Here is a 113,532-nt window from a genome sequence, read left to right as displayed (position 1 = left end):
TGGTGTGCGTGGCCGCACCGAGGTAGACGACCTCGCTGATCACGCCCTTCGCGCTCTGGGACTCGGGGTCAGGAGTGCCGAGGTGCAGGCGCTCCGGTCGTACGGCGGCCTGGCCGGTGCGTCCGGTCAGGGTCGGGGGCAGCAGGTTGGTGGTGCCGACGAATCCGGCGACGAACGTGCTCGCCGGCTTCTCGTAGAGCTCGACCGGCGTGGCGATCTGCTCGATCCGACCGGCGTTGAAGACCGCGATCCGGTCGCTCATCGTCAACGCCTCCTCCTGGTCGTGGGTGACGAAGACGAAGGTGATCCCGACCTCGCGCTGGATCTCCTTGAGCTCGAGCTGCATCTCCCGGCGCAGCTTGAGGTCGAGCGCACCCAACGGTTCGTCGAGGAGCAGCACCGTCGGACGGTTGACCAGGGCGCGGGCCAGCGCGACCCGCTGGCGCTGACCTCCCGAGAGCTGGTGCGGCTTGCGGTCGCCGTACCCCTCGAGGCGGACCTGGGCGAGCGCGGCCCGGGCCCGCTCGGCACGCTCGGCCTTGGCGACCTTGGCCACCCGCAGGCCGTACTCGACGTTGCCCTGCACGGTGAGGTGCGGGAAGAGCGCGTAGTCCTGGAAGACGGTGTTGACGTCGCGCTGGTTCGCCGGGAGGCCGGTGACGTCCTCGCCGCCCAGCTCGATCGTTCCGCCCGTGGGCTGCTCGAAGCCCGCGATCAGGCGGAGGACGGTCGTCTTGCCCGAACCCGAGGGTCCGAGCATGGAGAAGAACTCCCCCTCGGCGACCTCCAGGTCCAGGTCGTCGACGGCCGTGACCTCGCCGTAGACACGCTGAAGACCGGTCAGTCGGATGGCCGCGCCCGTCATGTTCCCCACCTCGTCACCGCTGGTCTGTCGCCATCGGTCTGCAAATCATATGGTTTCAGATGTTAATTCGGGAGACGTTTCGTGTCAGCGAGTCGTTAAACCTGCGACCGTGGCCGTCCGAAGGGAGGTTCGATGACCACCAAGCAGCAGCCCAGCCCTGCTCGTGCCGCCGTCTTCGCACCCCTCGGCGACGCCGGTCGCGCCCGACTGGTCGAGCACCGGATCGCCGAGGCGATCCACTCCGGCCTGCTGGAGGACGGCGAGAAGCTCCCCACCGAGGCCGACCTCGCCCGTCAGCTCGGCGTCGCCCTGGTCACCGTCCGCGAGGCCCTCGACGCCCTGAGGCGCCGCTCCCTGATCACCACGGTCCGTGGCCGCAACGGCGGTAGCTTCGTCACCGCCGACGCCGACGTGGACCACCAGTCCGGGCGTCTCGCCACCCTCTCGCGGCTCGAGCTCCGAGACCGCGCCGCCCACCACCTCGTCGTGCTCACCGGCAGTGCCGAGCTCGCAGCCGAGCGGGTCGACCCGGGCGAGCTCGACTACGTGCACGCGATCCTCGCCGCGGCCGACGCCGCCGATCCCGACGACGTGGGTGCCTGGCAGCGTGCCGAGACCGAGCTCTACCTCGCCGTGGCAGCGCTCACCCAGTCGGTCCGGATCACCCGGGACGTGATCCGCCAGGAGGCCGACTTCGGCAGCCTGTTGCGCCTGACCCTCACCGACGACACGCATCGGGCCGCCACCCGGGAGCGTCTCCGGGAGCTGGTCACGGCGATCGAGGACGGCGACGCCACCGCCGCTCGCGCCGCCGTCCGGCTCCAGCTGAGAGAGGCCGTCGAACGTCTGGCCGACCTCCACGCGGCGGTGCGATGATGACGAACATGCATGGGGCCACGACCGACCTCAGCGCGGACGTCACTGCGACCGTCCGCGCGGTCGAGCGTCATTTCCACCGGATCTTCGACGAGCTCGCCCGCTGGCACGACTCGATCGCCGACGTCTTCGAGGCCGGGCCGGTCACGGCTGCGGTCGCCTCGGCCGCCATCCTCACCCAGGCGCTCGCCTTCCTCGACGGACCGAACAACGTCGTCGGCGGCGGCTTCGTCGCCGCGCGCGGCGCGCTCGTGGATCGTCCGCTCTACCTGGCCTGGTGGCAGGGCGAGGAACGCTCGCTCCTGGCCGAGCCGTCGGTCCCGCCGACCGAGGTGTTCGACTACACCCGGCGGCCGTGGTTCAGCGTCCCGGAGCAGACCGGCCGCCGGCACCTCACCGGACCGTACGTCGACTTCGTCTGCACCGACGACTACACCGTCACCGCCACCGCCCCGGTGATCGTGAACGGCACGATGGTCGGCGTCGTCGGCGCCGACACCCTGGTCGAGACGCTCGAGGGCGAGCTCCTCGCCGGGCTGCGCGAGTCCGGCGCCACGCTGGTCAACGAGTACGGCCGTGCCGTGGTCTCCTCCGACCCCCACGTCGGCCCCGGTGACCGGATCGAGCTCGCCGGCGCTCGCGTCGAGTGCCGCGACCTCCCCCTCGCCGTCGTCCTGCCGTAGTTCTTCGCCGAGATGGCCGGTATTGCCCTCCGAGATGGCCGGTCAGCCGATGTAGGACATCACGTGCTTGATCCGGGTGTAGTCCTCGAGGCCGTAGACGGAGAGGTCCTTGCCGTAGCCGGAGTGCTTGAACCCGCCGTGCGGCATCTCGGAGACGAACGGGATGTGGGTGTTGATCCACACCACGCCGAAGTCGAGCCGCTTGGAGACCCGCATCGCGGTGCCGTGGTCCTTGGTCCAGATCGACGAGCCGAGACCGTACTTCACACCGTTGGCGAACCGCAGCGCCTCGGCCTCGTCGGTGAACTTCTGCGCGGTGATGATCGGACCGAAGATCTCGGCCTGGACCTGCTCGTCGTCCTGGCGCAGGTGGGACAGCACGGTCGGCTCGTAGAACCAGCCGCCCTCGCCACCCTCGACGACCGCGAGCTTCCCACCGGTGGCGACGGAGGCGTGGTCGGGCAGACGGTCCACGACACCCGCCACCCGCGCGAGCTGGTCAGGGTTGTTGAGCGCCCCGAAGAACGTCGACTCGTCGAACGGCAACCCGGTGCGCAGCTTCCCGACGGCCTCGGCGAGCGCGGCGACGAACTCGTCGTGGATCCCTTCCTGGGCGAGCACGCGCGTGGCCGCCGTACAGTCCTGGCCGCCGTTGAAGAGACCGGCCTCGGCGATCGCAGTGGCCGCAGCCTCGATGTCGGCGTCGTTGAACACGATGACCGGGGCCTTGCCGCCGAGCTCGAGGTGGACCTTCTTGACGTCGTCGGCCGCAGCCTTGGCGACCTCGATCCCGGCGCGCACCGAGCCGGTGATGGCGATCATCTGCGGCGTCGGGTGGGTGACCATCGCGCGGCCGGTGTCGCGGGTGCCGCTGATGACGTTGAGCACGCCCGGCGGCAGGAACTCCTGGGCGATCTCAGCCAGCAGCAGACTGGCCGCCGGGGTGGTGTCGCTCGGCTTGAGCACGATCGTGTTGCCCGCAGCCAGGGCCGGGCCGATCTTCCACGACATCATGTTGAGCGGGTAGTTCCACGGCGCGACCTGACCGATCACACCGATCGGCTCGCGCCGGATGATCGAGGTGTGGTCGGCGAGGTACTCCCCCGCCGAACGCCCCTCCAACGTGCGAGCCGCGCCCGCGAAGAAGCGGATGTGGTCGATCGTGGCCGGCATCTCCTCGCTGGTGGTCAGGGAGTAGGGCTTCCCGGTGTCGCGCACCTCGAGCCGGACCAGCTCATCGGCCCGCTCCTCCATCGCGGAGGCGAGCTTGAGCAGCCGCTCCGAGCGCTCGCGCGGCGTGGTCTCGCCCCAGGTCTCGAACGCCTTCTCGGCGGCCCGGTAGGCACGGTCGACGTCGACCTCGCTCGACAGGGGCGCCTGGGCGTAGACCTCGCCCGTCGAGGGGTCGAAGACGTCGTACGTCGCCCCGTCGGCCGCGTCGACGAGCTCGCCGTCGATGACGTTCTTGAAGCTGATCTGCGTGGTGTCCATGGTGCGTGGTGATCCTTCGTCGTTGGCGAATCAGAGGGGCGAATCAGAGGCTGAAGACCTGGGTCCCGGCGACCCAGGTGGAGGTGACGGTGGTGCGTGCGATCTCGCTCGCATCGGCAGCGAACGGGTCACGGTCGTGCGCCACCAGGTCGGCGGTGTGACCGACGGCGATCACACCGGCCCCGCCCCGCTGGTCGCGATGGTTGATCCAGGCACTTCCCGAGGTGTACGCCGCCAGGGCGACCTCCAGGCTCAGTGCCTGTTCGGGGTTGAGCGGCTCGCCGCCGTACTCGGGATCGGTGCGGTTGACCGCGACGTGCAGCGCCTGCCACGGATCGGGGGTGCTGACGGGCCAGTCGCTCCCTGAGACCATCCGAGCGCCGCCGGCGATCATCGAGGCGAACGGGTACTGCCACGCCGCTCGCTCGGGGCCGACCTGGGGCAGCGTCAGGTCGACCATCTGGTCGTCGAGGCACGCCCACAGGGTCTGCGCGTTGACAGCGACGCCGAGCGGGCCGAACCGCTCCTGGTCCGACGGTCGGACGAACTGCAGGTGCGCCAGGTGGTGGCGGAGGTCTCGGGCGTCGGGTCCGACCGCCTCGAGCGCGTCGAGGGCCTCGGCGACCGCGCTGTCGCCGATGGCGTGGATGTGGAGCTGGAAGCCGGCCTCGGCGAGCAGAGGCGCTGCGGTCTTGAGCACGCCCGGATCGACGAAGGAATGACCTGTGTTCTGCGTCGCGTGACCGCAGCGGTCGAGGTAGGGCGTGCTCATCGACGCGGTGCCGTTCTCCGCCACACCGTCCTGCATCACCTTGATGCTCGTGGCCCGGAAACGACCGTGGCTGTAGGCCTCGCGCAGCGCGATCAGATCGGAGACCTGCTCGGTCCCCCGCTCGCGGTCCCACCACAGCGCGCCGACGACCTCAGCGATCAAGGCACCGGAGCGGGCGGCGGCGAGGTACGTCGGCCCCGGGTTCGTCATCCCCGCGTACTCCCCGATGATGGCGTCCTGCCAGCCGGTCACTCCGACGGAGAAGAGATAGCGCTGAGCCTCCTCCAACCCGGCGAGCAGCTCCTCCGCGGTGGCCGCCGGCACGTGCTCGCCGACCAGCGCCATCGCTCCCTCGTGCAACGTGCCGGTCGGCGCACCCTGCTCGTCCCGCTCCAGATAGCCGTCGCTCGGGTCGGGGGTAGCAGCGCAGATCCCGGCCAGCTCGAGGGCACAGGAGTTGGCCCAGGCGCCGTGGTGGTCGCGGTTGACCAGGAAGACCGGCCGGTCGGGGACGATCGCATCCAGGTCGCTCGCGAGCGGCGTGCCGCCGGGGAAGCAGGCCATCGCCCAGCCCCCGCCCAGGATCCAGGGCAGGTCCGGGTTGGCGTCGGCGTACGCCGTGATCGCGGTGAGGTAGTCGTCTCGGTCATAGAGGTGGGACAGATCGCAGCGGAGCCGCTCCACGCCTCCTTGGACCGCGTGGATGTGGGCGTCGGTGAACCCCGGGGTGAGCAGTCCGCCGGCCAGGTCGACGACCTCGTCGGCACTGGGCAGTTCCTCGCCGTGGCCGACCAGCGCCGTGATCCGACCGTCCTGGGCGAGTACTCCGGCGAGGTCGTCGCGATACCGGACGCCGTCGAAGACCGGGCCGTTCACCCAGAGGGTCGAAGTCATGGACACATCCAACAGTGTGACCCATGACTTCGCATCAGCACCGTGTTACGCCCGCGTCACAACTGATTTCGTCGTCCTAAGAACCGCCACCTCCGATTTTCGTTGTTCTGTCGTACAGTGGCGGCATGGCTCTCGATCCGTCGAACTACGACCAGATGCAGCGCGCCGCCAAGGACCACCTCTGGATGCACTTCACCCGGCACTCCAGCTATGCGTCGGGCGACGTCCCCATCATCGTGAAGGGTGAGGGTGCCTACATCTGGGACTCGAAGGGCAAGAAGGTCCTCGACGGCCTGGCCGGCCTCTTCGTCAACCAGGTCGGGCACGGCCGCACCGAGCTCGCCGAGGCTGCCTCGAAGCAGATGAACGAGCTCGCCTTCCACCCGCTGTGGTCCTACGCGCACCCCAAGGCGATCGAGCTGGCCGACCGGCTGGCCGGCGCTGCCCCCGGTGACCTCAACCGCGTCTTCTTCACCACCGGCGGCGGTGAGGCTGTGGAGTCGGCGTGGAAGCTGGCCAAGAACTACTTCAAGCTCACCGGCAGGCCCGGCAAGCACAAGGTGATCAGCCGCGCGATCGCCTATCACGGCACCACCCAGGGCGCGCTGTCGATCACCGGCATCCCGGCGCTCAAGGCGCCGTTCGAGCCGCTGGTGCCCTCGACCTTCCGCGTGCCGAACACCAACGTCTACCGCGCGGACGAGATCACCTCCGGTCTGCTCGACGGATCCGACCCGGAACGCTTCGGCCGCTGGGCCGCGGACCAGATCGAGATCGCGATCCTCAACGAGGGCCCCGACACGGTCGCCGCGGTCTTCCTCGAGCCGGTGCAGAACGCGGGCGGCTGCTTCCCGCCGCCGGCCGGCTACTGGCAGCGGGTCCGCGAGATCTGCGACCAGTACGACGTCCTGCTCGTCTCCGACGAGGTGATCTGCGCCTACGGACGCCTCGGCACCATGTTCGGCGGGCAGAAGTTCGACTACGTACCTGACATCGTCACCTCGGCCAAGGGACTCACCTCCGGTTACGCCCCGCTCGGCGCGATGATCGCCTCCGACCGGCTGATGGAGCCCTTCCTGGAGGAGGGGAACACCTTCTACCACGGCTACACGTTCGGCGGTCACCCCGTGAGCTGCGCCGTCGCGCTGGCCAACCTGGACCTCTTCGAGTCCGACGACCTGCTCGGCAACGTGCAGCGCAACGAGGCCGCCTTCCTCGCCACGCTGTCGAAGCTGAAGGACCTCCCGATCGTCGGCGACGTCCGCGGGTCCGGGTACTTCTACGGGATCGAGCTGGTCAAGGACAAGGCGACCAAGGAGTCCTTCTCCGACGAGGACTGCGAGCGCATCCTCTACGGCTACGTCTCCAAGGCGCTGTGGGACGAGGGGCTCTACTGCCGTGCCGACGACCGCGGCGACCCGGTCATCCAGCTCTCCCCGCCGCTGATCATCGGCCAGCCCGAGTTCGACGAGATCGAGCAGATCATCCGCCGCGTCCTCGACAAGGCCTCCGGCATGCTCTGACGGAGAACCGGGGAAGGGTGAGCAGGCAGAAGTTTTCACCTGCCACCCGGTGAACAGGCAGAAGTTTTCAGTCGAATGCCGCGGACCGCACCGCTGACGGTGCACAGGTCCGCGGCATTCGGGTTTCCTCCACAGGTCGGCGCACCTTCGCCTCGTTCGACGGCGCCGGAGTGTGGCATCGGCCCATGCCCATTCCCCTGCTCGACCGCCTCCTGAACCTCCCATCAGCCGACCCCTTCACCCGTCAGCAAGCTGCGGAGTCGGGCGTCTCCGACACCCACCTGCATCGGTTGGTCGACGCCGGCCGGCTTCGCAGGATGATGCACGGCATCTACGTCGCCAGCGACGTGCCGGATTCCATCGAGCTGCGCTGCCGCGGCCTGGCCATCGGTCTGCCACCGGACGCCTTCATCTGCGACCGGACCGCCGCCTGGCTCTACCGCGGCGAGGGCTCACTCGGCCCCCAGGAACATCTGTCCGTGCCTGAGATCTCCTACTTCCGGCCCAGCATGCGACGTCGCACCCGCGGGATTCCCGCTCGAAGCGGCGAGCGGGCCGTCATCCCGGAGGACCTGCGCGAGCTCCACGGCCTCCGGATCACCACCGAACTTCGGACCGCCCTCGACCTTGGCCGCCTTCAACCCACTCGAGACCTCCGCCTGTGGGGCATGGACAACATGCTGAACTCTGGCGCCTTCACCCACGATGAGCTGCTCGCCGAGGTCCCCCGGTTCCGGGGCGAGCGTGGCGTGATCGGGCTGCGAGCGTTGGCTCCACTCGCGCGCATCGGCTCCCAATCGTTCGGCGAGTCATCGCTGAGGGGGCGTTGGTACGACGCCGGCCTCGGCGAACCGATCCTTCAGTTCGAGGTCGTGCTCGCCGACGGGACGACGTACTTCCTCGATCTGGCGGACGAGGACCTTCGCCTCGCAGCGGAGTACGACGGCGAAGAGTGGCACAGCACTCCCGACCAGCAGCAGCACGACACCGGGCGTCGGCAGCGAATGCAGGACGAGGCTGGGTGGATGTTCGAGGTCATGACCAAGGAGAACGTCTTCGGACAGCGTCAGGACGCTGAAACACGGCTACGAAGCGCCGCACGCACAGCCCGTGCGACCCTCGGCGAGCGTCTCTGGCACCTCTGAACCTCAAGGTGGCGCAAACTTCTGCCTGCTCACGCGTTCCCAGGTGAAAACTTCCGCCTGCTCACCCTGTTTCCTCCTGCTTAGGAGTCGAAGCCGAAGCCCATCCGGTCCATCGTCTTGAGGAACAGGTTGCGGCGCCCGGCGTTGCGGTCGGCGGCCTCGAGCGAGGCGGTCATCGCCTTGATCCCGAGGTAGCGGAACGGCTCGGGCGGGAAGGGCAGGGGCTTGGAGCGGACCATCTCCAAGGCGGTCCGCTCGGTCTCCTCCCCCGCGAGCTTGTCCAGCATCACCTGAGCGCCGAAGCGGGTCGCGGCCACGCCGAGGCCGGTGTAACCGACGGCGTAGGCGACCCGGTGGTCGTAGGCGGTGCCGAAGAACGCCGAGAAGCGGGTGCAGGTGTCGATCACCCCGGCCCAGCGGTGCGTGAACGACAGCCCCTCGAGCTGCGGGAACGTCTCGAAGAACTGCTCGGCGAGCAGCCCGTGCGTGCGACCGGCGGTCTCGAACGCCGGCGAGATCTTCGAGCCGTAGCGGTAGACGGCGTCGTACCCACCCCAGAGGATCCGGTTGTCCCGGGTCAGCCGGTAGTAGTGGAACAGGTTGGCCGAGTCCCCGATCCCCTCGCGCCCGGACCAGCCGATCGAGGCCAGCTGCGCGGGCGAGAGCGGCTCGGTCATCAGCACGTAGTCGTAGACCGGCACCGTCATCAGCCGCAGCCGGCGCAGCAGCGGCCGGAACGCGTTGGTGGCGAGCGCGACCCGGCCGGCACGCACCAGTCCGAGATCGGTGGTGACCCGCAGGCCGGCGCCGTCGCGGCCGAGCCCGGTCACCGGAGTGCCCTCATGGATCTCGACCCCCGCCGCCAGGCAGGCCTCACGCAGGCCCCAGGCCAAGCGCGCCGGTTCGACGAGTGCGGTCTCGTCGGGCAGCGCCACAGCCCCGAGGTACGTCGGCGAGTCGACCCGACCACGCACGGCCGCGGCGTCCAGGACCTCGTGGCGGACCCCGTGCTCGGCCAGGCTCGCGGCGTACTCGTGCAGCTCCTCCACGTGGTGCGGCTGGGTGGCGACGGCGAGCTCGCCCGAGCGCCGCCAGTCGCAGTCGATCCCGAGCCGATCGATCGTCTCGCCGATCTCGGTCAGGTTCTGGGCACCGAGCCGGTCCAGCACGTCGAGCTCGGAGGGCCACCGTTCCAACCCGTTGCCGAAGCCGTGGGTGAGGCTGGCCGAGGCGAAGCCCCCGTTGCGACCACTGGCCTGATCGCCGCAGCGGCCGGCCTCGAGCAGCACCACCGACCAGTCGGGGAACCGTTCCCGGGCGAGCAGCGCTGTCCACAGGCCGGTGTAGCCGCCGCCGACGACGACCAGGTCGGCCCGTGCCTCCCCGAGCAACGGCGCCAGCGGTGCGGGTCGCGCAGGATCATCGAGCCAGGCCGCGAGCGGCTCGGCATGGTTGAGCGAGGCGTGCATCAGCCGGCGAGCGCCTTCGCCCGACGCCGGGAGCCGAACTCTCCGCTGAGCACCACCAGCAGGGCGAGCAGGAACATCACGGTGCCGATCACGTTGACCTGCATCGGCACACCCCGCTGAGCAGCACCCCAGACGAACATCGGGAACGTGACGGTCTGACCCGCATTGAGGTTCGTGATGATGAAGTCGTCGAAGGAGAGGCTGAAGGCGAGCAGCGCGGCCCCCAGGATGCCCGGGAAGACCAGCGGGAACGTGACCTTCCAGAACGCCTGCGACTCGGTGGCGTAGAGGTCCATCGCCGCCTGCTCCAGGTTGTCGTCCAACCCGGCCAGTCTGGACTTCACCGTCACCACGACGAAGGAGAGGCAGAACATGATGTGGGCGACCAGGATCGTCCAGAAGCCGAGTCGACCTCCGAGCCCGCTCGCGACGAAGAGCGCGAGCAGCGAGGAGCCCATCACGATCTCGGGCGAGGCCATCGGCAGGAAGAGCACGGTGTTCATCGCGCTCCGCCCGACGAACCGGTGCCGGACGAGCGCGAAGGCTCCCAGCGTCCCGATGATCGTGGAGAACAGCGTCGCCAGCAGACCGATCTCGATGCTCTTGAGCACCGACTGGCACATCCCGTCGGGGGCACACGGGTGGAGCCAGTTGTCCAGGGTGAAGGACTGGAAGCTGTAGAGGTTGCGCGCCTTGCTGCTGTCGTTGAACGACATCAGGGCCACGACCATGTTCGGGATGTACATGTAGACCAGGACCAGGATGCCCAGGGTCATCACCAGGTGGTCGGTGATCCACCGACCCAGGCGGGAGAGGGGGTTCACAGCAGTTCCTCCGTCCCTGCCTTGCGGATGTAGAAGATCACCATCGTGACGATGATCGCCATCAGGATCACCGAGAGCGCGCCCGCGGCGGCGTAGTCGCCGATCGAGGTGAACAGCTCCTGGATCCGGTTGCCCACCATCGACTGGTTGGGGCTGCCGAGCAGCTCGGCGTTGATGTAGTCGCCGGCCGCCGGGATGAAGGTGAGCAGCGTGCCACCCACGACGCCAGGCAGCGACAGCGGCCAGGTCACCTTGAAGAAGGCCCTCGCCGGCGACGCGTAGAGGTCGCCGGCCGCCTCGATCAGGCGACCGTCGATCTTTTCCAGCGAGGCGTAGAGCGGCAGCACCATGAAGGGCAGGAAGTTGTACGTCAGACCGGCGATGACCGCGACCGGGGTGGCGAGCAGGTGGCCGTCGTCGCCCAGGATGTGCACGGTCTGGAGGAAGTCCACGACCCAGCCGTTGTCACCGAGGATCAGCTTCCACGACAGCGTGCGCAGCAGGAAGCTGGTGAAGAACGGTGCGACCACGAGCACCAGCATCAGGTTCTTCCAGCGTCCGGCCTTGAACGCGATCGCGTAGGCGAGCACGTAGCCGAGCACGAGACAGAAGAAGGTCGCCAGGCCGGCGTACCAGAGCGAGCGGAGCAGCGGCCGCCAGTACTCGCGCAGCGCGTCGGGGTAGTTCTGCCAGTGGAAGGTGACGTCGTACCCGGTGAGCACCGACCCGTTCGGGTCGAAGAGCGAGCTCGCCACCAGGGAGTAGAACGGGATGATGAAGAAGACGCCCAGCCACAGCACCACCGGCAGGATCAGCCAGTAGCCGGTCAGGCTGCGCCGCGGACGCGTGGCGCCGGTCGGCGCCGGCGGCGGTGGCAGCTCCGCGTCGGAACGCTCGGGGGTCTGGGCGACCATCACTGCTCCTCGAGGCCCGCAGCGGCGTCCTGGGCGGCGTCGAGCAGGAAGGCGAACTCGGGCCGCCAGGAGACGTCGACCTTGGTGCCCGGCGCCATCACGCCGCGCACCCCGGTGTTCTGCTCGAAGGCGAGCAGCTCCTGGCCCCACGGCATCCGGACGACGTACTGCGTCGAGACACCGATGAAGCTCGAGTCGAGGATCACGGCGCCGGTCATGTGGTTGCCGGGCGCGTCGATCTGTTCACCCTCCGGGGCGATCAGCACCTTCTCGGGACGGATCCCCACCCACCCCTTCGTGCCGGCCTGGTTGTCGGTGTGGGCCCGGTCGATCGGGATCGAGACCACGGTGCCGTTCATGTCGACCTTCACCTGGTCACCCTCGACACCGACCACGGTGCCGCCGATCAGGTTGGACTGCCCGAGGAAGTTCGCGACGAACGTGGTGGCCGGGTTCTCGTACAGCTCGGTCGGGCCACCCAGCTGCTCGATCACGCCGCCGTTCATCACCGCGATGGTGTCGGCCATGGTCATGGCCTCCTCCTGGTCGTGGGTGACGTGCACGAACGTGAGACCGACCTCGGTCTGGATCCGCTTCAGCTCCAGCTGCATGCCGCGACGCAGCTTGAGGTCGAGCGCACCCAGCGGCTCGTCGAGCAGGAGCACCTCGGGCCGGTTGATCAGCGCGCGGGCCAGCGCGACACGCTGCTGCTGGCCGCCGGAGAGCTGGGTCGGCTTCTTCGCCGCCTGCGGAGTCAGCTCGGTCAGCTCGAGGATCTCGGCGACCGGGCCCTTGACGTCCTTGACCCCACGACGACGCAGCCCGAAGGCGACGTTCTCCGCGATCGTGAGGTGCGGGAAAAGCGCGTAGTTCTGGAAGACGGTGTTGACCGGCCGGCGGTAGGGCTTCTCGTGGGTGATCTCCTGATCCCCGATCGTGATCGTCCCTTTCGACACCGTCTCGAGGCCGGCGACCATCCGCAGCGTGGTGGTCTTGCCGCACCCCGACGGCCCCAGCAGGGCGAAGAAGCTGCCCTGCGGGATCACCAGATCGAGGTCCTGGACGGCGACGAAGCCGTTCGGGTACTCCTTGCGCAGCCCGGTCAGGCGCAGGTCGCGCGAGCCGCTCGGCACGGAATCAGCCGCTCTTGACATCGTCGAACTCTCTTTCGTACGTCCGCATGGTGGCCTCGTCGAGCGCCATGAAACTGTGCGTGGACTTGAGGTAGTCCTCGCTGGGGAAGATGAGCGGGTTGTCGACCAGGGTCGGGTCGATCTTCTCCATGGCCTTCTGCGCCCCGTCGACGGGACAGACGTACCAGACGTAGGCGGCGAGCTTCGCCGCGACCTCGGGCTGGTAGTAGTAGTCGATCCACTTCTCGGCGTTGGCCTGGTGAGTGGCGAGGTTGGGGATGATCATGTTGTCCGACCAGATCATCATGCCCTCGTCCGGCTTGAGGAAGACGATGTTCTCGTCCTCGGCCGCGGCGACGTCACCGGACCACGCGACGCAGGCCGCGATGTTCCCGGCGGCCAGGTCGTTGATGTACTCGTTGCCGGTGAAGGCGCGGATCTGGCCCTTCTTGCGGGCGTCGTCGACCTTGCTGATCGCGGCGTCCCAGTCAGCGGTGGTGAAGTTGCTCGGGTCCTTGCCCTCGGAGAGCAGCATCAGGCCCATCGTGTCGCGCATCTCGGTCAGCATCGTGACCTTGCCCTTGAGGTCGGGGCGGGTGAGGAGCTCCTCCATCGTCCGCACCTCGGGCACCAGGCTCTTGTTGTAGGCGATGCCGCTGAAACCGCTCTGCCACGGGGCCGAGTACTCGCGCTTCGGGTCCCAGCCCACACCCTGGAGCGAGGAGATCAGGTTCTTGTCCAGGTTGGGGACGTTGGCCTTGTCGAACTTCTGGATCCAGCCCATCTGGATCATCCGCGCGGCCATCCAGTCCGTCAGCATGAACATGTCACGCTTCGTCGGCTCGCACCCGCCGAGCTGGTTCTTCACCTTGGCGAAGAACTCGTTGTTGTCGTTGACGTCGGCGGTGTAGCTGACCTCGATGCCGGTCTGCTCCTGGAAGACGGTCAACGTCGACTGGTAGTCGCCGTCGTCCTCGTCGATGTACGCCGGCCAGTTCGAGATGATCAGCTTCTTCTCGGTCGCCGACAGGTCCTTGGCGAAGCACTGCGTCGGGTCCTGCTTCAGGTCCGGTGTCCCGAACCGCGGCAGCACCGCCAGGCTCGCCAGCCCGAACGCCCCGATGCCGGCACCCTTCAACACCCCACGGCGGCTGAGGCCAGGTCCAGCCACGACGCACCCCCTCATCCACACCGGCCATCCGCCGGATGCTGGGATCGTGGCACGAATTCCTGGGCCAGGACAAGGGAATCCGTGGCCTAGAAACACGATTGCAACGAACTACGTCGTGGAACATGTTCCAAACAATGGAAACCATCGTCCACAATGGCGGACATGAATCGGGAGCGAAACAAGCCTGCGCCGGCGCTCGACGAGGTCAGCAAGGCGATCATCGAGCAGCTCCAGGCTGATGGTCGCCGATCGTATGCGGCCATCGGCAAGGTCGTGGGGCTCTCCGAGGCCGCCGTACGACAGCGCGTGCAGCGGCTCACCGACTCGGGCGTGATGCAGGTCGTCGCCGTCACCGACCCGCTCCAGCTCGGCTTCGCCCGGCAGGCGATGGTCGGGGTCAAGGTGACGGGGCCGCTCGAGCCGGTCGCCGACGAGCTGGCGCTGCTTCCCCAGGTCGACTACGTGGTGATCACCGCCGGCCCGTACGACATCCTGATCGAGGTCGTCTGCGAGTCCGACTCGGACCTGCTCGACCTGATCTCCTCGCACGTGCGCACCATCCCCGGGGTGGTCAGCACCGAGACGTTCATGTACCTGCGGCTGCACACGCAGTCGTACAACTGGGGCGTCCGCTGATGGAGTACGACGGGCTCTCCCTGTGGCACGCCACGGCCGGCGAGCCGCTCACGCCTCGTCCACCGCTGCACGAGGACCTCGTCGCCGACGTCTGCATCGTCGGCGCGGGATTCACCGGCCTCTGGACCGCCTACTACCTGGCGCAGGCGCGCCCCGATCTGCGGATCGTCGTCCTGGAGCGGGAGATCGCCGGGTTCGGTGCTTCCGGCCGCAACGGCGGCTGGGCCTCGGCGCTGTTCCCGAAGGGGCTCGACGCGCTGGCGGAGATGGGGACCCGCGAGTCGGCCCTCGCGCTGGACCGGGCCATGCGCCACAGCGTCGACGAGGTCATCCACGCCGCCGCCGCGGCGGGCATCGACGCCGACATCGCCAAGGGCGGCACGATCGTGCTGGCCCGCAGTGCGCCCCAGTGGGAGCGCGCACGCACCGAGGTCGAGCATGCGCGCAGCTGGGGGTTGGGCGAGCAGACCATCAGCCTGCTGGACGAGGCCCAGGCCCGCGCGCGGCTCAACGCCACCGGCACCCTCGGCGGCACCTTCACCCCTGACTGTGCCGCGATCCACCCGGCGAGGCTGGTGCGCGGGCTGGCCCGCGCCGTCGAGGAGCTCGGGGTGCGGATCTTCGAACGCACCCCCGTGTCCACGATCGACGACCACCTCGCCCGCACGCCGTCCGGGAGCGTCACCGCGGACGTCGTCGTGCGGGCCACCGAGGGGTACACCGGCTCGCTGGCCGGCTTCGAGCGCGACCTGATCCCGGTCTACTCGCTCATCATCGCCACCGAGCCGCTCCCGACCACGGTCTGGGACGAGATCGGCCTGGCCGAGCGGGAGACGTTCAGCGACTTCCGCAACCTGATCATCTACGGCCAGCGCAGCGCCGACGGCCGGCTGGTCTTCGGCGGTCGCGGGGCGCCGTACCACTTCAACTCCCGCATCACCGCAGCCAACGACCGCGACGAGCGGGTCTTCGCCTCGCTCTACGCCACCCTGATCGAGATGTTCCCGGTGCTGCGCGGCACCCGGGTGACGCACTCGTGGGGCGGCGCGCTCGGGATCCCCCGGGACTGGTGCGCCTCCGTCGGGCTGGACCGGCGCACCGGGGTCGCGTGGGCGGGCGGGTACGTCGGCGACGGCGTGACGACGACCAACCTCGCCGGTCGCACCCTGCGCGACCTGATCCTCGACGAGGACACGTCGCTCACCACGCTGCCGTGGGTCAACCACCGCTCCCCGCGCTGGGAGCCCGAGCCGTTCCGCTGGCTCGGGGTCAACGCCGGCCTGCGGGCGATGACGTTCGCCGACGCCGAGGAGTCCGCCACCCGGCGACCGTCGATCACGGCGCGACTGATGGCGCCCTTCCTCGGGGGCCACTGACCCGACTGAATATTCGGTTGCACCGCATCCGCGGCCCGACCGAGACTGGTCCACGACCGCTGTTCCTGTGATCCGAGAGGAGGCACGACCCATGACGACTGTCCTTGTCGGCATGTCCGCCCGCCGTACCTCTCACCTTCACCGGAGTATTCGTGTCTACCTCAGACTTCTCGCTTGACCCACGCTTCACCTTCGACTTCATCGCTCTCGACCCCGACGACGACCTGCGCCACGACGCCGGCAGCCGCTGGACCACCTGGCTGAGCGTCGAGCCGCTCAGCCGCGGCCCGGAACCCCGCCCCGACTGGGTGGTGACCTCCCAGGCCGCGATCGACACCGAGCTCGGCATCCTCAAGACGGGCAAGGAGGCCGACGCCTTCCTGATCCACCGCGGTGTGCCCGACTCCGAGGAGCTGGGCGAGTCCATCGTCATGGTGGCCAAGCGCTACCGCGGCGACGAGCACCGCACCTTCCACCGCTCCTCGACCTACACCGAGGGCCGTCGGACCCGGAACACGCGTGACATGCGCGCCCTGGCCGGCAACAGCGTCTACGGCCGCTCGGTCGCGGCCGGACAGTGGGCCCGCGCCGAGTGGGAGGCGTTGGTGCGCTGCTACGAGATCGGGCTCCCGGTCCCCTACCCCGTCCAGATCGACGGCACCGAGATCCTGATGGAGTGGATCGCCGTCGACGGGGAGACCGCACCCCGGCTCGCGCAGACCCGGCCCGACGCCGACCTGCTCGCGCACTACTACGAGCAGACCCGCGAGGTGCTGCTGATGCTGACCGAGCAGGGCCTCGTGCACGGCGACCTGTCGCCGTACAACGTGCTCGCTGCCGGAGAATGGCTGGCCGTGATCGACCTGCCGCAGATGGTCGACCTGGTCGCCAACCCCGCCGGGGCCGACTTCCTGCTGCGCGACTGCACCAACATGTGTCGCTGGTTCGCCGCTCGCGGACTGCCGGCCGACGAGCACGCCCTGTTCGGTGAGCTGATGTCGGTGGCCTTCTAGGTCCGGGTCACCCTCCGACGCCCTAGGGTTCGGAGGGTGACCCGACGCCATGTGCGGGCTCGGCCGACGCCGATCGCCCCGCCGGAGCCGCACTGCCCGGTCGACATCGACCGCACCCGCCTCTACTCACCCTCCGAGCTCTACGGCACCGGCTCGTACGCCGCCTCCGTGGATGCGCGCGCCTACGCCTGGTCGCGCGAGCCACGCGACCACCACCGCGCCCGGCAGCGAGCGCTGCACGACTTCGCGATCGACGAGGCGCTGGACGCCTGGATCGCGGGGCGTCACATCGTCGGGGTGATGGGCGGCCACTCGGCGGTGCGAGGCAGCGCCGACTACGTCGCTGCCGCTCGACTGGGTCACCGGCTCGCCCAGGGGCGCACCGTCGCCACCGGCGGTGGGCCGGGAGCGATGGAGGCCGCCAACCTCGGCGCCTGGTCGGCCCACCAGGAGTTGACCGAGGTCGAGGCCGCGATCGCCGAGCTGGCCGAGGTGCCCCGGTTCATCCCGTCCATCGAGGACTGGGCGCGGCCCGCGCTCCGCCTCCGTGAACGGGCGTTGGTCGATCGGCCGGCCGAGCAGAGCACCTCGCTGGGGATCCCCACCTGGTACTACGGGCACGAGCCGCCCAACGTCTTCTGCGACGCGGTGGCGAAGTACTTCCGCAACGCGGGCCGCGAGGCGATCCTGCTCTCCATCTGCGACGCCGGGATCGTCTTCCTCCCGGGTGCTGCCGGCACGGTGCAGGAGATCTTCCAGGACGCGTGCGAGAACTACTACGCGGCTCCCGGCATGGTCGCGCCGATGGTGCTGGTCGGCGAGGAGTACTGGACCAGCACGCTGCCGGCCTGGCCGCTGCTGCACACGATGGCCACCGAGCGCGGGTTCGCCGACCGGGTGTTCCTGGTCGACGACGTCGAGGACGCCGCGCAGGTGTTGGAGTCGCTGACCGGCTGAGCTCAGGCCGCGGTGCGGCGAGCCGGCCGGCCGGCGCGTTCCGCGATCACGTCGCGGTAGTGCTCGAGCAGCAAGCCGTTGATGGCGGTCCAGGACCGGCCCTCGACCTGGGTCCGTCCGCAGCGACCCATCCGGCGGGCGAGCCGAGGGTTCTGGTGCAGCGCGTCGACGAAGCGGGCGAGGTCGCTCGCGGACCCCGGCTCGTAGAGGAAGCCGGACTTGAGATCGTCGACCACGTCGATCGGTCCGCCCTGACGGGGGGCGACCACCGGCACGCTGCTCGCGAGCGCTTCCTGGGCCGACTGGCAGAACGTCTCCGACCGGCCGGTGTGCACGAAGACGTCGAGCGACGCGTACGCGGCGGCGAGCTCCTCGCCATGCAGCAGCCCGAGGAACTGGGCGCGCGGCATCAGCTTGGCCAGGCGGTCACGCTCCGGGCCGTCGCCGACGAGCACGAGGGCGTAGCGCGGGTCCTCGGACAGCTCCCGGAGCAGCCCGAGCTCCTTCTCGGCGGCCAGCCGGCCGACGTACCCGACGATGGTCTCGCCGTTCGGGGCGAGCCGGAGCCGGAGGCGCGGGTCACGACGCGCGGGGTGGAAGAGGTCGGTGTCGACTCCCCGCGGCCACAGCGCCGTCGCGGTGATGCCGAGCGTGGAGAGCTGCTCCAGGCTGGCGGTCGACGGCACCAGGGTGCGGTCGACGTGGGTGTGCATCCGTCGGGTCATGGTCGCTGCGGCCTGCGCGCCGCCGGACAGGCTCAGCCACGGGTAGCGGCCGGCGAAGCCGACCAGGTCGGTCTGGTAGATCGCCACGGACGGGATCCCGAGCTCGTCGGCGACCCGGATCGCCTGGTACCCCAGCGTCGCCGGGCTGGCGATGTGGATCACGTCGGGACCGAAGCGCTCGAAGATCGCTCGGAGACGACCGCGGGTCTCCAGGCCGAGGCGGAAGTCCTTGTAGAACGGCAAGGACGCACCGCGGACGCGGAGCACCGGGAAGCCGACGTACTCCGGCGGGCCGGTCGGCGCGATCACTGCAGCCTCGTGGCCCTCGGCGGCGAGGTGCTCGAGCACGCGGCGGACGGAGTTGGTGACTCCGTTGATCTGGGGAAGGAACGACTCGGTGACGATCAGCACCCTCAGGCTCATGGTTCGACGGTGACCTCACCGGCTGACCACCCGGGTGAACTCGAGTGACCAGCCGGTGAATGTCCCGCGTCGGCGCCGGTCCTACTTGCGGCCGTGGACCAGGGCGATGATCTTGCCCAGCTTCTCCTCGGTGGCGGCGGTGCGACCGAAGGTCATGAGCGGCAACGGTGGGTTGAACTTCTGCCGGACCACGGCGTGCGGGTAGCAGAACTCACGCAGCCCGTCCTCGCCGTGGATCCGACCGAAGCCCGAGTCACCGACCCCACCGAACGGCACGCTCGGCACGACCGCGAAGGTGAGCACCGAGTTCACCGCGACCATCCCGGAGCGGATCCGGTCGGCGATCGCGGTGCCCTGGCGCTTGCTGAAGACCGAGGCACCGAGGTGGTAGCGCGAGGCATTCGTCAGCGCGACCGCCTCGTCCATGTCGCGCACCTGGCGCAGCACCAGCGTCGGCCCGAAGGTCTCCTCCGTGACCGCGCTGCACTCCTCCGGTACGTCGACCAGGAGCGTCGGCTGCACCACCTGACCGTCGACGGGGGCACCTCCGGCGATCACTCGGCCACCAGCCGCGACGGCTTCGTCCACGTGCCGGCGGATGATCTCGACCTGCGACGGCATCGTGATCGGTCCGACCAGGGCACCGGAGTCGGCCCCGGCCCGCAGAGCTTCGACGACCTCCGTCAGGTGACCCGTGAACGCGTCGTAGACCCGCTCGTGCACGTAGATCCGCTCCACGCCGATGCACGTCTGACCGGCGTTGGCGATCCCGCCCCAGGCGGCAGCTTCGGCCGCCGCTCGCAGGTCGGCGTCGGCGTCGACGAGGAGGGCGTCCTTGCCGCCGCACTCGGCCACGACCGGCGTGAGGTTCTCGCACAGGAGGCCATCACCCGCTTGGCGGTGGCGGTGGACCCGGTGAAGGCGATCTTGTCGACACCACTGCGACACAGGGCCGCGCCGCTGCTGCCGTCGCCGGTGATCAGCTGCAGGACGGGGTGCTCGGGGACGACCTGGCTGAAGGCGTCGACGAGCCACTTCCCGACACCGGGGGTGAATTCGCTGGGCTTGAACACGATCGTGTTGCCGGCTGCCAGCGCGTAGACGATCGAGCCCATCGGAGTGAACACCGGGTAGTTCCACGGCCCGATCACGCCGATCACGCCGAGGGCCTTGTACTCCACGGTGGCGCCGAGGTTGGCGTTGATCAGGCCAGCCTTCGCGCGGCGCTTGCCGAGCACCTTGGCTGCGTTCTTGCCGGCCCACGCGAGGTGGTCGAGGACGAGCGCGACCTCGAGCACGGCATCGCTGTGCGGCTTGCCCATCTCCTCGTGGATCACCCCGGCGAGCTGGTTGATCCGGCGGGCGATCACGCCGCGGAACCGGTCGAGTCGCTTGCGCCGCTCGGCGTATCCGATTCCCTGCCACCACTCGGCGGCGATCCTGGCGCGCTCGACGGCGAGGGCGATCTCGGCGTCGCCGTGGATCGGGTAGGTGCCGACGACATCCCCGGAGCCGGGGTTGCGGACGTCGAAGGTGGCGAGGCTATGGTCCAGCAGGGTGCTCATCGGGCGGTCTCCTTGGTACGGCGGGTCGCGGTGGTCGCGGGCGCGGCCACCTTGCCGCGGAGCAGGTCGGCGGCCTTCTCGCCGATCATGATCGACGGCGCGTTGGTGTTGCCCCGGGTGACCTTGGGCATCACCGAGGCGTCAGCGACCCGCAGGCCCTCGATCCCGTGCACCCGGAGCTCCGGGTCGACGACCGCGTCCTCGTGAGTGCCCATCGCACAGGTCCCGACCGGGTGGAAGAGCGTCTGGGTCCACCGGGCGATGTAGGCGTCGATGGCGGCGTCGTCATCACCGGTGCGCAGGAACGGCGCGGTGAGCAGCGTCGCGAGAGGGCCCTGGTTCGCGATCTCGATCGCCGTCCGGCACCCGGCACGCATCGCGTCGAGGTCCGTCTGCTCGGCGAAGTAGGCGGGGTCCATCGCGGGCTTCCACAGCGGGTTGCTGCTGCGCAGGGTGAGGCGCCCGCGGCTGGCGACGTCGACCAGCGTGACGCCGGTGGTGAACATCGCGCCCGCCGGTTCCCGCAGCCCGTTGTCGTAGAAGCCGGTCGGAGCGGCGATGAACTGGATGTCGGGGCCCTCCAGCCCGTCCCTGGTCTGGATGAATCCACCGGTCTCACCGATGTTGGACGACAGCGGACCACGGCCGGTCGCCTGCCACTGGATCAGCCGGGCTGGGGTGACGGAGTCGACGGCGACGTCCTTGGCGCTGGTGTGCCACATCAGGGGGGTGACGGGGTGGTCGTGCAGGTTCGCGCCGACACCCGGCAGGTCGAGCGCGACCTCGATGCCGTGCTCAGCCAGGTGTGCCCCTGGACCGATCCCCGAGAGCATCAGGAGCTGCGGCGAGTTGATCGCGCCGCCGGAGAGGACGATCTCCGCGCTCGCCCAGGCCGTGGTGGTCGCGCCGTCGAGCAGGTAGGTCAGGCCGATCGCTCGGGTGCCCTCGACGATCACCCGCGTCGCCAGCGCTCCGGTGAGCACGCTGAGATTGGCCCTGGAAAGGGTCTCCGCCCCCAGGAACGCCGACGCAGTGGACCAGCGGCGGCCCCGGTGACAGGTCGCCTGATAGCTGCCGGCCCCGAGCTGGGTCTCACCGTTGAAGTCGTCATTGGCTGCCAGTCCGGCACTGCGTGCCGAGGCGGTCCACGCCTCCGTCGACTCGTGCCGGTACCGCCGGTCCTCGACGTGCAGGAGGCCCGAGTCGTTGTGGAAGGCACCGGCACCCCGGGTGTTGTTCTCCGATCGGAGGAAGTACGGCAGCACGTCGTCGTACGACCATCCGACGGCGCCGAAGTCCCGCTGCCAGGCGTCGAAGTCGGCTCGCGCACCACGGACATACATCATCGCGTTCATCGACGAGCAGCCGCCGAGCGCCTTCATCCGCGGCCAGAACGCCGTCTGACCGCCCAGCCCCGGCTGCGGCGTGGTCTCGTAGTTCCAGTCCCACTTGGTCTTGAACAGGTTCGGGAACGCAGCCGGCATGGAGATCTCCATCGCCTCGGCTGCCGGGCCGGCCTCGAGGAGGAGGACCGTCGTGGTCGGGTCCTCACTCAGCCGGTGGGCGAGAACGGCGCCGGCGCTACCGGCTCCGACGACGATGTAGTCGTAGGTATCTGGGTTCGACACGGTGCCTCCGAGGACTGATGGTTTCTGGCCTTCGATGTGACGGGGGCCACATTCGCCTGACAGGATGAGATTCCAGCACAACGGAACGGGCTTCCGCTTGGCACGATTGCCAGAATTCAGACGATCGATTGGACTCAAGCACAATGGCGATGACCCTGGGGGCCTGGGTTCAGGCGTACGTCGCCGAGGCGAGCAGTGAGGCGCGCGTCGAGGCGTTCGTCGCCCACGTCAACGGCCAGATCCTGGCGGCGATCCCCGAGGTCGCCTCCGACCCGATCCTCACCGCCGAGCTGAACGCCTCGACGAAGAGCCAGTTCCAGGTGTTCCTGAGCCTTCTCGAACGCGAGCGGCAGGAGCTCCTGCTGCCACCGCAGGCGGCCGACCTGGCACTCTCGATCGCCCGGCGCGACCTCGATCTCGGCGTGCTGCTCAAGGTCTACCGCGTGGCGGCGAACGCGGTCTGGGAGGCCTTCGTCGAGGTTGCCGAGAACGTGCCCGAGGGAGGCCCGGACCGGACCGAGGTGCTGGTCTACCTCTGGGACCACGGCGGGACCTGGATCAACGAGGCCAGCGAGCACCTCATCGGTGTCTTCTACGCCGAGCGCGAGGCTGCGATGCACGGGGCCTTCGCGCAACGGGCCGAGACGGTCCGGGCGTTGCTGGGTGGCGAGGATCTCCCGGTCGACGACACCTCGCGCCTCCTCGCCCATCCGCTGCGCGGGCCCCAGGTCGGGCTCGTGCTGTGGACACCGACCGAGACCGCGAGCGATCTGGTCGACCTCACCGCCGCTTCCGAGGCGATCGCCGAGTCGGTCGGGGCCCGCCTGCTCACCGTCCCTGCCGGTCGCGGGGAGGTCTGGTCCTGGCTCGCGACACCGCGGACCCTCGACCCCCTCGACCTGCGCGAGGCGATCGGCCGGATCGCGGAACGCCAGATCGCCCCGGGCGTGCGAGTCGCGGTGGGCACGCCCGGAACGGGCGTGGAGCACTTCCGTTCCTCCCACCGCGAAGCGCTCGACGCTCAGCGGCACGCGATCGCGACCGGTGCTTCGGGCGCGACCTGGTATGCCGACGTGGAGCTTCCCTGCCTCGTGGCGGGCAACGAGGCAGCGGTCGTGGCGCTCATCGACCGGGAGCTGGGTGACCTTGCCGGCGCCGACGCGGGCCTGGACCGGATCCGGGAGACCCTGCTCGCCTTCCTCGAGCGCGGTGGGAACGTCGAGCAGGTGGCGACCGACCTGTATGTGCACAAGAACACCGTCCGCTACCGACTCGCCCAGGCCGAGGGCCTGCTCGGTCACCCACTGAACGAGCGACGCACCGAGGTGGCTCTGGCCTTGGCATGTCTGCCTCGATTCGGTTCGAGCCGATGACGAAGCGGGACTGAACGTGGAGACTCGATCCATGGACGTCCAGACCTTCAGAACCGTGCTGTTCGCCGCGGGCGGCAACAACGTCGGGATCGTGGTGCCGGCCGAGGTGGTGGAGGCGTTCGGGCGCGGCAAGCGGGTGCCGGTCAAGGTCACCATCGACGGGGACTACACCTACGCGAACACGATCTCCTCGATGGGCGGCCGGTTCCTGATCTCGTTCAACGCCGAGACCCGGGCCGCGACCGGCCGCGGCGCCGGCGACGAGATCGAGGTGCGCCTGGAGGCCGACGATGCGCCACGCACCGTGGACCCGCCGACCGAGCTCGCGGCCGCGCTCGCCGCGGACGCCGAAGCCGCCGCCGCCTGGGAGAGGCTCTCCTACTCCGCGCAGAAGGCACACGCGTTGTCGATCGAGTCCGCCAAGACCACCGAGACCCGCGAGCGTCGCCTCGCCAAGGTGTTGGCGGCGCTGAACCCCTGATCGGGCCGCCCAGGTCCGCACTACATTCGAGGATGAACCCACCAGGAGGCATCGTGAAAGAGTTCAACACTCGGGTGATCGACGAGTTCCGAGCGAACGAGGGCCGCGTCTCGGGCCCGTTCGAGGGCGCTCCGATGGTGCTCGTGCACCACGTCGGCCGCAAGAGCGGCGCCGAGCACGTCAGCCCGATGATGTACCTGGCCGGGGACGGCGACGAGGTCTTCATCTTCGCCTCGAAGGCGGGGGCGCCGAGCAACCCCGGCTGGTACTACAACCTGACCTCCGCCGGCAGCACCGAGATCGAGCTCGGCACGGAGCGCTACCGGGTCGCAGTCAGCGAGGTGACCGGCGAGGAACGGGACCGGATCTACGCCGAGCAGGCAAGCCGCTACCCGGGGTTCGCCGGCTATGCCGAGAAGACCGCCGGCATCCGCACCATCCCGGTGCTCCGCCTGACACGGCAGGACTGACGCCCATGCCGAGCATCAAGCGCTTCGACCACGTCGGCATCACGGTCGCCGACCTCGAACCTGCGCTGGCGTTCTTCCTCGCGCTGGGCCTGGAGGTCGAGGGTCGGACCTTCGTCGAGGGCGAGTTCATCGACGTCGTGACCGGGATCCCCGACTCCCGCTCGGAGATCGTCATGCTGCAGGTCCCCGGCGGGGGCACCAGCGTCGAGCTGTCCAGCTTCGTCCGGCCGGCGTCGGTCCCCGGGTCCGCCGAGGCCCTGGCCAACGAGACCGGCCTGCGCAGCATCGCCTTCGAGGTCGACGACCTCTCCGGGTACGTCGAGCAGCTGGCCGATCTCGGATACGGATTGATCGGCGGGATCGGTGAGTACGAGGGCGTCTGGTCGATGGCCTACGTCCGCGGCCCCGAAGGCATCACGGTCGCCTTGGCCCAGCGCCTGGGTTGAGACCCGTTGGTCGAGTGCCGGCGACGAAGGAGCCGGTGTATCGAGACCCCGGTCCTGTCGGTCCCGACCTCGATCCTCGGTTCATGGCATGGACCTACATCTTGGAATGCGCGGACGGCTCTTACTACGTCGGCAGCACGATCGACCTTGACCGCCGAGTCGGTCAGCATCAAGACGGCGAGGGCGCGGCGTACACCCGGCGCCGCCTCCCTGTGAAGCTCGTCTGGTCTGCCGAGCAGCAGTCGATCAGAGACGCTTTCGGATATGAGAAGCAGATCCAGAACTGGTCACGCGCCAAGCGGGAAGCGCTGATTCGAGGTGACCTGGCTGCCGTGCGTGAAGCAGGAAAGAAGCGGTTCAAGCGGGACTGAGGTCTCGATACACCTCGCTGCGCTCGGCACTCGACCAACGGGTCTCGATACACCTCGCTGCGCTCGGCACTCGACCAACGGAGGCAGCTACTCCTTGGCGGCGAGCTGCCCGCAGGCGCCGTCGATTTCCCGGCCGCGGGTGTCGCGGACGGTGGTCGAGATGCCCTTGGCCTCGAGCCGCCGGACGAACTCACGCTCGTCGCGCGGGTCCGACGCGGTCCACTTCGACCCCTCGATCGGGTTGAGCGGGATCAGGTTCACGTGCACCCAGCCGTGCCCGCGCTCGTTGAGCACGTCGGCCAGCAGGTCGGCCCGGTGGGCCTGGTCGTTGATCCCCCGCATCATGGCGTACTCGATCGAGACCCGTCGGCCGGTCGCGTCGAAGTATTCCCGCGCGGCGTCGACCGTCTCGGCGACGCTGAAGCGGTTGTTGATCGGGACCAGCTCGTTGCGCAGCTCGTCGTCGGGCGCGTGCAGGCTGAGCGCGAGCGTGACGGGGATGCCCTCGGTCGCGAGCTGCTTCATCCGGGGCACGAGACCGACGGTGGAGACGGTGACGTGGCGGGCGCTGAGGCCCAGTCCGTCGGGGGCCGGAGACGTCATCCGACGTACGGCGCCCATGATCGCCTTGTAGTTGGCCAGCGGCTCGCCCATGCCCATGAAGACCACGTTGGACAGGCGCCCGGGTCCCCCGGCCACGTCGCCGTTCGCCATCGCGCGGGCGGCCACCACGACCTGGTGGACGATCTCGGCGGTCGACATGTTCCGCTGGAGCCCGCCCTGGCCGGTGGCGCAGAACGGGCAGGCCATCCCGCAGCCGGCCTGGGAGGAGATGCAGACGGTGGCGCGGTCGGTGTAGCGCATCAGGACCGACTCGACGAGCGCGCCGTCGAAGAGCTTCCACAGCGTCTTCACGGTGGTGCCCTTGTCCGCGGTCTGGGTGCGGATGTCGGTCATCAGGTCCGGCAGCAGGCCGGCAACGATCTCCTCGCGGGCGTTGGCCGGCAGGTCGGTCATCGCGGCGGCGTCGGACTCGAGACGCTCGAAGTAGTGCACCGAGACCTGCTTGGCCCGGAAGGCCGGGAGTCCCAGCTCCTTGGCCATGTCGCCACGCTCGGCCAACGCCAGGTCGGCGAGGTGGCGCGGCGGCTTGGCCCGGCCTCGGGGTGCGGCCATCACCAGTGGCAACGGCGTCGGGTTCACCTCGGCCGGCGGGATCTGGAGTGACTCGGACATGTACCCAGTGTCCCATCGATTGGTGGCGGCTCCCGAAACGACGAAACCCTCAGCTCGGCCCCAACAAACCTCAAGTCGGCGTGAACAACCCTCAACTCGGCTAGGAGGTGGCGACCAGCAGCCAGAGCACCAGGGCACCGACACCGAGGACGACCCCGACGGTGGCGACGATCCCGAGCCAGACGTAGAGGCCGAATCGCCGGGTGTGCTCCCGGGTGACCAACCAGATCGGGACGGCCAGCGTGGCGAGCACGAGGGGGAAGAGGTCCTGGACCATGTACCGCGGGAACAGGACGTTGAGGAGTGCCGCGAACAGGGCGGGCACGATCAGGATGAACGCCAACCCGGTGAAGAACCCGCTGAGAGGGGTCACGACCGGGTGGTCGCGATGCATCCATTCGTTGGTGTCATGAACAGTTTCGTTGATCGACAGGTGCATCGATCTACTCCTGGGTGGTCTCGACGATGAGCCCTGACCCTTCGACCGTACGCCGACGCCCGACCGCGTTGCCACCCTGATGAGCGGCGTGTCGGCAGCGATCAGTTGAACACCGTGTAGTGCAGCAGCAACCAGATCGGGGCGATCGTCGCCAGCAACGAGTCGAGCCGATCCATGATGCCGCCGTGGCCGGGGATCACCTGGCTCATGTCCTTGACGCCGAGATCGCGCTTGATCACGGACTCGACCAGGTCACCGAGCACCGCCATGCCGGCACCGATGATGCCGAGCGCGATGCCGACCCACCAGTCCCCGTCCAGCAGGAGGACGACCAGCAGGACACCGGCCGCGCAGGTCGCGACCATGGACCCGGCGAAGCCCTCCCAGGACTTCTTGGGCGAGATCACCGGGGCCATCTGGTGCTTGCCGAACAGGACGCCGGCGATGTAGCCACCCGTGTCGGAGGCGACGGTGACCGCGATGAAGGTGATGATCCCCTTCACCCCGTCGTCGATACCCGTGACCTCCCAGGTTCCACCCTCGGCCAGCATCAGCGCCACGAACGAGCCGAGGAACGGCAGGTAGATCAGGGTGAAGACGGCACCCGTCGCAGTACGGACGTAACCCTCGATGCCGCGGTGGAGCAGCCACAGCATGAGTGCCAACGCCGTCACCGCGGTCGCGGTGACGAGTGCTTCCGCGCCCCAGAAGTAGGCGACGACGATCATCACCGCGCCGCCGATCATCAGCGGCTGCTCGGGCAGGTCGATGTCCTTGGCCAGCAGGCCGCGGCGCAGTTCCCAGATCGCGATCACGAGCGCCGCGACGACGACGAGCAGGAAGGCGGTCTTCCAGAAGACGAGGCTGAGGATGATGACCGCGATCAGCACGACCGCCGAGCCGATCGCGGCCTTCAGGTCGCGGCCCGCGCGCCCGTGGTCCTTGGGTGGGTCCTGGGGCGTCGGAGCGGTCGGCGTGTTGATGTCGGACATCGGATCCCGGCTGCGTGAGGTCAGACCTCGAGCAGCTCGGCCTCCTTGGCCTTGAGCAGCTCGTCGATCGCGTCGGTGTGCTTCTTGGTGGTGGCGTCGAGACGCTTCTCGGCACCGGCGACGTCGTCCTTGCCGACCTCGCCGTCCTTCTCGAGCTTCTCCAGGTTCTGCTTGGCCTTCTGGCGCACCTGGCGGACCGAGATCCGGCCCTGCTCGGCCTTCTCCTTGGCCTGCTTGGTGAACTCCTTGCGGCGCTCCTCGGTCAGGTCCGGGAAGACGGCCCGCAGGATCTTGCCGTCGTTGGACGGGTTGATGCCGAGGTCGGAGTCACGGATCGCCTTCTCGATCGCCGCCATCGCGGAGATGTCGAACGGCGCGATGTTGATCACGCGCGGCTCCGGGCTGGTGAACGTCGCCAGCTGCTGCAGCGGCGTCGGGGTGCCGTAGTACTCCGCGGTGAGCTTGTTGAAGACCGAGGGGGTGATGCGACCGGCGCGGATCGTGTTGAAGTCCTCCTTGGTCGCGGCGACGGACTTGCCCATCTTGTCGTCCGCCTCGTTGAGGATGTCGTTGATCACAGCTGCTCCTTGGTCGTCGTACGTCGTTCTCGGTCGGCGCTGTCGCGCCCAGGTCGTGGGTCAGCCAGCGCTGACGAGCGTGCCAATCTTCTCACCCTCCACGACACGGAGGATGTTGCCTTCCGGCTCCATGCCGAAGACCACCATCGGGAGCTTGTTCTCCCGGCACAGGGTGAAGGCGGTCTGGTCCATGATCTTGAGGCCGCGACTGATCGCCTCGTCATAGGTGAGGTGGTCGTACTTCGTCGCGGTGGGGTCCTTGTGCGGGTCGGCCGAGTAGACCCCGTCGACACCGTTCTTGCCGACCAGGACGACGTCGCAGTGGCTCTCCAGAGCCCGCTGCACGGCGACGGTGTCGGTGGAGAAGTAGGGCAGGCCCATGCCCGCACCGAAGATGACGACGCGACCCTTCTCCATGTGCCGGATCGCGCGACGCGGGATGTACGGCTCGGCGACCTGGCCCATCGTGATCGCGGTCTGGACCCGGGTGTCGACACCGAGGTTCTCCAGGAAGTCCTGCAACGCGAGGCAGTTCATCACGATGCCGAGCATGCCCATGTAGTCGGCGCGGACGCGGTCCATGCCACGCTGCTGCAGCTCGGCGCCACGGAAGAAGTTGCCCCCTCCGGTGACCACGGCGACCTGCACGCCGGCATCGACCACGGACTTGATCTCGTGGGCGATCGCGGAGACGACGTCGGGATCGACTCCGACCTGGCCACCCCCGAAGACCTCACCCGAAAGCTTGAGCAGAACCCGCTTGAACGTCACGCAGCGACCCTACCGTCCCAGGGCTCGAGTCGCTCAACGGCGCCGCTGCACGCGCGCGCGGTAGGAGTCGCTGTTGTCCCCGTCGATCTCGGAGTCCTTGGTCTTGGAGATGTGGCCGACCTTCTCCTCCTCGCCCGCCACCGGCTGGGCGTGGATGAGCGTCTCCCTCTCGAACGCGTGCGACTTGTCGGTGTTGCGGTAGTACCGGTAGACGAGCCAGTAGGTGCCGATCGCGCCGGCGGGTCCGAGGGCCAGCAGCGCGAGGATCCCGCCGCCGCTGTCCGAGCTCATCGCAATGACGTTGACCAGGTCGATCATCAGGCGGCCGCCACCAGGAACGCGGCGACCAGGGCCTCCAGGCCGGTCCCGACGGTGAGGGCCGCGAGCAGCAGCTTCGGCTGCGAGATCGGGATGCTTCCCATCGTCTCGCCGGTGCGGGCGTTGACGGCGATGTAGTGCAGCATCCCGTTGCTCTCCTGCCGGAACGAGTACAGCCAGACCGGCAGGTACATCGCGATCCACCGCGAGCCCGCGACCTCGATCCTCTCCTCCTGCCACCGCACACCGCGGTCGAAGGCACCGATCGAGGAAGCCACCTGGGCTCGGCCGATCGAGAGCATCTGGTCCTCGAGCCGGGGCTGCAGCGCACCGACGTTGAGATCCCGCTTCTCGCTGTTGAAGCCGAGCAGGTAGCTGGCGTTCCACTTGACCGCGTTCTTGGTGTCGAACGGGAGGATCGTGTTGATGATGTTGTTGGTCGTCGAACCGCCGAACTCGGACCGCTCCGAGGAGCCCTCCAGGGTGAGGTCGTCGACCGTGAACGCCACCCGCCGGGTCAGGTCGTAGACGTCGGCCGCGTAGTAGGTCTCGGTGTTGTCGCCGTGCTTCTCGGTCCACCGCCGGGTCTGGACCTCCCCCTGGCCCCAGTACTGGGTCTCGGCCCGGCCGTCGACGACCAGGTAGGGCAGGTAGACGCCGAGCACGTTCTCGGGCACGAACTCGGCCTTGAAGCGCCGGTGCGCGAAGAGCCTGCGCTTGGAGGCGAACGCGCGGATCCGCTCGACCGCCTCCTCCTTGGCCAGCTTGAACGGCAGCACGGCGTCGGGGACGGCCCCGTTGGGGATCTGGTGGTTGACGTTGAGGGTGTGCCGACACCAGTGGCAGCGCGCGTTGAGTGCGTGCGCGGTGTCGACCACGACCTCGGCCCCGCACGCCTCGCACTTGAGCGTGAGCACGTCGGCGACATCGGCCTGGATGTCAGCCGCCCCGCCGGCGATCACCGTGCCGGTGAGCTCGTCGATGCCCTCGCCGAGGCCGAACTCCTCCTCGACCCGCTCCTCGGTCCACTCGGCGCGGCAGAACTGGCAGACCAGCATGCCCGTCGAGGGCCGCAGCAGCACGTCGGTCGAGCCGCACTTCGGGCACCGGTTGACCCCGTCCGTGACCGCCTCGTTGACGGTCTCGATGCTCGGGGACGGCTCCGGTCCGGCCTTCGCCGCCGCCAGCTCCTCCTCGAGGGAGAGCGGCGGGCCGTCGAAGGTCGGTTTCCGGGGCGGCTCGGGTGCCTCCTGGGTCATCTCAGAGACCGAGCGCCTTGGACTTCGCGGCGTCGTAGTCGTCCTGCGTGATCAGACCGGCGTCGAGCATCTCCTTGGCGCGCTTGAGCGTCGCCACCGGGTCGTCGGCAGCAGGAGCAGCCGGAGCGGCCGCCGCCGGCGCTGCCGGCGCGGGCGTCGGTGCGGGGGCCGGGGTGACCGGCTGCTGCAGGCCACCGAGCCCGGCGCCTCCCGCGGCCATGCCCATGCCGATCAGGCCACCCGGGCCGGCGTTCTCGCCGGCAGCCTCCATGCCCGCGGCGACGGAGGCCTGCAGGTTGGAGTTGCCCCGCGAACCCGACAGCGCGTCGGCCCGCTGGACGTTCTTGAGCAGCTCACGGGTGTTGGCGTCGTACTCGATCGAGACGATCGCGGTCTTGACGATCTCGAGCCCGCGGTCGGACTTCCACTGGTAGCCCGCCTCGACGGCCTCCGAGAGCGCCTGGGCGAAGCCCAGCGAGTCCTGCTGGAGCTTGGTGATCCGACCGCCCTTGGCGGGGTCGTTGGTGTAGATCGAGAAGGCGGGTGCCAGCGAGCTGACCACTTCGTTGAACAGCTGCTGCCCGGCGGGGTTGTCCATGTCGGTGAAGTCGAAGACGCTGCCCCCGCCCAGCACGGCGGCCGGCACGAAGTTGCGCAGGAAGGTCAGGGGGTCGGTGATCTTGAGCGTGTAGGTCCCGCGGGTGATCGCTCCGACCTGGGTGTTGAGGAAGGAGTCGTCCCAGTAGATCTCGGACTGCGTGCCGAACTTGTTGTCGGGCAGCTCCTTGAGGGAGACGAAGATGGCGGTCTGCTGGGCTGCGGGGCGGCCACCGAACTTGAACCGCTCCCAGCTCTGCTTGATCAGGCTGTCGACCAGGCCGCCGCCGGTGAAGATCGATTGCGAGGCGGACTCCTCCGAGTCCCAGATGTAGGCACCGGCCTGGGCGGCGAACCCGGTGAAGGCGCCCTGCTCGAGGAGCACCAGGCCGTAGCCCTCGGGGACGATGATCTTGGAACCGTTCGTGATCACCCCGGTCGACCCGCGGGTGTTGCTCCCGCGGCCGGCGTTCTGGCCCTTGCTCTCGATCGGGAAGACCGCCGCCGTGGAGCCGACGCCGTCGGGCACCCCGAAGAAGTCGACCCACTGGTCGGCGAGCGTGCCGCCGATCGCACCCGCTGCCGCCTGGATGAGTCCCATGCCCTGCTCCTTCGACGTTGGGCGCACGACCGTCGGGCGCCGACGACGAAAACCTATCGCGGGGCGGGTGAGGAGGTAAGGGTCACTCGTCGTACGCCACCGAAATGCCACGAGCCCCCACCCGGTGACCGGATGGGGGCTCGCGATGCTTGATCAGGTGATCAGGCGCCGACCTCGAAACGCGCGAAGCGCGTGACGGTGGTGTTGGCGGCGTCGAGCACCTGCTTGACCGACTTCTTCGCCTCGAAGACCGACTCCTGGTCGAGCAGGACGATCTCCTTGAAGAAGGCGCCGATGCGACCCTCGACGATCTTGGCGACGGCAGCCTCCGGCTTGCCCTCCTCCAGCGTCTTCTTGGTCAGCACGTTCTTCTCAGCCTCGACGACGTCGGCCGGAACCTGGTCGCTGGTGAGGAACTGAGCCTTGAGCGCAGCGGCCTGCTGAGCAGCCTGCTTGGCGGCAGCCTCGTCACCCTCGAACTCGACGAGAACGCCGAGGGTCGGGGGCAGGTCGGAGGCCTTCTTGTGCAGGTAGACCGTGGTGTTGCCCTCGAAGTAGGCAACCTCACCGAGCTCGATCTTCTCGCCGATGGTGCGAGCGAGCTCGTCGACGGTCTCGCCGACCGTGCTGTCGCCGAGCGCGACGGCGCGGAGGGTCTCCACGTCGGCGGCCTTGGAGGCGTTCGCGGCGTCCGCGATCGCCTGGGCGGCGGTCACGAAAGCCTCGTTCTTGGCGACGAAGTCCGTCTCGGCCTTGAGGCTGATCAGGGCGTTGCCCGAAGCGGCCACGAGCCCGGCGGAGGCCTCACGCTCGGCGGCGCGGGCGGCGGCCTTGGCCGCACCCTTGACGCGGAGCAGCTCGACAGCCTGGTCGAAGTCGCCGTCGGTCTCGTCGAGCGCCTTCTTGCAGTCCATCATGCCGGCCTGGGTGAGCTCGCGGAGCTTCTTCACATCGGCAGCGGTGTAAGCCATGAGCGTTCCTTTTGCTGGTACGTCGGTGTACGGGTGGTCGATCAGGCCTGCGCGTCGGCGGCGGGGGCCTCAGCGGCCTCCACAACCTCAGCGGCGGGAGCCTCGGTGCCCTCGGCGGCCGGGGTCTCGAGGAGCTCGCGCTCCCACTCGGCCAGCGGCTCGGCGGCCGGGGTCTCGCCACCGGTGTTGGCGCCGGAGCGGGCGATCAGGCCCTCGGCGACAGCGTCAGCGACGACGCGGGTGAGCAGGCCCACGGCGCGGATGGCGTCGTCGTTGCCCGGGATCGGGAAGTCGACGTCGTCCGGGTCGCAGTTGGAGTCCAGGATCGCGATGATCGGGATACGAAGCTTGCGAGCCTCCTCGACAGCGAGGTGCTCCTTGTTCGTGTCGACGATCCACACGGCGGACGGGGTGCGACCCATCTCGCGGATACCACCCAGGGTGCGGTCGAGCTTGTCGCGCTCGCGCTTCATCTGGAGGAGCTCCTTCTTCGTGCGGCCCGAACCGGCCACGTCGTCGAAGTCGAGCTCGTCCAGCTCCTTGAGGCGGTTGATCCGCTGGTGGACGGTCGAGAAGTTGGTGAGCATGCCGCCGAGCCAACGCTGGTTGACGTAGGGCTGGCCGACACGGGTCGCCTGCTCGGCGATGGCCTCCTGGGCCTGCTTCTTGGTGCCGACGAACAGGATGGTGCCGCCCTTGGCGACGGTCTCCTTGATGAAGGCGTACGAGCGGTCGATGTAGGCCAGCGACTGCTGCAGGTCGATGATGTAGATGCCGTTGCGCTCGGTGACGATGAAGCGCTTCATCTTCGGGTTCCAACGACGGGTCTGGTGCCCGAAGTGGACGCCGCTCTCGAGGAGCTGGCGCATGGTCACGACTGCCATGATTTCTCCAGTAACTAGTTTCTCAGTTGTCTGCGCCCGGGCGGTGCCCGGAAGCCCTGGCGTCTGCACGTAGCCCGACCTGATCACTCAGGACTGAGAGCTACGTCCGCGGGCGGCCATCCCTCCGGCTGGAGCCGGTCGGATGTCGCGGTCTGCGAACGCGCGAAGTCACCTCGTCGGGCCACCGGATGGAGGCCGTCAAAGATGCGTCGTCCAGAGTAGTCCCGCACTCGCTCGCAGCGCGAATCCCGCCGACCCTCCCGCACCGGGCCCGGGCGGGGTGCACAGCCGGCCGTGGCGTCACCCTTCTCCACCGCGCCGCCGGGCGCTCTCCCCCGCCTCCCCGGGCCACCGCACCGTGGGTGCGTGAACACCACCACCGTCCTGGCCCGGCTCTCCGGAGGACTCACCGTCGTCGTCCTGGTGGTCGCCCTGTTCCGGGTGACCGTCGCCTCCGGGGAGCCGGACCCGGCCGGTGCGTGGCCGCTCGCCCCGCGGCCCTCGGTGGTCCGAGGATTCGCGCCGCCCGCGCAGGCCTGGGAGCCCGGCCATCGGGGCGTCGACCTGGGCGGGACTGTCGGGCAGGCCGTGCGGAGCGCCCTCCCCGGGCGGGTGACGATGGCCAGCGCGCTCGCGGGGGTGCCGATCGTGGTCGTCGACCACGGCACCGTCCGCACGACCTACCAGCCGGTCCTGGCCACCGTCCGGGTCGGCGACCAGGTCGCGACGGGCCAGGCGATCGGGACGCTCGGCGTGACCGGCTCGCACTGCGCCGCGTCGGCGTGCCTGCACTGGGGTCTGATCCGCAACGGCACCGACCCGCCGGAGTACCTGGACCCGCTGGCGCTGGTCGGGCTGTTGCCGGTCAAGCTGTTGCCGCTGGCCGGCCCGGCTCCTCAGCGACAGACGCGCGCGCTCGGTGGTGACGTGACGGCTCGGGAGACTCCCGTCCTGCTCCTACGCCCGCGGATGGGCCTGTTCGAACGCACGCCGTAAACGGTCGGTGCTGACGTGGGTGTACAGCTGGGTGGTGGCCAACGAGGCATGGCCGAGCAGCTCCTGAACGGCGCGCAGATCGGCACCTCCCTCGAGCAGGTGCGTCGCCGCGGTGTGCCGGAGCCCGTGCGGCCCGAGATCCGGAGCCCCGGGAACCGCGGCGATCCGGCGGTGCACCATCTCCCGGACCGTGCGCTGGTCGACCCGCCCACCCCGTGCACCCAGGAAAAGGGCCGGGCCCGACCGGTCCGCGACGACCTGGGGACGTCCGCGGACCAACCAGGCGTCGAGCGCGGCGGCCGCAGGGACGCCGTACGGGACGGTGCGTTCCTTGCTGCCCTTGCCGAAGACCCGCACCACGCGTCGCTCACGGTCGACGGAGTCCAGGTCGAGCCCGACCAGCTCCCCCACGCGGATCCCCGTGGCGTAGAGCAGCTCGAGCGCCGCGACGTCACGCAGGCCCACGGCACTGCCGTCGTCGGCCGCCGTCGTCGCCGCCCGGAGGAGCTCGTTCACCTCATCGACCCGCAGCACCGCGGGAAGGTCGCGATGGGCCTTGGGCGAGCCCAGGCTCGCTCCGACATCGGCCGGGATCCGACCGGTCCTCGCCGACCAGGCGGTGAAGGTGCGCGCAGCCGTCGCTCGACGAGCGAGCGTGGTGCGAGCCTTGCCGCGCGACTGCTGGTTGGCCAGCCAGCTGCGGAGCAGGCGCAGGTCGAGCTCGTCGAGGCGAGTGAGGCCGGAGCGAGCGGCGTGGACCAGCAGGCTGTCGACGTCGCCCAGATAGGCGCGCACGGTGTGGTCGCTGAGGTTGCGCTCGGACCGCAGGTGCCGTTCGTAGGCGCCGAGCGCCACGACGAAGTCTTCGGGCAGCAGATCCCCGCCGGCCTCAGCGGCCGCAGGCGTCTCGTGCGCACCTCCCGTCACGCCTCCGAGTCTAGGGTCCGTCGTCGCGCCGACGAGTCCGATCCGAGGCGGCCCGCGCGTCGTCGGCGATCCGCCACCCTCCGGCCTCGTAGACCACCAACGCCTCCTCCTGCAGCTTGCGGATCAGCCCTTGCGCGTCCTTCACCCCCACACCGGCCGTGCTCGCGATCCGGGCGATGTCGGCGGGACGAGCCAGGGGGACGGCTTCGAGGACCTGGCGGGCGCGGACGTCGAGCCGGTCCCGCGTGCGTACCGGGGCTCGGCGGGGGCCGACCAGGTGCTCCCCCGCCGGTGCCACCACCTCGAGCACGTCGGCACCGCAGGTCGCCAGCACGGCCGCACCGCTGCGGATCAGCTCGTGGGTGCCGGACGAGACCGAGCTGGTCGCCGGCCCGGGGACGGCGAGCAGGTGTCGCCCGAGGGTGCCGGCCCAGTTGGCGGTGTTGAGCGCGCCACTGCGCACGTTCGCCTCGACCACGACCGTCCCGGCTGCGAGGGCGGCGATGATCCGGTTGCGCGCCAGGAAGCGCAGCGGCATCGGGGCGGTGCCCGGGGCCAGCTCGGAGACGAGCGCCCCCCGCTCGAGGCATGCCTCGACCATCGCGGTGTTCCCGACCGGATAGACCCGATCGAGTCCGTGGGCCAGCGCGACGATGGTCGGGGCGCGGGACGCGAGGACGGCCCGGTGGGCTGACTCATCGATCCCGTAGGCACCGCCGGAGACGACGACCCACCCGGCCGCGGCGCACTCGGCCGCGATCGTCGCGGCCGCGGCGGTCCCGTACGTCGTTGCGGCCCGGGACCCCACGATCGCGACCCGGGGACTCAGCTGGTCCAGCGGGACACCCCGCACCCACAGACCCAACGGGGTCCCTCCTCGGCTGGAGATGGGGCCGACCTCGCCGAGGTCGTCGAGCCCGACCGGCCACTCGGGGTCGCCGGGGACGACCCAGCGTGCCCCGATCTGCTGGGCGACGGCGAGCACTGCCTCCGGCTGGACCCGATCGGAGCGACCGGCCGCGTCGCTGGCCAGCGTGCCGCCGAGGAGATCGGCGCGGAGCAGTGCCAGGGCCTGCACCGGGCCGTACTCGGCGACCAGGTCTCCCACCCGGGGGTCCCCGGGCTCGAACAGCAGGCTCAGCTCCAGTCGTGCCGCTCGGGCGTCCTCAGCCGGCATCGCTGCTCACCCCGGCCAGCACCCGTGGTCCGACGACGGCGACCGGGAGCGGCTCGCCCGTCCGCAGCGCCAACGCCGTCCGGACGTGGCTCAGATCCGGGGTGGATCGGCCCGCCAGGTCGGCGACCGTCCAGGCGAGCCGGTGCACCCGCACCGCGCCCCGGTTGGTCAGCCGGCCCGAGACGATCGCCGTCTCGAGCACCGCCATCGCCTCGTCCGACAGCGGCCACCGCTCGACCAGGGCCGCACCGGGCACTTCGCCATTGAGCCGCCACGGCGTCCCGTCGAGGCGCTCACGTTGTCGTTGCCGCGCCAGCGCCACCCGGCGTCCGACCTCAGCACTGGGCTCGGCACGGTCGAACGCGCCGCCCTCGCCCGGGGCGAGCGGGGTGAGGTGGCGCACGACGTCGATCCGGTCCAGGACCGGGCCACGCATCCTGCTGGCGTAGTCCCGCTTGGCGGCCGGCCGACACTCGCAGCGCGGCCCGCGGAAGACACCCTCGTTCCCGCACGGGCACGGATTGGCGGCGACCACGATCAGCGCCCGGGCCGGGAGCGTGACCAGCTCCTCGCCACGGGCGATGGTGATGTCGCCGTTCTCCATCGGGTCCCGGAGGGCCTCGATCACGTCGATGTGGAACAACGGGAACTCATCGAGGAAGACGACGCCGCCGTGGGCGAGGCTGACCTGGCCCGGCGTCACCGTCCCCTTGCCACCGCCGACGATCGCGACCTTGCTGGCGTCGTGGTGGGGAGCGACGTAGGGAGGTCGCCGCGCCAGCCCCTCGTGCGGGTCGAGCCGGCCCGCCAGGGACCGGAGCGCCATCAGCTCGATCGCCACCTCGCGCTCCAGGTCGGGCATGATCCCCGGGATCCGCTCGGCCAGCGACGTCTTGCCGCAGCCCTTCGGTCCGCTCAGGAAGAGGTGGTGACCGCCGGCGACGGCGACCTCGACGGCGTACTTGGCGTCGGCCAGTCCCCGCAGGTCGGCCAGGTCGAGGATGTCCAGGCGTTCGCCTCCGCGCCAGCCGAGGAAGGCACCGGCGCCCGAGTCCGGGATCGGTGGAGCCGGGGGAACTTCGTCACCCCGCAGCTCCGCCAGCGCCTGCGCCAGGGAGCGCACACCGAGCACGTCGACCCCCGCGACCAGGGACGCCTCGTCGACCTGGGACTCCGGGACGAAGACCCGGTGGAAGCCCTGACGAGCCGCGGCCAGCACCATCGGCAGCACACCCGCGACCGGTCGCAGGCCCCCGTCGAGGCTGAGCTCGCCGAGGAACACGGTCCGGGAGACGCGCGCACCCGGCCACTCCTCGCACGCCGCGACGGCGGCGACCGCGAGCGCCAGGTCGTAGTGGGTGCCGTTCTTGGGCAGGTCCGCCGGGGAGAGCAGGATCGTCACCCGCTGACTCGTCGGCCAGTCGATGCCGCTGTGCTGGACCGCCATCCGGATCCGGTGCTGGGCCTCGTGCAGGACCGGGTCCGCGCGGCCGACGATCGTCGTCCCGGGTGTGCCCGAGGAGACGTCGACCTGGACCTCGACGAGCGCTCCCGCGGCGCCGCGCAGCGCGACCGCATGCGTTCGGGCGAACGCCATCAGAGCAACCCCCGGACGTGGTCGACCGTGGCCGGGCCCGTCCGGGGGCGCAGCACGGCGACGAGGTCGATCCGGGTCCGGGCCGGACGCAACCCGTGGTCGTCGGCCCATCGCTGCGCCAGCCGGCGCAGCCGTTCGAGCTTGGCCCGCGTGACCGCTTCGTGCGGTGTCCCGCAGACCAACCCGCGGCGGGTCTTGACCTCACAGACCACCAGGTCCTCCCCGTCGCGCAGGACCAGGTCGATCTCGCCGTCGGAGCACCGCCAGTTCCGGTCCAGCAGCACCATCCCCAGCTCCTGGAGGTGGCGTGCCGCGACCCCCTCCCCGTAACTGCCCAGGCTCTGCCGCGCGGCCGCCGTCGAGACCATCGCCCACCCCCTGTCATCGCGGTCCTCGTGACCGACCACCCCAGCGTGCAGACGGGACCGTCCCGGGACCACTGACTCATCGGAGACGGTGGACAACCGGGACGTAGTCCCGCCCCGGGTAGTGCTGGTGGCCCATTTCCGGGCGCGAGCAGCCAGGGAAACCCCAGGCCTCTTGGTGCGAGGACTAGTCCTCCCTAGGGTCGGCCGAGGGGGTTGTGACTCGGGAGGAGCAACCAATGAAGCGTCGCAGCTCACGGTCACGCGGTGCCGTGGCGGTGGAGGCCGCGCTGGTCACACCGGTGCTGCTCCTGCTCGTCTTCGGCATCATCGAGATGGCGCTGCTGATGAAGGACCACCTCGCGGTGACGTCCTTGGTCCGTCAGGGCGGACGTACGGCGTCGGCCGCCCTGGCCGACTATCGCGGCCAGTCCACCAACCCGTCACCGTACTGCATCGCGCCGACCTGTTCCTACGGGCAGGCGCCCCAGCTCGCCGACGTCACCGCGATGGCGATCGCACGGGCGGGTGCGGCGCTCAACAAGGACGAGATCAAGAAGATCTACATCTACAAGGCGACCAGCGACGGGTACATCCGTGGCAGCAGCGCCTCGAACCGCTGGGGGTCGTGCACCCTCGACTGCGTCGTCTACAAGTGGAACGCGGCGAGCAACGCCTTCGCCTTCGCCAGCGGGTCCTGGTACGCCGACGACATCAATGCCTGCGCCAACAACAGCGACACCGGCACCCTGGACGCCGTCGGGGTCTACCTGGACGCCCACCACGACTTCCTGACCGGGTTCTTCTCCCACGGACTCGACCTGTCCGACCACTCCGTCTTCGTCTTCGAACCACTCGAACCCATCGTGTGCATGGCGAGCCTGGGGTGAGGCAGCGGGGCTACGCCGCGATCCTGGTCGCGGTGCTGAGCGCGACGGTGCTGATGCCGACGTGTGCGATCGGGGTCGACATCGCTCGGTGGCACATGGAGATCGAGCAGGTCCAGAAGGCCGCCGACGCCGCGGCGCTGGCCGGCGTCCGCGTGATGCCCGACCTCGACAAGGCCACCACGATCGCCCGCGGGGTGGCCGCGGACAACGGCTACACCCACGGCGCCGGGTCCGTGGTGTCGGTGAGCCGGGTGCCGCTGCACGTCAGCCAGCTCCAGGTGACCGTGTCGGTGCCGACCAAGAACGCGTTCGGAGCGATCTTCGGGGTCGGGACGACCACGATCAGTCGCTCCGCGGTCGCCGACTACACCGCGCCCGCCCCGATCGGGAGTCCGTGCAACACCTTCGGCAACGAGCCGCCCGGCACCACCGCGCTCGGGCCCCGCACCTCGGTGGCCAACCCGGCTGCGGTCTGCCAGACCGACAAGAAGTTCTGGGGCGGCATCGTCGGGCCCGGCAACGCCAAGCAGCGTGGCGACCGGTTCATGTCGAACAACTGCGACGCCGCGTGGGAGTCCGGGTGCAACGCGCGGGTCGGCACGAACCCGGAGTACCGCTCGACCGGCTACCTCTACATGGTCCACATCGAGCCGGCGATGGTGAACAGTCCGGTGACCCTGCAGATCTACGACCCGGCGTTCATCAAGACCGGGAACGTCTGCTCCGACCTGCCGACCGCGACCGGGGGGACCACCACCACCCGGACGACGCTGAAGAACGACGCCGGCACGTTCTCCGGCGCCGACAACATGAACCTCAACGTGACCACCAACGCGGTCGACCACTGGGTCGACCGCTACGCCGAGTGGAAGAGCGCCGAAGGCACCGCCGGCACGATCACCGATGCCGCCGCCCAGAAGTACTGCTCGGGCGACACCTCCCCCGACTCCGGACTCGACCCGATCAACACCACGTGGGTGCTGCGCGGCGCGAACGCCAACAACGACCCGCTCGGCGGTGCCGTGCTGTGCGCCCAGCAGTTCCGCGGTACGACGACCGCGCCGACGCTGCAACAGCTGACCCGGACCAACGCGGCGTACGACATGCAGCTCAGCGCCCTGTTCCACCAGTGGTACGCGTTCTGCAGCTTCACCCCCCGCGAGGCCGGCGACTACTGGCTCCAGGTACGAACCAACCGCTCCCTCCTCACCGCCGGCGGCGTCGCCAACGGCTCCCGCACCCCGTGGATCTACAACTGTGGAACCACGGGGTGCGGGGTCAACACCCTCGCCGGGGACGAGATGGACACCGGCGGGCAGAACAACTTCGCGCTGCGCGCGGTGGTGGCGAACAACACCGCCGTGTCGGTCTCGGCGTTCGAGTCGATGGCGATGGGCCAGTGGGGCGACTCCCCCGCGACCTTCCCCCTGATCCGCGCGTTGCCCTCGACGGCCGGCCAGTACATCTCGTTCGACTTCTTCGACGTCGGCGATGCCGGCGACCGGTGCGGCTCGGCGACGAACCTGTGCACGATCACGATCCTGCCGCCGTTGGGCTCGAACGTGACCGTCCTCGACATGGCGGGCTGCATCTACTCCAAGTACGCCGGCAACGCGGCGTCGAGCGACCCCGGAAGCTCCGCCCCGATCGATGCGCTCGAGGTCACCGGCTGTGCGGTCACGATCACCTCGAAGGCGAACAACGGGACCCAGGGGCGGATCCTCGTGCCGATCCCGACCGACTACAACTGCGGGGACCCGACGGTGCTGACCAACTGCTGGTACAGGGCCCAGGTGGGCTTCTCCTCGACCCTGGGGGTGAACGACTTCACCACCTGGACGGCCACGATCGCCGGGAGCCCGGTGCGGCTGGTGAAGTAGCTCAGCCGATCAGCTGGACCGCTTGGCACTCCGGGCGGCCCTGGACGTTGACGTCGGTGTTGCCCAGGGAGATGCCCAGGGCACCGAGCAGCGGGTTGACGATGCTGGAGAGCAGCGGGCTCACCACGGTGTTCAACAGCGGCGTGACGACACTGCCGGTCAGCGCGGACAGAGTCGGGTTGAGCAGCCCTCCGAGGAGCCCGATGATGCCGCCGGCGGAGGTGTCGAGCTCGACGTCGGCGGCGTTGAGGGTCACCACGTTCCCGTTGGACCCGGTGATCGTGTAGGTCGGCGGCAGTGCCGGGGCGGGCGGATAGGTGAGCACGACGCCCGTCTTGCTGCTGCTGATCAGTGAGGCACCGACCTTGACGTTCAACCCGATCGGATCGAGGCCGAGGGCCTGGAGGGCGAGCTTCAGCACCAGACCGAGCCCGGGGATCACGCTGAGGAACTTGGCCAGCGTCACGTTGATCTTCACCAGGCTCTGGTCCGAGGGGACCGTCACTGTTCCTGTCTCGGCCGTGAACGTGGCCGACTCCGGCGTGCAGGACAGGCCGGTCAGGGTGGCCTTGCCCGAACCCACGAGAAGCTTGAGGGCGATCGACCCGTCGGCCACGCCGAGCGCTGCGGTGGCGCCGAGGCTGGACGTCACGGACAGCGAGATCTGAGCGGACTCGGCGGAGGGCTGCGGCACGGCATCGGGTGAGCCGCAGCCGATCTTCGGCGGTTGCGTGATCGTCAGGCCGACTCCGGCCACGCTCGGCACGATCAGGCTGGCGTCGATCGCTGCGTTCTTGTTGGCGGCGACGATGGCGGCGGTGAGCAGGTCGAGGGCGTTGATGTCGCCGATCAGTCCCGCCGTCGGTCCACCCGTGGTGAGGTTGAGGATGCTCCCCAGGGTCACCGCGGGAACGCTCACCGGCAGGCTGAGGAGCGAGTTGAGCGCCGAGACGTCGGCCGTGGGGTTCTCCGCCTTGATCGCGTTGACCGAGGCCAGTGCCAGCTGGGAGATCGTGACGCTCGTCGTCGCCAGCTGGTCCACGGTGCCGACCCCGAGCTGGGCGGTGAGCTGGGCGAGCGGCACCTGGATGCTCTTGGCGTTGACCAGTCCGGTGTAGCCGATCGCCCCCAGCTTCACCCGGAGCAGGTAGTCGAGCAGCGGGCTGAGGGCGCTCTGTGACGTGTCGAGGGCCAGGCCCCGGGTGCCGACGGAGAAGCACAGCGTGGGCTTCGCCGCCCAGGCCAGGGCCGAGCGCTGCGCGCCGGCGCGCTTCACCCCGGTGACTCCGCCGAAGACGAATCCGACCGAGGTCTCCGCCGTCACGACGACCGCGTTGGGCACCTCGCCGGTCAGCACCTGGGTCGGCGTCCCCGAGGCATCGGCCGGGTAGGTCCCCGTGTTGGTCGCCTTGACCAGGTAGGCCTTGACCGTGGGGGTCCCGCCGACCGCCGCTCCGGTGTTGCGGGCGACCGAGGCGGAGAGGGTGTCGGCGAGGGTCTTCTTGGCCGGTGTCGCGCCGGTGCCCGCCTCGATCTGGGCTCGGGTGCGCCCGTCGATGAGTCGAGCCATGTCCAGGGCGACGGTGTCGGAGACCGTTTGCATGTCCCGTCGTGCGACGCGCTGCATCCCGATGTCGACGCCGAACGCGGCGATGACGATCACCGTCGCGATCAGCATCGCCATGATCGGCAGGACGGCGCCGCGCTCGTCGCGCTGGCGCCGCCTGGTGGCGGTCACGACGTCGTCACCTCGGCCTCGGTGTTGTACGTCAGGTTGCTCGGCAGGACGATCCCGAGGCCCGGGAACGTGGGCAGCAGGCTGTTGTCCTTGTAGAGGTAGTCGACGCTCACCTTCACGCACTGCGAGCCCGAGGAGACCGACGCCGTACAGGTCGTCGGCGCCGAGACGGTGCAGGTGCCGACGGTGGTGCCGTTCTTCTTCAGCACCCCGCTGACGCAGGAGACGCCGTAGCTGCCCAACCCCTGGGTCACCGCCGCCTGGGCGCGGCTGGTGCGCTCGGTGGCGGTGGTCGACGAGGGAGCCACGGCCGCGGCGCGAGCCGCTTCGGCGGCAGCCTGGCTGATCGCCTGGCGGAAGCTCAGCATGTAGCCGTAGCTGATGATGCCGAAGAGCAGGAAGCACAGCAGCGGCAGCACCAGGGCCAGCTCGACGGCAGCCGCCCCACGGGAGCGCTGGGCGGCCGTCGTACGGCGGCGTGCGACTCGCACCACGTCCAGCTCGCGCACCGCGCACCGCCCTCCACTGATGGGGCCGACGACGTCGTCGGTCCGATGGTCCCCACGCCCATCGCGGTCAGGATAGGGCGCTCGCAGTGAGCAACGACACGACGACCGATGAGATATGGCCCGAAAGGGCTAGGACTTTCGACCTGTCGTCCAGACCGGCCATCTCGGCACCCCAGACGGGCCATCTCGACGGACCAGACCGGCCACCTCGGCGGACCAGACGGGCCATCTCGGCGAGACGGAGGTCAGCCGATCAGGCGCGGTCCCCCGCAGGTGGGGTGGGGCACGGCGTAGACGTCGGAGCCGGCCAGGGTGAGTCCGAGGACCTGGCCCAGCGGCCCGGTGAGGAGGGCGTTGAGGCCGGAGAGCAGCGGGTTCACCAGGGTGCTGACCAGCGGTCCGATCAGGACGTTGTTGACCAGGTCGAGGACGGACTCGACCATCCCGCCGACGGTGGCGTCGAAGATCGAGCCGTGGGTGCCGTTGTTGATGTTGATCGTGGTCGGGATGCCGAGCACCGTCACCTTGATCGAGCCGCTGACCTTCACCTGGCCGATCGAGACACCCGAGATCAGGGTGCCGGAGCTGCCGGTGCCGAGGTTGTACTTCAGCGGTTCGTCCCAGTCCATCGGCGGATGGGCGAACGTCTGCGGTGCCGAGGTGGGCGGGGGCGTGGTCGAGACCGGGGGCAGGGTCAGGGTGAGGTCGACGTTGGCCTCCGCGAGCCACGGCAGCCAGGTCGGCCACCAGGCCGGCTTGTTGAGCAGGCCCAGCTGGAGCCGGATCGGGTCGATGGTCGCGCTCAGGCTGGCCACCGTGGAGGCGACCGTCGCGCTGATCCCCTCCGGCGTCGCCGCACTCCCCCCGGCCGAGCAGGCGATGTCGGTGATCGTCGCGGTGGTCTGGGCGGCGCCCACGTGGACGGCGGCACCGAGCGCCATCGTGCCCGCGGGGTTCGCCGGGTTCGCGGTGTTCGTGTCGGTGATCGACAGGCTGCTGCCGAGTCCGCTCAGCACGCCGTTGAGCACCGTGCCGAGCATGCCGGTCCCGACCGCGAGCCCGAGGTCGAGGCTGGTGGCGTCGGTCTGCACCTGGGTGCCGACAGGTCCGCACCCACGGCCGGGCTTCTTGATCACCTGCAGGTTCGCCTTGACCACCAGCCCGACCAGGTTCGCCGGCAGGCCGAGGGCCGACAGGGCCGCCGCGTCGAGGGTGAGCGGGACCGAGACCGCGCTCTGGGTGTTGGCGATCTGGACCGAGGTGGTCAGCAGGTCGAGCAGGTTGACGTCGGCCGCCAGCGCCGCACCGTTGCCCACGTCGAGCCCGAGCAGGGTGCCGAGCTTGACCTGGTTCAGCAGGCCCAGCTGCACCTCGGCCTTGGCGATCGCCTGCTGCATCACCCCCAGGTTGACCCGCACAGAGTCGGGGGTCGAGGACGGCAGCGCGTTGATCGACGCCTGGACGAGGGTGGAGACGCTGACGTTGGTGGTGAGCAGCTGGGTCAGGTCCCCGACGCTGAGCCCGAGGCCGACCAGCGACGGAAGCTCGTTGATCAGGTCGAGCAGGCTCAGGTCGACGTCGGCGATGCCCTGGTAGCCGGCAGCGGTCAACCCGAGGTTCGAGCCGAGCAGGGTGTTGAGCAGCGGGCCGAGGAGGAGGGAGTCGGAGCTCTCCACCCCGGCGACGTAGGAGCCGATCTTGAGGCAGGCGACCTCGGGCTGGCGGGAGGCCAGCGCCGTCCGGTTCGCGCCGCCGTCGTGGATCCCGATCACCGGGGCGAAGGCGAACCCGACCGCACCGCTGGAGCTGACCAGGACCGCATCCGGCACCTCACCGGACGCGACCTCGAGGACGGACCCGTCCGCAGCCCGGCGCGGCACGGTCTCGCCGTTGGCGCCGAGCGTGGTCCGCACCAGGAGCGCCCGGACGTCGGTGATCTGCCCGAGCACGTCGCGGTTGCGCGCTCGGCTCGCGGCGACGACGGTGTCGAGCCGCTCGTGCGTCGCGTCGCCGGCACGGATCTGGGCCGCCGTACGACCGTCGAGGAGGCGGGCCGCGTCGAGGGCGACGGAGTCGGAGAAGGCCTGCAGGTCGGCGCGGGCGACACGCTGCTGACCGATGTCGACGGCGAAAGCGGCGAAGACGACCAGGATCACGATCAGGGCGGCCGTCAGGACGGCGACGGCGCCACGTTCGCGGCCCTGCTCACCGCGGCCGCGCCGGGACCCGATCACGAGCTGCCGGCCTGGTTCACCTCAGTGGTCGAGGTGTACGCGAGGGTGTCGGGGAGCATGAACCCGATCGCGAACTTCGGCTTCGAGGTGTCGTGGGCGTAGTCCCACGACACCCGCACCGCCAGGCAGGTCGTGCAGGTGGCCGGCGTGGTGACGCTGCAGGTGAGCATGCCGGTGTTGCAGGTCGTGCCGAGCACGGTCTTGATCGCGCTGAAGGCGAGCGCCTGCCGGTCGGCCGTGGCCGGCGCGACGGCGATCGCGCGGGAGGCCTCCGAGGCGGCCTGGCTGACGGACTGGCGGAAGCTGAGCAGGAAGCCGTAGCTGAGGATGCCGGCGACCAGGACGAGCAGCGGGATCAGGACGATGGCGAACTCCACCGCCGCAGCGCCGCGTTCGGCGCGCGTTCGAGTACCGCCCATGTCATCCCTCCCCGGATCAGCGATCGCCAGAGTAAAGGGACGGCGTGGTCCCACGGCGCTGAATGACGCAAACCGGGACCGGTCCTAACGTGGACCTACTTGGGCGGGTCGATCTCCGCCGGCTGGAGCTCCTCGACGTTGACGTCCTTGAACGTCAGCACCTTCACGTTCTTGGCGAACCGGGCCGGGCGGTACATGTCCCACACCCAGCAGTCGCTCATCGAGACCTCGAAGAAGACCTCGCCCTCGGTGCGGGCCTTCACGTCGACGGCGTTGCACAGGTAGAACCGGCGATCGGTCTCGACGACGTACTTGAAGATCCCGACCACGTCGCGGTACTCGCGGTAGAGCGTCAGCTCCATCTCGGTCTCGTACTTCTCGAGATCTTCCGCGCTCACGCCTGGCTCCTCATGCGTCCATCACACTCACGGACTCTAGTCCGTCCGAGAGCCCCGGAAGGGACCAACTCCGACGGTGGTGGATCGTGGCGCCGTGCCGGCTCAGGGCCTCGACGTGGGCCGGCGCCGAGTAGCCCTTGTTCTCGGCCCAGCGGTACTCCGGGAAGTCCTCGTGCAGGCCGCTCATGATGGTGTCCCGGGCCGTCTTGGCCAGGATGCTCGCCGCCGCGACGGCGGCGCAGGTCAGGTCCGCCTTAATCCGCGTCACCACCGGGGGTACGGCGACCAGGCCGGCCGGGTCGCCGAACAACCCGTCCTGCTCGGGGGCGGAGAGGTAGTCGTGGTGACCGTCCAGCAGGACCTGGTCGACGTCGACCCCGAGCCCGGCGAGTGCCCGGTTCCCGGCCAGGCGGAGCGCCGCGGTCATCCCGATCTCGTCGATCTCGGCGGGGGTCGCGTGACCGACGGCCCAGGCGTCGGCCCAGCGCATCACCTTCGGTGCCAGCCGCTCGCGGGCGTCCGGGCTGAGCAGCTTCGAGTCCTTGACCCCCGCCGGGGCACTGCGGGTCTGCTCGGTGATCACGACCATCCCGATCGTGACCGGCCCGCACAGGGCTCCACGGCCGACCTCGTCCGCGGCGGCGAGGCGTCCGATCCCGGAGCGCAGCAGGGTGCGTTCGAAGCGCAGCGTGGGCGTCGTACTCATCGATCTCTCGTCATGCAGTCGGCAGCATCACTTGTTCACGGCGTCGAAGGACTCCGGCCGATGAACAATCGTGGCACGGCCGAGGGGCCAGATCACGGCCATCGTGCGCCCGGCGACCAGGTCGATCGGCACCCAGGGGCTGTCGGAGCACTCGGTCTCCGCCTCGGTGCACAGGTGGACCGAGGAGTCGCTCGAGTGCGCGCGGTTGTCGCCCATCACGAAGAGCATCCCTGCGGGGACCGGTCCCGCCTTCCAGTGCCCGATGCCCGGCATCGGGCCGTAGCAGACGCCCTCGGCGCCCCTCGCGCAGCCGTGCGGGTTGGGTCGGGCGTACTCCGACTCCTCCAACGCGATGCCGTTGACGATCATGCGGCCCTGGGCGTCGCAGCACTCGACCACGTCGCCGGGGACACCGATGACCCGCTTCACCAGGTGCCCACCCGAGGGGTACAGGCCGATCTTGGTCATCAGCTGGGTGATCGGGTTCGCCGGCAGGCCCGCCTCGTCGAGCGGGAGCCAGCCACCGGGGTCCTTGAAGACCACGACATCGCCGCGCTCCGGGGTGCCGCCGAACCAGTACGACGGCTTCTCGACCAGGATCCGGTCGTGGACCTGGAGCCCGGGCTCCATCGACTCGCTCGGGATGAGGAACGCCTCAGCCACGAAGGCCTTGACCCCGATCGCCAGCAGCAGGGCGATCGCGATCAGGATCCCGGTCTCCTGCCAGGCGCTCAGCCGTCGGCGTCCCGACCCGGAGGACGGAGACGACGAAGGCCGCGATCCCGTCTCGAGTGAAACAGGATCGCGGCCTTCGGAAGTCACCGGGCGATCTTAGAGCAGGCCGGTCGGCCGGCTCCGATCTGCGCGGATCAGAACTCGCGGCGCTCCTTGATCTTGGCCTTCTTGCCCTTGAGGTTGCGCAGGTAGTAGAGCTTCGCGCGACGGACGTCACCACGGGTGACGACCTCGATCTGCTCGAAGATCGGGGAGTTCAGCGGGAACGTACGCTCCACGCCGACGCCGAAGGAGACCTTGCGGACGGTGAAGGTGCGGCCGATGCCGGAACCGTGGACGCGGATCACGACGCCCTGGAAGACCTGGACACGCGAACGGCTGCCTTCGATGACCTTGACGTGCACCTTGACGGTGTCACCGGCACGGAAAGCGGGAACGTCGTCACGCTTGGAAGCGTTGCCGATCTCGGCAAGCAGGTTGCTCATGTTGTCTCCTCGCGAATGCGTACCGGTCACACGCGGATCAGTTGATGGAACGTGATTGAATTCAGCGGTGCCGATCGGACGATTCCCCGGTAGCAGAAGCCGACAGCACCAGCGGAAGAGTCTGCCACAGTCGCCGACTGCGACCGAAATCGAGCCTCTGGGGACCGAGACCGATGTGTCCGACTGGCCGGCACACACCACCGAGGTCCGGCCCTGGCGCCAATGGACCGTCCGCGGCACGAAGGCCGACCGCGCGGTCCACGAGATCGCCGTCTCCCTCCCCCCGATGATCGCCGACCTCACCCTGGAGCTGGAACGCCCCCTCGCCGCGATGACGTCGGCGACGCTCGGCGACCTGCGCACGCTCGACCTGGTCCACGGGCGCACCCTGGCCGGCCTGAACCCGCTGCAGCTGCGCACCGAGGCCGTCGACTCCTCGAAGATCGAGAACGTCGAGGCGAGCCTGCACGACTACGGGCGCGCGCTGCTCGGCGTCGGCGCCAACGCCTCGGCGGTCTCGATGGCCTCGGCCACCCGGGCGATGAGCCGGATGATCACCGACGCCGACACCTCCCGCCTGATCCGGCTCGAGGCGATCCTCGGCGCCCACCGCGAGCTCTTCGCCCGCAACCCTGACGAGTTCGAGCGCGCCGGACGACTGCGGACCACCCAGAACTGGATCGGCGGCAGCGACTACTCCCCCACCGGCGCGCTGCACGTGCCGCCACCGCCGGAGACCGTGCCGGCCTACCTCGACGACCTGCTTCGGTTCGCCAACCGGGACGACCTGCCGATCCTGGCCCAGGCCGCGATCGCGCACGCCCAGTTCGAGTCCATCCACCCGTTCATCGACGGCAACGGCCGGATCGGGCGGGCGCTGATCCACGCCGTCCTGCGGCGGCGCCGGGCGACCCGGCACCTGGTCGTCCCGATCGCCTCGGCCCTGGTCGCCCACCGGGAGCGGTACTTCGCCGCGCTCGAGGACTACCGCCGCGGTCGGGCCCACACCATCGTGGCGCTGCTCTCCTCGGCGACGAGCATCGCCACCACCAACGGACGCCGGGCGGCCGACGACCTGGTCGCGCTCGGCACGACGTGGCACGAGCGAACCCCGGCCCGACCGGGTACGACGCCGTACCGGCTGTTGGACCTGGCCACCGAGGAGCCGATTCTCAACGTCGACGTGGTGACGCTGGCGCTGCGGAACAGTCCCGACGAGGCGCGGTCCACGCTGGAGCAGCTGACCGACTGGGGCATCCTCACCCGCGCGCCCCGGTCCCGGAAGGCGCCGGTCTGGGTGGCGCCCGAGGTGCTCGACCTGGTCGACCGGCTGCGGGTGACGATCCAGGCCGACAGCGTCCGGCTGCAGTCCCGGGCCTGACTCGGCGTCCCAGACCGGCCATCTCGAGGGACCAGACGGGCCATCTCGGCGGACCAGACGGGCCATCTCGGCGACGGACGACGGACGAAGGCCCGCCCCGGCGAACCGGGACGGGCCTTCGACGATGAAGCGGTGTACTCAGACCAGCTCGTACCCCGACTCGTGCTGGACGTCGATGCCGGCGATCTCGTCGACCTCCTTGGCACGGAAGCCGATCGTCTTCTCGATCAGGGTGCCGAAGATGAACGTCACGGTGAAGGAGAACGCGATCACGGTCAGCGAGGAGAGGACCTGAGCCGCGAGCAGCGTGAAGTCGCCACCGAAGAAGACGCTCTCCGCACCGGTGAGGGCCTGGGCGCCGAAGAAGCCGACCCAGACACAGCCGATGAAACCGGCGACGAGGTGGATGCCGACGACGTCGAGCGAGTCGTCGTAGCCGAACTTGAACTTCAGGTCGACGGTGAAGGCGCAGATCGCACCGGAGACCAGGCCGAGCACGAGCGCCCAGAGCGGGGTGACGAAGGCACAGGCCGGGGTGATCGCGACCAGACCGGTCACGATGCCGGAGGCGGCGCCGACCGCGGTGGGCTTGCCGGTGCGGAACTGCTCGACGACGATCCAGCCGATCAGCGCGGCGGCCGGGGCGATCAGGGTGTTGAAGAAGATCAGCGAGGTCTGGCCCAGGTCGACGCCGAAGACGCCGGTGTTGAAGCCGTACCAGCCGAACCACAGGATCGCGGCGCCGATCAGGACGAGCGGGACGTTGTGCGGGACGGCCTCCTCCTTGGAGAAGCCGACCTTGCGCTTGCCGAGGACCAGCGCGAGCGCCAGCGCCGCGGCACCGGCGGACTGGTGGATCACGGTGCCGCCGGCCCAGTCGAGCGCGCCGCGTCCCAGACCCCAGACGTCGTTGGCCATCCAGCCGTAGAAGTTGCCGGCGGCGTCGATGCCCCAGATCCAGCGGAAGGTCGGGAAGACGACGAAGAGCGTGAAGAGCGTGGCGAAGAGCATCCACGGCCAGAACCGGGCGCGGTCGGCGACGGCGCCGGAGACCAGCGCGACGGTGATGATGCAGAACGCGACCAGGAAGGCGTGGCTGCCGAAGAGGTTCGCGACGTCCTCGGTGCCGCCACCCGCGGTCTTGACGAGGTCGTTCATGGCGAAGTCCTCGAACGGGTTGCCGAAGAGCTTGCTGCCGCCGCTGGTGCCGTTGCCGACGATGCCGGTGCCGCCGACGAGGACGTAGAGCAGGGTGACGACCGCGATCGAGCCGAAGCTCAGCATCATCATCGAGACGACCGACTTGGCCTTGACCAGGCCGCCGTAGAAGAACGCCAAGCCCGGCGTCATGAACAGGACCAGGGCCGCACAGATCAGCTGCCAGGAGAGATTGACGTCCATACCTACCTCGATTGGTTCGTGGGAGTGACCACGGTGCCGAGCCACCGCATTGGCCTGCACCTTTCCGACCGTTCGTCACGGTCGGACTCCCCCCACGTTTCGTCGAGGTAACAGAAGCCCCTGCTTCTTTACCGTTTGGTACGTCGCCGCTTGGTCATCACCACGGCGCTGGTGCCCTCGAGGCGTTCCCCGAGCCGGAACCCGGCCTTGCGGTAGAGCCGTTGGTTGCGCTCGCTGCGCACACCCGTCAGCAGCCGGTACGACGTCACCGAGGCGGGGACGACGGCCTCGATGTGCTCCAGCAGCTGACGGCCGAGGCCGCGGCCCTGCAGGTCGGGGGCGACCATCAGCCGCCCGATCTCCCAGACGCCTTCCTCTGCGGACCCGGGGTCGACCCGCCCGCGGACGGAGCCGACCAGGCGGCCCGCCGAGCGGACGACGTACGTCTGCCAGGAGGCGATGCCCTCGGCGACCACGGCCAGGTCCTCGTGCAGCGGCGGGATGGTGAGGTCGTCGTTGATGATCGCCTCCTCCGCCCAGCAGGCCCGCTGCAGGACGAGAATCTCGGCGGCGTCGGCCGGGACGGCGGGGACGATCTCCCACGCGGTCTCGGCCCGGGAGGCGTGGACCAGGTCGGGGCGACGGACGGCGGTGCGTTCCAGCTGCTGCTGGTGGCGCCAGGCGGCGATCCGACCGTGGTCGCCCGAGAGCAGGATGCTCGGGACCTCGTGGCCGCGCCAGGAGGCCGGCTTGGTGTAGACGGGGTACTCGAGCAGGCCGTCACCGGCGTGGCTCTCCTCGACCAGGGACTCGGCGTTGCCCATGAACCCGGGCAGGAGGCGGACGACGGCCTCGGTGATCGCCAACGCGGCGACCTCTCCCCCGTTGAGCACGTAGTCGCCGAGGCTGACCTCGCGGACCTCGGCGATGTTGCGGGCGTGGTCGAGGACGCGCTGGTCGATGCCCTCGTACCGCCCGCAGGCGAAGACCAGCCGCTCCTTCGTGGCGAGCTCGGCGGCGAGCGCCTGGCTCATCGGTTCCCCGCTCGGGGTGGTGAAGATGATCGTGCTGCGCTCGTCGACCTGAAGGGCCTCGAAGGCCTCACCGAACGGCTCGGGCTTCATCACCATGCCGGCGCCACCGCCGTAGGGGGTGTCGTCGACGCTGCTGTGCTTGTCGTGGGCCCACTGCCGCAGGTCGTGCACGTGCAGCTCGAGCAGGCCCTTGGTGATCGCCTTGCCCGGCAGGCTGAGCTGGAGCGGGTCGAGGTAGGCCGGGAAGATCGTCAGGTAGTCGAGCCGCATCGGCGTCAGGCCCCGTCGGGGGTGTCGGCGTTGTCGTCGGGCAACGGGGTGATCAGGCCCGGCTTGTCGGCCACCACGACCCGGCCGGCGGCCAGGTCCACGGTGGGCACGAGCGCCTTCACGAACGGGACCAGCGCGGTCCGCTTGTCCGGGGTGCGGATCTGGAGCAGGTCCTGGGCGCCACCGTGCACCAGCCCGGTCACCTCACCGCGCAGGTTGCCGTCGGTGTCCCAGGCCTCGAGCCCGACCAGCTGGTGGTCGTAGTACTCGTCCGGGTCCTCGGGGCTGGCGTCGGCCGGGATGTCGGCGTAGAGCAGCACCCCACGGGCGGCCTCGGCCTCGTTGCGGTCGGCGATCTCGGCGAGGAGGAGGTGCAGGACGCCCTGGTGCCAGCGGGTGGCGTCGATGGTGAGCTGGCGGTACGGGAAGGCGGAGCCCTTCGGCGGGACGGCCTTGAGCACGCCGCCCTGGACGAAGCGGCGCTCGGGCTCGTCGGTGCGCACGTCGATCGTGACGTGGCCCCGCACGCCGTGCGGCTTGCCGATCCTGCCGATGAGGACCTCGATCGTCTGCTGCTCGCTCACGGGCGCCATCCTCGCAAATGCAGAACGACCCGCCCCAATCACGGGGCGGGTCGTTCAGTGCTTGCGCTCGATCTGGCAGCTCAGCGCTTGTCCACGTCGACGAAGTCGATGCGGGCGCCGTTCTTGCCGGCCAGGGCGTTGATCACGGTGCGGAACGCGCTCGCGGTGCGTCCGCTGCGACCGATGACCTTGCCGAGGTCGTCCGGGTGGACCCGGACCTCGAGGATCGAGCCACGACGAAGCTGCTTGTCACGCACGGTGACGTCGTCGGGGTGGTCGACCACACCTCGCACGAGGTGCTCGAGCGCCTCAGCCAGCATCAGGCGTCGGCCTCAGCCTCGGCCGGAGCCTCGTCGGCCGGCGCCTCGGCAGCGGGAGCCTCCTCGACGGGGGCTTCCTTCTTCTTGCTCTTGGCGGTCACCGCGGCCAGGGTCGGCTCGGCGTGAGCCTCGGCCAGGGCCTTGTTGAAGAGCTCCAGCTTGTCAGCCTTGGGGGCCGCGACACGCAGGGTGCCCTCGGTGCCCGGGAGACCCTTGTGCTTCTGCCAGTCGCCGGTGATCTTGAGCAGGACCTCGACGGCCTCGGTCGGCTGCGCGCCGACACCGAGCCAGTACGCGGCGCGGTCACCCTTGATCTCGATGAAGGACGGGTCCTCCTTGGGGTGGTACTTGCCGATCTCCTCGATGACCTTGCCATCGCGCTTGGCGCGGGAGTCAACGACGACGATGCGGTACTGGGGCACACGGATCTTGCCGAGGCGCTTCAGGCGAATCTTGGTAGCCACGTCTGTGGTGTCCTTTACGTTTCAGTAGGTGAGGGCCGCAGCACGCTGGTGGGGAACACCGGTGCCTTGCCCCTCGGATGGGCCGTGTCGCGCTCGGTGAGAGGGGCCGAACGCACAGGACTCAGCAGAGAATCTTGCCAGAGCCGGGCCCGGGTCTGAAATCGGTGCCAGACTCCGGGCATGAGCGGATCGGGTGCGGCTCAGCCGCTCTCTCGACGGTACCCCGCGTTGCTGCCCGCCGCCATCGCCGTTCATCGCACCCGCCGGTCGTTCAGGTGGTGGCGCGAGGCCAGATCGGGGCGGGTGGTGTGGGCGGCGGAACGCCGTCCTGACCCCTGGGAGCACGAGGTGGCGGCGCACGCCTCGCCCCTGGTGCGGGTGCTGGCTCCGGCCGACCTGCCCCTGCAGCTGGGGAAGGTGACCAACCTGCGGCTGGCGGCCTCGCTGACCGACGGCCTGGTGATCGGACCGGGCGAGACGTTCTCGTTCAACCGGGTGGTCGGCAACGCGACCCGGCGGCGTGGATTCGTCGACGGGATGCGGATCAGCGCCGGTTCCCCCGTCGCCGGGGTCGGCGGCGGGTTGTGCCAGCTGGCCAACCTGATCCACTGGCTGGTGCTGCACTCATCGCTGACGGTGGTCGAGCGCAGCGAGCACAGTCTCGACCTCTTCCCCGACCAGGACCGGGTCGTGCCGTGGGGTGTGGGCTGCACGATCGTCTACAACTACGTCGACCTGGTGATCCGCAACGACACTCCCGACCCCGTCGTGCTGCGGACCTGGTTGGACGACACCCACCTGCACGGCACGCTCTCGACCACCGTCCCGGCGCCCGGATGGCGTGTCGAGGCGCGGGACGAGTCGTTCGTGGCCGACGGCGACGACGTCGTACGGCGCAACGAGCTGTGGCGGGTCCGGACGGACGCCACCGGGACGGTGGAGGAGCTGATCCGCCGCAACAGCGCCCGGGTGGCGTACCCGGTGCCGGCGGAGCTGCTCGGCTGATCGTTCAGGCGACGAGGCGTCCGCGGAGCACGATCGCGGCCGGTCGCTCGGCGGTCACGGACAGGTCGAGCAGCGGGTCGCGGTCGTAGACCACGAAGTCGGCCTCGCTGCCCTCGGCGAGGTCGGGGGTGAAGCCGAGCCACTCCCGAGCGCGCCAGCTGGCGGCACCGAGGACGTAGTCGTTCGGCAGACCGAGCCCGCTCATCGCGGCGATCTCCTTCGGCAGGGTGCCGTGCTGCTGGGCGCCGGCGCCGTCGGAGCCGGCGTACATCACGACGCCGGCCTCCCACGCAGTCATCAAGGTCTCGCGACGGCGGGCGTAGAGGTCCTCCATCGTGGCGCCGTAGGCGGGGAACTTGGCTCCCGCGGCCGCGGCGAGGTCGGGGAAGATCTCGAGCTGGGCGACGGTCGGGACCAGCGCGGTGCCGCGGGCGGCCATCGACCCGGCCAGGTCGGGAGTGAGTCCGGTGCCGTGCTCGATGCAGTCGATGCCGGCCTCGATCAGACCGGCCAGGACCTCGGTGCCGAAGCAGTGCGCCGTCACCTGGGCGCCCGCCGCGTGGGCCGCGGCGATCCCGGCCGCGAACTCCTCGGCGCTGAAGCTGGGCTTGAGGTCTCCGGCCGCGCGGTCGATCCAGTCCCCCACCAGCTTCACCCAGCCGTCGCCGCGTGCGGCCTGCCGGGCGACCGCGTCGACGAGGTCGACGGGCTCGACCTCGTCGGCGTAGCCGCGCATGTAGCGACCGGTGCGTCCGACGTGCCGGGCGGCCCGGATCAGGCGTGGCAGGTCCTCGCGCTCCTGGACCCAGCGGGTGTCGGTCGCCGCACCGGCATCGCGGAGGAGGAGGGCACCCGCGTCACGGTCCGCGATGGCCTGCGCCTCGGTCTCGTCGGCGCTGATCTCGCCACCGGGACCGAGCCCGACGTGGCAGTGCGCGTCGACCAGTCCGGGGACGATCCAGCCGCTGGCGACGGTGCTGGCCCCCGGCTGCGGCTCGTAGGTGATCAGGTCGCCGACGACGTACAGGTCACGGACGTCGCCGCTGGGCAGGACCGGGCCGTGGAACCGGAGGGCGGGCATGGCCGCAGGTTACTGGCCAGGCCCGCCCCCTCGGCTCAGCGCCGCTGGGTGGTCAGCCCCCAGCCGTACGTGAACAAGGGGTCGTACTCAGCGTCGCCGACGTTGATCGGCTCCTGGTCCACGCTGCGCGGCCACGTGACCGGCAGCTTCCCGGTGAACCGCTTCGCGCCGAACAGGACGTCGGCGACACCGGTGCCCTCGCTCCCGGGCAGCCACGACGCGACGAGCGCGTCGATCTGGCCGAGCAGCTCCGGCGGGATGATGATCGGCCGACCGGAGACGACGAGCACGGTGCAGGTCGCTGCCTGCGAGCAGACCGTCTGGATGGCGCTCCGATCGGCGGGCGAGAGCTCCATCGTCTGAGCCTGACGCGGGACGCCACCGTCCGCGGGGTCGTAGGCCCACTGCGGACCACCGACGTCACCGAACCCCTCGGCGTACGGCGTCTCGCCGACCACCACGACACCGTTGGCGTTGGCCGGGACCGGCGCCGAGGCGTCGGCACTGAACGTGGCGCCCGGGGCGTACCGCTGGATGCCGTCGAGGATGGTCGTGCCCGGGATGACGTTGGTCGAGCCGCCCTGCCAGGTCAGTGTCCAACCGGCGGCCTGGTTGCCGATGCTGTCGGCGTTGCTCCCGGCGACGTAGACCGACTTGCCCGCCCCGCGGCGGAGCGGGAGCGTGCGGCCACTGTTCTTGAGCAGGACCTGCGACTCGGCCACCGCCGTGCGAGCCAGCGCACGGTGTGCCGCGTTGCCGATCGTCGAGGCCAGGGTGCGGTCGGCGAACGGGTGCTCGAAGAGTCCCAGCTCGAACTTCGCGGTGAGGATCCGCTTGACCGCGTCGTTGATCCGGCTGATCGGCACCGACCCGTCCTCCACCAGCTGCGTGAGCGTCGGGATGAACAGGTCCCAGCCGTTGGGGTTGTTCGGTGCCTGGATCGGCTCCATGAACATGTCGACACCAGCGAGCACGGAGAGCTTCACCTGGTTGGTGTAGTCACCGGGCAGCTGCCGGATCGCCCGCCAGTCGCTGATCACGAACCCTTTGAAGTGCTGCTGGCCCTTCAGCCACCCGTTGATCAGGTCGCCGTTGGCGTGCATCTTGACCGGGCCGGCATCGTCGTCGGGCCAGTCCACGCTGGAGAACGAGGGCATCACCGAGCCGACGTCGTACTTCTTGATCGCCGGCTCGTAGACCGAGAGCGCGAGCTTCTCGAACTCGGCGCGGGTCACGTGGGTGATCCCCTGATCGATGGGATAGGCACCCGTGCCGGCTGCGGTCTCGTCGTAGGTGGTCAGCCCGTCGCCGGCGAAGTGCTTGGCGGTGGCGAGCACGCGGTCGCGCCGGTCGAGCTGGCCCGGCACGCCCTGGAGGCCGGCGATCGCGGTCTCCATCTGCTTGACGAGCTTCGGGGTCTCACCGAAGGACTCGTAGGTGCGACCCCATCGGTCGTCACGCGCGACGCAGACGCAGGGGGCGAAGACCCACGGGACGCCTGAGGCTCGCGTCTCGATCGCCGTCACGTGGCCGATCTTCTCGACCAGCTTCGGATCGCGCGTGGCACCGAGACCGATGTTGTGCGGGAAGACGGTGGCGCCCAGCAGGTTGCCGTGGCCGTGGACCGAGTCGACGCCGTAGATCAGCGGGATGCCGAGCCGGGTCTCGAGCGCGGCCTGCTGGTAGCGGTCGACCATGTCGGCCCAGGCCTCGGGCGTGTTCGGCGTCGGCGTGGATCCGCCGCCGGAAAGCACACTGCCCAGGAGGTTGTCGGTGATCAGTGACGTGTCAGCGTCGACGTCGATGCGTTCGGCCTGGGCCATCTGGCCGATCTTCTCGGCCAGGGTCATCCGTGAGAGCAGGTCGCGGACCCGCTCTTTCGTCGACGCCTTGGCGTTGAGGTACGTGGGTTGCCGGTGCGCGGGATGGGTTCGGGCGGAACGGCCGGAATCGCCACCGCGCCCGCTCGCGTCGGCGGTCGGTGCGGCGAGGACGGTCAGGGCGAGCACCGACGAGGTGGCACTGACGAGGATGAGTTTGGCCTTGGTGGGCCGACGTAGATGCTGGTCAGACAGCATGCGAGCCTCCTCCGAGATAGCCCGACACCCCGGCTCAGAGGGTGCCGGCGCGCGACGGTCGCGCACCCTCTTCTGTTACCCAGATCACACATCGGTAACCAGAGACCCGGGCACGACCTGGTGCGGTCTCCCCGGGGTGGGGTCAGAGTCGGGCGACCAACCACGTGGAGGGACGGACGTCACCGAAGGCGGAGACGTTCGCGGCGAGTGCCCGGTCGGAGGTGACCACCACGACCCGGTCGCCGCGGTCGTGGGCGGCCTTCGCCTGGGTGACGATCATCGAGTCGCCGTCCTTGGGAGCGTGCACGACCCGCATCCCCGGAGACCGGGTGGCGGGTACGCCGGCCTTCGCGCCGCCCTCGAGGACGAGCACGACGGTGTCCTCGCTCAGGTCGGCGGCGCAGATCGCGTCGTAGAGCTTCGCCGCCGCCCCGGCGCGGTCGTTCCACCACCCGTTGGGGGTGGCGCCGACCACGTTGGCGGCGTCGACGATCAGGACCGACGGCACGTCACTTCAGGAACTTGGAGAAGTCGCTCGGGAGGTTGAGGTTGGCGAGGGCGTCGGCGTAGTCCTGCTCCGAGGGCTGCTTCTGGGTGCCGAACGGGTTCGCGGGAGCCGGGGCTTCCTTGGCCGTCTGGGCCGCCTTGGCCGGGTTGCCCGACTTGCGGGCACCCTTGCCCTTCTTCTGCTGCGGGGCCTGCTTGGCGCCGGCCCGCTTGCCGAAGCCGGCACCCGGGGCGCCGGGCATCCCGGGCATGCCGCCGCCGGAGGCGAGCTGCTTCATCATCCGGGCGGCCTCGGTGAAGCGCTCGACGAGCTGGTTGATGTCGCTGACGGCGCGACCCGAACCGCGGGCGATCCGGGAGCGGCGGGAGCCGTCGAGGATCTTCGGGTTGGCCCGCTCGGCCGGGGTCATCGACTGGATGATGGCTTGGATCCGGTCGATCTCACGCTCGTCGAAGTTCGCCAGCTGGTCCTTGAACTGACCCATGCCGGGGAGCATCCCCATCAGCTTGGTCATCGAGCCCATCTTGCGCAGCTGCTGCATCTGGACCAGGAAGTCGTCCAGGGTGAACTCGCCGGCACCGATCTTCTCGGCGGCCTTGGCGGCCTCCTCGGCGTCGAAGGTCTTCTCCGCCTGCTCGATCAGGGTGAGCATGTCGCCCATGTCGAGGATCCGGCCGGCCATCCGGTCGGGGTGGAAGAGGTCGAAGTCGGTCATCTTCTCGCCCGCGGAGGCGAACATGATCGGCTTGCCGGTCAGGCTGACGATCGACAGCGCCGCACCACCGCGGGCGTCACCGTCGAGCTTGGTCAGGACGACGCCGTCGTACCCGACGCCGTCGAGGAAGGCCTGCGCGGTGGTGACCGCGTCCTGACCGATCATCGCGTCGACGACGAAGAGGACCTCGTCGGGCTGGGTCGCGTCCCGGATGTCGGAGGCCTGCTGCATCAGCTCGGCGTCGATACCGAGACGACCGGCGGTGTCGATGATGACGACGTCGTGCAGGGTGCGGGCCGCCTCGGCGACACCGGCCTTGGCGACCTCGACCGGGTTTCCGACGCCGTTGCCCGGCTCGGGGGCGAAGACCTTGACGCCGACCTTCTCGCCGTTGACCTCGAGCTGCTTGACCGCGTTCGGGCGCTGCAGGTCACACGCGACCAGGAGCGGGGACTTGCCCTGCTCCTTGAGCCAGAGCGCGAGCTTGGCGGCGAGCGTGGTCTTACCGGCACCCTGGAGACCGGCGAGCATGATCACGGTCGGGCCGGTCTTGGCGTACTGGATCCGGCGCGTCTCGCCACCGAGGATGGTGACGAGCTCCTCGTTGACGATCTTGACGATCTGCTGGGCCGGGTTCAGCGCCTGGCTGACCTCGGCGCCGCGCGCCCGCTCCTTGACCGCGGCGACGAACTCCTTGACCACCGGCAGCGCGACATCGGCCTCGAGCAGCGCGATCCGGATCTCGCGCGCGGTGGCATCGATGTCGGCCTCGGAGAGCCGACCCTTCCCTCGCAGGTTCTTGAAGGTCTCGGCAAGCCGATCGGAGAGAGTCGCGAACACAGTCGTCCTAGCGTCGGGGCTGTCAGTGGAACGGTGTCCCAGGTTAGTCCGTGACTCCCGAAAGAGCCGCACGGACGGCATGGGCAGCCTCCGCGGCCCGCTGATCGCTGAGCGCGCCGGCGTGCGCCTCCTGCACGTAGAACACGTCGACGGCCTGCGGTCCGAGGGTGTCGATGTGGGCCGAACGCACCGACATGTCCAGGTCGGCGAGCGCGGCGCAGACCAGGTAGACCACCCCGGGGCGGTCGCTGGCACGGACCTCGAGCACCGTGGACTGGCTGCTCGCCTCTGGCCGGACGACGACCGAGGGGGCCAGCGGGTTCGCCGCAGGTGGGTTCAACCGCCCGGCGACGTCGAGGCGCCCGTCGACGATCGCCTCGTACCGGGTCCGCAGCACGCGGGGGTCGACCCCTTCCTCGGCGAGGTCCCAGACCGAGACGCCGTACGGCGGCTGGGCCCAGGCCCGCGCCGCACGCACCTTGAGCCGGCCCGACGCCAGGGTGGCGGCCACGTCGGCTAGGAGACCGACCCGGTCGGCCGCGATCACGGTCATCCGCTCGCCGTCGGGGGTCGGGTCGATCTCGAGGCTGACGCCGCCCTTGCGGACCGCCTTCGGGACGGCCAGCGGCTCCGGGAGCACGGCGGGAAGCGGTCCTCCCCCGGCCAGGGACGAGGCGGCCCGGCGGCCCAGGTCGAGGATCAGCGAGGAGCGCCACGACGACCACGCCTTCGGGCTGGTGGCACGGCCGTCGGCCTCGGTGAGCGCGATCAGCAGGGCGAGCGCCTCCGGGTCGGTGATCCGGCTGGTGATCGTCTCCACGGTCGCCGGGTCGTCAGGGTCACGGGTGGTGGCGGTGACCGACAGCAGCAGGTGCCACCGGACCAGGGTCTCGATTAGGTCGACGGAGTCGGGTTCGAAGCCCATCCGCTGCGCGATCTCCCGGGCGATCGGTGCACCGGCGACGCTGTGCTCGACCAGCCCACCCTTGCCGATGTCGTGCAGCAGGGCCGCGACCATCAGCACGTCGGGGCGGGCGACGGAACGGATCAGGGCACCGGCCTCCACGCAGGTCTCGATGACGTGCCGGTCCACGGTGAACCGGTGGATCACCGAGGCGTGCGGGAGGAGCCGGATGTTCTCCCACTCCGGCAGCAGGTGGTCGACGGCTCCGGTCTCGTCCAGGGTCTCCCACACCGCCAGGAGCCCCCGGCCGGCGGCGAGGAGGCGGACCAGCAGCTGGCGGGCCTCGGCGGGCCACGGCACCGGGATCGGCGGGCTCTGCTCGGCCAGCCGGGCGACCGTCGGCGGGGCCAGGATGACGTCCTGCTCCGCCGCGACCGTGGCGGCCCGCAGGAAGAGCAGCGGATCGCGCGCCGGATCGGCACCACGGTCCAGCACCACCTCGCCGCCGCTGAGCGCCACCCCGCGCTCGAGGGTGATCAGCTCGGGTCGCCGGGGAGCGGCCGCCCGAGGGCGGGACAGCACGGCGTCGACCCGCCGCCAGGTCAGGCGGGACAGGTGGGTGATGCGCCGTCCGATGGTGCGGACGTGTCGTTGGGCGGACCGGTCGTCGGCGAGCTCGAGCCGCTCGGCCAGCGGGGTCCACATCTCCGGGGTGATCCGATCGCCGGAGCGCCCGGCGAGCTCGTGCAGCTGGTCGCGCAGGTCGAGCAGGTCCTGTCGGCGTCGCTCGAGGTCCGCGTGCGGGACGTCGACGAGCCAGGTGGCGACGATCGCCTTGAGGATGGTGGCGTCGCGGATCCCGCCGGCCGCCTCCTTGAGGTCGGGGATGCTGGCGTGGGCCAGCTCCCCCATCAGCTCGTGCCGGGCGACGACGAGCTCCTTGAGCTCCGGCAGCCGTTCCCGGGCGTGCTTGCGCCACAGGGCGAGCATCTCGGTGCGCAGCCGCAGCGTGAGGTTGGTGTCGCCGGCGACGTGGCGGACGTCGAGCAGCCCGAGGGCGACCCGGATGTCGGCCGAGGCCTGGGTGACCATCTCGGAGAAGCTGCGGACCGAGTGGTCCAGCTTGGTCCCCGAGTCCCACAGCGGGTACCAGAGGGACCCGGCCGCCTCCCCGAGGTCGACCCCGTCATCGCTGACGAGGACGACGTCGAGGTCGGAGAACGGGGCGAGCTCGCCGCGGCCGTAGCCGCCGACCGCGACGAGCGCGACACCGTGGTGTGAAGCGGGATCCGAGGGGAAGGCGGAGGCGAACGCCTCCTGGCACAGCGTGTCGGCCTGAGCCGTGCGCGCTGCGCGCTCCGATGCTGTCAACGCGGGTCTTAGATCGCGGCCTCGTCCTTGTCGCCGGTGCGAACTCGGACGATGCCCTCGATGGCGCTGACCCACACCTTGCCGTCACCGATCCGACCGGTCTGGGCGCTGCCCACGATCGCGTCGAGCACGGCGTCGGCGTCGCTGTCCGGCACGACGATCTCGATCCGGATCTTCGGCACCAGCGCGACGTCGTACTCCGCGCCGCGGTAGACCTCGGTGTGACCCTTCTGCCGGCCGTAACCGCTGACCTCGCTGACCGTCATGCCGGTGACGCCGACGGCCTCGAGAGCGACGCGGACGTCCTCCCACTTGTGCGGCTTGATCACCGCGGTGACGAGCTTCATGGTCACTCCTCCTCTACAGCGCCGCGGCGTCGCGGTCGCCGGTGCGGACGCGGACCACCGTCTCGATGCCGCTGACCCACACCTTGCCATCCCCGATCCGGCCTGTCTGCGCCGTGCGGGTGATGAGCCCGACGACGTCTTCGGCGTCGCCGTCCTCGATGACGATCTCGATCCGGATCTTGGGCACGAGCGCGATGTCGTACTCGGCGCCGCGGTAGACCTCGGTGTGACCCTTCTGCCGGCCGTAGCCGCTGACCTCGCTGACGGTCATGCCCGTCACGCCGAAGGTCTCGAGGGCCTCGCGGACGTCCTCCCACTTGTGCGGCTTGATCACCGCGGTCACCAGCTTCACGAGAGGACCCCCGAACCGGCGGTGAGGTCGTAGGCGGCCTCACCGTGCTGGTCGGCGTCGATGCCGTCGACCTCGGCCTCCTCGGTGACCCGCCAGCCGATCGTGTACTTGATCGCGAAACCGATGATGGCGGTCGCGATGCCGGACCAGGCGATGGCCACGAGCGCGCCGAGGACCTGGTCGCCCAACGAGTCGAGGCCGCCGCCGTAGAACAGGCCGTCGACGCCGCCCGCGCCGTCGGACGTGGAGAAGAGGCCGATCAGCACGGTGCCGACGATGCCGCCGACGAGGTGGACGCCGACGACGTCGAGGGAGTCGTCGAGGCGGAACTTGAACTTCAGGCCCACGGCCCAGGCGCAGATGGCACCGGCGATGGCACCGATGGCGATGGCGCCGAGGGGGTCGACCGCGCCGCACGCCGGCGTGATCGCGACGAGACCCGCGACGATGCCCGATGCGGCGCCGAGCGAGGTGGCCTTGCCGTGCAGGAGTCGCTCGATGACCAGCCAGGCGAGCATCGCGGCCATCGTGGCGATGGTGGTGTTGGTGAACGTGCGCCCGGTCTCGCTGTAGAACTGAGCGAGGTTGGCGGCCGCACCCTTCTCGGTGCCCCAGTCGTCACCGAACACGATCGAACCGACGTTGAAGCCGTACCAGCCGAACCAGAGCAGACCAGCACCGATCATGGTCAACGGCAGGTTGTGCGGCTTCATCGGCTCGCGCATGAAGCCGACACGACGTCCGATGATGAGCGCCAGCACCAGGCCCGCGACACCGGCGTTGATGTGCACAGCGGTTCCACCGGCGTAGTCCTGGGCGCCGATCTTGGTACAGATGAGTGCCTCGTCGCTGCAGCTGAAGACCATGTGGGCGAGCGGGAAGTAGGACAGCGTGACCCAGAACGGGAGGAAGACGACCCAGGCGCTGAACTTGACCCGGTCAGCGATCGCGCCGCTGATCAGCGCGGCAGTGATCGCGGCGAACGTCAGCTGGAACATGACACCGATGTAGGTGTCGCTCGTGACGTCCTTGAGGCCGAAGAGGTCGAAGGGGTTGGCGAAGAACGTGCCGTCCCCCGGGCCGAAGGACATCGACCATCCCCACAGCACGTAGATGATGCCGACGACGCCGACGGCGACGAAGGACATCATCATCATGTTGAGGACCGACTTCGAGCGGGTCATGCCGCCGTAGAAGAGCGCGAGCGCCGGAACCGTCATCATCAAGACGAGCGCTGTCGCGACCAGCATCCAGGCGTAGTAGCCGTCCACAGAACCTCCAAGTGAAATGTCCGCGGTGGACGGCCAGTGCTACCCGTCCACCCTCGCGGGACACCTTCGTAGCCACACGTTTCGGCCTCCGGCGCGACATGTTTCGACCGTGTAACAGGTTCGGCGGTGCGTCTGCAGCGGCACCGCGCGGCTAGAATCTCGTGACCCGTCACCCCTGAAGGGACTGCCTGACCCCGCTATGACCCCGCACGACGAAATCGCCAAGCTCACCGAGTCGCTCCGACTGACCCAGGCAGAGCTGGCGAAGGTCCGGTTCCAGCTCGAAGACCTGATGGAGGAGAAGGCCTCCGCCGACGAGAGCGCGGCGAAGACTCGGGAGCTGGGCGCAGCAGCCACAGAGGGTCTTCGACGAGTCAGCACCTCGGGCAACGGACCCAAGGGGTGGATCAAGCGCCGACTGATGCGTCACCTCGCGAACGACGACGAGACGGCGAAGATCGCGATCCTTGAGGAATCGGACCTCTTCGACCCTGCCTGGTATCTCGGCTCGTACCCGAAGGCCGCGGCGACCGGCATGACACCCGCGCTTCACTACCTGCGGGAGGGGGCAGGCAAGAACTTCGACCCGGGCCCGTACTTCAGCACCCAGGAGTATCGGACCGCGCATCCCGAACTCGGCGCGGAGAACCCCCTGCTGCACTACCTGAACGTGAGCCGCACCGCCCGATGACGTCGGCACACTCATTGGCCGACCTTCACGGCCTGACAGCTCACGAACGCCAGTCGGTGGAGCGCCGCTTGGTCGGCCCCCACCTCGATACGACGTTCTACGTCACGCACTACGGCGCGACGATGGCCAAGGACGGATTCGACGATCCGGTCGCCCATTTCTGCGCAACCGGCTGGGAGCACCTGCTCAAACCCAGCCCGGACTTCGACACGTGGTGGTACTGGGCCAACTATCTGGACCCGTCAACCGCCACCGTCAATCCGTTGCTGCACTACATCCTTGAGGGTCGGGCGCTCGGGAACTCGCCGATCCCACATTATGGGGCTGCGGCCGTGCCCGCACCGCTGCCGACCGATCGACCGGTGCGCCGAGCCACTCTCTTCGCGTTCTTCGACACCGAGGGCCAGATCGACGAATCAGTCATCCTCTACCTACGGGACCTGAGTCGATTCAGCGACGTCTACTTCCTCGCCGACGGCTACCTGGACGAGTCAGAACTGGCCAAGGTTTCGTCGGTGACCCAAGGCGCATGGGCAGTTCGCCACGGGGCTTACGACTTCGGGTCCTACTCCATGCTCGCGCGTGAACTCGTCGGCTGGAAACGATTGGAAGCCTACGACGAGGTGCTGTTCGTCAACGACAGCTGCTTCCTCGTTCGACCCCTCGACGAGCTCTTCGCCGAGATGGCCGAACGCCCCAGTCCTTGGTGGGGCCTCCAAGCCACCAAGGGCATCGCCAAGACGCGCGATCAACAGGGCAACGACTTTCCGGAACCGATCCCGCTCGACACCGTTCGGACTCGGCTGCTTCCGGGGTACGAGAAGGACCCGATTTATGACTTCCTGGTCGGTTCGTACTTCCTCGCCTTTCGCCGCCCCGTCCTCGATGATCCACGGTTCCGCGCACTGATCGACTCCGTCCACGAGCAACCCTCGAAGCTCCTGGTCATCCAGAAGTACGAGGTCGGCCTCACTCACCTGTTGATCGGGCGAGGGTTCGGATTCGACACCTTCATCACGGCGCTCTACCCATTCCATCCGGTCTTCACGAGCTGGTACTTCGAGCTTCTACGCGAGGGCTTTCCCCTCCTCAAGCGCTACTTCCTCTACCAAAATCACTACGACGTCCCCGGACTGGCTGAGTGGAAGTCGATGGTCACCGCGGTCGTACCAGAGGCGCCCGTCGACTTGTTCGAGGCAACGCTCCTACGGACGTCGCCGGCCGATCGCCTTGCGCGGAGCCTCTCTTTGGTTGCTGGCCCTGACGGTGCGGCTGTGAAACCGAAGTTCACTCGAGGGAAGGTCTTCAAGAGGCGAGATGCGGTCAAGCCGAAGGACCCTGCCTGCTGGGTCTTCGCCACCGATCGCGTGACTGGCCTTCTCCCCGCGAGTCTTCGTGCCTTGCTGGAAGAGGTGCGCCACGATTCGTCGATCCGGAAGGTCATCCTCACCCGGGACCGATCGTTGCAGTTGGGCGGGAGCAATCTCGAGCTGTTGCCACTGATGGACGCGACGAGCCGCGAAGTCCTCTATCGGGCAGGTGCAGTTTTCGTCCGTTCCTCACCCCGTGGCACCGTTCAGGCGCCGATCCTCCGTGACTTGCGCGTCATCGTGGCCAGCCGGGACGGGTTGACGCTCACGCCGGCGGGGGCGATGAATGCCGACCCCGTCGATCCGAGCGAGTTGCCAGTTGCCCGCCCTGGGGAACCCGCCGTCTGGCTGCACGAGCTGGTGGAATCACCCGTCACGGGATTCGCCGCAAGTTCGGCCGCCGATCTCATCGCCGCCGCCAACGACCACGCACCGGCGCTCTACGGGGACGGATGGGTGACCGGCATTCCCGCCCACGACCTGCTCACCCGGCAGCTTGACCGGCTACCTGAAGATCTCGCATCGCAGGAGCTTGAAATTCGATCGCAGGCCGACGGCCGCAAGGTCGTCCTGCTGATTCCCGCGGCCGAGCAATGGCGGACCGGGTTCAAGCATCCGGAGTTCAGTCCGGCCTTCCGTCGGCGCGTCACGGAGCTTCTGCAACGCACCGACTCGGTTCTCGCGATTCGCGAGCCATACGGGGACTACAGCGGCTTTTACCGCCGGTACTGGCCGGAAGCGATCAATGCGTCAAATGCACGATTCTCCTCGACGCAAGCTGTCTTGAGAGCTGCCGACGTCATCTGGACCGACATTGATTCGAGCTCGCTCGACGCCACCATCACGGGCACCCCCGTGATGAGTTTCATTCCGGAGCCGCCGCCGAGTGGGGCCACCGTGTACAACCTTCACCACCTGTTCCCAGGATTCATCACCGACGACGAGGAGAGCTTCGTGGCGCACCTCGAGCAGGTCCTCCACCGCCCCGAACTCGCGGTCACGCCGCAGTACGAACGGTTCCGCAATCTCTTCCTGGACTTCAGGGACGATAGAAGTTCTGCCCGTCTCCTCGCGAAGGTTCGCGCCGAACTCGACAGGAGGGACTGGTGAATCTCGACGAGTTTCTCGACTCCTGGGATGCATATGTCCGCAGGTGGACCGATGCAGGTCCGGACGAGCAGGAAGAACTGACCACCGAGTTGTTGGCGAGAGGGCTCTCCCTTGCCGCGGCGCCCCGTGAGCGGCCGACGGTCGACGAGACGCTCGCCTGCGAGCTCGACGTTGTTCGTCGCGCAGGGGCGGTCGACGTGCCCCTGTTCCGCGAGAAGAACTCGTTCTGGAAGGACATCAAGAAGGGTCCGCGTGCAGTCTTCTGCCGAGAAGCTTGGCAGTTCCTGCGCAACCCGAGCCCAGACTTTGACGTCTGGTGGTACTGGGGCGAGTACCTCGACCCCGCTCGCGAGACGGTCAACCCACTCGTCCACTTCCTGGCACACGGACAGTTCGTCGGCAACTCACCGCTGCCCGTCCGGACCGAGCAGGAGCCCTTCAGCCTGCCCGCCGATCGGGAGCCCCGGAGGGTGTGCCTCTTCGCCGGGTATGACGCCGACGGGCGCATTGATGACTACGTCCTCGATTACCTGCGCGAACTCTCGAGGTTCGCCGACGTCTACTACCTCGCCGACGGTGAGATCGAGACTTCCGAACTGGAGAAGCTGGAGCCGTTCACGAAGGGAGCTTGGGCCGAGCGACACGGAGCCTACGACTTCGGGTCGTACTCGCTGCTCGCCAAGAAGTACGTCGGCTGGGACCTGATCGAGACCTACGACGAACTTCTGTTGGTGAACGACAGTTGCTACCTTCTGCGTCCTCTCGCCGACGTTTTCGCTCGGATGAGCACGACGTCTGCGCACTGGTGGGGGATGCAGGCGACCGCACACTACTTCGACGGCATCGACGATTCAGGGACTCCGATGTCACTCGCCGCAGCCAAGTCGGCGCGTATGCCCCACGAGTTGATGCAGTACACCGACTACCTCCACGTCGGGTCCTACTTCCTGGCATTCCGTTCCCCGGTGATCGCCGATCCACGGTTCCGGCGACACCTGAACTCGGTCGTCCCGCAACGTCGGAAGATCAACGTGATCACGAAGTACGAGACAGGCACGACGCGCCTGCTCTCCGAGATCGGATACGACTTCAGCACCTTCATGCCCGACGTCTACCCGTACCATCCGGCCTACGGACCCTCTGCCTTTGCGATGATTCGTGACGGCTTCCCGTTCCTCAAGCGCGGTTTCATCGCGGACAACCCGTACAACACACCTGACCTTGCCAGCTGGAAATCGCGCATCGCAGAGCTGGCCCCATCCGCCGACGTCGATACGATCGAGCGAAATCTCCTGCGCGTTTCCAGCGCGGAGAAGCTCGCTCGCACCTTCTCCCTGACCACGGAGGCAGACGGGTCGATCAGCTCGAACGAACCGATGAAGTGGCGGGAGTTCCGGCACTACGAGGCATCAACTCCCACGTTCGACCACTGGTGGGCGTTCCCCGTCTGCGCGTACGACCACACCTTCGCAGGCAACGAGAGAGCGGTCTTCGAGGAGGTGAAGGACGATCCTTCGATCAAGAAGATCATCCTGACCCGCTCACGCCAGGTCGACGTTCGCGGCGAGAACGTGGAGATCGTCCCTCTGATGAGTCGCCCGGGCCAGGAGCTCCTCGCCCGGTCAGGTCAGATCTTCGTCAAACACGGCCCACGCATCAACGCACATTGGCCAGTTCCATCGACGACCCACAACTTCATCAACCTGTGGCACGGGACCCCGCTCAAGCGTTTCGGATCAGCTTCCATCGACATTCCGCCGGCGGCCGAGGTCGCGTTGCAACGGAACAACGGCGCCAGCCGAGTGGTCCTTGCCTCCGGCGCGATGGACCGACTCGCCATGGCGGCGGCCTTCGCGCCGCTCGGATTCGCGGATGTGTGGACTACGGGGCTTCCACGCAACGACCTCATCCTTCGCGCCGACGACGAGCTTCCGCCCGACCTCCGGGCGAGCGTCGACCGACTGCGTGCCGAGGTCGATGGACGCCGGCTCGTCCTCTTTCTTCCCACGTTCAAGGACGGGCAGGAGGACTCCTATTACCAGTTCTCCGAGGACGAGGTCTCGCGGCTCGGTGCCTGGGCCGAGGCGAACAATGCCGTCATCGGGGTGCGTGAGCACATGGCCGACAAGGCCAGGACCTACTCCCGCCTCTTGGCGCCGATCGGGCCGATCAACCTTTCGTCACGGCGCTATCCCGATCTCGAGGTGCTCTACCGCGTGGCGGACGCCCTGATCAGCGACTACTCCAGCTGCTTGGTGGACTTCATGATCAGCGGGAAGCCCGTGCTGAGTTTCGCCTACGACCTCGATCGCTATTCCGATCAGGAACGCGGCCTGTACTACGACTTGGAGAAGGTCCTGCCCGGTCCTGTCTGCAAGGACTTCGACGAACTCGAGAACGCGCTCACCAAGGTTTTCCTGAGCCCTACGTCGGAGGAGCAGGAGGACTACGCCTGGCGCCGCCAGATCTTCCACGACCACGTCGACGACCAGGCCGCCTGGCGAGTGGTCCAGAAGGTGAAGTCGCTGTACCTCACGCCACCGGTTCGAAGGGGCTAGCTCGACGTGGTTCGCCGACTCGCCGTCATGGCGACCTGGGACCCGACCGGTGAGGTCGGCCCCCACGTCCGCTTCCAGGTCGAACAGCTCCTCCTGGCGTACGACGACGTCCTGGTGGTCTCCACGGCGAAGCTGACGCCGGGCGGACGGGCCTGGCTGGACTCGCACGTCACGCTGATCGAGCGGGAGAACACCGGCCACGACTTCGGGTCCTATCGCGCCGGGCTTCAGGCGGCGGAACCGCTCGACCGGTACGACGAGATCTCCCTGACCAACGACTCCTTCGTCGGCCCCCTCCGTCCGTTCGAGCAGATGCTCCGCGAGATGGCCGGGATCGCGGACTTCTGGGGGTTCACCCGTTCGGAGCGGATCCAGCCCCACGTGCAGAGCTTCTTCGTGACCTTCGGTCGCGCCGTGGTCACGTCGACCGCGTTCAGCGAGTTCTGGGGGTCGTTCGAGCCGCTGGACGACCGCATGGAGGTGATCCGACGCTACGAGGTCGGGCTGAGCGTCCGGCTCCACGACGCTGGCTTCCGCTCGGCGGCCTACTTCAACGAGACCGCGTCCGATCGTGCGGTCGGTCGGCAGCGGGTGAAGTGGTGGGCCTGGCACCGCGGACCGATCCGGAGCCGCAAGGACCTCCGGCGACTGCGCCGCCAGCGCCGCGTCGCGTGGAACCCCACGCGTGCCCTGGCCGACCGGGCGCTCGGGTCCGGCCGGATGCCGTTCCTGAAGCTCGACAACCTTCGTCTGGACCCGTACGCGTTGGACGCCGAACGCCTGCTGACCTTGGCGGAGGAACGTTTTCCCGAGGCGCTCGTCGGAATTCGCGACCACCTCGAGCGCACCCGAGAGCTTCAGCCCGTCCGCGCCAACGAGATCGTCCACCCGACGCCGTGGTGGCTCAGGCCGTTCGCCCGCCGGGTCCGCTACGACGTCGCGGACTGAGCCAGCGCTGCGTGGGCGGCAGCCTCGAGCGCGACTGCTCGAGCCGCGAACGAGTGCTCCTCCCGCACTCGCCGAGCGACGAGATCGCGCTCCTCGGCTGTGCCGAAGATCGCATCGAGGTCGGGCGCGTTCGCCAGCGCTGTGAGGTCGGCGACCGTCCGGTAGGGCTGGACCGAGCGGCCGAACAGGTCTCCGAGCCCCTCGATGTCGTCGGTGACGACCCGCGCCCCGGACGCGACCGCGTCGAAGAGCCGGTTGGAGATGAACCCGTCGCGTCGCATATCGTCCCAGTGGTCGTTGAACACCAGCCTCGCCGCGGCGTACAGCCCTGAGAGCTGGTCGTTGGCGACGAAGGTGGCCGCGATCTGCTCCGCCGGGAGGTAGGTGTCCCAGCCTCCGCCGATCACCGTCAGCCCGATCCCGGACTCGACGGCGTCCCGCACGATCCGGCGGTACTCGCCGCGGGTGTTGCCGACGAAGAGAGCGGGCCCGCCCTGGTTGTCCTCCGCATCGTGACGGAAGCGCCCCGGGTCCGTCGCCTGAAGGAGAGGGTCGATCTGACGACCCCACCGGACGGTGTGCTCCTCGGCCCAGGGGCGGCTGGCGGCGAAGACCCTGTCGAATCCGGCGAGCTCGCCCGGATCGACCTCGTCGGGGTGCGAGATGATCCACATCAGGTGGGCGTGGGCGCGCCGCTCCGGCGGAGTCCAGGGCTTGCGTCCCCGGAGCAGCAGCGCGACGTCATCGAGGTCGGCCGTGGGCCGGTCGAAGGCACCCCTCCGGTCGATGACGGCATGATGGCCGCGATCGCGCAGTGCCTCGGCCAGTGAGTCGGCGAAGTGGGTGTCTCCCCAGGCGTCGCCCGCCTCGCCGCTGACGGCCGGGTTCTTGATCGCCCAGCGCAGGGGCCTGGGTTCGGCCCGGGTCGCCGGCGTCCAGGCGACGGCCCGAGGACCGTCGGTCTGCTCCGGATCGATCCGGAACCCGAGCGCGGTCCAGAGCCTCGTCTCGTCCGTCTGGATCGGGCCGCCGGGCGCATCGGCTGCGCTCGGCCACACCACGACCCGGACGTTCGGCACGAGTCGGCGTTCCGGTACCGCCGTGGGGCGTGCTCCGGACCGGGACAGCAACGCACGGGGATCGAGGGTATTGAACCCGATCCCGGCCAGACCTCGTGCCTCGTCAGCGGCGAAGCCGCCGAGGAACGGCACGGTGCCACCATCGACGACGGCTCGTCCGGCCGTGACGATCTCCCCCGACTCGGTGACCAGGACAGGGCTGACCTCGTCGGCCCCGGCGTCCAGCAGGGCCGACCACCAGGTGGTCCCGCCCGGCAAGCGGCGCACGCCGCGCAGTTCGATCACCCACGGCGTCGTGATGGTCGGGCCGTCATCGACGACGATCCTCGGATCGATCGCCGGGAGGGCTGCGAGGGCCGCTCGGGCCTCGACGGAAGCGCCGGTGGAGTCGACCGCGACCTGCAGGCCGGAGGCGGCAGCGCGCAGGGCATTGCGGATGGCGCCGCCCAGATCGCCGCCCTCGCCGCCGAGCGGCACGAGCGCGGTCACCTCGGCCGCTGCCAGGGAGGCCTCCCGGTCGACGTGGTGCGGCGTCACCACCCCCTGCCGAAGCCATTCCTCAAGGTCGGTTCCGACCGGCAACCACGTGGCCGGCTCGATCCCGCGCCCGCGACCGACCGCGAGGTAGTGGCCCGTGGGACCGTCCGGATGTTCACGCGCCTCCGGTGCCGCGCGCAGGTAGGCCTCAGCGTCGAAGAGCGGGTGGGTGTCGGTGCCCCACAGCCGACCCTCGAGGACGGCGGTGAGCGGCTCGGTCCCGGCGAGTCGCGCCCGCCGTGCGTCGCTCCAGCCGCCGAGGATGCTGAGCGGATCCACCAGGGGGTGAGGTTGCAGACCCTCGCTCCAGCGGTTCAGGTAGAGATCGACCGCCTCGGGACGGGTCAGGCTCGTGCCGACCTGCCGGCTCAGCCAGGCTTCGTCGAAGAGGAGCGAGCCGAGCAGGATGCTCCCCTCCGGCCACGTACCCGCGCGACTCCTCCGACGCCACGGAAGCCGAGCCACGACGAGCTCAGCCCAGCAGTGCGTCGACGAAGGCCTCGGGGCTGAACGGCGCGAGGTCGTCGGGTCCTTCACCCAGCCCGACCAGCTTGACCGGCACACCCAGCTCGCGCTGGACCTGGACCACGATCCCACCCTTGGCCGACCCGTCGAGCTTGGTGAGCACGATCCCGGTGACGTCGACGGCCTCGCTGAACACGCGGGCCTGCATCAGTCCGTTCTGTCCGGTCGTCGCGTCCAGGACGAGGAGCACCTCGGTCACCGGCGCCGACTTCTCGATGACCCGCTTGACCTTGCCGAGCTCGTCCATCAGACCCTGCTTGTTCTGCAGTCGTCCGGCGGTGTCGACCACGACGGTGTCGACCTGGGAACCGATCCCCTGCTTGACCGAGTCGAAGGCGACGGACGCAGGGTCGCCGCCCTCGGGTCCGCGGACCACCTCGACGCCGACGCGGTCGCCCCAGGTCTGCAGCTGGTCGGCCGCGGCGGCCCGGAAGGTGTCCGCAGCACCGAGGAGCACGGAGCGATCCTCGGCGACGAGGATCCGGGCCAGCTTGCCGACCGTGGTGGTCTTGCCTGCCCCGTTGACGCCCACGACCAGGACGACACCGGGGGCCTCGCCCTCACCCGTGACCTGGAGCCGACGGTCAAGCGACGGGTCGACCAGCGTGACGAGCTCCTCGCGGAGGACCTCCTTGGCGCCCGACTGGGCGACACCCTCGACCCGGAACCGGGTCTTGAGCCGCTCGGTGAGCTCCTGGGTGGGTCCGACGCCGATGTCGGAGGTGATCAGGAGGTCCTCGATCCCCTCCCACGTGTCCTCGTCGATCTTGTCGCTGGAGAGCAGACCCAGCAGCCCGCGGCCGAGGGCGGAGTTGGAACCGGCGAGCCGTTGGCGCAACCGGATCAGTCGGGAGGCGGTGCCCTCCGGGCGTTCGGGCGCGAGAACCGCGCTGTCGGCGCCGGGAGTGGCACCGGAGCCGGCGGACTCGGCCGGCTCGACGGGAGCAACGCTGTCGCTCGACGGAGCCACCTCGACACCCGTCCGGCCGCGGCGCTGCACGACGACGAGGCCGACGACAACCGCGACGACCAGGATCGCGACGAGCGCGATGATGATGGCGGGGTTCATGGATTCATCCAATCAGACACGGAACGGAAGGCGATCAACCGCGCGTCGCCCCGATGTGGCACCGCATGGTGCCAACCTTCTTCAGTTGCGCCTGAGTTGCAGCCGACAACAACCGGCGGGCGTGGCGGTCACCGCGCGGAACACAGGCCAGCGTCACACCTAGTCGCCGCAGGGCGCCCCGGATCCTCTGGACTGCAGGCCGTCGAACAGGCTGGCTGCTGACGAGCCTGTAGAGCTCAAATCGATCAGCGATCTCCTTGCGCGGCGCATCGAGGGCCGGAAGGTAGTCCACTCGGGGAACGACCGAGAACGGACCTGCAGTCGAGATCGCGAGATTCTGCATCTGAACCGGTGGCATCAGCCACAGACCGTCTGGCACGTCCAGGTCGCGGGCGGCACGGACGTCCGCCAGCGCGACCTGATCGACCTTCCAGGTCGGCGACGTCGTCAGCTTCGCCCCGATGTCCGAGGACCAGATCCAGTTGCCGCCCAGGAGTGGAACCGCCACGACGGCCGCCAGGAGGGCTGTCAGCGCGATCCGGCCACGCCGCTCGCCCCGCGGGCCAGCGCCCAGAACAGGGACGGCCAGCGCGGCGAGGAGGCCGACCATGACGCCGATCGGCGCGACGCTGGGCAGACGCCACACCACCGCACCGGCCCCGGTCACCCGCGCCGCCACGTCCAGGAGACCCGGGAGGAACACCGCAAGGCTGACGAACGCCGCCGACCCGGCGAGGAGATGGGCGGGGCGACGCGCCACGCCCACCACGACGGCGACCGCGGCGAGAGCCAGAGCCGCCATCGAGAGCGAAGCGCCGTAGACGATCCCGAAGACCCGGTCGGCGTCCGTCACGCTCGCCAGCGCCGAGCCGAGGGAGGTCGATCCCGTCGCCTGGACCACGCCGTTGACCAACGGCGCGACCAGGAAGATCAGGGAGCCGAACGCGAGGGGACGCGAGCGGAGCAGGAGCGCCGCGAGCAGCGCCGAACCCACCAGCATCGGTGCCAGCAGCGCGGAGCTCGTGGTGAACCCGACGAAGGCGATACCGGCAGCGCCGAGCAGGACGTACAGCGATCGCGTCGGCGCGACGACGAGTCGGCTGAAGTACAACCAGACCACGGGGAGCAGGACGGCGTAGGCGGTCACCTTGCCCTGCCAGATGCGACCGATCGAGTAGTTCCCGATGACCGCGCTCCCGCTGGCCAGGACGAAGAGCAGCGCGAGCGCCAGGACCAGGACCCGACGCCGCGGCGCCCATTCCCGCACCAGGCGCCACGTCACCCAGACGAAGACGGCGGCCAGGATCGGGGCGTAGACCAGGTACGCGACACTCCCGGCCTCCACACCGAGGATCGACGCGACCACACCCTGCAACGCTTCGATGCTGGGGGTCGGAAGCCCCCCGCCGAACGACAACGGGTAGGTGCCCGGGCCGAACATGGTGTCGCGCAACATCGCCGTCCCGTGCTCGGCCACCCACGCGGCACGGTTGACGTAGTAGGCGTCGTCGGCATCGGACTTGAAGACGAAGAGCGACAGCGCGCCGACTCCGAGCGCGAAGAGGCCGGCAGCGAGGTGTTCGAGCTGGGATGTCGGTGCCACCGGCGGAGGAGGTCCTGCCGGCTGGACCCGAATCGGCAGGCCGAGGAGGACGATGACGGCGAGAGCGAGCACGACGGCCGGGAAGACGCCGATCTCCGCGTGCAGCAGCGCCGTCACCACGAGACCGACGAGAGCGATCGCGACGGCCACGGCTCGACGCCCGCCCTGGAGCGGACGCCAGCGGGTGTCCGACTCGATCGCGGCGGTCGGGCGCTCCCCCTGCGGCGGGCTCGGCCGCAACCAGAGCGCTCCGGCCAGGACGCATCCGGCGCCGACGACAGCGAACACCCATCCACCCGGACGCAGATCGACCTGGGTCGCGAGGCCGACCTGGTACCAGAGGGTCCACAGCGCGAAGGCGACGACGGCGCCGTCCACGCCTCCGTCGACGAGCTCCGGCCAGCTTCGCCATGACAAGCGGGAGCGTTGCGCCCTGGTCGACACCTTGGTTCCTCCGAGCGGCCGTGGTCGGTCAGTCGGCCCCCGAGAAGGTAACGCACCCTCGGCCGCCCCGACGAACTCGACTCGTGCCTTCCGATCCCCGAGTGATACCAATGGGCCGGAGCGCGGCCAGCGCTGTTCAGTCTCGTACAGGGTGAGGACGCAGAGATGGTGGAGAGCTACGACCACGTGGTCGTCGGCGGAGGGATCGTCGGTGCTGCGACGGCGTGGACGCTGACCGAGCGCTACCCCGGTCGCCGCGTCCTGCTGATCGAGAAGGAAGCCCAGCTCGGCCACCACCAGACCGGCCACAACAGCGGCGTCATCCACTCCGGGATCTACTACGCACCGGGGAGCCTGAAGGCTCGACTGTGCCGTGAGGGCGTCGCGGCGACGGAACGCTTCGCCGACGAGAACGGGATCCCCTGGCGTCGGATCGGCAAGCTGCTCGTCGCGAGCGACGAGCGGGAGCTGGCGGGGATGCACAGCCTGGCCGAGCGAGCAGCCGTCAACGCCATCCCTGCGACCGTCCTGTCCGGGGCCGAGCTGCGCGACCGGGAACCGCACGTCGTGGGTCTGGGCGCCCTGCACATCCCGTCCACCGGGATCACCGACTACGGCGCGATCACCCGCCGGCTCGGCGAGCTCGTGGTGCAGGCCGGCGGAACGCTGATGCTCGACACCCGGCTGACCGGGATCGACGAGCGTGCCGACGGCGTCACCCTGACCACCACCTCCGGCGAGGTGCTCGCGACCCAGGTCGTGGTGTGTGCGGGGATCCAGGCCGATCGGGTGGCCGCGCTCGCTGGTATCGAGGTCGACTTCGCGATGGTCCCCTTCCGTGGTGAGTACTACGACGTCCGTCCGGAGCGGACCGACCTCGCGAAGACGCTGATCTACCCGATCCCCGATCCCGAGCTTCCGTTCCTTGGTGTCCACCTGACACCGACCGTCGACGGCGGCCTCAACGTCGGCCCCAACGCCGTGCTCGGGCTGGCTCGTGAGGGCTACGCGAAGTTCTCCTTCGATCGCCGCGACGCCTGGGACATCGCCCGCTTCCCGGGGATGTGGCGGGTCGCCAAGGCGAACGTCCGGACCGGAGCTCGCGAGATGCGCAACTCGATGTCCAAGCGCGCCTACCTCCGGCTGTGCCAAAAGTACTGCCCCGACCTCCGCCTCGAGGACCTCACTCCCCGCGAGGCGGGCATCCGGGCGCAGGCCGTGCTCCGCGACGGCTCGTTCGTCCAGGACTTCCTGTTCCGCGACACGCCCCGCACGCTGCACGTCGTGAACGCGCCGTCGCCGGCCGCCACCTCCGCGATTCCGATCGCGCGGATGATCGTCGACCGGGTCAGCGGCCAGGAGGGCTGATCAGACCTCGTCGTCCTCGATACCAGGGTCGTGCTGCAGCGGCCCGTGCCGACGCCGCTCGAGCACACCCAGGCTCGCCGCTCCCGCAGCGGTCGCCAGGTCGGCGAGAGTCAGCAGGACCCGGCTGACGGCCGCGAGGGCGATCGCCGTGCCGGCGCCGACGTACGGCGTCAGAGCGGTCACGATGACCAGCTCACGCACTCCTGCACCCGAGGGCAGGACGAAGAAGAACAACCCGGAGATCATGGCTGCCGCCATCGCTCCGATGCACAGGCTGAGCAACCCGGGACCGACGTCGGCGCTCCCCTTCGCCAGCAGCCAGAGGTGCACCCCGAACGCGACGTACGAACCCACGGCAGCCAGGAGTGAGCAGACCACCGCCCTGAGTCGGACCGGGTGGTCCAGCGGCGGCCTCCGCAGGATCCGGAAGGCGACGGAGACCAGCCGGTTCAGGATGCGCGGGTGGAGGCAGATCAAGCCCACCGGGAGGAGCACGTAGAGCCATCGGAGCGGTTCGAGTCCCGCGTCGTGCGCGCTCAAGGACGGGATCGCCAGCACCCCGCACAGCAACGCGGCGACGACCGCCACGGCCAAGGAGAAGAGCGTGGCGGTGAAGACACGCGCGCGGGCCAGGCCCGCGCGACGACCGAGCTCCATCTGGAGCACGTAGGCCCACACGGATCCGGGCAGGTACTTGCCCAGCTGTCCGACGAGGAAGATCTGCGCACCGCGGGAGAAACCCACCCGCTCGCCGAGCTCATCGACGAGGAACTGCCAGCTCAGGGTCGACAGGCCGATCGCGACCGGGAGCGCGAGGAACGACGGCACCCACTCCCGCCACGACATCTCGGTGATGGTGTCGCGGACCTCGACCCAGTGGCTGCGGACCGTCCAGATCGCAGCCGCCACGACGGCGAGGATGAGCACGATCCGTCCCCAGTGCACCAACCGACCACGGAGAGTGTGCGGATGCGTGGAGGAGGGCGCAGGGGCGTCCTCCCTCGGCGCGAGGGATGGAGCGTTAGGCGATGACACCGCTCCAGTGTGCAATAGGTGAGGCGAGAAACCGGCAACGAAGCGCGGGCGATAGAGTTCCGGGGTCCCATTCGACGAAGAACCAAGGTCCAGGCATGTCTGCTGCTCTCAAGATCGCTCTCATCGGCTCGGGCTCGATGGGGAAGAACCACGCCCGGGTGATCTCAACCGTGGAGTCCACGGACCTGGCCTTCGTGATCGATCCCGACGAAGCGAGCGGGCGCCGGACGGCCGATGCCTTCGGCGCGACCTGGTTGCCGGAGATCTCCCGCCTCGACGAGGTCGACGCCGCGGTCATCGCAGCGCCGACGGAGTATCACCACGACCTGGCACAGCAGGTGATCGAGGCCCGTCTTCCGCTGCTGGTGGAGAAGCCCGTCTGCCCGTCGCTGGCGCAGACCCAGGAGCTCGTCGACGCATCGCGCCAGGCGGACACCCCCCTGATGTGCGGGTTCCTCGAGCGGTTCAACCCGGCGGTCGTGGTCGCCCTCCGCATGATCGAGGCACCGGTCTACGTGCGGTCGACCCGGCACTCGCCCTACGCTCCGCGGATCAAGACCGGCGTCGCCTGGGACCTGCTGGTCCACGACGTCGACCTCGTGGTCCAGGCCTACGGCGGCCAGCACCCTGAGCGGCTCGACGTCCGGGCCGGGCAGTTCCACGGGAGCTCCGTGCCCGGTGCCGAGGACGTCGTCGAGACGCTGATGGAGTTCGGCACCGGCATCGCCTCGGTCTCCGCCAGCAGGCTCGGTCAGACCAAGGTCCGCAGCATGGTGATCCAGGAGCTCGACCGGATGATCGAGGTCGATCTCCTCCGTCGGGGCCTCACCAGCTACCGGCACGCGACGATCGAGGAGGACGAGGGGCACTCCGGTTTCCGTCAGTTCACCGAGATGGAAGTGCCGGACATCGCCGGGGTCGAGCCGCTGGTCGGCCAGCTCCACCACTTCGTGAACCTGATCGAGGGCAAGGTCGACGCGGAGGCCGAACGGCAGTCGTTCCTGCCGGCCCACCGGATCGTCGACGAGGTCGTCGCGCTCCGCTCCAGCTGATCGGCGGAGCCCGCCGGCGCACCGGTCAGTCGGCGGGGCGGGCCCGGAAGACCGGCGAGCTCGGCTCGGACAGGTCGACATCGGCGACCGGACGCGCCGGCACACCCGCGACCACCGTCCGAGCCGGAACGTCACTTGTGACGACCGCACCCGAAGCGATGACCGCCTCGTCGCCGATCGTCACCCCCATGTTGACGATCGCCCCGGCACCGATGAAGACCCGGTCCCCGATCGTGACGGGGCGACGCTCGACCTCGTTGAACTGTCGCCCCGACACGCAGCGCTTGGCCGACGAGTGGGTGTAGATCTGAGCGCCCGACGAGATGTCGCAGCCCCGCCCGATGGTGAGCCCGCCGGAGCCGTCGATCACGGTGAAGGCACCGATCCAGGTGCCTTCACCGATGACAGGATCCCCGACCACCCAGGCGTGCTCGTTCCACGGGTTGGGCGGAAGGGAGGCGCTCACTGCCCGCGGATCAGGTCGGTCATGCCGTCGAGGACCGGGATGGTCGGCTCGAAGCCGAGCACGTCCTTGGCCCGACGGACGTCGGCCGCCCGGCGACTGACGAGCACGTCGCGCGGGTTGAAGATCGGCTCGACGTCGGCGCCGACGGCGTCGATCAGGATGCGCGCCAGATCGGCGATCGAGGTGTCGATGCCGGTGCCGATGTTGATCGGCACGTTGTCCTTCTCGGACTCGAGCGCGAGCACGATCGAGCGGGCGATGTCGTGGACGTGGATGAAGTCCATCGACTGCTCACCCTTGCCGTCGATCACGGGCGGCTCGCCGTTCTTGATCCGGTTGACGAAGTGGTTGATCACCGACGTGTAGTAGGCGGTGGTCTTCTGACCCGGCCCGTAGACGTTGAAGAAGCGGAGCGCGATCCAGGACAGCCCTGCACGCCGCTCGTAGAAGCCGAGCAGGTCCTCACCAGCGCGCTTCGCGATGCAGTACGGCGTCAGCGGGTCCAGCCGGTCGTCCTCGTGCATCGGCAGCGTCTCCGGGTCCCCGTAGACCGAGGCGGAGGAGCAGTAGACCAGCCGGTCCACACCGTGGTCGGCGGCAGCCGCGAACACGTTGTGGTTGCCGATCATGTTGATGTCCATCGACTCGTACGGGTCGGCCTGGCTCTTGTTGATCGAGACGGCGGCAGCGTGGATGACCTTGCTGCACCCCTTCATCGCGGCGTGCACGGCACCGCCGTAGCGGACGTCCTGGTCGATCAGCTCGACATCGTCACCCAGGGCGGCAACCGCGTCGCGGTCGCCCCGGAACATGTTGTCGAACACTCGGACCTTGTAGTCCTTCTCGAGAAGCATCGGGATGACGTGCATCCCGATGAAGCCCGCACCGCCGGTGAAGAAGACGGTTTCCTTGGTGCTCATGTTCGTGGTTCTCCTCTAGTTGTGACGCGGGCGCAGGCTATCAACGGCGCCGCGAACGGCTCTGGTCGGCATCGGCGATCATGTCGCCGAAGACTTCGAGGTGGCGGTCGAGCACCCGCTCGAGAGCGAAGTGCTCGTCCACGATCGCGCTCGCCTTCCGACCGACCTCCTGGGTGGCCGAGGGGTCGTCGAGGGCGCGATTGATCCGGGAGGCCAGTCCGGCGACGTCGCCCGGCTGGCACATGAAGATGTCCTCACCGTCGACCATCGGGATCCCGGGGAAGTTGTCGATCCGCCCCCAGGCGACGACCGGAACACCCGCGGCCATCGACTCCAGGGTCGCGGTCCCCAGCCCGAATCCCTGTTCGTGGGACTCGACGGACGCGGCAGCGAAGAGGTGCGGGATGTCAGCCTTCGGAACGGCTCCGAGCGACCGGACCGCATGGGCGACGCCCAGTTCGTCGGCCCGGTGCAGGAAGTGGTCGTAGTACACCCGTCCGGCCACCGCCAGGACGGCGTCGGGATGGCGCTCGAGGATCTCGGGGAGCGCCTCGACGAGTCCGATCCGGTCCCGGAGCGGGATCACGTGCCCGACGGAGAGGATCACCGGGACCTCGGGGCCCACGCCGATCAGGTCCCGCCCGGCCTCGGCAGACCCGGATCGGACCCAGTCCGGGTCGACACCGACCGGGATCGCGACCAGCCGGCTCCAGCCACGCTGGTACCGCTCGTGGATGTACTCCTGCATGTAGGTGTCCATCACCACGATGCCGGGTCGGTAGCGACGGAGCCGGGGAGCGACCATCGTCGCGTCGAGGCCACGGAACACCGCGTGGTACTTCGCGACCGGGTTCTCGAGGCGGGTGTGCACGCTGAGCAGCGTGGGGATCCGTCGGCGGCGCGCGTACGCGCCGGTCGCCCACGTCAGGTCCATGAACTGACCGTGCTGGTGGATGACGTCGGGCTTGAAGTCGTCCAGCAGTCGCCGCAGCCGCCGTCGGAGTCCGGGCCGGGTGGCGAAGGAGAGATCGAACGAGACCGCGAGTCGCGTCTCGGGCAGCATCACGGCCGGCATCCGGACGACGCGGACGCCGTCGCGCATCTCCTCCGCGGGCGCATCCTGGTAGGCGGCCGTCACCACGAGGACGTCGTGCCCTCGGGCCGCGTACCCCCGCGCGAGCGCGTCACTCAGGTGCGAACTTCCTCCGACCCGCGGCGGGTAGAAGTTGTTCACCACGACGATGCGCACGCGGATCAGGCTCCCGCTCGAACGGTGGCGTTGACCGCTGCCACGATGCGCTCGAGGTCACCTTCGCTCAGCGAGGGGTGGACGGGCAGCGAGATCACTTCACGAGCAACCTGCTGGGTGACCGGAAGCTCGAGCCCCTCCGCGAAGCGCTGGAGCGACTGCAGCTGGTGGTTCGGGATCGGGTAGTAGACGCCCGTCCCGACCTGGTGCTCCTCACGGAGCGCGGTGACGATGCGGTCCCGCTCCGCGCCGTCGACCTTGATCGTGTACTGGTGGTAGACGTGGGTCGCGCCCTCGGCGACGGGAGGAACGACGACGCCCTCCAGGTGGCGGTCGAGGTACGCCGCGTTCTCCTGGCGGGTCTTCGTCCAACCGCCCACCTTGGTCAGCTGCACCCGTCCGATGGCGGCGTGGATGTCGGTCATCCGAGCGTTGAACCCGATCACCTCGTTGGCGTACTGGCGCTCCATCCCCTGGTTGCGCAGCAGCTTCACCGTCCGAGCGATCTCCTCGGTGGCGCACGACACCATGCCGCCCTCACCCGAGGTCATGTTCTTGGTCGGGTAGAGGCTGAACATGGCGAAGTCACCGAAGGTGCCGACGGGGGCGCCCTTCCAGGTGGCCAGATGGGCCTGGGCGGCGTCCTCGAACAGCTGGAGGTCGTGCTCGTCGGCGACGTCCCGCAGGGCGTCGACGTCGGCGGGGTGACCGTAGAGGTGGACGGGCATGATCGCCTTCGTCCGGTCGGTGACGGCGGCACGGACGCTCGCCGCGTCGAGGCAGAAGTGGTCCGGCTCGATGTCGGCGAAGACCGGCGTCGCGCCGGTCAGCGCGACGGAGTTAGCCGTGGCGGCGAACGTGAACGACGGCACGATCACCTCGTCGCCCGGGCCGATCCCGGCCGCGAGCAGGCCGAGGTGCAGGGCCGACGTGCCGGAGTTCACCGCCACCGTCGTCCGTCCGCCCACCACGGCACTGCCGAACTCCTGCTCGAACGCCGCGACCTCCGGGCCCTGGGCGATCATGCCGGAGCGCATCACGCGGTCGACCGCGGCGCGCTCGTCGTCGCCGATGATCGGCTTGGCGGGCGGGATGAACTCGGCGGACATGGCGTCCCTTTCGATGATGGGTGGGTGTGCGGGAGAGGGGTCAGTGACCGTCGCGGCGGGACCGCCACGCGGAGATCGGTCGACGAAGGGCATCGTCGAGTCCGGAGAGGTCGTCGGAGTCCCTCAGCAGCACGGCCTCGAGGACCTCGTGCTGGTCGGGCTGGACCCCGAGCTTGTCGAGTCGGTAGGTGTTCAGACGTGCCGCCTTCGCGGGGACGCCCATGCTGACGACGAACGGCGGCAGCTCCCGCGTGACGGCGGACTGCATGCCGATCATGGCACCGGCGGGCACCGTCAGCCGCTGGTGGACGACCGTCCCCAGCCCCAGGTTGGCCCCGTCCTCGATGGTGACGTGCCCGGCCGTCACCACCATGCCGGACACGATCACCTCGTTCCCGAGATGACCGTCGTGGTTGATGTGCGCCTTCGTCATCACGAAGCAGTCGTCACCGACCGTGGTCTCCCCGGCCCAACCGCCGCTGAGGGTGACGAACTCCTTGAACACGTTGCCCGAGCCGATCCGAACCGCACCGCCGTCGAACGGCTCCTCCCAGGAGGCCGTCATCGCGTGCCCTCGAACCTCGGCGGCACCGCCCACCACGACGTGGGAGGCGAAGTAGTTGTCATCGCCGACCGTGACCGGGCCCTGCAGGACGCAGTACGGGCCGACCACGTTGCCGGAACCGAGCACGACCTCGGGACCGACGATCGCGGTCGGGTGGATCCGGTTGGACGTCATCGCCGTGCGGAGGAGTCCCCGAGGACCTGGCGGAGCTGATCAGCCACGTAGTCGAGGTCGTCCTCGGTCAGGTTGGCGTGCATGGGGAGCGCGAACTGGGTTCGGAAGAGCTCGGCCGACACCGGGCAGTCCGAGCGCATCCCGTACACCGGCTGGACGTGGGACGCGTAGGTCCCGAAGTTGCTTCCGACACCCCGCTCACGAAGCGCCACCACCACGGCGTCCCGATCAACGTCGGGGGCAGCGGTCACGAGGTAGGACTGCCAGGCCTGGCTGCGGTCCTCGAGCTCCACCGGCAACGTGATGCCGTCGAGCCCACCCAGCCGCTCCGCATAGCCGCGGGCCGCGCTGGACCGAGCGGCGATGAGGTCGGGCAGACGCTGGAGCTGGACGCGCATCATGGCCGCCTGCACGTCGGACATGCGGTAGTTGTAGCCCGCGAGGTCGAAGGACGGCACGGCCAGCGCGCTGCTGCCCTCCCGGCTGACGGCCGGGGCGATCCCGTAGGTGTGAAGCTTCCGCGCCAGGGTCATCCGCGCCTCGTCGTCGCCGACGAGAGCGCCGCCCTCGCCGGCGGTGATGCCCTTCCGGCCGTGGAAGCTGAAGGCGGCCAGGTCGGCCAGGCTCCCAGCGGGGCGCCCCTTGTAGGTCGCGCCCGCCGAGCACGCGGCATCCTCGAGCAGCCAGATCCCGTGCTTCGTCGCGAGCGCGTTCAGCTCGTCGTAGTCGGCGACCTGACCGACGGTGTCGACCGCGATGATCCCGACCGTGCGCTCGGTGACCAGGGCGGCTGCCGCGTCGACGTCGATGGTCCCGGTGTCAGCGCGGACATCCGCGAAGACGGGGGTCGCGCCCGTCCAGACCACCGAGTGGCCGGTGGCCGGGAACGTGTAGTCGGCCACGATGACCTCGTCGCCCGGCCCGGCGCCGAGAACCTGCAGCGCGAGGTGGAGGGCCGACCCGCAGTTGGAGGTCGCCAGGGCGTGGGCCGTGCCGGTCGCTCCGGCGAACTCGCCTTCGAATGCCACGCAAGCGGGACCGGCGCCCGAGAGCCAGCCGCTGGCGAAGACGTCGCGAAGGGCTTGGATCTCCTCTTCACCGACGGTCGGCTGGCCGAGCGGGATCTGACGTACGGACTGCATGCATCCACCTTCCTGAGACTGCCGACCAACCCTACTTGCCGGCTCGGCGCAGCCGGCCATCGGCGCGCAGGCCGACCGGAGCGACCCCTCAGATCGCTTCCGACTCCCGCAGTCGCTGGCTGATCACCGTGGAGACGCCGTCGCCGCGCATCGTGACGCCGTAGAGGGCGTCACCGACCTCCATCGTCCGCTTCTGGTGGGTGATCACGAGCAGCTGGGAGTTCTCCCGCAGCTCCTCGTAGATCTCGAGCAGACGACCGAGGTTGGTGTCGTCGAGCGCGGCTTCGACCTCGTCGAGGATGTAGAACGGCGACGGCCGGGCCTTGAACAGGGCGACCAGGAACGCCACCGCGACCAGCGAGCGCTCGCCGCCGGAGAGCAGCGAGAGCCGCTTGACCTTCTTGCCCGGCGGGCGGGCCTCGATCTCGATGCCGGTGGCGAGCATGTCCTCGGGGCTGGTCAGGACCAGCCGGCCCTCACCTCCGGGGAAGAGTCGGGCGAAGACGTGGTCGAAGGCACGCTCCACGTCGGCGTACGCCTCGGTGAAGACCTGCTCGACCCGGTTGTCGACCTCCTTGACGATCTCCAGGAGGTCACGGCGGGTGGTCTTGAGGTCCTCGAGCTGGGTGGTGAGGAACTGGTGCCGTTCCTCCATGGCGGTGAACTCCTCCAGCGCCAGCGGGTTGACCTTGCCCAGCATCGACAGGGACCGCTCGGCGGTGCGGAGCCGCTTGGTCTGAACCTCGCGGTCGAAGGGCACCGGCTCGGGTTCAGGGTCCTCGTCGGTCGGTGCGACCGGGACCAGGACGTGCGGGCCGTAGTCGTCGACGAGACCCGCGGGGTCGAGACCGAGGTCGTTGAGTGCGCGCTCCTCGAGCTGCTCGATCCGCATCAGCTGCTGGGACCGGGCGAGCTCGTCGCGGTGGACGCTGGTGGTCAGCTCCTCGAGGTCGCTGCTGAGTCCCCGGACCCCGGCGCGGACCTCGAGCAGCTGCTGCTCGCGGCCGGCCCGGGCCTGCTCGACCTCGGTCCGAGCGGCTTCGGCAGCGGTGATCGCGATCTCGAGCCGTGTCAGCACCTGGGCGACGGCCGCACTGACCGCTTCGGCGGCGCGGCCCTCACGCAGCAACCGTTCGCGCTGGGCGATCGCCTTCGCCCGGGCCTCCCGCTCGGCCGCGGCGGCCCGGGTGAGCGCATCGGCCCGACCGTGCAGCGCGCGAGCACGCTCCTCGGAGGTGCGCAGGGCGAGGCGGGCGTCCATCTCGCTCTGCCGAGCGGTCCGCGCTGACTCGGCGAAGTCGTCGCTCGGCACGGGCTCCGGCTCCTCCTCCCCCGCGGACTCGGCCGCCGAGAGACGCGCCTCGAGCTCCGCGAGATCGGTCACCGCCTGCTCGCGACTGGTGAGGACCTGCTCGATCGAGGCGGTGAGTCGTTCAGCCTCACCGCGGGCACCCCGAGCATGCGCGCCGTACTGGGCCAGCTCCTCGGCCACGGCGGCGAGGGTCGCGTCGGACTCGTGCAGCTTCGCCAGCGCGACGTCGACGCGCTTGTGGGCGCTCAGCCGCTCGGCCTCCAGCGCCGAGATCTCGAAGGTGAGCCGCTCCGAGGTCGCCACCGCCTCGGCGAGCTTGGCGGTGGCGTCATCGACGGCGGCCTGGATCTCGATCAGGCTCTGTCCGGCGGCCGAACCGCCGGTCGCGAAGTGGGTGCCCAGGACGTCACCGTCACGGGTGACGGCGGTGACACCGGGTTCGGCGGCGATCAGGGCGCGGGCCGCCGGCAGGTCGTCGACCACGGCGACGCGGTCGAGGAGTCGCGCCAGAGCGGGACGCAGGGTCTCGGGGCAGTCGACCACCTCGACGGCGTACCGGACGTCGGCGGGCAGGGCCGGCCAGGTCCGAGCGTCGGAGGCCGCGCCACCGACGAGGATGCCGGCGCGGCCGAGGTCGTCACGACGCAGAGCCTCGATGGCGCTCACGGCGCCATCGGGGTCGGCGACGACAACGGCGTCGGCGGCGGCACCGAGGGCGTTCGCGACCGCCGTCTCGTAGCCGGGGTGGACGGCGAGCAGGGCGGCGACCGAACCGAGCAGCCCGGAGACGCCGTCGACGCCGGCGATCAACGCGCCCGCCCCGTCGCGGCGGGCCAGGCCCAGCTCGAGTGCGTCCTTGCGGGCGCCGAGAGCGCTGCGGTCCCGATCGGCCTGGGAGGCCTGGTCGCGCAGCGAGGCCAGCTTCTCCTCGACCTCCTCGAGGAGGTCGGCGGCGGCTTCGTGCTCGGCGTCGAGCCCCTCCTCCCCTGCGTCGAGTCCGGCGACCCGGGTCTCCAGGGCGGTGAAGTCCCGCTGGGCACGGTCGGCGCGGGCGGTGGCCTCTTCGCGGGCCAGGGTGAGTCGTCCGACTTCCTCGTCGGCGGCTCCGACCCGGGTCTTCAGCGCGTTGACCTGACCGGTCAGGCGGGCGAGACCCTCGCGACGATCCGCCGCTGCCCGGGCCAGCGCCGTGATCCGGCGGTCCTCCTCGGCGGCGGCGTCCTCGGCGTCCTTGCGCGCATTGATCGCCTCCTCCAAGGCCGACCGCTGCCGGTCCACCTCGGCGTCGATCTCAACCTCCTGGGCGCGCACCCGGACCGCTTCGGCGTCGAGCTCGTCGGGGTCGCGGCCAGCCTCGACCTCGGGCAGCGAACCGGCGTTGCGAAGCCGTTCGGCCGCGAGCGAGGACGTCCCGCGGAAGCGCTCCCGCAGGCCGGTCAGCGCGAACCAGGTCTCCTGCGCCCGGGCCAGGGCGGGCAGGTCCTCCCGGAGTGCCGCCTCGATCGCCGCCTCTGCGGCGCGGGCCTCGGCCAGACCGGACTCCACGGCGGCGCGTCGTTCCAGGAGCACGGACTCGTCGGCGAGCTCCTGCTCGAGCGAAGCACGAGCAGTGGCGAGGTCGTCAGCGAGCAGGCGCGCCCGGGCGTCACGGGCGTCGGCCTGGACCGTGGCGGCCTGTCGGGCCACCTCGGCCTGCCGTCCGAGCGGCTTGAGCTGGCGCCGGATCTCGGTGAGCAGGTCGTTGAGCCGGGTGAGGTTCCCCTCGGTCGAGTCGAGCTTGCGGAGCGCCTTCTCCTTGCGCTTGCGGTGCTTGAGCACCCCGGCCGCCTCCTCGATGAAGCCGCGGCGCTCCTCCGGGGTGGCGTGCAGGATCGTGTCGAGCTGGCCCTGGCCGACGATGACGTGCATCTCGCGACCGATGCCGGAGTCGGAGAGGAGCTCCTGGACGTCGAGCAGTCGGCAGGACTGGCCGTTGATCGCGTACTCGGAGCCACCGGAGCGGAACATCGTGCGCGAGATCGTGACCTCGGCGTACTCGATGGGGAGGGCGCCGTCGGCGTTGTCGATGGTGAGGATGACCTCGGCGCGACCCAGCGGGGCCCGCCCGGAGGTGCCCGCGAAGATGACGTCGTCCATCTTGCCGCCGCGCAGCGACTTGGCGCTGGCCTCACCCATCACCCAGGCGAGCGCGTCGACCACGTTCGACTTCCCGGACCCGTTGGGACCGACGATGCAGGTGATCCCCGGCTCGAGCTGGAGGGTCGTCGCAGAGGCGAAGGACTTGAACCCCTTGAGGGTCAGGCTCTTCAGGTACAACGAATCGCTCCTCGCAGCCACGGCCCAGCTGTTGGGCAGGGCACGACTCTATCCGCGTTCAGGACGTTCCCCGGGAGAACATCCTGTCCGACACGGCTTCCAATCCCGCGAGCAGGACGTCGAGGCCGAACTCGAACCGATCGTCCCCCTCCCCGGCGGTCAGCTCGTCGGCGTAGCGGACGATCGTCGGGTAGGTGGTGACCGGCAGGGAGCGGAAGAGCTGCTGGACGTGCGCGACGACGGCGTCCTCGGTGAACTCGTCGCCCCGTTCGGCGCGGACCCGGCCGCGCTCGAGCCAGATCGACTCCTCCGCCGCGAGCCCGCTGACGTAGAGCGCGGAGAGGTCGGCGAACCAGGCCGCGGCCTGGGGATGGATCCCGCCCCCGATGAGGAGGGCCATCACCGTCTCGGCCGACCGGAGCCCACCCTCCCCCGTCGGGATGGTGGCCATCGCTGCTCGGGCCGAGCCGGGGTGGCGCCGATAGGCGGCCAGGGTGTCGCGCAGCATCTGCCGGGCCTGCTCGGCCCAGCTCTCGGGGTCGGGCGCCGGCATCGGCACCATCGAGGCGATCCGGTCGATCACGAGCTGGTCGAGCTCGTCCTTGTTGGCCACGTGCGCGTACAGGGACGCCGGCCCGGTGTCGAGGGCCCGGGCGATCGACCGCATCGAGACGGCGTCATACCCCTCGGCCTCCATCTGGGCGAGGGCGACGTCGACGATCCGCTCGCGACTCAACCGCTCGGGCCGTTCAGCTGCCATGCGAGCAATCCTATCTGGCGACACGAACAGTGTTCGTGATAGACATGGATCGACCGAACGAACACTGTTCGTCATCCGTTTCCCGAGGAGCCCCCGATGTCCGCCACCTCCCCTGCGCCCGCGCCGACCTCGTCGGTCCCGGCGGCGCTCTACCGCAACCGCTGGCTGGTGATGACCGTCGTGATCATCGCCGACGTCATGGACCTCATCGACGGCAGCATCGCCCAGCTCGCGGGCCCCACGATCCTCAAGGACATCGGCGGAGCGGAGTCGACCCTGCAGTGGATCGTCGCCGCCTACACGCTCGCGTTCGCGGTCGGCCTGATCACCTCGGCCCGGCTGGGCGACATCGTCGGTCGGCGTCCGATGTTCCTGATCGGCATGATCGGGTTCACCCTCGCCTCGCTGGCCTGCGGCCTCGCGCCGAACAGTGATCTCCTGATCGTGTTCCGCGCGATCCAGGGCCTCTTCGGTGCCGCGATGATCCCGCAGGGCTTCGCGATGGTGAAGCAGTCCTTCCCCGAGGACGAGCTGCAGAAGGCGTTCATCCCGTTCGGCCCGATCATGGGTCTGTCGGCGATCCTCGGCCCGATCATCGCCGGCTTCCTGATCGACGCCGACATCGCCGGCAGCGGCTGGCGCTCGATCTTCCTGATCAACGTCCCGATCGGGCTCGCCGGCACCTACATCGCCTGGCGCTACCTGCCCGACATCCCCAAGGTGCCCGGGGCGAAGCTCGACCCGCTCGGCTCGATCCTCGTCACGCTGGCGTGCGGCGGCCTGATCTACTCGCTCGTCCAGGGCCGTGACCTCGGCTGGCCGACCTGGCTGTACGGCGTCATCGTGGGCTCCCTCGTCCTGTTCGCGATCTTCGCCTGGAGCGAGCGCCGCAGCAAGCACCCCGTGATCGAGCCGAGCCTGTTCAAGCACCGCGGGTACGTCGCCGGGCTGCTGTTCCTCGGCTGCTTCTTCCTCGCGATGGTCGGGATGACCCTGGTGCTCAACCTGTTCCTCCAGCTCGGACTCGGCCTGAGCCCGCGCGACGCAGCGCTGGCCCAGACGCCGTACGCGGTGGGGATCGCGATCGGTGCGGCGCTCTCGGGGGCCCTGCTCGGCCCGAAGTTCGGCCGACACGTGATGCACGCGGGTCTGGCGATCACCATGGCCGGGATGGCCTGGTTCGGCCTCGTCGTCGGCGGCCTGGCTGCCGGGGACAGCGCGTGGCACCTGGCCGGGCCGTTCCTGCTCGCCGGTCTCGGCAGCGGCCTCATCTTCGCGCCGATGTTCGACATCATCCTGGCGGCCCTCAACGACAACGAGGTCGGCAGCGGGTCGGGCCTGCTCAACGCGGTCCAGCAGTTCGCCGGCGCGCTCGGGGTCGCGGTGCTCGGCACGGTCTTCTTCCACCTGCTGCCGCTGGACGGGATCGCGTCGTCGGCCAAGACGGTCACCTGGGTGACGTTCGGCTTCTACGGGGTGAGCTTCCTGGTCGCCTTCCTGCTGCCGATGAAGGCACGCGAGGACGGCATCGCCCACTGATCGATGCTGGGGGCGGGCGAGCAAAGCGCCCGCCCCACAGCTGCGTGGGCGGGCGCGTTGACGCGAGGTGGAGCCGAGAGCAGGTCGAGCCGAAGGCTCAGACCCCGATCGAGCCAGAGGCTCAGGCGGGCTGCATCTCGGTGAGGGACGCCTCGACCAGCTCCGCGAGGCGGGCGACCAGCAGGTCGTTCTCCGCCTTGAGCGAGTCGACCTGGGCGTTCAGGTCGGACACGCGGGCCCGCAGCTTCGCGTTGTCGGACGCGAGGTGGTGGGAGTTCCGCAGGTCGGTGGGCAGGTGCCCCATCAGAGCCTTAGCCATGACAAGTCCTTCGTTGGAGTGCGTGGGCCGCCTCCAAGCGTCTCACCGGATCGACTCCCGGTCAAACCTTCCGAGCGGTGCGCGGAGCCGGCTGGCAGACCGGGCAGAAGTACGACGACCGGTTCATGAAGGAGACCCGCCGGATCGGGGTGCCGCACCGGCTGCACGGGCGACCCTCCTGGCCGTAGGCGTGCAGCGCCCGGTCGAAGTAGCCGGACTCGCCGTTGACGTTGACGTAGAGGGCGTCGAAGGAGGTGCCGCCCTGGGCGAGCGCCTCCCGCATCACCTCGGCCGCCGCGTCCAGGACCCGTCCGGCCTGGGCCCGGGTGAGCTTCGAGCCCGCCCGTTCGCCGTGGACGCCCGCGCGCCAGAGCGCTTCGTCGGCGTAGATGTTGCCCACACCACTGACCACGGTCTGGGTGAGCAGCAGTCGCTTGATCCCGCTGCTGGAGCGCCGGATCCGGGCGATCACCCGGTCGGGGTCGAAGGCGTCCTCGAGCGGGTCGGGAGCGATGTGGGCGATCTCGGGCGGGACGACAGCTCCGCCGGCACTGATCCCGAGCCCACCGAACATGCGTTGGTCGACGAAGCGCAGCTCCCGGTCCTCAGCGGCACCGTCGAGGCTGAACCGGACCCGGAGGTGCCGCTCGGCCTCGGCCTGCGGCGGCTGGACCAGCATCTGCCCGCTCATCCCGAGGTGGACGGTGAGGGCGTCGCCGCTGTCGACGTCGTCGAGGGCGAGCCAGAGGTACTTGCCCCGGCGTCGGGCGGCGACCAGGCGCCGGTCGACCAGCTCGCTGGCGAACGAGTCAGGTCCGGCGCTCCAGGTACGGACGGGCCGCGGGTGGAGCACCTCGACCGCCGTGATCCTGGCGCCGAGGACGTGGCGCTCGAGTCCAGCGCGGACGACCTCGACCTCGGGCAGCTCAGGCACGGCTGGGCACCGTCAGGCGTTGTCGGGCACGGTCTGTGCCTCGAGCTCGCCGAAGGCGGTCTCGGCGGCAGCCTGCTCGGCCACCTTCTTGGATCCGCCGGTGCCGTTGCCGTAGAGGTCCTCCCCGATCCGGACCCGGGCGTGGAAGGTCTTCATGTGGTCGGGACCCTCGTCGGTGACCACGTACTGCGGGACGCCCAGTCCGCGCTCGGCGGTGAGCTCCTGGAGCGAGGTCTTCCAGTCCAGGCCGGCACCGAGGCCGACGGCCGCGGTGATCAGCGGGTCGAAGAAGCGGTGCACGAGCGGTGCGGAGACGGCGAAGCCGCCGGACAGGTGCACAGCTCCGATCAGCGCCTCGACGGTGTCGGAGAGGATCGAGTCCTTCGTCCGACCACCGGTGGCGTCCTCGCCGCGGCCCAGCATGATGTGGTCGCCGACCCCGATCGTGCGGGCGACGCCGGCCAGGGCGCGGGCGTTGACGACGGCAGCGCGCAGCTTCGCCAACCGGCCCTCGGGCAGGTCGGGAAGATCGCGGTACAGCGTCTCGGTCACCACGACACCGAGCACGGAGTCCCCGAGGAACTCGAGGCGCTCGTTGGTCGGCAGGCCGCCGTTCTCGTACGCGTACGACCGGTGGGTCAACGCAAGCACAAGCAGCTCGGGGTCCAGTACTGGATCCCCGAGCTGCGAGCGGAGTTCGGTGTAGTCGGTCACCCGACTGCGTCGATCAGGTTCAGAGGACCTGGCGGCGCTCGGCCTTGGCGCCGTACTGGCCGCACTCACCGCAGGCGCGGTGGGGCAGGTGCTTGGCACCGCACGCCGGGTTGGCGCAGGTCGCCAGGGTCGGCGCCACAGCCTTCCAGGCCGAGCGACGGTGGCGCGTGTTGCTGCGCGACATCTTCCGCTTCGGAACAGCCACGATCTTCTCCTCTAGCCAAGGCGGCCCGAAGGCCGACCACGTGCAAAGTTTGTTGGTCGCCCGGAACAGGCAACCCGACGAGTCTAGGGGGGAAACCCCCGAAGACGTTATTCGGCAGTGCCGGAGGCGGTCTCGCCGCCGGTCAAGTCGGTCAGTCCCGCCCAGCGCGGGTCGATCGGAGCCTCGTGCGAGTGCTCCGGGTCGTCGGCCAGCCGGGCACCGCACTCGGTGCACAGACCGGCGCAGTCGGGCTCGCAGAGCGGCTGCAGCGGCAGGTCGAGCACGATCGCGTCCCGCAGCACCGGCTCGAGGTCGATCAGGTCGCCCTCGGTCATGCTGAGGTCCTCGTCCGGGTCGACCGACGCCGCGTCGCGGGTGTCGTCGTAGAGGAAGAGCTCCTGGAAGTGGATGTCGAGCTCGTCCTCGATCGGGTCCAGGCAGCGCACGCACTCGCCGACGAGGGGTCCGGTGACGTCGGCGGTCACGAGGACGCCGTCCATCACCGCCTCGAGGCGGAGGTCGAGCTCGAGCAGGGACCCCTCGGGGACCGCCAGCATCTCGATGCCGAGCTCAGCGGGGGCAGGGGCGGAGAGCGAGATCTCGCGCTGGCTGCCGGGGCGGCGGCTCAGCTCGTGAGTGTCGATCACCAACGGCAGACGGGGGTCCAACGAAGACACGCGTTCACGATAGCCTCGCGATGCCTTGTGACGTTTATCCACGCGGCGAGTCCCATCCACGAGAGGGTGCCCTCATGCCCAGCGCTCTGATCACCGGAATCACCGGCCAGGACGGCCTCTACCTCGCCGAGCTCCTGCTCGCCAAGGGGTACGACGTCCACGGACTGATTCGCGGTCAGAACAACCCCAAACGCCAGCTGGTCGAGGAGACCCTGCCGGGGATCACCCTGCACAACGGCGACCTGACCGACCAGTCCAGCCTGATGCGCGCCCTCGACGCCGCGGCTCCGGACGAGGTCTACAACCTCGGCGCGATCTCCTTCGTGGCGTACTCCTGGGAGAACGCGAAGGTGACCAGCGACGTCACCGGGATGGGCGTGCTCAACATCCTGGAGGCGGTCCGGCTCTTCGCCGGCGGCGACAACGGCACCCGGTTCTACCAGGCGTCGAGCTCGGAGATGTTCGGCAAGGTGCAGCAGGTGCCGCAGTCCGAGGGGACGCTGCTGTGGCCGCGCTCGCCGTACGGCGTCTCGAAGGTCTACGGCCACTACATGACGATCAACTACCGCGAGTCCTACGGGATGCACGCCTCGTCGGGGATCCTGTTCAACCACGAGTCGCCGCGCCGCGGACCCGAGTTCGTGACCCGCAAGATCAGCCAGGCCGTGGCCCGGATCAAGCTCGGCCTGCAGGACCGGGTCGCCCTCGGCAACCTGGACGCGAAGCGGGACTGGGGATTCGCCGGTGACTACGTCGAGGCGATGTGGCGGATGCTGCAGCAGCCCGAGGGTGACGACTACGTGATCGCGACCGGGGAGACGCACTCGATCCGCGACTTCCTCGACATCGCGTTCCGTCACGTCGGGATCGAGGACTGGGAGCCGTTCGTCCACCAGGACCCGCGGTTCTTCCGTCCGGCCGAGGTCGACCTCCTGATCGGCGACCCGAGCAAGGCGCGCGAGAAGCTCGGCTGGAAGCCGCAGGTCTCCTTCCCCGAGCTGGTCGCGATGATGGTCGACTCCGACCTCGCCGAGCAGCAGCGCCTCTCGGGCCGGTGAGCCGGTGAGCCCCACCCCGATCCGCGCGTTCGTCACCGGCGCCTCCGGTCAGGACGGCTCCTACCTCTGCGAGCAGCTGCTCGCCGACGGTGTCGAGGTGCACGCGCTGCACCACCCGTCCTCCAGCCCCTCCCTCGAGGGCCAGACGTGGGCCGAGGCGGTCACCTGGCACGACGGCGACCTGGCCGATGCGGCGCACCTGAGCTCGCTCATCGCCGACGTCGCACCCGCCGAGATCTACAACCTGGCCGGGGTCAGCTCGGTGGCCTTCTCCTGGCAGCAGCCGCTGCTGACCGCCGAGCTCACCGGCGTCGGGGCGCTGGCCGTCTTCGAGGCCGCCTGGCGGCTGCAGGAGGCCTCCGGCACCGCGGTGCGGGTCGTGCAGGCCTCGAGCGCCGAGATCTTCGGCTCCCCCGCCCAGGTCCCCCAGACCGAGTCGACGCCGGTGCAGCCGGTGTCGCCGTACGGGGCGGCGAAGGCGTTCGCCCACCAGCTCGCCTCCGTCTACCGGCACCGGGACCTCGGGGTGTCGAGCTGCATCCTCTACAACCACGAGTCGCCCCGACGGCCGACCGCCTTCGTCACCCGCAAGATCACCGCCGGCGTCGCGGCGATCGCACGCGGCGAGACCGACGAGCTGGCGTTGGGGAACCTCGACGCCGAGCGGGACTGGGGCTGGGCCCCGGACTACGTCGCCGCGATGGTGCTGGCCAACCGGAGCCCCCGGGCCGACGACTTCATCATCGCCACCGGACGGACCCACACCGTGCGCCAGTTCGTCGAGGCCGCGCTGGACGCGGCGGGGCTGAGCGACGTCGACCGCTACGTGCGCGTGGACCCGGCGTTCGTCCGGCCGGTCGACCCGGCGACGCAGGTCGGGGACGCCTCGAAGGCCCACCGCGAGCTGGGCTGGGAGCCGACGATGACGTTCGAGGAGATCGTGGCGGCGATGGTCGCCACCGATCTCTGACCCGCCTCCGGCTCAGGCGAGCTTGGCCTTGATCCGGTCGACGACGAAGGCGGGCACGAAGGCCGAGATGTCACCGCCGAACGCGGCGACCTCCTTGATCAGCGACGACGAGACGAACGCGTTGCCGACCGCGCCGGGCAGGAAGACGGTCTCGACGCCGGTGAGGTGGGAGTTCATCTGCGCCATCGGCAGCTCGTACTCGTAGTCGGTCGCACCGCGCAGGCCCTTGACGATCGCGACGGCGCCGATGTCGCGGCAGAAGTCCACGATCAGACCCTCGAAACCGGCCACGGTGACGTTCGGCCACGGCTCGACCGCCTCCCGCAGCATCGCCAGCCGCTCGGCCGGGTCGAACATCCGCGACTTGGACACGTTCGTCCCGGTGGCCACGATCACCTCGTCGAAGATCCCGGCGGCACGGCCGATGATGTCGAGGTGGCCGTTGGTGACGGGATCGAAGGAGCCGGGGCAGACGGCACGCCGTGTCATGGCAGAAGGCTAGCCGTCACTCAGTCCGCGTCGTCGACGTGCGTCGCCGACCACAGCGTGGTCTCGCCGTACTTGCGCTTGCGCTGCAGCTCGGTGCCGACCGGCCAGGTCGGCTCGGGGCTGCGCGAGGACCGTTCCACGATCACCAGCCCGTCGGGCGCCCACCATCCCCGCTCGAGCAGCAGCGCCAGGTCACGGGCCAGCTCCTCCTCGGTCAGCGGATAGGGCGGGTCGGAGAAGATCACGTCGTACGGCGCCGTCGGAGCGGTCTGCAACGCCGATGCGACGGTGGTGCCGAGCACGTTGGCGGCCCCGAACCCAAGGGTGCGGGCGTTGGTCGAGATCAGCGCAGCGGTGCGCCGGTCCGACTCGACCAGGGTCACCACGCCGGCGCCGCGCGACCATGCCTCCAACCCGACCGCGCCGGAGCCGGCGTACAGGTCGAGGAAGCGCAGCCCGGACAGCGAGCCGCACCAGGACTCGATCGCGGAGAACAGCGCCTCCCGGACCCGGTCGCTGGTCGGTCGGGTCGCGGACCCGTTCGGGGTCTCGATCCGCCGTCCTCCTGCGGTGCCTCCGATGATGCGTGTCACGAAGCCACCCCCGGAGGACACGAGCGAGCGCATGCGAGCGAGGCCCGGATGGGGGTGCGCGAGTGGCACCGTCCAATAGTTGTCACGATCCCACCCCCATGGTCACGAGCGCTCCAGGTAGTCAGCGGCGACCGAGCGCTCGATCTCGGCGACGTCGCGGGCCAGCTCGGGGACCTGCCCGAGGTCAGGGTCGGCGTCCAGCAGCGTCGCAGCCGCAGCGCGCGCCTCCTGGATGGTCTCCTCGTCGCGCAGCACCCGCAGGTTGCGCAGGCTGCTGCGTCCGCCCGACTGCCGGGCGCCGAGCACGTCGCCCTCGCGACGCTGCTCCAGGTCGACCCGGGACAGCTCGAACCCGTCGGTGGTGCCGGCCACCGCGGCGAGCCGCTCCCGCGCCGGTGAGTCGAAGTCCGCGTGGCTGACCAGCAGGCACAGGCCGGGATGCCCGCCACGGCCCACCCGTCCGCGCAGCTGGTGCAGCTGGGAGACCCCGAACCGGTCGGCGTCGAGGATCACCATCGTGGTCGCGTTGCCGACGTCGACGCCGACCTCGATCACGGTGGTGGAGACCAGCACGTCGATCTCGCCGGCGGCGAAGGCCCGCATGGTGCGGTCCTTCTCCTCGGCCGGCAGCCGACCGTGCAGCATCGCGATCCGCAGGCCGGCGAGCGGTCCGTCGGTGAGCCGGGCGGCGACCTCCTCGACCGCCTCGAGCGGGCGGGTCGCCAGGACGGGATTGCCGTCCTCGTCGATGGCGACGGCCTCCATCCACATCTGCTCGGGCGTGTTCGCGTTGATCCGCGGGGCCACGACGTAGGCCTGATGCCCCTTGCCGACCTCCTCACGCACCCGCTCCCAGATCCGGGCCTCCCACTGCGGCTGCTCGAGCAGCGGCACCACGTTGGTCTGGATGGGGGCGCGACCGGCGGGCAGCTCGCCGAGGGTGGAGACCTCGAGGTCGCCGAAGACGGTCATCGCGACGGTGCGCGGGATGGGGGTCGCCGTCATCACCAACGTGTGCGGCACCTCGATCGCCTGGTCGGACAGGCCGGAGCGCTGCTCGACCCCGAAGCGGTGCTGCTCGTCGACGACGACGAGTCCGAGGTCGAAGAAGCCGACGGTGTCCTGCAGCAGCGCGTGGGTCCCGATCACGATCCCGGCCTCACCCGTCTGGATCCGGCTCAGCACCGGGGTTCGCTGCGACTTCGTCATCGAGCCGGTGAGGAGCTCGACCGAGGCCCCGGCACCGAAGAGTCCGCCGCCGGCCAGGTCGCCGAGCATCGCCGAGATCGACCGGAAGTGCTGTTGGGCGAGCACCTCGGTCGGGGCCAGCAGCACCGCCTGACCGCCGGAGTCGACCACCCGCAGCATCGCGCGCAGGGCGACCAGGGTCTTGCCGGAGCCGACCTCGCCCTGGAGCAGCCGGTTCATCGGGTGGTGCTGCGCCAGGTCGGCCTCGATCTCGGCGCCGGTCTGGCGCTGCCCGTCGGTCAACGTGAACGGCAGCGTCGCGTCGAAGCGTTCGAGCAGGTCGCCGCCTCCGGTGCGGGCGGTCGCGGCCGTCGCACGGACCTTCGCCCGCCGGCGCAGCAGCACCAGCTGGAGCAGCAGGGCCTCCTCGAACCGGAAGCGTCGTTGCGCGGCGTTGACCTGGTCCATCGTGTCCGGCCGGTGGATCCACTCGTAGGCGCTGGCGCGGTCGATGACGTCGTACGCCTCGCGGAGGTCGACGGGGAGCGGGTCGTCCGGGATGGTGACGGAGTCGAGGGTGAACCCGACCAGGCGGAGCACGTCGATCGCGTCGACCCCGGCGGTGAGCGGGTAGAGCGGGAAGAGCGGCATCTCCCCGATCGCGGCGAGGCCGGCCTCGGCATCGCTACCCGCGTCGCCGCCCGGACCGCCGTCGGCGCCGGTGAAGAGCATGATCTGCGGCGCGGTCAGCTGGGGGCGGTCGCGGAAGAAGCCGACCTTGCCGAGGAAGATCCCCCGCGCGCCTTCGCTGAGCCGGCGGGCCTGCCACTCGGCGATGTGCTTGCGCTTGGCGAAGAACGTCATCGACAGCCGGGCGCCCTCGGTGCGCAGCTGCGCCTCGACGCGGTACGCCGGACGGCTGGTGCGCCGGTCGGTGTAGCTGTGCACGTCGACCTTGACGATCTCGCCGACGGCGGTGATCAGGTCGCCCTCCCGCAGCTCGTCGAGCCGGGTCAGCGACCCGGTCGGGAGGTAGCGCCGCGGGAACAGGTCGAGCAGGTCCCCCACGGTCCGCAGCTTCTTGACCTCGGCGAACTTGGTCCCTCTGGTGTTGCCACCCAGCACTGCCGCGATCGGTGAGTCGAAGGAGATCACTCGACGCCCACCAGCAACGGGTAGCGGGCCTGGCCCCCCTGAAGGACGAGGACCTCGATCGTCGGGTGGTTCTCCTCGATCCACGCCTGGGCGGCAGCGGCGACCGACTCGGCGGCCCGCTCCTCGCCGACGACCAGCGTGACCAGCTCACCACCGGCGCCGAGGAGCCGGTTGAGGACCCGGATGGCGACCTCGGCGAGGTCCTCGCCGATGTCGACGAAGTCACCGTCGACGACGCCGAGGACGTCGCCGGTCTCACAGGTCCCGGCCGTGGTGATCGCCCGCTTGACCGCCACCGTCACCGCGCCCTGGCGGGTGTGGCTGCCGGCGGCCGTCATCTCGACCACGTCCCGGTCGAAGGCGCGGGAGCCGTCGTGCACCGCGAGCGCCGCGAGGCCCTGGACCTGTGCGTGACTGGGGACGACCTCGACCCGGATGCCGTGCTCGTTGCGGGCCGCCACGGCGGCGACCTGGGAGACCCGCAGCGTGTCCGGGTCGTTGGGCAGCACCACGACCTCGGCGGCTCCGGCGCGTTCGATCGCCTTGAGCACCTGCCCGACCGAGGGGCGCTTGCCCGGTCCGGTGCGGACCACCTGGGCGCCGGCGTCGGCGAAGATCCGCTCCAGCCCCTTGCCCGCGGCGATCGCGACGACGGCCCGTCCGGTGCGAGCACGACGCCCGGGCGCCGCCGACTGCTGGGCGGTCTGCTGGGCGAAGTGGGTCACCCGGATCCGGTGCGGGGTGCCGGCGGCGATGCCGGCCTCGATCACCGCACCGACGTCGTCGGAGTGGACGTGGATGTGGAAGAGCCCGTCGCGCCCGGTCACGACCAGGGAGTCGCCGAGCTCCCCGAGGGTCTCGCGCAGCACGGGGACGGCGTCGTCGACGGCATCGAGGAGGAACATCACCTCGTAGGCGGGGCCGTCCGGAGTGAGATCACCCTCGGCCGCCGCCACGGGACGCTTCCGCCGTCGCGCGGCCCGCGACTCCGCCTTGGTGGCCTGCTTGGCGCCGCGACCCGACTTGTTCGGGTCGGCGCTGCGGCTGCGCACCGTCCCGGTGAGGGCCTCCTCGATCGCCTCCAGCAGCACGGTGAGGCCGCGCCCGCCCGCGTCGACGACTCCGGCGTCACGCAGCCGCGGCAGCTGGTCGGGGGTGGCGGCCAGGGCGATCGCGGCGGCACCGGCCGCCGCGGTGGCCACGTCGGTGGTGGTCGGCTCCCCCGCCGCCGTACTCGCGGCGGAGACGGTGGCTGCCTCGGCCGCAGCCCGGCACACGGTCAGGATGGTGCCCTCGACCGGGTTGCCGACCGCGGCGTAGGCGGCGTCGGCGGCCTCGGTGAACGAGAGCGCGAGCACCTTCGCCTCGTCCATCGCGGCGGGCGGGTCGGCGAGGCGGGAGACGACGGCGCCGATGATCTCGGCCAGGATCACGCCCGAGTTGCCCCGAGCTCCGAGCAGGGCTCCGCGGCAGAACGCGGTGAAGACGTCGGCGTCGTCCTCCTCGGCCGCGATCGCCTCACGCAGCGAGTCGCGCGCGGCCGACATCGTCAGCAGCATGTTGGTGCCCGTGTCCCCGTCCGGGATCGGGAAGACGTTGAGACTGTCGATCTCCTCGCGGGTCGCGGTCAGGGCGGCCACGGCGACGTCGGCGAAGAGGCTGAGGATCTCCAGGCTGAGCCCGGCACCTGCGTCGACATCCGTCATCTGTGAATACCTCCCCCGGATCCGTACGATCTGACATGACAACTGCCTAGGCGAAGGTACTGCCTCGTGCGGATTTCCTCCCCCGGTCCGACCTGGGTTACGCTCTTTCGGTTGTCCGGCGAAGGCCGACACACTCAGACCAACGAAGATCAACCCCAGGAGTTCACGGTGGCTGCCGTCTGCGACATCTGCGCCAAGAAGCCGGGCTTCGGCAACAACCGGCCGTGGTCCCGCAAGATCACCAAGCGTCGTTTCGACCCGAACATCCAGCGCGTCCGCGCTGTGATCAACGGTACGCCGAAGCGCCTCAACGTCTGCACCGGCTGCCTCAAGGCCGGCAAGGTCTCTCGCTGACCCCTGCACAGACATTCACGAGCAGCGCCGCCCTCGGGCGGCGCTGTTCGCATTTGCACTCAGAAGTGGGTCCACCCCGTCGCGCCGTCCCACGGGGTGCCGTCGACGGTGACCGCCGGGCCGTCGGTGCCGCGCTCGGAGACGGTGCCGATCACGGTCCAGCCTTCGGGCAGCGGGGTCCAGGACGGGAAGGTGGCCAGCAGGCCGTGGTCCTCCCCACCGGTCAGGGTGAAGGTCAGCGGGTCCACGTTGAGCGCCATCCCCACGGCCTGGAACGCGTCCGGCACCTCGAGCGCTGACGTGGTCACGTCGATCGAGACCTGGGACGCCCTCGCCAGGTGACCGGCCTCGGAGAGCAGGCCGTCGGAGATGTCGATCATCGACGTCGCTCCCGCCTCGGCGGCCACCGCCCCGGCGCCGTACGGCGGCTCGGGCCGCTGGAACGCGGCCACGACCGCTCGCGGGGACCGGAAGCCACGGCCCAGCACCGCCAGCCCGGCGGCGGCCCAGCCCTGACGCCCGGCGAGCGCAAGCACGTCGCCCGGCTGGGCGCCGGAACGGAGCACGGGTGCCTGGGCCACCGAGCCCAGCACGGTCACGGCGATCACGATCGCGTCGCCCCGGGTGAGGTCTCCCCCGACGACGCTGGCCCCGACCAGTCCGCACTCCTCGGCGAACCCGGCAGCGAAGTCGGTCACCCACTGCACCGGCAGGTCGCCGGGTGCGGCGATACCGATGGTCAGCGAGTGCGCCGTCCCGCCCATCGCATTGATGTCGGAGAGGTTCTGCGCCGCCGCCCGGTGCCCGATGTCCTTGGCCGAGGCCCAGTCGCGGCGGAAGTGGCGCCCCTCGACGAGCAGATCGGTGGACACGACCACGTGCCCGTTGCGGATCCGGAGCAGCGCCGCGTCGTCGCCCGGTCCGACGAGGACGTGCTCGCCGGCCGGGAAGTGACGGACGATGTCGGCGATGACGGCGAACTCGCCGATGTCGGCGAGCGTGAGATCGGCGGAGGCAGCGGGCACGACCCCATCCCATCACGGTGCGATAGGTTGCTGGGCGCATCCCCTCGTTCAGGGGGTCTCTCACCACCTCGCTAGGAGCACCCATGGTCGTGCAGGCCTACATCCTGATCCAGACCGACGTCGGCAAGGCCGAGTCGGTCGCCACCGCCGCGGCGGCGATGACCGGAGTCACGCTGGCCGAAGGCGTGACCGGTCCCTACGACGTGATCGTCCGGGCCGAGGCCCGCAACATCGACGACCTGGGCAAGATGGTCGTCGCGAAGGTGCAGAGCATCGAGGGGATCACGCGGACGCTGACCTGTCCCGTCGTCCACATCTGAGGCACCACCCAACCCGTCTCTGAGGCAACCCATGACTGACTTCTCCGGCCCGATCGCCGTCATCGCCGGCGGCCTGAGCCACGAGCGCGACGTGTCCCTGGCCAGCGGCCGCAACCTCGTCCGCGAGCTGCGGGCCCTCGGGGTCGACGTGCTCTCCTACGACTTCGACCGCAACCTGCTCCACCAGCTGGAGCGGGACAAGGTCGTCGCGGCCATCCCGATCCTGCACGGGCAGTTCGGCGAGGACGGCGAGATCCAGACGCTGCTGGAGCTGATCGGGCTGCCGTTCGTCGGCACCGACTCCCGCGCCTGCCGGGTCGCCTACGACAAGGGCACCTCGCGCGAGCTGCTGCGTCGCGCCGGCATCCCGGTCCCGGACTCGGTCGGCCTGTCGGCCCAGACCTTCCGGGACATCGGTGCGGTCGCGCTGATGGAGCACGTGATGGACCGGCTCGGCCACCGGGTCGTGGTCAAGCCCACCCGCGGAGGCTCGGCACTCGGCGTCACCGGCGTCGACGGGCTCTCGGAGCTGCCCTCGGCCCTGGTCGGCACCTACGCGTACTACGACGAGGCACTGATCGAGCGGTTCTACCCCGGCGCCAACGTCTCGGTCGTCGTCCGCGAGACCGCGAACGGCCTCGAGCCGCTGGTCCCGATCGAGATCGACTTCGTCAAGGGCCACGAGTTCGACTTCAGCGCGCGCTACACCGCCGAGTACGTCGGCCTGCGCCAGCTGGACCTCCCGACCGAGGCGATCACCGCGATCGGGGATGCGGCGGTCGCCGTGCACGAGCTGCTCGGTCTGCGCGACATCTCCCGCACCGACCTGATCGTCGACGCCGACGGCTCGTTCGTCGTGCTCGAGGCGGCGATCACCCCCGGCGCGACCGAGACCTCGGTGATGCCGTTCGCGTGCACCGAGTCCGGCACCTCGCTCGGCGAGATGTCGGTCGACCTGCTGAAGCGAGCGCTCGCCCGCTAGGTCACGGGGTTTCAGCGCAGGCCGCGGGGGCGCTCCAGCGCGAGCTGGATGAGCTCGTCGATCAGGTCGGCGTAGGGCAGCCCTGAGGCCTGCCACATCGTCGGGTACATCGAGATCGGGGTGAAGCCCGGCATCGTGTTGATCTCGTTGATCGTGATCTCGCCGGCCTCGGTGACGAAGACGTCGACCCGGGAGAGCCCTTCGGCGCCGATCGCCTCGAACGCCGCGATCGCGACCTCCTGGACCCGCGCGGCCACGTCGGCGGGCAGGTCCGCGGGGGCCTCGGTGCGGGCCTGGGTGGAGGAGACGTACTTGGCCTCGAAGTCGTAGAAGTCAGCGCCCTCGGCGGCGTCGACCACGATCTCGCCGGGGACCGAGGCGCGCGGCGTCGTACCGTGTCGGCCGCCGAGGACGGCGCACTCGATCTCGCGTCCGGCCAGACCCTGCTCGATCAGCACCTTCGGGTCGTGCCGGCGGGCCTCCTCGATCGCGTCGCCGAGGTCGTCGAAGGAGTCCACCCGGGTCACGCCGAGCGAGGAGCCGGCCCGGGCGGGCTTCACGAAGAGCGGCAGCTCCAACGACCTCGCGGTCGCGAGCACGTCGGCCGGGCTGGTCTCCCACGCGCGCGGGCGCACCACCTGGAAGGGACCGACGGGCAGTCCGCGACCGGCGAAGACGAGCTTCATGAACTCCTTGTCCATCCCGACTGCCGAAGCCAGCACGCCGGCCCCGACGTACGGGATGTCGGCGAGCTCGAAGAGTCCCTGGACGGTCCCGTCCTCACCGTAGGGACCGTGCAGGACCGGGAAGACGACGTCGACGTCGGCGAGCACCTGCTCGGCCAGGACGACCTCGTGGTTGCCGGCAGTGACCGCGGGCAGGTGGCCCCCACCGCCGAGCTGCGGCCGGTCGAGCACGTCGCCGGCGAGCATCCACTGGCCGCTCGCGGCGATCCCGATCGGGACGACGTCGTACTTGTCGCGATCGATCGCGCCGAGGATGCCGGCCGCGGTCACCACCGAGACCGGGTGCTCGCCCGATCGACCTCCGAAGACGAGGGCGACACGGGTCTTGCGGCTTGCTGCGTCTGGCACCGGACCAACCTATGACAGCGCGTCGGCGACCTCATCGAGGCGCGCCCCGCGGGAGGCCTTGAGGAGAACCACGTCACACGGAGCGAGGTGCTCACGCAGCCACGCGATCGCCGCGGCGTTGTCCTCGACGAAGGCGGTCTCGATGGTGCGAGCACCCATCTCGATCTGGGCGGCGGCGATCCCGACCACGAGGACCTGGTCGATCCCTCGGGCCGCGGCGTGCACGCCCATCTCGAAGTGGGCGGCGGCGCTTCCCTCCCCCAGCTCGCGCATCTCCCCCAGGACGGCGACCCGGCGGCCGCCCTCACCCGGTGCGATCGCGGCGAGCGCGTCGAGCGCGGCCCGCATCGACTCGGGGTTGGCGTTGTAGGAGTCGTTGAGCATGGTCAGCCCGCTGTCCAGCTCGGTCAGCTCCATCCGCCACTTCGAGAGCCGGGCGCCGGCGAGCGCGGCGGCGGCCTCGTCCGGGGTGACGTCGACGATCTCGGCGGCCGCGGTCGCCGCGGCCGCGTTGAGGGCCTGGTGGGCGCCGACCAGCGGCAGCGCGACCGTGGCCGTGCCCGTCGACGTGACGAGGTCGAACCGGGGTCGACCGAGCCGGTCCAGCTCGAGTCCCTCCAGCCGTACGTCGACTCCGACCGCCGTCCCGAACGTGATGAAGCCGGTGGCGTCGTCGGGCAGTCGCGAGGCCATCGCGGCGACGTGCGGGTCGTCGGCGTTGAGCACGGCGGTGCCGTAGGCGCTCAAGCCCTCGACCAGCTCACCCTTGGCCTGCGCGATCGCCTCCTGCGAGCCGAACTCCCCCAGGTGGGCGGTGCCGACGTTGAGCACCACGGCGACGTCCAGCGGCGCGATCGCGGTCAGCTCGGCGAGGTGACCGATGCCGCGCGCGCCCATCTCCAGGACCAGGAAGCGGGTCTCCTCGGTGGCGCGCAGGACGGTCAGCGGCACGCCGAGCTCGTTGTTGTACGAACCGATCGTGGCCACGGTCGGTCCGGCGACGGTGAGGATCGCGGCGAGCATGTCCTTGGTGCTGGTCTTGCCCTGGGAGCCGGTCAGCCCGAAGACGGCGATCTCCGTCTCGGCCCGCAGCCAGCTGAGCACCGCGCCGGCCAGTCGCTGCAGAGCGCGCTGCGGGTCCTCGACGATCACGGTGGGCAGCACGGTGGCCCGGGTCCCGATCGCAGCGACCGCGCCGGCCTCACCGGCCGAGGCGGCGTACTCGTGGCCGTCGACGTGCTCTCCGGCGAAGGCCACGAAGAGTCCGCCGGGCTCGGCCGCGCGGGAGTCGATCACGGCCGGCGCCGTCACGAGGAGGTCGGCGGAACCGGGGTCGGAGAGGGTTCCCTCGACGATCGCGGCGATCTCCGCGAGCCGCAACTCGATCATGGTTCTCCTCCTGCTGGGGTGCCTCGAACCGCTCCACAACCCTACTGGCGCGCGGCCCCACCCGACCCTTCGACACCGGCTTGGGCACACTGGTGCCATGACTTCCGCGGAGCCGTCCGGACGACCCACCGGATTCCTGAGTGAACTACGGGCGGAGACCGTCGCCGTGCAGGCGGGCCGACCGCCGCACGTCCCCGATCAGCCGCTGAACGTGCCGATCACGATGGCCTCGACCTACGTCGGCGGGGGCGACAAGGAGTACGGGCGCTACACCAACGACACCTGGGTCGCGTTCGAGGCAGCGTTGGGCGCCCTCGAGGGCGGCCAGGCGTTGACGTTCTCCAGCGGCCAGGCCGCGACGGCGACGCTGCTCGACCTGGTCGACGACTCGACCGTGGTGGTCGGGCAGTCCTACCTCGGCACGATGGGTCAGCTGGCCGACCTGGAGGCGCGGCGTCGGCTGCGCTCGGTCACCGTCGACGTCAGCGACACCGACGCCGTGATCGCTGCGTTGGACGACGAGGACGTCGCGCTGCTGTGGGTCGAGTCCCCCACCAACCCCGAGATGCTGATCGCGGACCTGCCTGCGCTGATCGAGGCCGCGCACGCGCGCGACATCCGGGTCGTGGTGGACAACACCCTCGCCACCCCGATCCTGCAGCGCCCCCTCGAGCTCGGTGCCGACATCGTGCTGCACTCGGTGACGAAGTACCTCGCCGGGCACTCCGACGTGAACCTCGGCGCCCTGGTGGTGCGTGACCCGGACCTGTGGCAGGTGCTCAAGGGACGCCGGGACCTGATCGGGGCGATCCCTGGTCCGTTCGAGACCTGGCTGGCGCTGCGCGGACTGCGCACGCTGCCGCTGCGGGTGAAGGCCGCGTCCGCCAACGCCGCGGTCCTGGCCGAGCGGTTGGCCGCCCACCCGGCGATCGGCGAGGTGCGCTACCCCGGCTTCGGTGCGATGTTCTCCGCGGTCCTGGACTCCGCCGAGGCTGCCGAGGCTTTGACCCACGGCACGCAGCTCTGGGTGCACTGCACCAGCCTGGGCGGGGTCGAGTCGACGTTCGAGCGCCGCCGCCGCTGGGCCGGGGAGTCCAAGGACGTCCCCGAGGGCCTGGTCCGGTTCAGCGTCGGGATCGAGGACGTCGACGACCTGTGGGCGGACCTGCTCGCCGCCCTCCCCTGACTCGCCCTGCCCTGAACCCGGTTGGGGGTCAGTCGGTCTCGGCCTTGGTCGGACGCTCGAGCAGCCCGTCCATCAGGTCCCGTGCACTGATCCGGCCGGCCACGACGTCGTCGACCGCGGCCACCAGCGGGTGGTCCACCCCGGCGCGCGCGGCCAGCGCACGCAGGGAGGCGCACGACTTCGCGCCCTCGGCGACCTGGCGGCTCGAGGCGAAGATCTCGTCGGCGCTCATCCCGGAGCCGAGCTTCTCGCCGAAGGTGCGGTTGCGCGACAGCGGTGAGGAGCAGGTGGCGACCAGGTCGCCGAGTCCGGCCAGGCCCATCAGGGTCAGCGGGTTGGCGCCCAGTGTCATCCCGAGTCGCGCGGTCTCGGCGAGCCCGCGGGTGATCACGGTGGCGGTGGTGTTGTCACCGAAGCCGAGCCCGACGGCCATCCCGACGGCGATGCCGACGACGTTCTTGTAGGCACCGCCCAGCTCGCAACCGATCACGTCGGTCGAGGTGTAGGGACGGAAGGACGGGCTGTGCACCCGGGCCTGGAGCCGGCGCGCGACCTCGTCGTCCGCACAGGCGACGGTGGAGGCGGCGGGCTCGCGGCGGGCGATCTCCTTGGCCAGGTTGGGCCCGGAGACGACACCGATCCGGTCCGGTCCGGCGCCGGTGACCTCGGCGATCACCTCGCTCATCCTGTCGAGGGTGCCGAGCTCGACGCCCTTCATCAGCGACACGAAGACGGCGTCGTCCTCGACGTACGGCGCCCACTCGACGAGGTTCTCGCGCAGCGACTGGCTCGGCACCGCGAGCACGACGACGTCAGCACCGGCCAGCGCCTCGGCCGGGTCGTGGGTCGCGCGGATCGAGGCGGGAAGCTCGATCTCGGGGAGGTAGTCGCCGTTGACGTGGGTGGCGTTGATCTGGTCGGCGAGCTCTTCGCGACGTGCCCACATGGTGACGTCGTTGCCGGCGTCGGCGAGGACCATCGAGAACGCGGTCCCCCACGACCCTGCGCCGAAGACGGCCACGCGGCCCTGGGATGCGGTGCTCATGCGGAGCCCTCCGTGTCGCTGGTGTCGGTCGGATCTGTGGTGGTCCTGCGCGGGTCGAACAGCTCGGTCGGCGGTTCCTCGCCCCGGATCTCGGCGACGAGGTCGACGATCGCGCGCATGATCCGGTCGGTCGCCTCGTGCACGTCGGCCCCGGACGGCCGCTCCCCGGCGGCGTGGTCCCGGAGGTCGTCGAGATCGACCGGTGGGCCGACCCGCATCTGGATCTTCTTGCGTGGGAACGGGCTGAACTTCTTCTCGTAGCCGTTCAGCAGCGCCTGGGCGCCCCACTGGCCGACGGGGATCACCGGCGCGCCGGTGGCGAGCGCGATCCGGGCGGCACCGCTCTTGCCGACCATCGGCCAACCCTGCGGGTCCTTCGTGATCGATCCTTCGACGTAGACCACGATCAGCTTGCCGTCCTTGACCGCGTCGATCGCCGCCGCGAGGGCGTCGGCACCGGCGCTGGCCCGCTCGACCGGGATCTGCCTGGCCGCCTTCATCACGCCGCCGAGCACCGGGACGTCGAAGAGGCTCGCCTTGGCGAGGTAGCGCGAGAGCCGGCCGTGGTCCCAGGTGAGGTGGGCCGCGGTCAGCGGGTCGATGTGGGAGACGTGGTTCATCGCGAGGATCACGCCGCCGGTGGCCGGAATGTTCTCGGCACCGATCCACTCCTGCGTGGTGATCGCTTTGAGGACCGGCTTCACGATCGGCACGGCGAACGCATACCCGGGATCGAGCTTCTCGCTCCGTTTCCGATACCTACCCACGATCGGTCAGGTTACCGCGTGGTCACTCCCGGCGACCTGCAAGGATCGTCGGTGATGTCTGAACGAATTCCCGTCCAGCACTCCCACGTGGTGCTGCTGCCGATCAAGCCGCCGGTGCGGGGCAAGTCCCGCCTGGCGGCGGTCGGCGACGACGTACGACGGCGGCTGGCCGAGGCCTTCGCGCTCGACACCGCGGCGGCCTGCCTGACGGCCCCGTCGGTCGCGGCCGTGCTGGTGGTGACCGATGACGGCGGATTCTCCCGCCGGTTGCGGGAGATCGGCTGCCACGCGATCCCCGACGGCGTCTCCGACGACCTCAACGGGACGCTGGTGCAGGCCGCAGCCGAAGCCGATCGCCGATGGCCCGGCCTGGTGCCGGTCGCACTGTGCGGTGACCTGCCGGCGTTGGCGAGCCGGGATCTCGAGGCTGCCCTGGCGGCGGCGCCGGTGGACCGTGCGTCGTTCGTCAGCGACGCCGACGGGGTGGGGACGACGCTCTATGCCGCGCCGTTGACAGTGTTCCGCCCGTCCTTCGGTACGGCGTCCCGCGAACGCCACCGGTCCGCCGGCGCGATCGAGCTGACCGACGACCTGCCCACGCTGCGCCGCGATGTCGACGAGATCGCCGACCTGGCCGCCGCGGCTGCCCTGGGACTGGGACCTCGTACGCGTGCCGTGGTGGATTCCGCGAGGCTTCTTCCGATCTCCTGAATTCCTCTCGGGAAACGCCTCGGAGAATCGGGCCGGAAATCGACGACGGGCGGATCGTTCCTGAGGAACGATCCGCCCGTCGTGGTTCGACGAAAGGGCTCAGGCCTTCTTGGCTGCAGCCTTCTTCGCGGGTGCCTTCTTGGCGGCCGGTGCCTTCTTGGCAGGAGCGGCCTTCTTGGCCGGGGCTGCCTTCTTCGCTGCCGGTGCCTTCTTGGCGGGAGCAGCCTTCTTAGCGGGGGCTGCCTTCTTCGCTGCCGGTGCCTTCTTGGCGGGAGCAGCCTTCTTGGCCGGGGCTGCCTTCTTCGCAGGAGCGGCAGCCTTCTTGACCGGAGCCGCCTTCTTGGCGGGCGCGGCCTTCTTGGCGGGAGCAGCCTTCTTGGCTGCCGGTGCCTTCTTGGTCGGAACCGCCTTCTTGGCGGCTGCCGTGGCCTTCTTGGCGGCGGCGGCCGACTTCGCGGGCGCCGAGGCGGCGGCCTTCTTGGCGGCAGCGGCCGACTTCGCGGGCGCAGCAGCTGCAGCCTTGACCGTCTTGGGCACCTGGAGCTTCGGCAGCTTCTTCGCGCCGGAGACGATGTTCTTCAGGTCCGCACCGGCGGTGAACTTCGGGACGGAGGTCTTCTTGGCCTTCATCCGGGCACCGGTCTGCGGGTTACGCACCCACCGGGCTTCGCGCACTCGCTTCTCGAAAGAACCGAATCCGGTGATGGCGACCTTCTCGCCATCGGCGACGGCGCGGGTGATGGTGTCGAGCACCGACTCCAACGCGTGAGAGGCGGCCTTCTTGTTTCCATCGAAGCGTGTGGAGAGCGCTTCAACGAGCTCAGACTTGTTCACGATCGACCTTTCAGTTCAACCTCGCGCCGAGCCTCACTGCCCGACTTCGTTGTTCGCACGCTAAACCGACGCGAACACGATCTGTCCAGAATTGCATGGCGTGTCGCGACATGTCATGCAATTCGAAGCAGCGAATTCACTCTTGCTCCTGGCTGAAAAGCCGCACGCGGTGCGGGTTTCAGGACTTTCACCTGAATCCCGCACCGCGTGCGAATTCGATCGATGCTCCCGAAAAGCGAGTGATCAGTGCGGCAGCGTGACCGGCTTGAAGCTGGGTCGCTTGGCTTCGTAGGCGGCGATGTCAGCCTCGTGGGACAAGGTGATCCCGATGTCGTCGAGTCCGTTGAGCAGGCGCCACTTGGTGTACGGATCGATGCTGAAGGGCTCCGAGACGGACCCGTCCGGGGTGCTGATGGTCTGGCTCTCGAGGTCGACCGTGATCTCGGCACCGGGCGTGGCCTCCAGGTAGGCCCACAACCGCTCAACCACGGGGGGTTCGACCTGCGCGGCGACGAGGCCGGCCTTGCCCGAGTTCCCCCGGAAGATGTCGCCGAAGCGAGCCGAGATGACGACCTTGAACCCGTAGTTCTGCAGGGCCCAGACCGCGTGCTCACGTGAGGAGCCGGTGCCGAAGTCAGGGCCGGTCACGAGCACGGTGCCGGCGGCGTACGGCGCCTGGTTGAGCACGAACTCAGGGTCGTTGCGCCATGCGGCGAACAGCCCGTCCTCGAAGCCGCTGCGGCTGACCCGCTTGAGGTACTCGGCCGGGATGATCTGGTCGGTGTCGACGTTGCTCCGCTTGAGCGGAGCGCCGATGCCGGTGTGGGTGGTGAACTTCTCCATGGTCAAGCTCCTTCTCAGACCGAAGCGTTCGTGAGGTCGGCGGGCGCGGCGAGCGTGCCCTTCACCGCGGTGGCGGCAGCCACCGCGACCGAGACGAGGTGCGTGCGTCCGCCCTTGCCCTGCCGGCCTTCGAAGTTGCGGTTCGACGTCGACGCGCTGCGCTCACCGGGAGCCAACGTGTCGGGGTTCATCCCCAGACACATCGAGCAGCCGGCACCACGCCACTCGGCCCCGGCCTCGATGAAGATCTTGTCCAGACCCTCGGCCTCGGCCTCGAGCCGGACCCGGGCCGAGCCGGGGACGACGAGCATCCGGGTCCCCTCGGCGACCTTGTGACCCTTGATCGTCTCGGCGCCCAGGCGCAGGTCCTCCAGTCGACCGTTGGTGCAGGAGCCGATGAAGACGGTGTCGATCTTGACGTCGCGCAGCGGCATCCCGGCGGTGAGGTCCATGTAGGCCAGCGCCTCGGCAGCAGCGACGCGCTCCTGCTCGGTGGCGAAGTCCTCCGGGTTCGGGACGTTGGCGCCCAGCGGCGCACCCTGGCCCGGGTTGGTGCCCCAGGTGACGAACGGCGTGACGGCCGAGGCGTCGAGGGTGATCTCCTTGTCGAAGACGGCGTCGTCGTCGGTGACGAGCGTCTTCCAGTGCGCCACGGCGGCATCCCAGTCGGCACCCTTCGGCGCCTCGGGACGACCCTTCATGTAGTCGAAGGTGGTCTGGTCGGGAGCGATCAGTCCGGCCTTGGCACCCCACTCGATGCTCATGTTGCAGACGGTCATCCGGCTGTCCATGGAGAGCTTGCGGATCGCCTCACCGCGGTACTCCACGATGTAGCCCTGGCCACCGCCGGTGCTGGTCTGCGTGATCAGCGCGAGCACCAGGTCCTTGGCCGTGACGCCCTCGGCGAGCTCGCCGACGACGTTGACGGCCATCGTCTTGGGCTTGGCCTGCGGCAGCGTCTGGGTGGCGAGCACGTGCTCGACCTCGGACGTGCCGATGCCGAACGCGATCGAGCCGAAGGCGCCGTGGGTCGCGGTGTGCGAGTCGCCGCAGACGATCGTCATGCCGGGCTGGGTCAGGCCCAGCTCGGGTCCGATGATGTGGACGATGCCCTGGTTGATGTCGCCGAGCGGGTGCAGGCGGATGCCGAACTCCTCGGCGTGCTTGCGCAGGGTGTCGAC

Annotated in this window: 106 protein-coding genes and 2 pseudogenes (2 of these 108 cut by a window edge); 32 read left to right on the top strand and 76 right to left on the bottom strand. The window is 69.7% G+C overall.

From position 1 onward, the window contains the following. A protein-coding gene (locus ACZ5J1_RS04060; protein ID WP_464562750.1) for an ABC transporter ATP-binding protein crosses the window boundary here: on the bottom strand, window positions 1-865 show its 5' portion. 134 nt of this gene lie to the left of the window's left edge; 865 of the gene's 999 nt are visible here — the first part of the coding sequence; it begins with the start codon at window positions 863-865; the stop codon falls past the left edge of the window. Between the two features lie 132 nt (window positions 866-997). Here ACZ5J1_RS04060 and ACZ5J1_RS04055 point away from each other — a divergent pair, with 132 nt between their 5' ends. Both ACZ5J1_RS04055 and ACZ5J1_RS04050 read left to right on the top strand, forming a co-directional pair. Then, window positions 998-1,741, top strand: coding sequence for a FadR/GntR family transcriptional regulator (locus ACZ5J1_RS04055; protein ID WP_464562748.1), 744 nt, complete (start codon window positions 998-1,000; stop codon window positions 1,739-1,741). A gap of 8 nt (window positions 1,742-1,749) precedes the next feature. Continuing rightward, complete coding sequence (locus tag ACZ5J1_RS04050; RefSeq protein WP_464562746.1) at window positions 1,750-2,424, top strand: cache domain-containing protein; 675 nt, start codon at window positions 1,750-1,752, stop codon at window positions 2,422-2,424. A gap of 42 nt (window positions 2,425-2,466) precedes the next feature. Here the strand turns inward: ACZ5J1_RS04050 and ACZ5J1_RS04045 are convergent, their stop codons facing one another. Beyond that, window positions 2,467-3,915: a gamma-aminobutyraldehyde dehydrogenase gene (locus tag ACZ5J1_RS04045; protein WP_464562744.1), complete on the bottom strand. Its 1,449-nt coding sequence runs from the start codon at window positions 3,913-3,915 to the stop codon at window positions 2,467-2,469. A 43-nt stretch (window positions 3,916-3,958) separates the two neighbouring features. Continuing rightward, entirely contained in the window at window positions 3,959-5,581 is a 1,623-nt protein-coding gene (locus tag ACZ5J1_RS04040) for an amidohydrolase (RefSeq protein WP_464562742.1), read from the bottom strand. 125 nt (window positions 5,582-5,706) lie between these two features. Here ACZ5J1_RS04040 and ACZ5J1_RS04035 point away from each other — a divergent pair, with 125 nt between their 5' ends. Together ACZ5J1_RS04035 and ACZ5J1_RS04030 are read left to right on the top strand one after the other, a co-directional pair. Continuing rightward, window positions 5,707-7,104 carry an aspartate aminotransferase family protein gene (locus ACZ5J1_RS04035; protein ID WP_464562740.1) on the top strand — a complete coding sequence of 466 codons (1,398 nt, stop codon included), beginning with the start codon at window positions 5,707-5,709 and terminating at the stop codon, window positions 7,102-7,104. 185 nt (window positions 7,105-7,289) lie between these two features. Next, window positions 7,290-8,249 carry a type IV toxin-antitoxin system AbiEi family antitoxin domain-containing protein gene (locus tag ACZ5J1_RS04030; protein ID WP_464562738.1) on the top strand — a complete coding sequence of 320 codons (960 nt, stop codon included), beginning with the start codon at window positions 7,290-7,292 and terminating at the stop codon, window positions 8,247-8,249. A gap of 80 nt (window positions 8,250-8,329) precedes the next feature. On the opposite strand, the gene ACZ5J1_RS04025 is transcribed toward ACZ5J1_RS04030, so the two are convergent. From ACZ5J1_RS04025 to ACZ5J1_RS04005, 5 genes are read right to left on the bottom strand one after another with little or no spacing between them, the layout of a single operon-like run. After that, window positions 8,330-9,718: an NAD(P)/FAD-dependent oxidoreductase gene (locus ACZ5J1_RS04025; protein ID WP_464562736.1), complete on the bottom strand. Its 1,389-nt coding sequence runs from the start codon at window positions 9,716-9,718 to the stop codon at window positions 8,330-8,332. Beyond that, window positions 9,718-10,542, bottom strand: coding sequence for an ABC transporter permease (locus ACZ5J1_RS04020; protein ID WP_464562734.1), 825 nt, complete (start codon window positions 10,540-10,542; stop codon window positions 9,718-9,720). Before ACZ5J1_RS04020 ends, ACZ5J1_RS04025 begins: the two co-directional genes overlap by 1 nt. Beyond that, window positions 10,539-11,456 carry an ABC transporter permease gene (locus ACZ5J1_RS04015; RefSeq protein ID WP_464562732.1) on the bottom strand — a complete coding sequence of 306 codons (918 nt, stop codon included), beginning with the start codon at window positions 11,454-11,456 and terminating at the stop codon, window positions 10,539-10,541. The genes ACZ5J1_RS04020 and ACZ5J1_RS04015 overlap by 4 nt, the downstream gene beginning before the upstream one ends. Beyond that, on the bottom strand, window positions 11,456-12,589 hold the full coding sequence (locus tag ACZ5J1_RS04010; protein WP_464562730.1) for an ABC transporter ATP-binding protein: 1,134 nt from the start codon (window positions 12,587-12,589) through the stop codon (window positions 11,456-11,458). The genes ACZ5J1_RS04015 and ACZ5J1_RS04010 overlap by 1 nt, the downstream gene beginning before the upstream one ends. A gap of 4 nt (window positions 12,590-12,593) precedes the next feature. After that, window positions 12,594-13,760: an ABC transporter substrate-binding protein gene (locus ACZ5J1_RS04005; RefSeq protein WP_464562728.1), complete on the bottom strand. Its 1,167-nt coding sequence runs from the start codon at window positions 13,758-13,760 to the stop codon at window positions 12,594-12,596. A gap of 162 nt (window positions 13,761-13,922) precedes the next feature. On the opposite strand from ACZ5J1_RS04005, the gene ACZ5J1_RS04000 reads away from it, so the two are divergent. The 4 genes from ACZ5J1_RS04000 to ACZ5J1_RS03985 all read left to right on the top strand — a co-directional run bounded on the left by ACZ5J1_RS04000 (window position 13,923) and on the right by ACZ5J1_RS03985 (window position 17,742). After that, window positions 13,923-14,396: an Lrp/AsnC family transcriptional regulator gene (locus tag ACZ5J1_RS04000; protein ID WP_464562726.1), complete on the top strand. Its 474-nt coding sequence runs from the start codon at window positions 13,923-13,925 to the stop codon at window positions 14,394-14,396. Continuing rightward, window positions 14,396-15,772, top strand: a complete 1,377-nt coding sequence (locus ACZ5J1_RS03995; protein ID WP_464562724.1) for an NAD(P)/FAD-dependent oxidoreductase — start codon at window positions 14,396-14,398, stop codon at window positions 15,770-15,772. Before ACZ5J1_RS04000 ends, ACZ5J1_RS03995 begins: the two co-directional genes overlap by 1 nt. Before the next feature lie 152 nt (window positions 15,773-15,924). Then, window positions 15,925-16,785, top strand: coding sequence for a serine protein kinase RIO (locus tag ACZ5J1_RS03990; protein ID WP_464562722.1), 861 nt, complete (start codon window positions 15,925-15,927; stop codon window positions 16,783-16,785). Between the two features lie 36 nt (window positions 16,786-16,821). Continuing rightward, window positions 16,822-17,742 (top strand): LOG family protein, encoded by a 921-nt coding sequence (locus ACZ5J1_RS03985; protein ID WP_464562720.1) that lies wholly within the window; start codon window positions 16,822-16,824, stop codon window positions 17,740-17,742. A 2-nt stretch (window positions 17,743-17,744) separates the two neighbouring features. Here ACZ5J1_RS03985 and ACZ5J1_RS03980 read toward each other — a convergent pair whose 3' ends face one another. The 3 genes and pseudogenes from ACZ5J1_RS03980 to ACZ5J1_RS03970 form a co-directional block, all read right to left on the bottom strand. Further along, window positions 17,745-18,890 (bottom strand): glycosyltransferase family 4 protein, encoded by a 1,146-nt coding sequence (locus ACZ5J1_RS03980; RefSeq protein WP_464562718.1) that lies wholly within the window; start codon window positions 18,888-18,890, stop codon window positions 17,745-17,747. Window positions 18,891-18,971: 81 nt separating this feature from the next. Further along, a pseudogene (locus ACZ5J1_RS03975) lies at window positions 18,972-20,455 on the bottom strand (aldehyde dehydrogenase family protein). Beyond that, on the bottom strand, window positions 20,452-22,083 hold the full coding sequence (locus ACZ5J1_RS03970; protein WP_464562716.1) for a GMC family oxidoreductase: 1,632 nt from the start codon (window positions 22,081-22,083) through the stop codon (window positions 20,452-20,454). Before ACZ5J1_RS03970 ends, ACZ5J1_RS03975 begins: the two are co-directional and overlap by 4 nt. A gap of 143 nt (window positions 22,084-22,226) precedes the next feature. Between ACZ5J1_RS03970 and ACZ5J1_RS03965 the strand changes: the two genes are divergently transcribed. The 5 genes from ACZ5J1_RS03965 to ACZ5J1_RS03945 all read left to right on the top strand — a co-directional run bounded on the left by ACZ5J1_RS03965 (window position 22,227) and on the right by ACZ5J1_RS03945 (window position 25,224). Then, a complete protein-coding gene (locus ACZ5J1_RS03965; RefSeq protein WP_464562714.1) occupies window positions 22,227-23,456 on the top strand; it encodes a PucR family transcriptional regulator in 1,230 nt (409 codons plus the stop codon). A 31-nt stretch (window positions 23,457-23,487) separates the two neighbouring features. Beyond that, window positions 23,488-23,937: a YdeI/OmpD-associated family protein gene (locus tag ACZ5J1_RS03960; protein WP_464562713.1), complete on the top strand. Its 450-nt coding sequence runs from the start codon at window positions 23,488-23,490 to the stop codon at window positions 23,935-23,937. Between the two features lie 53 nt (window positions 23,938-23,990). Further along, a complete protein-coding gene (locus ACZ5J1_RS03955) occupies window positions 23,991-24,407 on the top strand; it encodes a nitroreductase family deazaflavin-dependent oxidoreductase (RefSeq protein ID WP_464562711.1) in 417 nt (138 codons plus the stop codon). A 5-nt stretch (window positions 24,408-24,412) separates the two neighbouring features. Then, entirely contained in the window at window positions 24,413-24,853 is a 441-nt protein-coding gene (locus tag ACZ5J1_RS03950) for a VOC family protein (protein ID WP_464562709.1), read from the top strand. 83 nt (window positions 24,854-24,936) lie between these two features. Continuing rightward, window positions 24,937-25,224 (top strand): GIY-YIG nuclease family protein, encoded by a 288-nt coding sequence (locus ACZ5J1_RS03945; RefSeq protein WP_464562707.1) that lies wholly within the window; start codon window positions 24,937-24,939, stop codon window positions 25,222-25,224. A gap of 87 nt (window positions 25,225-25,311) precedes the next feature. Here ACZ5J1_RS03945 and rlmN read toward each other — a convergent pair whose 3' ends face one another. The 10 genes from rlmN to rpsB all read right to left on the bottom strand — a co-directional run bounded on the left by rlmN (window position 25,312) and on the right by rpsB (window position 33,870). Continuing rightward, entirely contained in the window at window positions 25,312-26,460 is a 1,149-nt protein-coding gene (rlmN, locus tag ACZ5J1_RS03940) for a dual-specificity RNA methyltransferase RlmN (RefSeq protein ID WP_464562705.1), read from the bottom strand. A gap of 100 nt (window positions 26,461-26,560) precedes the next feature. Then, entirely contained in the window at window positions 26,561-26,854 is a 294-nt protein-coding gene (locus tag ACZ5J1_RS03935; RefSeq protein WP_464562703.1) for a hypothetical protein, read from the bottom strand. 146 nt (window positions 26,855-27,000) lie between these two features. Beyond that, window positions 27,001-27,891, bottom strand: a complete 891-nt coding sequence (locus ACZ5J1_RS03930) for a phosphatidate cytidylyltransferase (protein ID WP_464562701.1) — start codon at window positions 27,889-27,891, stop codon at window positions 27,001-27,003. 20 nt (window positions 27,892-27,911) lie between these two features. Continuing rightward, window positions 27,912-28,466 carry a ribosome recycling factor gene (gene frr, locus ACZ5J1_RS03925; protein WP_464564698.1) on the bottom strand — a complete coding sequence of 185 codons (555 nt, stop codon included), beginning with the start codon at window positions 28,464-28,466 and terminating at the stop codon, window positions 27,912-27,914. A 63-nt stretch (window positions 28,467-28,529) separates the two neighbouring features. Beyond that, window positions 28,530-29,240 carry a UMP kinase gene (gene pyrH, locus ACZ5J1_RS03920; RefSeq protein ID WP_464562699.1) on the bottom strand — a complete coding sequence of 237 codons (711 nt, stop codon included), beginning with the start codon at window positions 29,238-29,240 and terminating at the stop codon, window positions 28,530-28,532. A 33-nt stretch (window positions 29,241-29,273) separates the two neighbouring features. Continuing rightward, the gene (locus tag ACZ5J1_RS03915; RefSeq protein WP_464562697.1) at window positions 29,274-29,531 is read right to left on the bottom strand and encodes a hypothetical protein; all 258 of its coding nucleotides are present in this window, start codon (window positions 29,529-29,531) and stop codon (window positions 29,274-29,276) included. A gap of 26 nt (window positions 29,532-29,557) precedes the next feature. After that, window positions 29,558-30,817: a TFIIB-type zinc ribbon-containing protein gene (locus ACZ5J1_RS03910; protein ID WP_464562695.1), complete on the bottom strand. Its 1,260-nt coding sequence runs from the start codon at window positions 30,815-30,817 to the stop codon at window positions 29,558-29,560. A gap of 1 nt (window position 30,818) precedes the next feature. Then, the gene (locus ACZ5J1_RS03905) at window positions 30,819-32,015 is read right to left on the bottom strand and encodes an SPFH domain-containing protein (protein ID WP_464562693.1); all 1,197 of its coding nucleotides are present in this window, start codon (window positions 32,013-32,015) and stop codon (window positions 30,819-30,821) included. Between the two features lie 161 nt (window positions 32,016-32,176). After that, entirely contained in the window at window positions 32,177-32,986 is an 810-nt protein-coding gene (gene tsf, locus ACZ5J1_RS03900) for a translation elongation factor Ts (RefSeq protein WP_464562691.1), read from the bottom strand. A gap of 41 nt (window positions 32,987-33,027) precedes the next feature. After that, window positions 33,028-33,870 carry a 30S ribosomal protein S2 gene (rpsB, locus tag ACZ5J1_RS03895; RefSeq protein ID WP_464562689.1) on the bottom strand — a complete coding sequence of 281 codons (843 nt, stop codon included), beginning with the start codon at window positions 33,868-33,870 and terminating at the stop codon, window positions 33,028-33,030. A gap of 366 nt (window positions 33,871-34,236) precedes the next feature. On the opposite strand from rpsB, the gene ACZ5J1_RS03890 reads away from it, so the two are divergent. After that, window positions 34,237-34,866 (top strand): murein hydrolase activator EnvC family protein, encoded by a 630-nt coding sequence (locus ACZ5J1_RS03890; RefSeq protein ID WP_464562687.1) that lies wholly within the window; start codon window positions 34,237-34,239, stop codon window positions 34,864-34,866. Here ACZ5J1_RS03890 and ACZ5J1_RS03885 read toward each other — a convergent pair. Genes ACZ5J1_RS03885 through ACZ5J1_RS03870 form a run of 4 tightly spaced genes read right to left on the bottom strand, consistent with a single transcriptional unit; the run spans window position 34,828 to window position 38,935 of the window. Next, window positions 34,828-35,793: a tyrosine recombinase XerC gene (locus ACZ5J1_RS03885; protein WP_464562685.1), complete on the bottom strand. Its 966-nt coding sequence runs from the start codon at window positions 35,791-35,793 to the stop codon at window positions 34,828-34,830. The two genes, ACZ5J1_RS03890 and ACZ5J1_RS03885, sit on opposite strands and share 39 nt — an antisense overlap. A 10-nt stretch (window positions 35,794-35,803) precedes the next feature. Continuing rightward, on the bottom strand, window positions 35,804-36,970 hold the full coding sequence (gene dprA / locus ACZ5J1_RS03880; protein ID WP_464562683.1) for a DNA-processing protein DprA: 1,167 nt from the start codon (window positions 36,968-36,970) through the stop codon (window positions 35,804-35,806). After that, the gene (locus ACZ5J1_RS03875) at window positions 36,960-38,567 is read right to left on the bottom strand and encodes a YifB family Mg chelatase-like AAA ATPase (protein WP_464562681.1); all 1,608 of its coding nucleotides are present in this window, start codon (window positions 38,565-38,567) and stop codon (window positions 36,960-36,962) included. The genes dprA and ACZ5J1_RS03875 overlap by 11 nt, the downstream gene beginning before the upstream one ends. After that, on the bottom strand, window positions 38,567-38,935 hold the full coding sequence (locus ACZ5J1_RS03870; protein ID WP_464562679.1) for a YraN family protein: 369 nt from the start codon (window positions 38,933-38,935) through the stop codon (window positions 38,567-38,569). Before ACZ5J1_RS03870 ends, ACZ5J1_RS03875 begins: the two co-directional genes overlap by 1 nt. 236 nt (window positions 38,936-39,171) lie before the next feature. On the opposite strand from ACZ5J1_RS03870, the gene ACZ5J1_RS03865 reads away from it, so the two are divergent. Then, window positions 39,172-39,822 (top strand): TadE/TadG family type IV pilus assembly protein, encoded by a 651-nt coding sequence (locus ACZ5J1_RS03865; RefSeq protein WP_464562677.1) that lies wholly within the window; start codon window positions 39,172-39,174, stop codon window positions 39,820-39,822. Further along, window positions 39,819-41,702 carry a pilus assembly protein TadG-related protein gene (locus ACZ5J1_RS03860; protein WP_464562675.1) on the top strand — a complete coding sequence of 628 codons (1,884 nt, stop codon included), beginning with the start codon at window positions 39,819-39,821 and terminating at the stop codon, window positions 41,700-41,702. Before ACZ5J1_RS03865 ends, ACZ5J1_RS03860 begins: the two co-directional genes overlap by 4 nt. A gap of 1 nt (window position 41,703) precedes the next feature. Here the strand turns inward: ACZ5J1_RS03860 and ACZ5J1_RS03855 are convergent, their stop codons facing one another. From ACZ5J1_RS03855 to rplS, 8 genes are all read right to left on the bottom strand, one after another. Continuing rightward, window positions 41,704-43,440, bottom strand: a complete 1,737-nt coding sequence (locus ACZ5J1_RS03855) for a hypothetical protein (protein ID WP_464562673.1) — start codon at window positions 43,438-43,440, stop codon at window positions 41,704-41,706. Beyond that, window positions 43,437-43,949, bottom strand: coding sequence for a TadE/TadG family type IV pilus assembly protein (locus ACZ5J1_RS03850; RefSeq protein WP_464562672.1), 513 nt, complete (start codon window positions 43,947-43,949; stop codon window positions 43,437-43,439). Before ACZ5J1_RS03850 ends, ACZ5J1_RS03855 begins: the two co-directional genes overlap by 4 nt. A gap of 245 nt (window positions 43,950-44,194) precedes the next feature. Then, complete coding sequence (locus tag ACZ5J1_RS03845; protein ID WP_464562670.1) at window positions 44,195-46,183, bottom strand: pilus assembly protein TadG-related protein; 1,989 nt, start codon at window positions 46,181-46,183, stop codon at window positions 44,195-44,197. Beyond that, the gene (locus ACZ5J1_RS03840; protein WP_464562669.1) at window positions 46,180-46,602 is read right to left on the bottom strand and encodes a TadE/TadG family type IV pilus assembly protein; all 423 of its coding nucleotides are present in this window, start codon (window positions 46,600-46,602) and stop codon (window positions 46,180-46,182) included. Before ACZ5J1_RS03840 ends, ACZ5J1_RS03845 begins: the two co-directional genes overlap by 4 nt. A gap of 95 nt (window positions 46,603-46,697) precedes the next feature. Then, window positions 46,698-47,000, bottom strand: a complete 303-nt coding sequence (locus tag ACZ5J1_RS03835) for a DUF2469 domain-containing protein (protein ID WP_464562667.1) — start codon at window positions 46,998-47,000, stop codon at window positions 46,698-46,700. A 10-nt stretch (window positions 47,001-47,010) separates the two neighbouring features. Then, complete coding sequence (locus ACZ5J1_RS03830) at window positions 47,011-47,706, bottom strand: ribonuclease HII (protein WP_464562665.1); 696 nt, start codon at window positions 47,704-47,706, stop codon at window positions 47,011-47,013. A gap of 27 nt (window positions 47,707-47,733) precedes the next feature. Next, complete coding sequence (gene lepB, locus ACZ5J1_RS03825) at window positions 47,734-48,528, bottom strand: signal peptidase I (RefSeq protein ID WP_464562663.1); 795 nt, start codon at window positions 48,526-48,528, stop codon at window positions 47,734-47,736. Window positions 48,529-48,575: 47 nt separating this feature from the next. Then, window positions 48,576-48,926 (bottom strand): 50S ribosomal protein L19, encoded by a 351-nt coding sequence (rplS, locus tag ACZ5J1_RS03820; RefSeq protein WP_464562661.1) that lies wholly within the window; start codon window positions 48,924-48,926, stop codon window positions 48,576-48,578. A gap of 175 nt (window positions 48,927-49,101) precedes the next feature. Between rplS and ACZ5J1_RS03815 the strand changes: the two genes are divergently transcribed. Further along, entirely contained in the window at window positions 49,102-50,307 is a 1,206-nt protein-coding gene (locus ACZ5J1_RS03815; RefSeq protein ID WP_464562659.1) for a Fic family protein, read from the top strand. 138 nt (window positions 50,308-50,445) lie between these two features. Here ACZ5J1_RS03815 and ACZ5J1_RS03810 read toward each other — a convergent pair whose 3' ends face one another. The 6 genes and pseudogenes from ACZ5J1_RS03810 to rpsP form a co-directional block, all read right to left on the bottom strand. Continuing rightward, window positions 50,446-51,708, bottom strand: coding sequence for an ammonium transporter (locus ACZ5J1_RS03810; RefSeq protein WP_464562657.1), 1,263 nt, complete (start codon window positions 51,706-51,708; stop codon window positions 50,446-50,448). Window positions 51,709-51,836: 128 nt separating this feature from the next. Next, the gene (locus tag ACZ5J1_RS03805) at window positions 51,837-52,184 is read right to left on the bottom strand and encodes a GNAT family N-acetyltransferase (RefSeq protein WP_464564696.1); all 348 of its coding nucleotides are present in this window, start codon (window positions 52,182-52,184) and stop codon (window positions 51,837-51,839) included. Window positions 52,185-52,337: 153 nt separating this feature from the next. Beyond that, window positions 52,338-53,012 (bottom strand): annotated as a pseudogene (gene trmD, locus ACZ5J1_RS03800) (tRNA (guanosine(37)-N1)-methyltransferase TrmD); the annotation flags it as partial. A 5-nt stretch (window positions 53,013-53,017) separates the two neighbouring features. Continuing rightward, window positions 53,018-53,596: a ribosome maturation factor RimM gene (gene rimM / locus ACZ5J1_RS03795; RefSeq protein WP_464562655.1), complete on the bottom strand. Its 579-nt coding sequence runs from the start codon at window positions 53,594-53,596 to the stop codon at window positions 53,018-53,020. 80 nt (window positions 53,597-53,676) lie between these two features. Next, on the bottom strand, window positions 53,677-53,916 hold the full coding sequence (locus tag ACZ5J1_RS03790) for an RNA-binding protein (protein ID WP_464562653.1): 240 nt from the start codon (window positions 53,914-53,916) through the stop codon (window positions 53,677-53,679). Next, window positions 53,916-54,380: a 30S ribosomal protein S16 gene (gene rpsP / locus ACZ5J1_RS03785; protein ID WP_464562652.1), complete on the bottom strand. Its 465-nt coding sequence runs from the start codon at window positions 54,378-54,380 to the stop codon at window positions 53,916-53,918. Before rpsP ends, ACZ5J1_RS03790 begins: the two co-directional genes overlap by 1 nt. A gap of 180 nt (window positions 54,381-54,560) precedes the next feature. On the opposite strand from rpsP, the gene ACZ5J1_RS03780 reads away from it, so the two are divergent. Further along, the gene (locus tag ACZ5J1_RS03780) at window positions 54,561-55,385 is read left to right on the top strand and encodes a VanW family protein (protein WP_464562650.1); all 825 of its coding nucleotides are present in this window, start codon (window positions 54,561-54,563) and stop codon (window positions 55,383-55,385) included. A gap of 4 nt (window positions 55,386-55,389) precedes the next feature. Here ACZ5J1_RS03780 and ACZ5J1_RS03775 read toward each other — a convergent pair whose 3' ends face one another. The 8 genes from ACZ5J1_RS03775 to ACZ5J1_RS03740 all read right to left on the bottom strand — a co-directional run bounded on the left by ACZ5J1_RS03775 (window position 55,390) and on the right by ACZ5J1_RS03740 (window position 64,852). After that, window positions 55,390-56,466 carry an amidohydrolase family protein gene (locus tag ACZ5J1_RS03775; protein WP_464562648.1) on the bottom strand — a complete coding sequence of 359 codons (1,077 nt, stop codon included), beginning with the start codon at window positions 56,464-56,466 and terminating at the stop codon, window positions 55,390-55,392. A gap of 35 nt (window positions 56,467-56,501) precedes the next feature. Further along, a complete protein-coding gene (locus ACZ5J1_RS03770; RefSeq protein ID WP_464562647.1) occupies window positions 56,502-58,544 on the bottom strand; it encodes a glycoside hydrolase family 3 protein in 2,043 nt (680 codons plus the stop codon). Between the two features lie 142 nt (window positions 58,545-58,686). After that, window positions 58,687-59,052, bottom strand: coding sequence for a PIN domain-containing protein (locus tag ACZ5J1_RS03765; RefSeq protein ID WP_464562645.1), 366 nt, complete (start codon window positions 59,050-59,052; stop codon window positions 58,687-58,689). Between the two features lies 1 nt (window position 59,053). Further along, window positions 59,054-60,607 carry a signal recognition particle protein gene (gene ffh / locus ACZ5J1_RS03760; protein ID WP_464562644.1) on the bottom strand — a complete coding sequence of 518 codons (1,554 nt, stop codon included), beginning with the start codon at window positions 60,605-60,607 and terminating at the stop codon, window positions 59,054-59,056. Between the two features lie 43 nt (window positions 60,608-60,650). Further along, window positions 60,651-62,882 (bottom strand): [protein-PII] uridylyltransferase, encoded by a 2,232-nt coding sequence (locus ACZ5J1_RS03755; RefSeq protein WP_464562643.1) that lies wholly within the window; start codon window positions 62,880-62,882, stop codon window positions 60,651-60,653. 8 nt (window positions 62,883-62,890) lie between these two features. Continuing rightward, on the bottom strand, window positions 62,891-63,229 hold the full coding sequence (locus tag ACZ5J1_RS03750; RefSeq protein ID WP_464562642.1) for a P-II family nitrogen regulator: 339 nt from the start codon (window positions 63,227-63,229) through the stop codon (window positions 62,891-62,893). 13 nt (window positions 63,230-63,242) lie between these two features. Then, window positions 63,243-63,581 (bottom strand): P-II family nitrogen regulator, encoded by a 339-nt coding sequence (locus ACZ5J1_RS03745; RefSeq protein ID WP_464562641.1) that lies wholly within the window; start codon window positions 63,579-63,581, stop codon window positions 63,243-63,245. Then, the gene (locus tag ACZ5J1_RS03740) at window positions 63,578-64,852 is read right to left on the bottom strand and encodes an ammonium transporter (protein ID WP_464562639.1); all 1,275 of its coding nucleotides are present in this window, start codon (window positions 64,850-64,852) and stop codon (window positions 63,578-63,580) included. The genes ACZ5J1_RS03745 and ACZ5J1_RS03740 overlap by 4 nt, the downstream gene beginning before the upstream one ends. Window positions 64,853-65,051: 199 nt before the next feature. Here ACZ5J1_RS03740 and ACZ5J1_RS03735 point away from each other — a divergent pair, with 199 nt between their 5' ends. The 4 genes from ACZ5J1_RS03735 to ACZ5J1_RS03720 are packed head-to-tail and all read left to right on the top strand — an operon-like array spanning window position 65,052 to window position 71,529. Further along, entirely contained in the window at window positions 65,052-65,543 is a 492-nt protein-coding gene (locus ACZ5J1_RS03735; RefSeq protein ID WP_464562637.1) for a hypothetical protein, read from the top strand. Further along, on the top strand, window positions 65,540-68,023 hold the full coding sequence (locus ACZ5J1_RS03730; RefSeq protein ID WP_464562635.1) for a rhamnan synthesis F family protein: 2,484 nt from the start codon (window positions 65,540-65,542) through the stop codon (window positions 68,021-68,023). Before ACZ5J1_RS03735 ends, ACZ5J1_RS03730 begins: the two co-directional genes overlap by 4 nt. Next, complete coding sequence (locus ACZ5J1_RS03725; protein ID WP_464562633.1) at window positions 68,020-70,581, top strand: CDP-glycerol glycerophosphotransferase family protein; 2,562 nt, start codon at window positions 68,020-68,022, stop codon at window positions 70,579-70,581. Before ACZ5J1_RS03730 ends, ACZ5J1_RS03725 begins: the two co-directional genes overlap by 4 nt. A gap of 27 nt (window positions 70,582-70,608) precedes the next feature. Beyond that, window positions 70,609-71,529 (top strand): rhamnan synthesis F family protein, encoded by a 921-nt coding sequence (locus ACZ5J1_RS03720; RefSeq protein WP_464562631.1) that lies wholly within the window; start codon window positions 70,609-70,611, stop codon window positions 71,527-71,529. Here the strand turns inward: ACZ5J1_RS03720 and ACZ5J1_RS03715 are convergent. From ACZ5J1_RS03715 to ACZ5J1_RS03705, 3 genes are read right to left on the bottom strand one after another with little or no spacing between them, the layout of a single operon-like run. After that, window positions 71,511-73,610, bottom strand: a complete 2,100-nt coding sequence (locus ACZ5J1_RS03715; protein ID WP_464562629.1) for a glycosyltransferase family protein — start codon at window positions 73,608-73,610, stop codon at window positions 71,511-71,513. The genes ACZ5J1_RS03720 and ACZ5J1_RS03715 overlap by 19 nt on opposite strands. Before the next feature lie 7 nt (window positions 73,611-73,617). Then, complete coding sequence (ftsY, locus tag ACZ5J1_RS03710) at window positions 73,618-74,739, bottom strand: signal recognition particle-docking protein FtsY (RefSeq protein WP_464562627.1); 1,122 nt, start codon at window positions 74,737-74,739, stop codon at window positions 73,618-73,620. 34 nt (window positions 74,740-74,773) lie between these two features. Next, complete coding sequence (locus ACZ5J1_RS03705; protein WP_464562626.1) at window positions 74,774-76,759, bottom strand: DUF6077 domain-containing protein; 1,986 nt, start codon at window positions 76,757-76,759, stop codon at window positions 74,774-74,776. 192 nt (window positions 76,760-76,951) lie between these two features. Between ACZ5J1_RS03705 and lhgO the strand changes: the two genes are divergently transcribed. Then, complete coding sequence (lhgO, locus tag ACZ5J1_RS03700; protein WP_464562625.1) at window positions 76,952-78,154, top strand: L-2-hydroxyglutarate oxidase; 1,203 nt, start codon at window positions 76,952-76,954, stop codon at window positions 78,152-78,154. On the opposite strand, the gene ACZ5J1_RS03695 is transcribed toward lhgO, so the two are convergent. After that, window positions 78,155-79,081, bottom strand: coding sequence for a lysylphosphatidylglycerol synthase domain-containing protein (locus ACZ5J1_RS03695; protein ID WP_464562623.1), 927 nt, complete (start codon window positions 79,079-79,081; stop codon window positions 78,155-78,157). A 203-nt stretch (window positions 79,082-79,284) separates the two neighbouring features. Here ACZ5J1_RS03695 and ACZ5J1_RS03690 point away from each other — a divergent pair, with 203 nt between their 5' ends. Further along, window positions 79,285-80,241 (top strand): Gfo/Idh/MocA family protein, encoded by a 957-nt coding sequence (locus ACZ5J1_RS03690; protein ID WP_464562621.1) that lies wholly within the window; start codon window positions 79,285-79,287, stop codon window positions 80,239-80,241. A gap of 25 nt (window positions 80,242-80,266) precedes the next feature. On the opposite strand, the gene ACZ5J1_RS03685 is transcribed toward ACZ5J1_RS03690, so the two are convergent. The 8 genes from ACZ5J1_RS03685 to ACZ5J1_RS03650 form a co-directional block, all read right to left on the bottom strand. Beyond that, window positions 80,267-80,707 (bottom strand): acyltransferase, encoded by a 441-nt coding sequence (locus tag ACZ5J1_RS03685; protein WP_464562619.1) that lies wholly within the window; start codon window positions 80,705-80,707, stop codon window positions 80,267-80,269. After that, window positions 80,704-81,627, bottom strand: a complete 924-nt coding sequence (locus ACZ5J1_RS03680) for an NAD-dependent epimerase/dehydratase family protein (protein ID WP_464562617.1) — start codon at window positions 81,625-81,627, stop codon at window positions 80,704-80,706. Before ACZ5J1_RS03680 ends, ACZ5J1_RS03685 begins: the two co-directional genes overlap by 4 nt. 40 nt (window positions 81,628-81,667) lie before the next feature. Then, window positions 81,668-82,876: a glycosyltransferase family 4 protein gene (locus tag ACZ5J1_RS03675; protein ID WP_464562616.1), complete on the bottom strand. Its 1,209-nt coding sequence runs from the start codon at window positions 82,874-82,876 to the stop codon at window positions 81,668-81,670. A 5-nt stretch (window positions 82,877-82,881) separates the two neighbouring features. Further along, window positions 82,882-83,985: a DegT/DnrJ/EryC1/StrS family aminotransferase gene (locus ACZ5J1_RS03670; RefSeq protein WP_464562614.1), complete on the bottom strand. Its 1,104-nt coding sequence runs from the start codon at window positions 83,983-83,985 to the stop codon at window positions 82,882-82,884. A 40-nt stretch (window positions 83,986-84,025) separates the two neighbouring features. Next, a complete protein-coding gene (locus tag ACZ5J1_RS03665; RefSeq protein ID WP_464562612.1) occupies window positions 84,026-84,724 on the bottom strand; it encodes a hypothetical protein in 699 nt (232 codons plus the stop codon). Continuing rightward, entirely contained in the window at window positions 84,721-85,866 is a 1,146-nt protein-coding gene (locus ACZ5J1_RS03660) for a DegT/DnrJ/EryC1/StrS family aminotransferase (RefSeq protein WP_464562611.1), read from the bottom strand. Before ACZ5J1_RS03660 ends, ACZ5J1_RS03665 begins: the two co-directional genes overlap by 4 nt. An 88-nt stretch (window positions 85,867-85,954) precedes the next feature. Further along, window positions 85,955-89,494, bottom strand: coding sequence for a chromosome segregation protein SMC (gene smc / locus ACZ5J1_RS03655; protein WP_464562609.1), 3,540 nt, complete (start codon window positions 89,492-89,494; stop codon window positions 85,955-85,957). A gap of 58 nt (window positions 89,495-89,552) precedes the next feature. Further along, on the bottom strand, window positions 89,553-90,254 hold the full coding sequence (locus ACZ5J1_RS03650) for a TetR/AcrR family transcriptional regulator (RefSeq protein ID WP_464562607.1): 702 nt from the start codon (window positions 90,252-90,254) through the stop codon (window positions 89,553-89,555). A gap of 96 nt (window positions 90,255-90,350) precedes the next feature. On the opposite strand from ACZ5J1_RS03650, the gene ACZ5J1_RS03645 reads away from it, so the two are divergent. After that, window positions 90,351-91,793: an MFS transporter gene (locus ACZ5J1_RS03645; RefSeq protein WP_464562605.1), complete on the top strand. Its 1,443-nt coding sequence runs from the start codon at window positions 90,351-90,353 to the stop codon at window positions 91,791-91,793. Window positions 91,794-91,914: 121 nt separating this feature from the next. On the opposite strand, the gene ACZ5J1_RS03640 is transcribed toward ACZ5J1_RS03645, so the two are convergent. The 5 genes from ACZ5J1_RS03640 to ACZ5J1_RS03620 all read right to left on the bottom strand — a co-directional run bounded on the left by ACZ5J1_RS03640 (window position 91,915) and on the right by ACZ5J1_RS03620 (window position 94,642). After that, window positions 91,915-92,112, bottom strand: a complete 198-nt coding sequence (locus ACZ5J1_RS03640) for a hypothetical protein (RefSeq protein WP_464562604.1) — start codon at window positions 92,110-92,112, stop codon at window positions 91,915-91,917. Window positions 92,113-92,173: 61 nt separating this feature from the next. Further along, window positions 92,174-93,046 carry a bifunctional DNA-formamidopyrimidine glycosylase/DNA-(apurinic or apyrimidinic site) lyase gene (gene mutM / locus ACZ5J1_RS03635; RefSeq protein ID WP_464562602.1) on the bottom strand — a complete coding sequence of 291 codons (873 nt, stop codon included), beginning with the start codon at window positions 93,044-93,046 and terminating at the stop codon, window positions 92,174-92,176. Window positions 93,047-93,058: 12 nt separating this feature from the next. Then, complete coding sequence (rnc, locus tag ACZ5J1_RS03630) at window positions 93,059-93,760, bottom strand: ribonuclease III (RefSeq protein ID WP_464562600.1); 702 nt, start codon at window positions 93,758-93,760, stop codon at window positions 93,059-93,061. Window positions 93,761-93,779: 19 nt separating this feature from the next. Further along, window positions 93,780-93,965, bottom strand: a complete 186-nt coding sequence (gene rpmF / locus ACZ5J1_RS03625; RefSeq protein ID WP_464562599.1) for a 50S ribosomal protein L32 — start codon at window positions 93,963-93,965, stop codon at window positions 93,780-93,782. A gap of 107 nt (window positions 93,966-94,072) precedes the next feature. Next, a complete protein-coding gene (locus tag ACZ5J1_RS03620; protein WP_464562598.1) occupies window positions 94,073-94,642 on the bottom strand; it encodes a YceD family protein in 570 nt (189 codons plus the stop codon). 74 nt (window positions 94,643-94,716) lie between these two features. Here ACZ5J1_RS03620 and gmd point away from each other — a divergent pair, with 74 nt between their 5' ends. Both gmd and ACZ5J1_RS03610 read left to right on the top strand, forming a co-directional pair. Continuing rightward, window positions 94,717-95,700, top strand: a complete 984-nt coding sequence (gmd, locus tag ACZ5J1_RS03615; RefSeq protein WP_464562596.1) for a GDP-mannose 4,6-dehydratase — start codon at window positions 94,717-94,719, stop codon at window positions 95,698-95,700. Window positions 95,701-95,704: 4 nt separating this feature from the next. Further along, window positions 95,705-96,670, top strand: a complete 966-nt coding sequence (locus tag ACZ5J1_RS03610; RefSeq protein ID WP_464562594.1) for a GDP-mannose 4,6-dehydratase — start codon at window positions 95,705-95,707, stop codon at window positions 96,668-96,670. A gap of 12 nt (window positions 96,671-96,682) precedes the next feature. Here the strand turns inward: ACZ5J1_RS03610 and coaD are convergent, their stop codons facing one another. The 4 genes from coaD to ACZ5J1_RS03590 all read right to left on the bottom strand — a co-directional run bounded on the left by coaD (window position 96,683) and on the right by ACZ5J1_RS03590 (window position 101,801). After that, window positions 96,683-97,159 (bottom strand): pantetheine-phosphate adenylyltransferase, encoded by a 477-nt coding sequence (gene coaD, locus ACZ5J1_RS03605; protein ID WP_464562592.1) that lies wholly within the window; start codon window positions 97,157-97,159, stop codon window positions 96,683-96,685. Window positions 97,160-97,179: 20 nt separating this feature from the next. Next, complete coding sequence (gene rsmD, locus ACZ5J1_RS03600; RefSeq protein ID WP_464562590.1) at window positions 97,180-97,752, bottom strand: 16S rRNA (guanine(966)-N(2))-methyltransferase RsmD; 573 nt, start codon at window positions 97,750-97,752, stop codon at window positions 97,180-97,182. A 102-nt stretch (window positions 97,753-97,854) separates the two neighbouring features. Further along, window positions 97,855-100,095: an ATP-dependent DNA helicase RecG gene (locus tag ACZ5J1_RS03595; protein ID WP_464562588.1), complete on the bottom strand. Its 2,241-nt coding sequence runs from the start codon at window positions 100,093-100,095 to the stop codon at window positions 97,855-97,857. Continuing rightward, window positions 100,092-101,801, bottom strand: a complete 1,710-nt coding sequence (locus ACZ5J1_RS03590; protein ID WP_464562586.1) for a DAK2 domain-containing protein — start codon at window positions 101,799-101,801, stop codon at window positions 100,092-100,094. Before ACZ5J1_RS03590 ends, ACZ5J1_RS03595 begins: the two co-directional genes overlap by 4 nt. A gap of 168 nt (window positions 101,802-101,969) precedes the next feature. Between ACZ5J1_RS03590 and rpmB the strand changes: the two genes are divergently transcribed. Next, entirely contained in the window at window positions 101,970-102,155 is a 186-nt protein-coding gene (gene rpmB / locus ACZ5J1_RS03585; RefSeq protein WP_464562585.1) for a 50S ribosomal protein L28, read from the top strand. 59 nt (window positions 102,156-102,214) lie between these two features. Here the strand turns inward: rpmB and ACZ5J1_RS03580 are convergent, their stop codons facing one another. Further along, window positions 102,215-103,180 carry a thiamine-phosphate kinase gene (locus ACZ5J1_RS03580; RefSeq protein WP_464562583.1) on the bottom strand — a complete coding sequence of 322 codons (966 nt, stop codon included), beginning with the start codon at window positions 103,178-103,180 and terminating at the stop codon, window positions 102,215-102,217. 83 nt (window positions 103,181-103,263) lie between these two features. On the opposite strand from ACZ5J1_RS03580, the gene ACZ5J1_RS03575 reads away from it, so the two are divergent. Next, on the top strand, window positions 103,264-103,500 hold the full coding sequence (locus ACZ5J1_RS03575; protein ID WP_464562581.1) for an Lrp/AsnC ligand binding domain-containing protein: 237 nt from the start codon (window positions 103,264-103,266) through the stop codon (window positions 103,498-103,500). Between the two features lie 31 nt (window positions 103,501-103,531). Beyond that, complete coding sequence (locus ACZ5J1_RS03570) at window positions 103,532-104,482, top strand: D-alanine--D-alanine ligase family protein (protein WP_464562579.1); 951 nt, start codon at window positions 103,532-103,534, stop codon at window positions 104,480-104,482. 11 nt (window positions 104,483-104,493) lie between these two features. Here ACZ5J1_RS03570 and ACZ5J1_RS03565 read toward each other — a convergent pair whose 3' ends face one another. Both ACZ5J1_RS03565 and ACZ5J1_RS03560 read right to left on the bottom strand, forming a co-directional pair. Then, window positions 104,494-105,576 (bottom strand): D-alanine--D-alanine ligase family protein, encoded by a 1,083-nt coding sequence (locus tag ACZ5J1_RS03565; RefSeq protein ID WP_464562577.1) that lies wholly within the window; start codon window positions 105,574-105,576, stop codon window positions 104,494-104,496. A 9-nt stretch (window positions 105,577-105,585) separates the two neighbouring features. Continuing rightward, complete coding sequence (locus ACZ5J1_RS03560; protein WP_464562575.1) at window positions 105,586-106,965, bottom strand: UDP-N-acetylmuramoyl-tripeptide--D-alanyl-D-alanine ligase; 1,380 nt, start codon at window positions 106,963-106,965, stop codon at window positions 105,586-105,588. Between the two features lie 97 nt (window positions 106,966-107,062). Here ACZ5J1_RS03560 and ACZ5J1_RS03555 point away from each other — a divergent pair, with 97 nt between their 5' ends. Beyond that, window positions 107,063-108,151 carry a trans-sulfuration enzyme family protein gene (locus ACZ5J1_RS03555; RefSeq protein WP_464562573.1) on the top strand — a complete coding sequence of 363 codons (1,089 nt, stop codon included), beginning with the start codon at window positions 107,063-107,065 and terminating at the stop codon, window positions 108,149-108,151. 28 nt (window positions 108,152-108,179) lie between these two features. Here the strand turns inward: ACZ5J1_RS03555 and ACZ5J1_RS03550 are convergent, their stop codons facing one another. Together ACZ5J1_RS03550 and ACZ5J1_RS03545 are read right to left on the bottom strand one after the other, a co-directional pair. After that, window positions 108,180-109,196: an NAD(P)H-dependent glycerol-3-phosphate dehydrogenase gene (locus ACZ5J1_RS03550; protein WP_464562571.1), complete on the bottom strand. Its 1,017-nt coding sequence runs from the start codon at window positions 109,194-109,196 to the stop codon at window positions 108,180-108,182. Then, on the bottom strand, window positions 109,193-109,963 hold the full coding sequence (locus tag ACZ5J1_RS03545) for a lysophospholipid acyltransferase family protein (RefSeq protein ID WP_464562569.1): 771 nt from the start codon (window positions 109,961-109,963) through the stop codon (window positions 109,193-109,195). The genes ACZ5J1_RS03550 and ACZ5J1_RS03545 overlap by 4 nt, the downstream gene beginning before the upstream one ends. A 54-nt stretch (window positions 109,964-110,017) precedes the next feature. Between ACZ5J1_RS03545 and cofC the strand changes: the two genes are divergently transcribed. After that, on the top strand, window positions 110,018-110,674 hold the full coding sequence (gene cofC / locus ACZ5J1_RS03540; protein ID WP_464562567.1) for a 2-phospho-L-lactate guanylyltransferase: 657 nt from the start codon (window positions 110,018-110,020) through the stop codon (window positions 110,672-110,674). Between the two features lie 99 nt (window positions 110,675-110,773). Here the strand turns inward: cofC and ACZ5J1_RS03535 are convergent, their stop codons facing one another. From ACZ5J1_RS03535 to leuC, 3 genes are all read right to left on the bottom strand, one after another. Continuing rightward, the gene (locus ACZ5J1_RS03535; protein ID WP_464562565.1) at window positions 110,774-111,508 is read right to left on the bottom strand and encodes an HU family DNA-binding protein; all 735 of its coding nucleotides are present in this window, start codon (window positions 111,506-111,508) and stop codon (window positions 110,774-110,776) included. A gap of 243 nt (window positions 111,509-111,751) precedes the next feature. Next, window positions 111,752-112,351, bottom strand: coding sequence for a 3-isopropylmalate dehydratase small subunit (gene leuD, locus ACZ5J1_RS03530; RefSeq protein ID WP_464562563.1), 600 nt, complete (start codon window positions 112,349-112,351; stop codon window positions 111,752-111,754). Window positions 112,352-112,365: 14 nt separating this feature from the next. Next, window positions 112,366-113,532: the 3' portion of a 3-isopropylmalate dehydratase large subunit gene (gene leuC, locus ACZ5J1_RS03525; RefSeq protein WP_464562561.1), read on the bottom strand. 246 nt of this gene lie beyond the right edge of the window; the window shows 1,167 of its 1,413 coding nt (coding positions 247-1,413); the start codon falls outside the window, past its right edge; it ends in the stop codon at window positions 112,366-112,368.

The organism is Nocardioides sp. JCM 18999 (genome assembly GCF_055391175.1).
The sequence above is the reverse complement of the archived record's forward strand: the minus strand, read 5'-3'. Positions and strand labels throughout refer to the sequence as shown.

Excerpts from the sequence above, each read along its gene's own strand:
- ACZ5J1_RS04055 (WP_464562748.1), top strand. The coding sequence starts at position 998 with ATGACCACCAAGCAGCAGCCCAGCCCTGCTCGTGCCGCCGTCTTCGCA.
- ACZ5J1_RS04050 (WP_464562746.1), top strand. The coding sequence starts at position 1,750 with ATGCATGGGGCCACGACCGACCTCAGCGCGGACGTCACTGCGACCGTC.
- ACZ5J1_RS04045 (WP_464562744.1), bottom strand. The coding sequence starts at position 3,915 with ATGGACACCACGCAGATCAGCTTCAAGAACGTCATCGACGGCGAGCTC.
- ACZ5J1_RS04040 (WP_464562742.1), bottom strand. The coding sequence starts at position 5,581 with ATGACTTCGACCCTCTGGGTGAACGGCCCGGTCTTCGACGGCGTCCGG.
- ACZ5J1_RS04035 (WP_464562740.1), top strand. The coding sequence starts at position 5,707 with ATGGCTCTCGATCCGTCGAACTACGACCAGATGCAGCGCGCCGCCAAG.
- ACZ5J1_RS04030 (WP_464562738.1), top strand. The coding sequence starts at position 7,290 with ATGCCCATTCCCCTGCTCGACCGCCTCCTGAACCTCCCATCAGCCGAC.
- ACZ5J1_RS04025 (WP_464562736.1), bottom strand. The coding sequence starts at position 9,718 with ATGCACGCCTCGCTCAACCATGCCGAGCCGCTCGCGGCCTGGCTCGAT.
- ACZ5J1_RS04015 (WP_464562732.1), bottom strand. The coding sequence starts at position 11,456 with ATGGTCGCCCAGACCCCCGAGCGTTCCGACGCGGAGCTGCCACCGCCG.
- ACZ5J1_RS04000 (WP_464562726.1), top strand. The coding sequence starts at position 13,923 with ATGAATCGGGAGCGAAACAAGCCTGCGCCGGCGCTCGACGAGGTCAGC.
- ACZ5J1_RS03995 (WP_464562724.1), top strand. The coding sequence starts at position 14,396 with ATGGAGTACGACGGGCTCTCCCTGTGGCACGCCACGGCCGGCGAGCCG.
- ACZ5J1_RS03980 (WP_464562718.1), bottom strand. The coding sequence starts at position 18,890 with ATGAGCCTGAGGGTGCTGATCGTCACCGAGTCGTTCCTTCCCCAGATC.
- ACZ5J1_RS03965 (WP_464562714.1), top strand. The coding sequence starts at position 22,227 with ATGGCGATGACCCTGGGGGCCTGGGTTCAGGCGTACGTCGCCGAGGCG.
- ACZ5J1_RS03960 (WP_464562713.1), top strand. The coding sequence starts at position 23,488 with ATGGACGTCCAGACCTTCAGAACCGTGCTGTTCGCCGCGGGCGGCAAC.
- ACZ5J1_RS03950 (WP_464562709.1), top strand. The coding sequence starts at position 24,413 with ATGCCGAGCATCAAGCGCTTCGACCACGTCGGCATCACGGTCGCCGAC.
- ACZ5J1_RS03945 (WP_464562707.1), top strand. The coding sequence starts at position 24,937 with ATGGCATGGACCTACATCTTGGAATGCGCGGACGGCTCTTACTACGTC.
- rlmN (WP_464562705.1), bottom strand. The coding sequence starts at position 26,460 with ATGTCCGAGTCACTCCAGATCCCGCCGGCCGAGGTGAACCCGACGCCG.
- ACZ5J1_RS03935 (WP_464562703.1), bottom strand. The coding sequence starts at position 26,854 with ATGCATCGCGACCACCCGGTCGTGACCCCTCTCAGCGGGTTCTTCACC.
- ACZ5J1_RS03930 (WP_464562701.1), bottom strand. The coding sequence starts at position 27,891 with ATGTCCGACATCAACACGCCGACCGCTCCGACGCCCCAGGACCCACCC.
- ACZ5J1_RS03915 (WP_464562697.1), bottom strand. The coding sequence starts at position 29,531 with ATGAGCTCGGACAGCGGCGGCGGGATCCTCGCGCTGCTGGCCCTCGGA.
- ACZ5J1_RS03910 (WP_464562695.1), bottom strand. The coding sequence starts at position 30,817 with ATGACCCAGGAGGCACCCGAGCCGCCCCGGAAACCGACCTTCGACGGC.
- ACZ5J1_RS03905 (WP_464562693.1), bottom strand. The coding sequence starts at position 32,015 with ATGGGACTCATCCAGGCGGCAGCGGGTGCGATCGGCGGCACGCTCGCC.
- tsf (WP_464562691.1), bottom strand. The coding sequence starts at position 32,986 with ATGGCTTACACCGCTGCCGATGTGAAGAAGCTCCGCGAGCTCACCCAG.
- rpsB (WP_464562689.1), bottom strand. The coding sequence starts at position 33,870 with ATGGCAGTCGTGACCATGCGCCAGCTCCTCGAGAGCGGCGTCCACTTC.
- dprA (WP_464562683.1), bottom strand. The coding sequence starts at position 36,970 with ATGCCGGCTGAGGACGCCCGAGCGGCACGACTGGAGCTGAGCCTGCTG.
- ACZ5J1_RS03875 (WP_464562681.1), bottom strand. The coding sequence starts at position 38,567 with ATGGCGTTCGCCCGAACGCATGCGGTCGCGCTGCGCGGCGCCGCGGGA.
- ACZ5J1_RS03870 (WP_464562679.1), bottom strand. The coding sequence starts at position 38,935 with ATGGTCTCGACGGCGGCCGCGCGGCAGAGCCTGGGCAGTTACGGGGAG.
- ACZ5J1_RS03865 (WP_464562677.1), top strand. The coding sequence starts at position 39,172 with ATGAAGCGTCGCAGCTCACGGTCACGCGGTGCCGTGGCGGTGGAGGCC.
- ACZ5J1_RS03840 (WP_464562669.1), bottom strand. The coding sequence starts at position 46,602 with ATGGGCGGTACTCGAACGCGCGCCGAACGCGGCGCTGCGGCGGTGGAG.
- ACZ5J1_RS03830 (WP_464562665.1), bottom strand. The coding sequence starts at position 47,706 with ATGAGTACGACGCCCACGCTGCGCTTCGAACGCACCCTGCTGCGCTCC.
- rplS (WP_464562661.1), bottom strand. The coding sequence starts at position 48,926 with ATGAGCAACCTGCTTGCCGAGATCGGCAACGCTTCCAAGCGTGACGAC.
- ACZ5J1_RS03810 (WP_464562657.1), bottom strand. The coding sequence starts at position 51,708 with ATGGACGTCAATCTCTCCTGGCAGCTGATCTGTGCGGCCCTGGTCCTG.
- ACZ5J1_RS03790 (WP_464562653.1), bottom strand. The coding sequence starts at position 53,916 with ATGCTGGCTGAGGCGCTCGAGCACCTCGTGCGAGGTGTGGTCGACCAC.
- ACZ5J1_RS03780 (WP_464562650.1), top strand. The coding sequence starts at position 54,561 with ATGAGCGGATCGGGTGCGGCTCAGCCGCTCTCTCGACGGTACCCCGCG.
- ACZ5J1_RS03775 (WP_464562648.1), bottom strand. The coding sequence starts at position 56,466 with ATGCCCGCCCTCCGGTTCCACGGCCCGGTCCTGCCCAGCGGCGACGTC.
- ACZ5J1_RS03770 (WP_464562647.1), bottom strand. The coding sequence starts at position 58,544 with ATGCTGTCTGACCAGCATCTACGTCGGCCCACCAAGGCCAAACTCATC.
- ACZ5J1_RS03750 (WP_464562642.1), bottom strand. The coding sequence starts at position 63,229 with ATGAAGCTCGTCACCGCGGTGATCAAGCCGCACAAGTGGGAGGACGTC.
- ACZ5J1_RS03735 (WP_464562637.1), top strand. The coding sequence starts at position 65,052 with ATGACCCCGCACGACGAAATCGCCAAGCTCACCGAGTCGCTCCGACTG.
- ACZ5J1_RS03730 (WP_464562635.1), top strand. The coding sequence starts at position 65,540 with ATGACGTCGGCACACTCATTGGCCGACCTTCACGGCCTGACAGCTCAC.
- ACZ5J1_RS03720 (WP_464562631.1), top strand. The coding sequence starts at position 70,609 with ATGGCGACCTGGGACCCGACCGGTGAGGTCGGCCCCCACGTCCGCTTC.
- ftsY (WP_464562627.1), bottom strand. The coding sequence starts at position 74,739 with ATGAACCCCGCCATCATCATCGCGCTCGTCGCGATCCTGGTCGTCGCG.
- lhgO (WP_464562625.1), top strand. The coding sequence starts at position 76,952 with ATGGTGGAGAGCTACGACCACGTGGTCGTCGGCGGAGGGATCGTCGGT.
- ACZ5J1_RS03690 (WP_464562621.1), top strand. The coding sequence starts at position 79,285 with ATGTCTGCTGCTCTCAAGATCGCTCTCATCGGCTCGGGCTCGATGGGG.
- ACZ5J1_RS03680 (WP_464562617.1), bottom strand. The coding sequence starts at position 81,627 with ATGAGCACCAAGGAAACCGTCTTCTTCACCGGCGGTGCGGGCTTCATC.
- ACZ5J1_RS03670 (WP_464562614.1), bottom strand. The coding sequence starts at position 83,985 with ATGTCCGCCGAGTTCATCCCGCCCGCCAAGCCGATCATCGGCGACGAC.
- ACZ5J1_RS03665 (WP_464562612.1), bottom strand. The coding sequence starts at position 84,724 with ATGACGTCCAACCGGATCCACCCGACCGCGATCGTCGGTCCCGAGGTC.
- ACZ5J1_RS03660 (WP_464562611.1), bottom strand. The coding sequence starts at position 85,866 with ATGCAGTCCGTACGTCAGATCCCGCTCGGCCAGCCGACCGTCGGTGAA.
- ACZ5J1_RS03650 (WP_464562607.1), bottom strand. The coding sequence starts at position 90,254 with ATGGCAGCTGAACGGCCCGAGCGGTTGAGTCGCGAGCGGATCGTCGAC.
- ACZ5J1_RS03645 (WP_464562605.1), top strand. The coding sequence starts at position 90,351 with ATGTCCGCCACCTCCCCTGCGCCCGCGCCGACCTCGTCGGTCCCGGCG.
- ACZ5J1_RS03640 (WP_464562604.1), bottom strand. The coding sequence starts at position 92,112 with ATGGCTAAGGCTCTGATGGGGCACCTGCCCACCGACCTGCGGAACTCC.
- gmd (WP_464562596.1), top strand. The coding sequence starts at position 94,717 with ATGCCCAGCGCTCTGATCACCGGAATCACCGGCCAGGACGGCCTCTAC.
- coaD (WP_464562592.1), bottom strand. The coding sequence starts at position 97,159 with ATGACACGGCGTGCCGTCTGCCCCGGCTCCTTCGATCCCGTCACCAAC.
- ACZ5J1_RS03590 (WP_464562586.1), bottom strand. The coding sequence starts at position 101,801 with ATGACGGATGTCGACGCAGGTGCCGGGCTCAGCCTGGAGATCCTCAGC.
- ACZ5J1_RS03575 (WP_464562581.1), top strand. The coding sequence starts at position 103,264 with ATGGTCGTGCAGGCCTACATCCTGATCCAGACCGACGTCGGCAAGGCC.
- ACZ5J1_RS03570 (WP_464562579.1), top strand. The coding sequence starts at position 103,532 with ATGACTGACTTCTCCGGCCCGATCGCCGTCATCGCCGGCGGCCTGAGC.
- ACZ5J1_RS03560 (WP_464562575.1), bottom strand. The coding sequence starts at position 106,965 with ATGATCGAGTTGCGGCTCGCGGAGATCGCCGCGATCGTCGAGGGAACC.
- ACZ5J1_RS03555 (WP_464562573.1), top strand. The coding sequence starts at position 107,063 with ATGACTTCCGCGGAGCCGTCCGGACGACCCACCGGATTCCTGAGTGAA.
- ACZ5J1_RS03550 (WP_464562571.1), bottom strand. The coding sequence starts at position 109,196 with ATGAGCACCGCATCCCAGGGCCGCGTGGCCGTCTTCGGCGCAGGGTCG.
- cofC (WP_464562567.1), top strand. The coding sequence starts at position 110,018 with ATGTCTGAACGAATTCCCGTCCAGCACTCCCACGTGGTGCTGCTGCCG.
- leuD (WP_464562563.1), bottom strand. The coding sequence starts at position 112,351 with ATGGAGAAGTTCACCACCCACACCGGCATCGGCGCTCCGCTCAAGCGG.